Annotated in this window: 82 protein-coding genes and 2 pseudogenes (1 of these 84 only partly in view); 37 read left to right on the top strand and 47 right to left on the bottom strand. The window is 48.7% G+C overall.

Annotation, left to right across the window (positions count from 1 at the left end; translation table 11 throughout):
- The 3 genes and pseudogenes from B5P39_RS18200 to B5P39_RS25030 all read left to right on the top strand — a co-directional run.
- Nucleotides 1-2,624: RHS repeat domain-containing protein (locus B5P39_RS18200; protein ID WP_303395033.1), on the top strand; the 2,624-nt coding region annotated here is incomplete at its 5' end.
- Nucleotides 2,625-2,633: 9 nt separating this feature from the next.
- The gene (locus B5P39_RS18195; protein ID WP_088212525.1) at nt 2,634-3,002 is read left to right on the top strand and encodes a hypothetical protein; all 369 of its coding nucleotides are present in this window, start codon (nt 2,634-2,636) and stop codon (nt 3,000-3,002) included.
- 285 nt (nt 3,003-3,287) lie between these two features.
- A pseudogene (locus B5P39_RS25030) lies at nt 3,288-3,608 on the top strand (alpha-amylase family glycosyl hydrolase); the annotation flags it as partial.
- 408 nt (nt 3,609-4,016) lie between these two features.
- On the opposite strand, the gene cyoE (B5P39_RS18185) reads toward B5P39_RS25030, so the two are convergent.
- The 6 genes from cyoE (B5P39_RS18185) to B5P39_RS18160 form a co-directional block, all read right to left on the bottom strand.
- The gene (gene cyoE, locus B5P39_RS18185; RefSeq protein WP_011718749.1) at nt 4,017-4,949 is read right to left on the bottom strand and encodes a heme o synthase; all 933 of its coding nucleotides are present in this window, start codon (nt 4,947-4,949) and stop codon (nt 4,017-4,019) included.
- A gap of 13 nt (nt 4,950-4,962) precedes the next feature.
- Entirely contained in the window at nt 4,963-5,304 is a 342-nt protein-coding gene (gene cyoD / locus B5P39_RS18180; RefSeq protein ID WP_011627629.1) for a cytochrome o ubiquinol oxidase subunit IV, read from the bottom strand.
- Nucleotides 5,304-5,924: a cytochrome o ubiquinol oxidase subunit III gene (gene cyoC, locus B5P39_RS18175; protein ID WP_088212524.1), complete on the bottom strand. Its 621-nt coding sequence runs from the start codon at nt 5,922-5,924 to the stop codon at nt 5,304-5,306. Before cyoC ends, cyoD begins: the two co-directional genes overlap by 1 nt.
- A 1-nt stretch (nt 5,925) precedes the next feature.
- Nucleotides 5,926-7,905 (bottom strand): cytochrome o ubiquinol oxidase subunit I, encoded by a 1,980-nt coding sequence (gene cyoB, locus B5P39_RS18170; protein WP_088212523.1) that lies wholly within the window; start codon nt 7,903-7,905, stop codon nt 5,926-5,928.
- A 2-nt stretch (nt 7,906-7,907) separates the two neighbouring features.
- Nucleotides 7,908-8,936, bottom strand: a complete 1,029-nt coding sequence (gene cyoA, locus B5P39_RS18165) for a ubiquinol oxidase subunit II (RefSeq protein WP_011624544.1) — start codon at nt 8,934-8,936, stop codon at nt 7,908-7,910.
- Between the two features lie 189 nt (nt 8,937-9,125).
- A complete protein-coding gene (locus tag B5P39_RS18160; RefSeq protein ID WP_023266127.1) occupies nt 9,126-9,446 on the bottom strand; it encodes a hypothetical protein in 321 nt (106 codons plus the stop codon).
- 632 nt (nt 9,447-10,078) lie between these two features.
- Here B5P39_RS18160 and B5P39_RS18155 point away from each other — a divergent pair.
- Nucleotides 10,079-13,708, top strand: a complete 3,630-nt coding sequence (locus B5P39_RS18155; RefSeq protein WP_176399995.1) for an EAL domain-containing protein — start codon at nt 10,079-10,081, stop codon at nt 13,706-13,708.
- Nucleotides 13,709-13,783: 75 nt separating this feature from the next.
- Entirely contained in the window at nt 13,784-14,260 is a 477-nt protein-coding gene (locus B5P39_RS18150; protein WP_023266124.1) for a hypothetical protein, read from the top strand.
- A gap of 55 nt (nt 14,261-14,315) precedes the next feature.
- Here the strand turns inward: B5P39_RS18150 and B5P39_RS18145 are convergent, their stop codons facing one another.
- The 4 genes from B5P39_RS18145 to B5P39_RS18130 all read right to left on the bottom strand — a co-directional run bounded on the left by B5P39_RS18145 (nt 14,316) and on the right by B5P39_RS18130 (nt 18,315).
- Nucleotides 14,316-15,821, bottom strand: coding sequence for a DUF3300 domain-containing protein (locus B5P39_RS18145; protein ID WP_088212522.1), 1,506 nt, complete (start codon nt 15,819-15,821; stop codon nt 14,316-14,318).
- A gap of 149 nt (nt 15,822-15,970) precedes the next feature.
- Nucleotides 15,971-17,335: an ATP-binding protein gene (locus tag B5P39_RS18140; RefSeq protein ID WP_088212521.1), complete on the bottom strand. Its 1,365-nt coding sequence runs from the start codon at nt 17,333-17,335 to the stop codon at nt 15,971-15,973.
- The gene (locus B5P39_RS18135; RefSeq protein WP_088212520.1) at nt 17,328-18,011 is read right to left on the bottom strand and encodes a response regulator transcription factor; all 684 of its coding nucleotides are present in this window, start codon (nt 18,009-18,011) and stop codon (nt 17,328-17,330) included. The genes B5P39_RS18140 and B5P39_RS18135 overlap by 8 nt, the downstream gene beginning before the upstream one ends.
- 1 nt (nt 18,012) lies before the next feature.
- Entirely contained in the window at nt 18,013-18,315 is a 303-nt protein-coding gene (locus B5P39_RS18130) for a PepSY domain-containing protein (protein ID WP_011624537.1), read from the bottom strand.
- Between the two features lie 359 nt (nt 18,316-18,674).
- On the opposite strand from B5P39_RS18130, the gene B5P39_RS18125 reads away from it, so the two are divergent.
- Together B5P39_RS18125 and B5P39_RS18120 are read left to right on the top strand one after the other, a co-directional pair.
- Nucleotides 18,675-19,607 (top strand): choice-of-anchor H family protein, encoded by a 933-nt coding sequence (locus B5P39_RS18125; RefSeq protein WP_088212519.1) that lies wholly within the window; start codon nt 18,675-18,677, stop codon nt 19,605-19,607.
- A 261-nt stretch (nt 19,608-19,868) separates the two neighbouring features.
- Nucleotides 19,869-20,342 carry a peroxiredoxin gene (locus tag B5P39_RS18120; protein WP_088212518.1) on the top strand — a complete coding sequence of 158 codons (474 nt, stop codon included), beginning with the start codon at nt 19,869-19,871 and terminating at the stop codon, nt 20,340-20,342.
- A gap of 56 nt (nt 20,343-20,398) precedes the next feature.
- Here B5P39_RS18120 and B5P39_RS18115 read toward each other — a convergent pair whose 3' ends face one another.
- The 3 genes from B5P39_RS18115 to ompR form a co-directional block, all read right to left on the bottom strand.
- Nucleotides 20,399-22,375 carry a methyl-accepting chemotaxis protein gene (locus tag B5P39_RS18115; protein ID WP_088212517.1) on the bottom strand — a complete coding sequence of 659 codons (1,977 nt, stop codon included), beginning with the start codon at nt 22,373-22,375 and terminating at the stop codon, nt 20,399-20,401.
- A gap of 117 nt (nt 22,376-22,492) precedes the next feature.
- The gene (gene envZ, locus B5P39_RS18110; RefSeq protein ID WP_023266461.1) at nt 22,493-23,809 is read right to left on the bottom strand and encodes a two-component system sensor histidine kinase EnvZ; all 1,317 of its coding nucleotides are present in this window, start codon (nt 23,807-23,809) and stop codon (nt 22,493-22,495) included.
- Between the two features lie 39 nt (nt 23,810-23,848).
- Entirely contained in the window at nt 23,849-24,574 is a 726-nt protein-coding gene (gene ompR, locus B5P39_RS18105) for an osmolarity response regulator transcription factor OmpR (RefSeq protein ID WP_011718733.1), read from the bottom strand.
- Nucleotides 24,575-24,942: 368 nt separating this feature from the next.
- Here ompR and B5P39_RS18100 point away from each other — a divergent pair, with 368 nt between their 5' ends.
- The 5 genes from B5P39_RS18100 (at nt 24,943) to B5P39_RS18080 (ending at nt 35,986) form a co-directional block, all read left to right on the top strand.
- A complete protein-coding gene (locus B5P39_RS18100; protein ID WP_088212516.1) occupies nt 24,943-29,826 on the top strand; it encodes a PAS domain S-box protein in 4,884 nt (1,627 codons plus the stop codon).
- 20 nt (nt 29,827-29,846) lie between these two features.
- A complete protein-coding gene (locus B5P39_RS18095; protein ID WP_088212533.1) occupies nt 29,847-30,773 on the top strand; it encodes a diguanylate cyclase in 927 nt (308 codons plus the stop codon).
- A gap of 58 nt (nt 30,774-30,831) precedes the next feature.
- The gene (gene greB / locus B5P39_RS18090) at nt 30,832-31,335 is read left to right on the top strand and encodes a transcription elongation factor GreB (RefSeq protein WP_011624531.1); all 504 of its coding nucleotides are present in this window, start codon (nt 30,832-30,834) and stop codon (nt 31,333-31,335) included.
- A 129-nt stretch (nt 31,336-31,464) separates the two neighbouring features.
- Nucleotides 31,465-33,804 (top strand): Tex family protein, encoded by a 2,340-nt coding sequence (locus tag B5P39_RS18085; RefSeq protein WP_088212515.1) that lies wholly within the window; start codon nt 31,465-31,467, stop codon nt 33,802-33,804.
- 217 nt (nt 33,805-34,021) lie between these two features.
- The gene (locus tag B5P39_RS18080) at nt 34,022-35,986 is read left to right on the top strand and encodes an LTA synthase family protein (RefSeq protein WP_088212514.1); all 1,965 of its coding nucleotides are present in this window, start codon (nt 34,022-34,024) and stop codon (nt 35,984-35,986) included.
- A gap of 66 nt (nt 35,987-36,052) precedes the next feature.
- Here B5P39_RS18080 and B5P39_RS18075 read toward each other — a convergent pair whose 3' ends face one another.
- Both B5P39_RS18075 and bioH read right to left on the bottom strand, forming a co-directional pair.
- Nucleotides 36,053-36,607, bottom strand: a complete 555-nt coding sequence (locus tag B5P39_RS18075) for a hypothetical protein (RefSeq protein WP_011624528.1) — start codon at nt 36,605-36,607, stop codon at nt 36,053-36,055.
- Nucleotides 36,608-36,668: 61 nt separating this feature from the next.
- Nucleotides 36,669-37,463 carry a pimeloyl-ACP methyl ester esterase BioH gene (gene bioH, locus B5P39_RS18070; RefSeq protein ID WP_088212513.1) on the bottom strand — a complete coding sequence of 265 codons (795 nt, stop codon included), beginning with the start codon at nt 37,461-37,463 and terminating at the stop codon, nt 36,669-36,671.
- A gap of 25 nt (nt 37,464-37,488) precedes the next feature.
- Here bioH and B5P39_RS18065 point away from each other — a divergent pair, with 25 nt between their 5' ends.
- From B5P39_RS18065 to nfuA, 7 genes are all read left to right on the top strand, one after another.
- The gene (locus B5P39_RS18065; RefSeq protein ID WP_176399993.1) at nt 37,489-38,274 is read left to right on the top strand and encodes a ComF family protein; all 786 of its coding nucleotides are present in this window, start codon (nt 37,489-37,491) and stop codon (nt 38,272-38,274) included.
- Nucleotides 38,275-38,482: 208 nt separating this feature from the next.
- On the top strand, nt 38,483-39,148 hold the full coding sequence (locus tag B5P39_RS18060; protein ID WP_088212512.1) for a response regulator transcription factor: 666 nt from the start codon (nt 38,483-38,485) through the stop codon (nt 39,146-39,148).
- A complete protein-coding gene (locus B5P39_RS18055) occupies nt 39,138-40,391 on the top strand; it encodes a sensor histidine kinase (protein WP_441347619.1) in 1,254 nt (417 codons plus the stop codon). Before B5P39_RS18060 ends, B5P39_RS18055 begins: the two co-directional genes overlap by 11 nt.
- Before the next feature lie 169 nt (nt 40,392-40,560).
- The gene (locus B5P39_RS18050) at nt 40,561-41,730 is read left to right on the top strand and encodes a porin (RefSeq protein WP_088212511.1); all 1,170 of its coding nucleotides are present in this window, start codon (nt 40,561-40,563) and stop codon (nt 41,728-41,730) included.
- A 52-nt stretch (nt 41,731-41,782) separates the two neighbouring features.
- Entirely contained in the window at nt 41,783-43,438 is a 1,656-nt protein-coding gene (locus tag B5P39_RS18045; RefSeq protein ID WP_088212510.1) for an HAL/PAL/TAL family ammonia-lyase, read from the top strand.
- Between the two features lie 56 nt (nt 43,439-43,494).
- Entirely contained in the window at nt 43,495-45,240 is a 1,746-nt protein-coding gene (gene urdA / locus B5P39_RS18040) for a urocanate reductase (RefSeq protein ID WP_088212509.1), read from the top strand.
- 226 nt (nt 45,241-45,466) lie between these two features.
- Nucleotides 45,467-46,045, top strand: coding sequence for a Fe-S biogenesis protein NfuA (gene nfuA / locus B5P39_RS18035; RefSeq protein ID WP_011624525.1), 579 nt, complete (start codon nt 45,467-45,469; stop codon nt 46,043-46,045).
- A 64-nt stretch (nt 46,046-46,109) separates the two neighbouring features.
- Here the strand turns inward: nfuA and B5P39_RS18030 are convergent.
- Together B5P39_RS18030 and B5P39_RS18025 are read right to left on the bottom strand one after the other, a co-directional pair.
- Nucleotides 46,110-48,047 (bottom strand): annotated as a pseudogene (locus B5P39_RS18030) (alpha/beta hydrolase family protein).
- Nucleotides 48,048-48,124: 77 nt separating this feature from the next.
- A complete protein-coding gene (locus B5P39_RS18025) occupies nt 48,125-49,492 on the bottom strand; it encodes an MATE family efflux transporter (RefSeq protein ID WP_088212530.1) in 1,368 nt (455 codons plus the stop codon).
- A 21-nt stretch (nt 49,493-49,513) separates the two neighbouring features.
- On the opposite strand from B5P39_RS18025, the gene B5P39_RS18020 reads away from it, so the two are divergent.
- On the top strand, nt 49,514-50,560 hold the full coding sequence (locus B5P39_RS18020; protein ID WP_088212508.1) for a polysaccharide deacetylase family protein: 1,047 nt from the start codon (nt 49,514-49,516) through the stop codon (nt 50,558-50,560).
- Nucleotides 50,561-50,573: 13 nt separating this feature from the next.
- Here the strand turns inward: B5P39_RS18020 and B5P39_RS18015 are convergent, their stop codons facing one another.
- From B5P39_RS18015 to B5P39_RS17995, 5 genes are all read right to left on the bottom strand, one after another.
- Nucleotides 50,574-51,203 carry an SCO family protein gene (locus B5P39_RS18015; RefSeq protein ID WP_176399998.1) on the bottom strand — a complete coding sequence of 210 codons (630 nt, stop codon included), beginning with the start codon at nt 51,201-51,203 and terminating at the stop codon, nt 50,574-50,576.
- A 43-nt stretch (nt 51,204-51,246) separates the two neighbouring features.
- A complete protein-coding gene (cyoE, locus tag B5P39_RS18010) occupies nt 51,247-52,149 on the bottom strand; it encodes a heme o synthase (protein WP_088212506.1) in 903 nt (300 codons plus the stop codon).
- Nucleotides 52,150-52,166: 17 nt separating this feature from the next.
- Nucleotides 52,167-53,225 carry a COX15/CtaA family protein gene (locus B5P39_RS18005; protein ID WP_088212505.1) on the bottom strand — a complete coding sequence of 353 codons (1,059 nt, stop codon included), beginning with the start codon at nt 53,223-53,225 and terminating at the stop codon, nt 52,167-52,169.
- Complete coding sequence (locus tag B5P39_RS18000; RefSeq protein WP_088212504.1) at nt 53,225-53,770, bottom strand: hypothetical protein; 546 nt, start codon at nt 53,768-53,770, stop codon at nt 53,225-53,227. Before B5P39_RS18000 ends, B5P39_RS18005 begins: the two co-directional genes overlap by 1 nt.
- A gap of 67 nt (nt 53,771-53,837) precedes the next feature.
- On the bottom strand, nt 53,838-54,749 hold the full coding sequence (locus B5P39_RS17995) for an SURF1 family protein (RefSeq protein WP_176399992.1): 912 nt from the start codon (nt 54,747-54,749) through the stop codon (nt 53,838-53,840).
- Between B5P39_RS17995 and B5P39_RS17990 the strand changes: the two genes are divergently transcribed.
- Entirely contained in the window at nt 54,694-54,924 is a 231-nt protein-coding gene (locus B5P39_RS17990) for a DUF2909 family protein (protein ID WP_088212503.1), read from the top strand. The genes B5P39_RS17995 and B5P39_RS17990 overlap by 56 nt on opposite strands.
- A 28-nt stretch (nt 54,925-54,952) precedes the next feature.
- On the opposite strand, the gene B5P39_RS17985 is transcribed toward B5P39_RS17990, so the two are convergent.
- The 6 genes from B5P39_RS17985 to lexA form a co-directional block, all read right to left on the bottom strand.
- Nucleotides 54,953-55,828 carry a cytochrome c oxidase subunit 3 gene (locus tag B5P39_RS17985; protein ID WP_088212502.1) on the bottom strand — a complete coding sequence of 292 codons (876 nt, stop codon included), beginning with the start codon at nt 55,826-55,828 and terminating at the stop codon, nt 54,953-54,955.
- Entirely contained in the window at nt 55,825-56,406 is a 582-nt protein-coding gene (locus B5P39_RS17980) for a cytochrome c oxidase assembly protein (protein ID WP_011718711.1), read from the bottom strand. Before B5P39_RS17980 ends, B5P39_RS17985 begins: the two co-directional genes overlap by 4 nt.
- Nucleotide 56,407: 1 nt before the next feature.
- Nucleotides 56,408-58,000: a cytochrome c oxidase subunit I gene (gene ctaD, locus B5P39_RS17975; protein WP_088212501.1), complete on the bottom strand. Its 1,593-nt coding sequence runs from the start codon at nt 57,998-58,000 to the stop codon at nt 56,408-56,410.
- 9 nt (nt 58,001-58,009) lie between these two features.
- Nucleotides 58,010-59,551, bottom strand: a complete 1,542-nt coding sequence (coxB, locus tag B5P39_RS17970; protein WP_088212500.1) for a cytochrome c oxidase subunit II — start codon at nt 59,549-59,551, stop codon at nt 58,010-58,012.
- A 406-nt stretch (nt 59,552-59,957) separates the two neighbouring features.
- Complete coding sequence (locus B5P39_RS17965) at nt 59,958-60,470, bottom strand: cell division inhibitor SulA (RefSeq protein ID WP_011718708.1); 513 nt, start codon at nt 60,468-60,470, stop codon at nt 59,958-59,960.
- Complete coding sequence (gene lexA, locus B5P39_RS17960) at nt 60,467-61,087, bottom strand: transcriptional repressor LexA (RefSeq protein ID WP_011624510.1); 621 nt, start codon at nt 61,085-61,087, stop codon at nt 60,467-60,469. The genes B5P39_RS17965 and lexA overlap by 4 nt, the downstream gene beginning before the upstream one ends.
- 161 nt (nt 61,088-61,248) lie before the next feature.
- Here lexA and plsB point away from each other — a divergent pair, with 161 nt between their 5' ends.
- The 3 genes from plsB (at nt 61,249) to B5P39_RS17945 (ending at nt 65,837) form a co-directional block, all read left to right on the top strand.
- The gene (gene plsB, locus B5P39_RS17955; RefSeq protein WP_088212499.1) at nt 61,249-63,672 is read left to right on the top strand and encodes a glycerol-3-phosphate 1-O-acyltransferase PlsB; all 2,424 of its coding nucleotides are present in this window, start codon (nt 61,249-61,251) and stop codon (nt 63,670-63,672) included.
- Nucleotides 63,672-64,928, top strand: a complete 1,257-nt coding sequence (gene mtr / locus B5P39_RS17950) for a tryptophan permease (protein ID WP_088212498.1) — start codon at nt 63,672-63,674, stop codon at nt 64,926-64,928. The genes plsB and mtr overlap by 1 nt, the downstream gene beginning before the upstream one ends.
- Nucleotides 64,929-65,060: 132 nt before the next feature.
- Entirely contained in the window at nt 65,061-65,837 is a 777-nt protein-coding gene (locus B5P39_RS17945; protein ID WP_088212497.1) for a VOC family protein, read from the top strand.
- Between the two features lie 112 nt (nt 65,838-65,949).
- Here the strand turns inward: B5P39_RS17945 and B5P39_RS17940 are convergent, their stop codons facing one another.
- Both B5P39_RS17940 and B5P39_RS17935 read right to left on the bottom strand, forming a co-directional pair.
- Complete coding sequence (locus B5P39_RS17940) at nt 65,950-67,911, bottom strand: methyl-accepting chemotaxis protein (protein WP_088212496.1); 1,962 nt, start codon at nt 67,909-67,911, stop codon at nt 65,950-65,952.
- Nucleotides 67,912-68,133: 222 nt separating this feature from the next.
- Nucleotides 68,134-69,291, bottom strand: coding sequence for a ribonuclease T2 (locus B5P39_RS17935; RefSeq protein ID WP_088212495.1), 1,158 nt, complete (start codon nt 69,289-69,291; stop codon nt 68,134-68,136).
- 307 nt (nt 69,292-69,598) lie between these two features.
- On the opposite strand from B5P39_RS17935, the gene trpS reads away from it, so the two are divergent.
- Complete coding sequence (gene trpS / locus B5P39_RS17930) at nt 69,599-70,630, top strand: tryptophan--tRNA ligase (protein ID WP_088212494.1); 1,032 nt, start codon at nt 69,599-69,601, stop codon at nt 70,628-70,630.
- A 67-nt stretch (nt 70,631-70,697) separates the two neighbouring features.
- Here trpS and B5P39_RS17925 read toward each other — a convergent pair whose 3' ends face one another.
- From B5P39_RS17925 to B5P39_RS17900, 6 genes are all read right to left on the bottom strand, one after another.
- Nucleotides 70,698-73,835: an efflux RND transporter permease subunit gene (locus tag B5P39_RS17925; RefSeq protein ID WP_088212493.1), complete on the bottom strand. Its 3,138-nt coding sequence runs from the start codon at nt 73,833-73,835 to the stop codon at nt 70,698-70,700.
- Between the two features lie 9 nt (nt 73,836-73,844).
- Entirely contained in the window at nt 73,845-75,347 is a 1,503-nt protein-coding gene (locus B5P39_RS17920) for an efflux RND transporter periplasmic adaptor subunit (RefSeq protein ID WP_088212492.1), read from the bottom strand.
- 21 nt (nt 75,348-75,368) lie between these two features.
- On the bottom strand, nt 75,369-75,629 hold the full coding sequence (locus B5P39_RS17915; RefSeq protein WP_088212491.1) for a heavy metal-binding domain-containing protein: 261 nt from the start codon (nt 75,627-75,629) through the stop codon (nt 75,369-75,371).
- Nucleotides 75,630-75,851: 222 nt separating this feature from the next.
- Entirely contained in the window at nt 75,852-76,292 is a 441-nt protein-coding gene (locus B5P39_RS17910; protein ID WP_254915806.1) for a hypothetical protein, read from the bottom strand.
- A 107-nt stretch (nt 76,293-76,399) separates the two neighbouring features.
- Nucleotides 76,400-76,858, bottom strand: coding sequence for a DUF2057 family protein (locus B5P39_RS17905; RefSeq protein WP_088212489.1), 459 nt, complete (start codon nt 76,856-76,858; stop codon nt 76,400-76,402).
- A 95-nt stretch (nt 76,859-76,953) separates the two neighbouring features.
- The gene (locus B5P39_RS17900) at nt 76,954-77,331 is read right to left on the bottom strand and encodes a hypothetical protein (RefSeq protein WP_088212488.1); all 378 of its coding nucleotides are present in this window, start codon (nt 77,329-77,331) and stop codon (nt 76,954-76,956) included.
- 432 nt (nt 77,332-77,763) lie between these two features.
- Between B5P39_RS17900 and cymA the strand changes: the two genes are divergently transcribed.
- On the top strand, nt 77,764-78,327 hold the full coding sequence (gene cymA, locus B5P39_RS17895; RefSeq protein ID WP_011718695.1) for a NapC/NirT family cytochrome c CymA: 564 nt from the start codon (nt 77,764-77,766) through the stop codon (nt 78,325-78,327).
- A gap of 69 nt (nt 78,328-78,396) precedes the next feature.
- On the opposite strand, the gene B5P39_RS17890 is transcribed toward cymA, so the two are convergent.
- On the bottom strand, nt 78,397-78,933 hold the full coding sequence (locus B5P39_RS17890) for a cysteine hydrolase family protein (RefSeq protein ID WP_088212487.1): 537 nt from the start codon (nt 78,931-78,933) through the stop codon (nt 78,397-78,399).
- A 97-nt stretch (nt 78,934-79,030) separates the two neighbouring features.
- Between B5P39_RS17890 and B5P39_RS17885 the strand changes: the two genes are divergently transcribed.
- Nucleotides 79,031-80,032, top strand: a complete 1,002-nt coding sequence (locus B5P39_RS17885) for a GlxA family transcriptional regulator (protein ID WP_369596983.1) — start codon at nt 79,031-79,033, stop codon at nt 80,030-80,032.
- Here the strand turns inward: B5P39_RS17885 and B5P39_RS17880 are convergent.
- Nucleotides 79,989-80,261, bottom strand: coding sequence for a DUF1145 domain-containing protein (locus tag B5P39_RS17880; protein ID WP_011718692.1), 273 nt, complete (start codon nt 80,259-80,261; stop codon nt 79,989-79,991). The two genes, B5P39_RS17885 and B5P39_RS17880, sit on opposite strands and share 44 nt — an antisense overlap.
- 1 nt (nt 80,262) lies before the next feature.
- Nucleotides 80,263-80,910: a 16S rRNA (guanine(966)-N(2))-methyltransferase RsmD gene (gene rsmD, locus B5P39_RS17875; RefSeq protein WP_088212486.1), complete on the bottom strand. Its 648-nt coding sequence runs from the start codon at nt 80,908-80,910 to the stop codon at nt 80,263-80,265.
- 213 nt (nt 80,911-81,123) lie between these two features.
- Here rsmD and ftsY point away from each other — a divergent pair, with 213 nt between their 5' ends.
- From ftsY to rpoH, 4 genes are all read left to right on the top strand, one after another.
- Complete coding sequence (gene ftsY / locus B5P39_RS17870; RefSeq protein ID WP_088212485.1) at nt 81,124-82,755, top strand: signal recognition particle-docking protein FtsY; 1,632 nt, start codon at nt 81,124-81,126, stop codon at nt 82,753-82,755.
- A 3-nt stretch (nt 82,756-82,758) separates the two neighbouring features.
- On the top strand, nt 82,759-83,460 hold the full coding sequence (gene ftsE / locus B5P39_RS17865) for a cell division ATP-binding protein FtsE (RefSeq protein WP_088212484.1): 702 nt from the start codon (nt 82,759-82,761) through the stop codon (nt 83,458-83,460).
- Nucleotides 83,457-84,422, top strand: a complete 966-nt coding sequence (ftsX, locus tag B5P39_RS17860; protein ID WP_088212483.1) for a permease-like cell division protein FtsX — start codon at nt 83,457-83,459, stop codon at nt 84,420-84,422. The genes ftsE and ftsX overlap by 4 nt, the downstream gene beginning before the upstream one ends.
- A gap of 230 nt (nt 84,423-84,652) precedes the next feature.
- Nucleotides 84,653-85,510, top strand: a complete 858-nt coding sequence (gene rpoH / locus B5P39_RS17855) for an RNA polymerase sigma factor RpoH (RefSeq protein ID WP_011624492.1) — start codon at nt 84,653-84,655, stop codon at nt 85,508-85,510.
- A gap of 59 nt (nt 85,511-85,569) precedes the next feature.
- Here the strand turns inward: rpoH and menE are convergent, their stop codons facing one another.
- The 5 genes from menE to B5P39_RS17830 form a co-directional block, all read right to left on the bottom strand.
- Complete coding sequence (gene menE, locus B5P39_RS17850; RefSeq protein ID WP_088212482.1) at nt 85,570-87,033, bottom strand: o-succinylbenzoate--CoA ligase; 1,464 nt, start codon at nt 87,031-87,033, stop codon at nt 85,570-85,572.
- Nucleotides 87,034-87,039: 6 nt separating this feature from the next.
- Entirely contained in the window at nt 87,040-88,089 is a 1,050-nt protein-coding gene (gene menC, locus B5P39_RS17845) for an o-succinylbenzoate synthase (protein WP_088212481.1), read from the bottom strand.
- A 22-nt stretch (nt 88,090-88,111) separates the two neighbouring features.
- Complete coding sequence (gene menH, locus B5P39_RS17840; protein WP_088212480.1) at nt 88,112-88,915, bottom strand: 2-succinyl-6-hydroxy-2,4-cyclohexadiene-1-carboxylate synthase; 804 nt, start codon at nt 88,913-88,915, stop codon at nt 88,112-88,114.
- Complete coding sequence (menD, locus tag B5P39_RS17835; protein ID WP_088212479.1) at nt 88,915-90,636, bottom strand: 2-succinyl-5-enolpyruvyl-6-hydroxy-3-cyclohexene-1-carboxylic-acid synthase; 1,722 nt, start codon at nt 90,634-90,636, stop codon at nt 88,915-88,917. The genes menH and menD overlap by 1 nt, the downstream gene beginning before the upstream one ends.
- A 176-nt stretch (nt 90,637-90,812) precedes the next feature.
- On the bottom strand, nt 90,813-91,781 hold the full coding sequence (locus B5P39_RS17830) for a LysR family transcriptional regulator (protein ID WP_088212478.1): 969 nt from the start codon (nt 91,779-91,781) through the stop codon (nt 90,813-90,815).
- A gap of 413 nt (nt 91,782-92,194) precedes the next feature.
- On the opposite strand from B5P39_RS17830, the gene B5P39_RS17825 reads away from it, so the two are divergent.
- The 4 genes from B5P39_RS17825 to nrfD all read left to right on the top strand — a co-directional run bounded on the left by B5P39_RS17825 (nt 92,195) and on the right by nrfD (nt 94,839).
- Nucleotides 92,195-92,668 carry a DUF2726 domain-containing protein gene (locus tag B5P39_RS17825; RefSeq protein ID WP_088212527.1) on the top strand — a complete coding sequence of 158 codons (474 nt, stop codon included), beginning with the start codon at nt 92,195-92,197 and terminating at the stop codon, nt 92,666-92,668.
- A gap of 77 nt (nt 92,669-92,745) precedes the next feature.
- The gene (locus B5P39_RS17820) at nt 92,746-93,210 is read left to right on the top strand and encodes a nitrite reductase (protein WP_088212477.1); all 465 of its coding nucleotides are present in this window, start codon (nt 92,746-92,748) and stop codon (nt 93,208-93,210) included.
- Between the two features lie 4 nt (nt 93,211-93,214).
- Complete coding sequence (locus tag B5P39_RS17815; RefSeq protein ID WP_088212476.1) at nt 93,215-93,901, top strand: 4Fe-4S dicluster domain-containing protein; 687 nt, start codon at nt 93,215-93,217, stop codon at nt 93,899-93,901.
- Nucleotides 93,898-94,839, top strand: a complete 942-nt coding sequence (gene nrfD / locus B5P39_RS17810) for a cytochrome c nitrite reductase subunit NrfD (RefSeq protein ID WP_088212475.1) — start codon at nt 93,898-93,900, stop codon at nt 94,837-94,839. The genes B5P39_RS17815 and nrfD overlap by 4 nt, the downstream gene beginning before the upstream one ends.
- A 270-nt stretch (nt 94,840-95,109) precedes the next feature.
- Here the strand turns inward: nrfD and B5P39_RS17805 are convergent, their stop codons facing one another.
- The gene (locus B5P39_RS17805; protein WP_011624482.1) at nt 95,110-95,541 is read right to left on the bottom strand and encodes an Lrp/AsnC family transcriptional regulator; all 432 of its coding nucleotides are present in this window, start codon (nt 95,539-95,541) and stop codon (nt 95,110-95,112) included.
- 227 nt (nt 95,542-95,768) lie between these two features.
- Here B5P39_RS17805 and yjeH point away from each other — a divergent pair, with 227 nt between their 5' ends.
- The gene (gene yjeH / locus B5P39_RS17800; protein ID WP_088212474.1) at nt 95,769-97,037 is read left to right on the top strand and encodes an L-methionine/branched-chain amino acid transporter; all 1,269 of its coding nucleotides are present in this window, start codon (nt 95,769-95,771) and stop codon (nt 97,035-97,037) included.
- A gap of 71 nt (nt 97,038-97,108) precedes the next feature.
- On the opposite strand, the gene B5P39_RS17795 is transcribed toward yjeH, so the two are convergent.
- Nucleotides 97,109-97,720 carry an energy transducer TonB gene (locus B5P39_RS17795; protein WP_011718677.1) on the bottom strand — a complete coding sequence of 204 codons (612 nt, stop codon included), beginning with the start codon at nt 97,718-97,720 and terminating at the stop codon, nt 97,109-97,111.
- Between the two features lie 295 nt (nt 97,721-98,015).
- Between B5P39_RS17795 and B5P39_RS17790 the strand changes: the two genes are divergently transcribed.
- Nucleotides 98,016-98,840, top strand: a complete 825-nt coding sequence (locus tag B5P39_RS17790) for an HDOD domain-containing protein (RefSeq protein ID WP_011718676.1) — start codon at nt 98,016-98,018, stop codon at nt 98,838-98,840.
- A gap of 88 nt (nt 98,841-98,928) precedes the next feature.
- Here B5P39_RS17790 and B5P39_RS17785 read toward each other — a convergent pair whose 3' ends face one another.
- Nucleotides 98,929-99,161 carry the 3' portion of a TerB family tellurite resistance protein gene (locus tag B5P39_RS17785; protein ID WP_088212473.1) on the bottom strand. Its footprint extends 229 nt past the window's final position, so 233 of the gene's 462 nt are visible here — the last part of the coding sequence; the start codon falls outside the window, past its right edge; the stop codon is at nt 98,929-98,931.

Genomic DNA, 99,161 nt, shown 5'->3' with positions numbered 1-99,161 from the left:
ATGGGCGCTCCGGTGGACTAGAGTCCCTATACACCTATAACGGGTTAACCACCGATATCAATGTCGAAGGACGCTTAATGTCGCGCACCTATGGCAGTCAAGGCTGGTTATATGAAACCGTGGATGCACAAAATGGCACCAACCGCTTTGCCTACGATAGCGCCGGTAGACCGTTAGTTATCCGCGATGCTAACAATAGTGATATCAAAGCAACTTACAACGGTTTTGGCCATAAAACCCAAGTTATCGACCCTAACCAAGGCACCACCAATTTTGGTTACAACAGCGTAGGCGAACTGGATAAGCAAACCGATGCCAATGGCGTGGTGCAAACCTATGTACTCGATGTACTGGGCCGTGTCACCAGTAAAACCACCACGGGCGGCAGTGCACCAGGTACGGCGACCTTTGTGTGGGACACCCTCAAGCAAGGCTTACTCACCTCTGAAACCGAAAACGGCGTCGCTCGCACTTATGCCTACACAACTGCGCTGCAATTGGCGCAAACCACAGTGACCGTTGATGGAGTGAGTCGCACAGTTAAACATCAGTACGATGGCTTCTATGGTCGTCCTAAGGCACTCGAATACCCGAACGGCTTAACGCTCAAATATAGCTATAACGATTATGGTTACCTCGAGCAGACCAGCAATGCTGCTTCTGGCTATCTCTATCGTCAAGTCACAGCCATGGATGAAGCAGGCCATATCACAGGCGCTGAACTTGGTAACCGGGTGATGTCGGAATCTCGCCGCTATTACAGCGAAGGCACCATGGCGAGTGTCGAAGTGGATGGCCCGCTGGGGCGTATTCATGCGCACTACTATGATGGCTATGATGATTTTATGAATCTCACCAGTGAACGTGATGGGGTGACAGGCCTAACTAAGAGCTACCGTTATGACACGCTTAATCGCCTAACGGAGTATCAGTTTAGCAATACCAATCCGACCTTTAGTGCCACGGTTAACTATGCCTACGATAAGGTCGGGAACTTCCTTAAGAAAACCGACTACAGCGCCAATAGCAGCACTGCCTACCGTTATGGTGGCAGCGCCTGCCTGAACAAGCCAAATGCAGTATGTCAGCTGACTAAACTCAATGGCACCACAGTCAACTTCCAGTATGACAATCGCGGTAATCTGCGGATCGGTGATGGTCTCACCATGACCTACAATGCCATGGATAAGCCACTGAGTGTCTCAGGCCGTGGTACAACCACCAGTTTTGTCTATGGCAGCGATAATATGCGCGCCAAGCAAAGCCGTACGGTCGGCAGTGCAACGACAACCACTTATTATGTCGATAAGTACTATGAAGCCGACAGTGATGGTAGCTGGCGTGCTTACTTAGACGACATTGCGGTACTCAGTTATACCTCACAGCGTGGTCATTTGCTGCAATTTACTCTCAAGGACCGCCTCGGCAGTGCAACCACCCTAGCCGACCAAAACGGCAATATCGTTAGTCAACGTTATTTTGACCCCTTTGGACGAACCGCATCGACAGGAGGTGGGCATCGTACTGATATGGTGAATAAAAATACCCTGCAATCAAAGCTGCAGGATTTGGATATCACCAATAAGAACCGCCGTGGTTTTACCGACCACGAGCATCTGAATGAACAGCAGTTAATTCATATGAACGGTCGGGTGTACGATTATAACCTCGGCAGGTTTATGTCGGTGGATCCGTTAATTCAGAGTCCGACCTCGACCCAGAGCGTCAATCCTTACTCGTACATCATGAATAATCCGCTAGCAGGCACAGATCCGACGGGGTATGCGGCGTGTTCCTCAACTGGAAGTCACCTTAAAGGTCAGAGTGGTGTATTCTGCTCAGCTATCGAGTATGGTTCCGGCGATTCAGGGAAAAAGCAAACCAGATCTGAACCCACTAAAATTAGTAATGGCGCATCTCTGGTGCAAGAGGAATTACCTGCAAACCTTCAAACCAGTGAACGGAATGGGCAAGGAAGCATTGCAAGTAAGTGGGACAATGCTACCTCAACTGAACAATTACTTGAGCTTGGTCAGGGCTTAATTGATTATTTTAATAATGCTGGAGGTGGTCATTGGTTGTTTAGCGCTTCAACAGCAGGCGGGGCTGCAGAGTTAGCGTTTAGTGGTACTTCGTTAGCTTCTAGTAAAGGAGCTGCTATTGCATTATTTGCAACAGGCACAACAATGAATGAGTGGGCAATTATAAGAGGAGCATCTCAAACAGCTGGTTCATACTCTTTAGATTCTATAGGTATGTTTGGTAAAGGATTAGCTACAATGGCTGGAGGGGCTGCATTAGGTATTGCGTTTGCGCAGAACTATCTTCTCTATAAAGATAGAAACATCTCTAGTTCAGAGTTTGTGGGTAAAACAATTTTTGATTTTTCTGCATTAAGAATTGGTTCATCTTCTCCTATAGGATTTCTAGGAGCTTCATTATATGGAGCAACAGATATGATGTATAAGTCAAATAACTTAAACTATCAAAAAGCTTCAGGAATAATTCAGATGAAGCGTGATGTTATAGATGGCTTCAATGGAAGGTATAATAATTTTTACGAAAATCAGAAGTTAACCCTGCCGTATAATGTCAACCCGTGGCAGTTGCTTCCGAATCATTAAGGGATGAAGATGAAAATTATTGGTTTATTGAAATTATACTTAGCTAATAGCTATAGAAAAAAAATGAGTTCTTGGGGTCGTAAGGCTATGTTATTTGTGCGGATGGATTTAATTTTATCTTTATCTGCAATTTTTTCTCCAATCGCAATATTATTTTCTATTCTAACCTTAGATGATCCCACTTATGCAGCCATATTGATTCCATTTTTTGGATGGTGTATAGCTTCATTCTTAGCGTTGAAATTTTCAATATATGATGATTTAGAAAAAATCAATACATCCAAAGCAGGAATGGTTAACTTTTTAATGTTTATTATAGCGGTGTTCAGTATTTTTATTAGTTGTCAACTGATTATATTTTATTATCCACAAAATTAAGTTACACGCGATTCAATGGCTGGGGCTGAAGAATCCCCTGATGATTTTCAGATAAATAATTAAATTAGAGTGAACTTGCACCTTGAATTGTGATCTGATGGAAGTGCGAACAAACATCAATCACAGGGCTTCAAGGTGCAAGTGTTAACTGCCGATTCTTTGCAATCCTCTGATTTTACATCGATTCAGGAGCGAATTAACTCGCTAAACACCCCAAATAATCCATTACCCCTCCCTGTGCAACAAACTGACTCCGCAACTAACGAAACTCATATTCCCCACAAGTCTCTCGTCCAATTCGATGGCGCAGCTCACCTGAATGAGTAAACGGGCATTCCATTTCATTTTGCCGATTATCTCGAACTGATTGATTGGACAGGCCGCGCCATCCGCCTTGATAAGAAAGGCTATATCGATAATCAACGGCCGAAACTACTCAATGAATTAGGTATTGCGCCCGATGCGTGGCTCACATCAGCCAAAGAGTTTCGTCGTCAATACAGTGGCATAAGTGGTCGATGGGATAGCATGTGTGAATTTAAAAAGCAGCATAACAGCGGCAAATGGTGTAAAGGTAAAGCCTCAAGCCAAGCGTTACATCCTTAAGTTGCTCACGACTCAGCGTTTAGGATTATTTTTGTTTATCCGAAATGAAGATAACTTCGCGCAAAACATAACACGTTTTTGTCCCGAAGCGTGTTGAGTAAGGTTATTAAATCTACAGACAGGCTACGCTGATGCTAAACAGGTGAGCCATGGTGATTAGCGAGCCGACCGTCCGCCCCATGGACGGGGCGGTCGAGCATCCACGGATGGACTAGCTGCGTGTCGGTGAGCAAATACCATGGGTCACCTATAAATTGTTGATTACATTTAAGCTCTTTAGTAACTGGTCACTCAGTTGTTTTTCCTCTTTCATTTTTAACGCCCTTTTGTCCCTTAGTTATTGAGACTTGAGACAATAAAAAAGCGCTAACCTAGGTTAGCGCTTTTGTTTTTGAATAAAGGTTATATTTATCGCACTAAGGTAAACAGTGGGGTTTGACTGACCGCTTGAAAATCCAGCGCCATGGTTACACTGAGTGCTGTGATGGTAATAATTGAAAAACCAAACACTTGTCTGGCCCAACGTGGCATATCCACATCTTGACGATAACCTTTGAGGGCCATAGTTAGCCACCAGAGGCTGGTGGCACAGGTCACGGCCATAAAGGCGGTGCCTGTGTAACCTGCGAGTGGCAGCATGGTGCTGACCAAGGCGAACACTGCGATATAGAGCACTATATGGTGCTTCGCCTTGGCCATCCCTTCGGCGACTGGCAGCACGGGGATCTTCGCGGCTGCATAGTCATTAAAGCGGAAAATCGCGATGGCGTAGGAGTGTGGCATCTGCCAGAGGCTGAACATCAGCAATAAAATCACTGCGCCCATATCCATTTGCCCCGTTACGCTGCAATAGCCCACCACGGGCGGTACCGCGCCCGAAAAGCTGCCGACTAAGGTGCCGTAAACCGAGTTTCGCTTCATATAGAGGCTATAAATCCCGACATAAACGACATAACCAATAGCGGCAAACAGCAGGGCTAAGGCATTGGTGAACAAGGCTAAGATACCAAATCCAAGCACGCCTAAGGCGATGCCAAACAGCAAGACATGGCTTAGGGGAATTTCGCCCGTGACGGTGACGCGTTTGCAGGTGCGCTGCATTTTGGCGTCAATGTCACGGTCAATACAGTTATTAATCGCACAGCCTGAGGCGACGACTAAGGATAATCCCACTAAGCTTGCCAGCATCAAGACCAGATCCACATCGCCCTTAGCGGCCAATAGGAAACCGCCAGCAACGGAAATCAGATTCCCGAAAATGATGCCAGGCTTAGTTACCTGTACATACCCTTTGAAGCGTGCTTTCCATTGCGTCGATGTCAATCTAGCTTGTGTGTTCATTTGCTGTGTCTCGTTACATCATCAAAGCGTTAGCTTCGAGAATGATCCATACCGACAAGCCAACCACCATCACGATGATCAGCGCGGTAAATAGGAAGGAGAAGGTGTTGATCTTGCCTTCCTTAGAGAAGTCCAAGTGCAGGAAGTACTTAAGGTGTACCAAAATCTGCACCAGTGCCGTGACAACGACAATGGCAAGCGTCGTCGATTGCTCGAAGTGATGGGTCATTACCGCCCAGAATGGGATGGCAGTTAACACCACTGACAGCACAAAACCGACTAAGTAGGACTTGATGCTGGCGGCCAGATCGTCTGCGCCATGGCTATGATCATGCGAATGAGTATGTGTGCTCATTACAATGCTCCCAATAAGTACACAACGGTGAATACACAAATCCACACGATGTCGAGGAAATGCCAGAACAAGCTTAAGCAGCTCAGGCGAGTGATGCTGCGGTTACCTAAGCCCGTTTTAGCGACTTCAATCATCATGATTGCCATCCAAATTAACCCAGCGGTCACGTGCAAGCCGTGCATGCCCACTAAGGTGAAGAAAGATGACAGGAAGGCGCTGCGTTGTGGGCCGTTGCCATGTTCGATCAGGTGATGGAACTCATAGACTTCCATGCCGATAAACACACAGCCCAGTGCAAAGGTAATGGCTAACCAAGTGAGGGTCGCCAACCTGTTGTGGCGCTTAGCGAAAATCAACGCAAAGCCATAGGTAATACTACTGAGCAGCAGGGCTGCGGTTTCGATCAGCACAAAGTCCAGTTCGAAAATGTCTTTACCCGATACACCGCCGTCGGTGTTCATATAGAGCACGGCGTAGGTGGCAAATACCGATGCAAACAGGATGCAGTCGGTCATCAGGTAGAGCCAAAAACCAAATAGGGTGTTGCCACCCGTGTCATGCTGCTCGTGGTGCTCCTCGGCGTGAGCAACTTCTAAATCAGCTGGGATTGCAACACTCATATCAGCCCCTTACTACATTGTTTAAGTGAGCATTTTCAATGCGTGCCACTTCATCGGGTTGAACGTAATAGTCGACATCGTTGTTATAAGCACGGAATAAGAACACGATAAACGCGCCCACCATGCCCACAATCGCGAGCCACAGAATGTGCCAAATCGCAGCAAAACCAGCGGCAGTAATGCCCAGCGCCATTAAGATACCGCTCGGAGTATTTTTCGGCATATGGATTGGCTGATAGTGTTTGAGGCGTTGATACGCGGTGCCTTTTTCTTTGGCATCGGTAAAGGCATCGATATCAGACACTTGTGGCAACTTAGCAAAGTTGTAGAACTGTGGTGGTGAGGCGGTTGACCATTCCAGCGTGTGGCCATTCCATGGGTCGCCCGTGGTGTCACGGTTTTGGTCGCGGTCACGGATACTCACGTACAGTTGCACGAATTGCAGAATGATACCGACCATGATGATGCAAGCACCCACGGCAGCGATATAGATCCACAGGTTCCATGCTGGGTTATCAATGTGGTTGATACGGCGAGTCATACCCATAAAACCGAGTACATACAGCGGCATAAAGGCCACATAGAAACCAATTTGCCAGCACCAGAATGACGCTTTACCTAAACGCTCATTTAAGTGGAAACCTGTCGCTTTCGGGAACCAGTAAGCAAAACCGGCTAAGTAACCGAACACGGCACCACCGATAATGGTGTTATGGAAGTGAGCGATCAGGAACAAGCTGTTGTGTAGCACGTAGTCGGCGCCAGGTACGGCCAATAACACGCCCGTCATACCACCAATGGTGAAAGTCACCATAAAGCCTAAGGTCCACAGCACTGGCACAGTTAAGCGCAGGCGGCCGCGGTAAATAGTGAACAACCAGTTAAACAGTTTTACCCCAGTCGGGACCGCAATCACCATGGTCATCACACCGAAGAAGGCGTTGACGTTGGCGCTGGAGCCCATGGTAAAGAAGTGGTGTAACCACACGATGAAGCCGAGGATCGAAATCGCGCCGCTGGCCCATACCATTGAGGAATAGCCGAACAGACGCTTAGAGGTAAAGGTTGAAATTACATCTGAGAAGATACCGAACGCAGGTAAAATCAGGATGTACACTTCAGGGTGACCCCAAGCCCAGAACAGGTTGATATACATCATGGCGTTACCACCACCATCATTGGTGAAGAAGTGGAAACCCATGTAGCGATCGAGTGTTAACAGTGCTAAAACCGCGGTCAGGATCGGGAACGATGCCACGATCAGGATGTTGGCCCAAGTACAAGTCCAAGTGAAGATGGGCATTTGCATCAGCTTCATGCCTGGAGCGCGCATCTTAAGCACAGTCGCGATAAAGTTGACCCCGGTTAAGGTTGTCCCTATCCCCGAAATCTGCAGCGCCCAGATATAGTAATCGACCCCGACGCCCGGACTGTAAGCCAGCTCAGACAACGGTGGGTAAGCCACCCAACCGGTACGGGCGAACTCACCTAAACCTAATGAAATATTGATCAGCACGGCACCAGATGCGGTTAACCAGAAGCTGAGGTTGTTCAAGAAGGGGAAGGCAACGTCGCGGGCACCGATTTGCAGTGGCAGCACTAAGTTCATTAGACCGATCATAAATGGCATCGCCATAAAGATAATCATGATCACGCCGTGGGCGGTAAAGATTTGGTCGTAATGTTCTGGCGGCAGATAACCCGCGGCGCCATTGGTGGCCAGTGCCTGTTGGGTACGCATCATGATGGCGTCGGAAAAACCGCGGATCAGCATGATGAAGGCAAGCACTATGTACATGATACCGAGGCGTTTATGGTCAACCGAGGTTAACCAGTCGTGCCAAAGCACACCCCATTTTTTGTGTTTAGTGATCAAGGCTGCGACGTACAGGCCTATCACGGCAACAACCGCAAGGGTCACCATGATGATAGGCTCATGATACGGGATCGCATCTAAGCTTAATTTACCGAGAAAAGACATGATTACTCCGCCTCCACTTGGTGAGTGGATGAGTGTTCTGTTGATGAAGTGTCAGAATGGGTTGAGCTTTCCATGTCGGCCATCTTCTGTTCGCTCGCCATATGCGCCATATCGTGGTGCATGCCAGCCATATTGTGGTCGGCACTCATGTGTTCCATACCTTCATGGCCTGCCATGTGCTCGTTTGAGTCCATGTGCATGTATTGCATAACGATTTGATCGAACATGCCGTGACTAACTGAGCCAAAGTATTCAACAGGATTGTTTTCACTCTTCTGTGCTAAGGCTTGGTAAGTCGCAGAGTCTAAGGTCTTAGTCGCCTGTTGTTTTGCCTTGGCTACCCAAGCATCGAAGTCGGCCGCCGTTGGCGTGGCAATGGCTTTAAACTTCATGCCCGCAAAACCTGCGCCGCTATAGTTAGCGGAAATACCGTCATAGGTACCGGGTTCGTTGGCAATTAGGTGCAACTTAGTCGTCATCCCAGCCATTGAGTAGATTTGGCTACCTAACTGCGGGATAAAGAAAGAGTTCATTGCGGTATCAGAGGTGATCTTAAAGTTCACTGGTACATTCGCTGGGAAAGCCAGTTCGTTTACCGATGCAACACCTTGTTCTGGATAGATAAACAACCATTTCCAGTCCATAGAAACCACTTCAACCGTAATTGGCTTTGCCTCGTGTTCGAGTGGTTTGTAAGGGTCGAGATCATGGGTTGAACCCCAAGTGATCACGCCCAAAATCAATACGATCACAATAGGCACAATCCAAACCACGGTTTCAATCGCGCTTGAATGGGACCATTTAGGGGCGTAAACCTCATGATCTCGGCCATCGCGGTATTTCCATGCGAAGAACAAGGTCATGAAGATCACGGGGATAACCACAATCAGCATGAGTAGGGTAGCGATGATGATCAGGTGCTTTTCATCGACACCGATCTGGCCCTTGGGATCCAATACGCCGCCATCACAGCCTGCGAGCATCAGGGCTATCGCCGCGAATGCTACTTTACTTAAATTTCGAATTAACAAAGGAAGATTCCTCTAACCCTAAGGTTTACAACTCTGCCCAGAGAGATTGGCAGTAGCATTGAGCGGCGTTATCCGAAGGCAAATCCGAAAGTGGCTCGAGCGCGGCACAAAAAATGCCTGCCACCCCAATGCAAGATTGAGGATCGACTTTCAGCGCTTAATGCTAAATTTGAATTTTAAAACAGAGAGTTACAATGGTGGGGCGCGACAACCGTGCGCAAGGTGCTCGAGGGATTTTAGCCTTGGGGGTGCTAAAAACAGGGCAGCATTAGTTAAATCTAAGCTGTTGAAAAACTTGAAGCCATTGTCGAACAGATTCCACAATTGCTTAATAATCTGGGGGTTGAGCAGTAATATGCTCAGCAGCGTGGCGCCGAAAAACTCGATTAAAAATCCATCGCTCAGGGTGATTAACTCACCTATGTCGATACAGCCACCGACCATCACCGACACTAGGTCAGCAGCGGGCAGCACAAACAGTAACCCGAAGATCAGGGCTAAGTTTGTCATACTGAAGTGGGAGAACCTCGCTACGAGATTCAATCCTTCAGCGATAAATTGGCTGAGTGCGAATTTCAATTAACAGGTCCGGCTGAACGAGAGGAAATTGTTGGCTGAATAAAAATTCAAGCTGCAACTTTTTTGTGCGGGCGGGAGGATAACAAGAAGCGGGGATTGATTGAAAGTGGATCCCGGGCTCAAAACGGCTTTTGCATTAAAAAAACCTTAATTAAAACCAAAATAAAACAAACAATTAACAAAATTAACTGAATTTATACTCATTACACTCGCAAAAAATAGGGTTAATGTGAGCTGCGTCAGAAAACGCCTTGGGTTAAATGTAAACAATTTGAGCTGGAAAAATCACCTAAACTCGCTGCGCTTTCGCCCCTTTTCACGGAATTATCTTTACCGCATTGATGCGGGTTAACCTCCTCACTCGTTAATGCCCATCCTTTGGCTGCGCTTAAGAGTTGGCGTGAGTCTAGCAGATTTCGCCATAGCAAACCGACCGCTAATGAGGCGTTTACGCTGGTGAGCGACAACAGAATTGATGATTAGCTTTTACTAAGCTTGAGATTGATTTGTAGATTAAGGCATTATGTGGCCTATCTGAGTTGCGGCTTAGTAATAAAAAGGGATTGGATATCAAAGCATTTGCTCACTACCTTAAGGTCAATCTACTCGTTGCCTTGGCTTACTTTGTCGTTGGCAAAATCGGTTTGTTGATTGCCTTGCCTCCCGGTTATTCGGCTGCCATTTGGCCTGCGGCGGGTATTGCCATTGCCTCCTGCCTGATATGGAGCAAGTATTCGCCCTGGTTTGGTATCTTGGTCGGCTCTTGGCTGATTAACATCAATATCGGTGGTGAGATCCATCTCGGTTGGCTGCCCTTAGTGATTGCTGCGGCATCGAGTTTACAGGCCTATGTTTCTGCCAATGTGATCCGCCGTATCGACCCCTTAGTGACCTTAGATAGACCCAACACTGTTATTAAGTCCTGCCTCAGCCTCTCGTTAACCTGCATGATTGCCACCCTCTTTGGTAATGCCGCCCTGGCCGCCCATGGCACCATTCCCATCAAGGATGTCTTTGGCAGCACGATTAATTGGTGGCTTGGGGATTTACTCGGAGCGGTAATCTTTATTCCGCTGACGATGTTGATCTTCGATCAGCGCTCCATTTGGCGCTCAAGGCGGATTCAGACTGGGCTGCCACTGTTGGTCGGCTTTTTATTCTGTGTCGGCATTTATTACTACTCGGATATGAACCAGCGGCAGCAGCTGCAGGATAAATTTCAAATTCAGTCCAATGCCATTATTAGCAATGTTGAAAGTTTTCAGGTGTCGAATCTACAGCAAGTGATTGCGCTTGCGAGTTTATTCGATAATAGCGAGCAGGTGTCTCAGGATGAATTTATCCAGTTTGGTAAGCGCAACCAACTGCAATTAGATGGGTTTCGGGCTTGGGCTTGGTCGCCACTGGTTGCCGCAACCGATAAAGACAGTTTTGAGGCCGCTACTCGTGCCGAGATTGGTGAACCATACCAGATTCGATACTTAGCCAATGGGCGACCCAATCCCGACGGTTGGTTAGTGCCGATTAAGTTTGTGCAACCGATAAACACTAGCCGTGCCGCCTTGGGTATTGATCTCAATGGTGAACCGACACGGGCGGCGGCGATTGCTAAAGTCCGCGCCACACTGTCGCCTGTGATGACCGGAAAAATTCAATTGGCGGAGGATCCCAATGGGCCTGGCGGGACGCTGTTTATTGCCCCCGTCTTCGACCGCTTAGGGAATATCGAGGGTTTTTGCTCGGCGGTTATCGACCTGCAATCGATTATCAATGCGGTGGAGCAGGTCAAAGGCTTGCACTGGCGACTCACAGACATGAGTGCTGGCGGAGCCTTACTCTACGCCAATAGCCAGAAGATTTTCCCTCAGTTTCAGGGGAACATACAAAGCGATAAGATGGGCCAGTATTATCAGGCCAACTTAATGCTGGCCGATAGGCATTGGCATATAGTGATCTATGAATCCTATTCCTCCTTGATGGGGGATACTTTTAGCCTGTCGCTGCTGATGTTACTGCTCGCCTTTATTACCTGCGCCGTAGTTGGCGGTATGACCTTAGTTTCATCGGGAGAGCGCCACCGCATCGCCGAAAAGGTGGCGGAAAAAACCATGGCACTCTCTAAGGAGATCGCCCGTAGCCAAACCTTCCAAGCGACCTTGATCGAGAGTGAGCAAAGGTATCGCACCCTGTTCGATAAGGCGCCCGTGGGCCACGCCTTAAAACGGCTAGAGGACGGGCAGTTTGTCGCCATCAACCAAGCCTTTATGGATATTACCGGTTATACCCTCGAAGAGTTGCAGATACTCGATCCTTGGGAGCTTACGCCCATTCGTTATCGGGTGAGTGAAACCGAGCAGCTCGAACGCCTTAAGCAGACTCGCCGTTACGGCCCCTACCAGAAGCATTATCGCCATAAGGGCGGGCAAATGGTGGCCGTGAGGTTAAATGGCTCCTTGGTTACCGCAGCTAACGGTGAGCAGCTGATCCTGTTTATTGTGGAGGACATTACCGAGCAGGAGCGCACCGTGGCTAGGGTTAACCTGCTGGCCCAGGTATTCCAGCAAAGCGGTGAAGGCATCACCATCATGGACGCGAATGACATTATCGTGGATGTGAATAGTGCTTTTACCCAAATTACCGGTTACACCCGAGATGAGATCATCGGCAAAAACTGTCGCTTCCTCGAAGCCGAGCGGACCGACCGTAGCAATGATGCTAGAGTGCGCGCCGCCCTCGAGCAGACCGGATTCTGGCAGGGTGAAGTGTGGGACAGACACAAGGAGGGATTTGATTTCCCTAAATGGTTGATGATGTCTGTCGTGCGGGATGAGACGGGGTCTGTCAGCCATTACATCGGTAGTTTTACCGATATCAGCGAACGCAAAGTTAATGAGGAGCGCATTCACTTCCTCGCGCACCACGATTCTTTGACTCTGCTGCCGAACCGCTTGAGTCTGCAATCGCGGTTAGAGACGGTTTTCAAAGAAGCCTTTGTCAGTCAGACCCAGATTGCCGTGATGTTTATCGATATGGATCACTTCAAAAATATCAACGACACCTTGGGGCACCATGTCGGCGATATGCTGTTGCTCGAAGTAGCGCGGCGGCTGAAGAGTATTGTGAGCAGCGATGATATTGTCGCGCGCTTGGGCGGCGATGAGTTCGTGGTGGTGTTGTCCGATACGGACCATGACGAGGTGGCTAAGGTGGCAGAAGCCCTGCGCAGTGGCTTGAATCAAACCTACACCATAGATAACAAGCCGCTGCATTCATCACCCAGCATAGGCATTAGCCTGTTCCCAACCGATGGTGACAGTGTTGAGGCGCTCATGAAAAATGCCGATATGGCCATGTACCGCGCCAAAGCGGCGGGGCGCAACAACTATCAGTTTTTCACCGTCGCCATGAACACCTTAGTGACCGAGCGTCAACAAATCGAAACCGGACTCAGGCAGGCGATTGCCCGTGATGAGCTGCGGCTGCACTATCAGCCGCAAATCGATATCAACACTGGGCAAATGGTTGGCGTCGAGGCGCTGATCCGTTGGCAACACCCCGAATTGGGCCTGGTGGCTCCCGATCGCTTTATCCCTATCGCCGAAGAGATCGATATGATCATCCCCATCGGCCAATGGGTGTTAGAGCAGGCGTTGGCGCAGCTAGCCGAGTGGCGAGAGAAGGGCGCCAAAGGGCTGCGGATGGCGGTCAATCTCTCGGCCCATCAATTGCGTAAGGACACTATCGTTGTCGATATCATCAACGTGCTTGCCAAGCATAAGTTGCCCAAAGGGGCGCTCGAGCTTGAAATCACCGAGAGTGTGGCCATGCAGTATCCCGAGCAAAATGCCAAGTTACTGGCCGAGTTGCGTCAGCATGGTATCGAATTGGCGATTGATGACTTTGGCACGGGTTACTCGTCACTCTCTTACTTGAAGTTATTGCCCTTAGACAGACTCAAGTTAGACCGCTCTTTTGTGAAGGATATCGAGAGCGATCCGAACGATGCCGCCATCAGTGCGGCAACGATTTCAATGGCACATGAGTTGGGGCTGACCGTCGTGGCCGAAGGGGTCGAGAATGAGGCGCAACTGGTGCTGTTATCGGGCATGGGCTGCGATTTAGTGCAGGGTTATTACTTTAGTAAACCCTTGGCGGCCGAAGAGTGTTTCCGTTTTATCGAGCGCAATTTTTAAGCCGTTTTTTATCCATTTAGAACTATACTTGGCTAAATCCGGCGATGGAAAGATGGATAAACTAAGGACGGCTTTATGCAAGTTATCTTCACCAAAGGTTCGAAGCGTTATGGACAATTACGTTGCGTGCGCATGGATGGCAGCGCAACCCAAACACAAATGCCCGAGCAGGGCATAGCTCCCCATGACATGATCCATTATGTCGTTGAAAAACGACTGCATATTCAGGGCGCATTTTTCGCCCAAGTGCGCGCAGGCGCCGATATCAGTTTTTCCCTCGAGCACAACGAAGCCTCCTTAGCCGTCGCGGATAAAACCTTAATTTGGCAAACCGAGTCGATTGTCGAATCCCTGCAATCTTTGCTGTGGTCAGCCGATACGCCGACCTATGCCGGGTTTTTATACCTGTTAGAGCAAAGCTGTAGCAACCGTAAACTGGCGCTGCCAGAGGTGTCTCAAGCGGACTTTGAACATATTATCAATGAGATAATGGAGCTGACCATCGAATGGCAGGGCATGGGTGAAGGCCAGTCCTTGACCCTCAAGTTTTAGCTATTTGAACATAAAGAAAGAGCGCGAATATTCGCGCTCTTTTTATTGGTTGAGATTATTCCCGGTGGCGGCGCTCTTGGCTCTGTGCCGATCTGCCTTGGCTATGCTCAGGGCTGCGGGCCATCTGCATATTTTGGCGTGAATCATTCTGTCTGGCTCGATTCTCTTCCCGCTGTCTTGGCGGCGCTTGGCGGGGCTGCTCCATACGTTGCGGTTCGGCGCGTCTTACCTCGGGGCGAGCTTCCGGTCTTTGTGGCTGAGTACGTGGCTCAAAGCTACGTGGTTGCTGCTCTCGAGTCTGATACTGGCGCTGTGGACTGTCCTTGGTTTGTTCCCTCGTCGCTTTTGCCTGCGCTTGTCTTACCTGATTATCCTGACGAAAATTGTCGTTACGCTCTTTCTGGTAACCTTCTCTTTTGGTTTGCGCCGAGTTTGTCGGTGCCACGCGGCGCTCTTTTAACTCGGCCTGAGTATTTTGGAAGCTAGGCGTACGCTCGCGGCTGTAGTGATTGTCGCGGCTTAGGTTGTTACTTCTGTCCTTATCTTGGCGCTTGTCATAGCCCTTGTTGTCGCGGTTATAACGTGCGTCTTGGTGTTCCCTCGATTTGGCATATTGGCTGGTAAAGTGCTGACCACTGCCAGTGGAGTGGGAGTCACGGCCACGGAATTTACTATCGCCGTAGTAGCGCTCTTTCACCACGGGATTGTGGTAAACCACGCCGCGTCTGTGCTCGGGTTTATGCTTCCAAGGTTGAGCACCATAACTGACTGAGTATCGCTCCCTTGGGCGATAATGGTGGGAGTGACGGTGATCGACAACGACGACTCTGTGGCTGTGCCAATGGAACGAGCTAAAGAAGTAGTTAAAGGAAATATGGATCCCGGGAGACCAGTAAAAGTAACTATGACTTGGGCGGTAAGGGTAGCCCACATAGCCACCAAACTCCCAATAAACAGGGGGATAGGCCACACCCCAGCGCCAAGTGCCATAAACCACGCGGGGATCATAGTAGGGCACATACACTACTTCGCGCCTTGCGGGTTCGATGATGATTTGGTTGTTCGCACGGGTCACCGCCATGTTGTCCATATTGGCCAAACTGTTGGCTTTATCCGCTTGTTGTCTAAGCGATTGAATGCCATCCATCACTTGGCCTTCGTCGGCTAAAAAGGCTTCGCCGAGTTTCTGGGTCCAATCTAAGTCTTCGCTCATTTTCTCTAAGACGTTAGGGAAAGCCATAAGGGCTTTAACACTCGGATCCCAGTCCTTGTCTTCGGTGCGAGACATCACCTCGTCGGTCGATAACTTAGGGTTATCCTCTAACCAACGCTGCGCCTGTACCACTTCGAGTGGATAGGTGGAGGCGATCAAAATATGGCTCAATAAACTATCGGGGTAGAGTGCAATGGGCGCAAGCATCTGTTCGAGTTCGGCTTGGCTCAGTGAAGCACTTGAACCTTGGCTGACTGATACGCCTGCGGCTTGAGTTGGCGCAGTGAACGGCAGGGCAACTAACGCCGCCGATAACACCAGCCATTTCCATCGATGTAATCTGTTCATGGTTCGCTCCAATAATCCTATTTGAGGATGTTATTGGCATCATAGGCGCGTGAATATGAACATAAGCTGAAAGTATTTTGTAGGGCAAAAAGAGTATTGCCGAGCCATTCTCAGCTTAAAAATTAACTATCTTTATGAAAAATTAAAGATTAAGCCGAGTGGGTGAAATTAACCGTAAACTTGGCGCCGCCTAAGTTTTCTGAACGGGATACGGAAATTCGGCCGTTATAGCTATCCACTAAATCGCGGACAATCGCTAGGCCAATGCCGTTGCCTTGGCGGTAAGAGTCGGCGCGGATCCCACGCTCAAATATTTGAGTTTGCAGGGCTTCGCTGATCCCAGGACCATCGTCCTCAATACAGAGCTGTAACTGATAGGCATTGCCTGTGACGGTTAATTTGACCTGTGACTTGGCAGCCTTACAGGCATTATCGAGCAAGTTGCCTAAAATTTCGGTGAGATCGGCTTCATCACCCTTAAATACGGCATGTGGTGCTAGGTCGCCGCTGAGATCTATCTGCGGCTCTCGATAAATCTTGGCCAAGGTTCGCAGCAGTTTGGCGGCGACATCCTCCACCTTAATGCCTAAATGCCAAGAAGCGGCCGCCGCCGTTTGGGCGCGTTTAAGCTGGTGGCTGATGATACGACTGATATTCGACACTTGCTCTCTCGAGGCTTCGCTTAAGTCCGCCTGACTCTTAATCACCGCCAGCGGGGTTTTTAGGCTGTGGGCCAAATCCGCAAGGGCATTGCGATAGCGTTTACGCTGGGTCTGCTCGGTATTGAGCAGGATATTCAATTGCCGCGCGACTTCCTGTAGCTCACTTGGATACTGGCTACTGAGCTGGGTCGATTTACCCTGTTCGACATCGTGGAGTTCTTGGGTAAAGCGCGCCAGCGGCCTAATGGTCCAAATCAACCAACTTAACTGAAACACCAGCATCACTAAGATCAAGATAAGCAACCAAGTCCAAAGTTGTTGATTAAATTGGGAGATTTGCTGTTGAAACTCCAATTCATCCTTAATGATATGGATAGTCACTGGTACGTTTTCGTTCAGGCTGGCAAAGCTGACGCTAAAGCTGTAGATAAGATGCGGCGCACCATCGAGGTCGATTTGCTCAAACGCGCTCTTGCCCGTGGGAGGAATCGTAAAATGCTCGGGCGGCGTGATGCCCATAAAGGATTGAGAATGCCAGACTATGCTCTGCTGATGCTCGGCATTCTCTGTGGTGGCAATGGCATAGAGGCCTGATTGAATGAGGTTAAAGCGGTTTTCGAGCACTAATTCGGGGATAAAAATCCGTTTGTTTTCAACCTCAGTCACCGCTAACACCGAATACACATAGGCACTTAGCTCGTTTTTAGCGGCGCTTTTTACTTGCTCGGCAAAGGCGTCATTGAGGGCGACCCCAATCAGCGGCAGCAGCACCAAAATAAACAGCAGCGCACTGAGGACGAGCCGAGTTTTGAGGGAGTTTAATAACTGCCAGGCAAGCGCACGCTTACTCATCTGGGGAGATGACTCTTAAACGATAGCCTTGGCCGCGCAGGGTTTCGATCAGATTGTATTGGTTATCTGGGTCGAGTTTTTTGCGTAAACGGCGGATAAAGACTTCGATAACGTTGGAGTCGAGGTCAAAATCCTGATCGTAGATATGTTCGGTGAGCGCAGTTTTCGATTTCACTTCGCCCTGATGCAGCATAAAAATCTCAAATAGCTTGTATTCAGAGCCGCTTAGGGGGACGAGTTCATCCCCTTTGCGCACTTCTAAGCTACTGGTATTTAAGCTAAAGGGACCGTTAGTAATCACTGGGCTGGCTTTACCGGCCGAGCGACGGATCAAGGCTTTGAGCCGAGCCACTAATTCCTCGGGATGAAAGGGCTTAGTGAGATAGTCGTCGGCACCCGCATCGAGACCCTCGACTTTATCCTGCCAGCTATCGCGCGCGGTTAAAATCAGGATAGGGAACGCGCGCTCTTTTTGGCGCACGCGGCGAATAAGGCTTATGCCGTCGAGTTTAGGTAAACCGACATCGATAATCGCGGCATCATAATTATATTCAATGGCTTGATACAGGCCTTCTTCACCGTCGCTGGCGACATCTATGCTGTAGTGAGCATCGAGCAAGTGCTGTTTTAAGTTGGCTTGAAGCGCTAAATCGTCTTCAACGAGTAAGAGTCGCATATTAATTCCTCGAAACACGCCCAGTGGCGGCATCCACCGAAACAGAAAAAACTTGGCCATCGTTATTGAGGATTTTGACTCTATAGCCTGAGCCACTCGACTGCACGCTGAGCACTTTTCCTCGATATTGACGTTGCGCCATCGCCACGGCCTGATCTGGACTGTTGACCACAAGGCGGCGCTGTTCATTCTTCACACCTTGGCCGCGCGATTGATTACGATCATCGTGTTTATCATTGCCCGCCATGCTGCCAAAGGAGGTGCATAAGCAAGCGACTAGGGTCAGTGTCAAACCAAGTTTCATATCTGTTACCCGCGCATGTTCGGCGATCTTAAGTGAGTAGCTAGGTGGATAGCTTATCGAGTCGACTAAGAATACCTTATCACCATAACAAACACATAGAGATCAGCCAATTGGTAAACACAATTCCTTTAAAATTCACTGCGATTCGTGGGATTTTATCGAGTTAATCCCCATCGAACCTCTTTACAGAACAGGAGTCATATCCTGTGACATATTAGCAGTGTTAACCAAAACAGATGAATTGAGGCTGAACGGCTTTTTACCCCAAAAAATCACGGTTTTTAATGTTCAGCTTATGTTCACCTTGAGTGCCCTCTAATGTCACCAATTTGAACGGATTATCCAATGGGGTATTCAAGATGAGCACACTCAATCAATCAGGTATCGTAGGCACAACTCACTCTACCTTTATCAAGGCAATGGCATTGGCAGGCGCATTACTGGCGCCGACCATGGTGAGCGCTGAGTCCTTGGACGAGTCAAACTTGGCCCCCTTTAGCGCGGCCAGTATTGGGATGGCGAAAAAAACCGATGCCGAACAGGCCGCAGAGCAAGAGCAACAGGCTCTAAGACTATTGCAGCAGTCGGCGCCCGCTCAAAGTGTGGGTGAAGCCGCTGCGGCCGCAGTTAAATCTTTAGCGCCATCGTTGTCGCCAAAGAGTCCGAGTGCTCATCGCGTGCAATTGATGGGCGCAACCCCCATGACCCGCGAACAAGTGATTGCTAAGCACACGAGTCAGCCTATCCCAAGCTCGAGTGCGACCAGTGAAGATCCCTATCGCGCCCCTGTGTATCACAGCTTTGCGATTTTTGATGCCAGCAGCCGTTTATTTGAAGACTTTGATTATGATGGGTTTTATCAAACCTTCAGCGTGACCTTCGATGTGGATGTCTTTGGCTCATATCTTAATGAGCGCGCCGACCTGTTTGCCGAGTTGTACCTCAGCCGTAACGGCGGCCCTTGGGTGCATTACTACACCACGGACGTGTTTACCATTTACGGTGACTCGACGCAGGACGATTACGAAGTACTGACTACCCTCTACACTGGTTATCCAACGGATCACTACGATGTATTAATCGATGTTTATGAAGTAGGTTATAGCGATATTGTCGCCACCATTAGCGCCGATGACACCGATGGCTTATATGCCTTGCCGCTGGAAAGTAGCGACCGTGACCGTGTTGACGAAGTGATTGTGGTGGAAGAAAGTGGTGGTGCATTGTCTATCTTTGCCTTGCTTGGCCTTGGGTTGTTCGCTGCACTACGCAAGCGTGAAAAATGGGTTTAATACCCTGAAATAAACTCTTTTGTAAGCCATCAGGGTTTTACTAAGTCAGCGCCTATTTAGAGTAAACAACGTGGCTAATACTAAAGGCAGCGTATCCATCGATACGCTGCTTTTTTATTTCGCAATGCGGGTAACAAAAGCAACCTTGCGATTTATCGGCAATTTGCCCTCCTCTGCTACAAATCCCCTTTTTCTCTCTGTGTTTATCATTTCCGATTCGGGCTAGTATGGGCAAGTTACGTTAACTAAAGGAAGAGAGACATGATTGCTCAAGGTCAAACATTACCAGCGGCGACGCTAAGCCAACTGACTAAAGATGGCATGGTAAATCATCAAGTTACCGAGCTGTTCGCGAGTAAAAAAGTGGTGTTATTTGCAGTGCCTGGTGCTTTCACACCAACTTGTTCTGAAGCGCATTTGCCAGGTTATGTGGTGCTGGCCGATCAATTTAAAGCTAAAGGCGTTGATTTAATTGCCTGTGTATCGGTAAACGATGCCTTTGTGATGAAAGCCTGGGGCGAAGCGCAAAATGCGTCTGAGCTACTGATGCTTGCCGATGGTGATGCCAGCTTTACTAAGGCGCTTGGACTCGAAATGGATACCGCTGGCTTTGGTGGTGTACGTTCACAACGTTATGCGATGATCATCGATAACGGCGTGGTGACTTTACTGAATGTAGAAGCACCTAAGTCATTTGAAGTGAGCAAAGCCGAAGTGGTATTAGCGGCACTTTAATGCTTGATTAAAAAACAAAATGGGAGCCTAGGCTCCCATTTTTATTGGCATCAAGCTTAAGCAGCTCGGGCAGGTACTGTGTTGGTGTCGGCTATGCCTAGGCTGGTCTCAATATCTTCCACGCTTTGCTGTACTTCTTGGGCAATCACTTCGCTCTGCTGCGAACTGGTTTGCGCTTGGTCTTTTAGGTTATCCATGCTGCGAACAAATTCATCGAGGTAATCGACCTGTTCCTTGGCGTTGAGCGAACCCTGCTTGGCGGTATTGGCCATTTCACTCGCTTGATTTTGTACGGTTTGTGCCACATGCCATAGGCTCTGTGCCCGCTGTTTTTGGCTATTGGTCGCTTGGGCAATGCCATCGACACTCTCGCCGAGAGCAAGGTTAGATTGGGTGAGCTGATGCAGGATTTTCACGATTTCATTTAACGACACCTGAGTGCGTTGACTTAGGCTTCGCACTTCATCGGCGACCACGGCAAAACCGCGACCTTGCTCGCCCGCACGGGCGGCTTCGATGGCGGCATTAAGTGCCAACAGATTGGTTTGCTCGGCAATGTTGCCAATCACATCAATGATTTTAGCAACATCTGCCACTGAGTTATTCAGGCTTTCGAGCGAGGCATGGCAAAGGCCAACCGCCGTCTGGGTTTGTTCTGTGGCACTCAGCACGGCTTCGGCCTCGGTTTGGCTCGACTGCATTTGACGCATGGTTTCGGCCGCGCTTTGTTCAACAAGGGCCGAGGTGTGGCTGACCTCATTGGCGAGGCTGCGGATATGCTCGGTTTGCGACTGAGTGTCGGCGACTATGGTCTGAGTGTGTTCGGTGTGCTGCGACAGTTGAGTAATGCGCGCAACCAACTGGCTTAAGGATTGGGATACTTTAGTCATTTGTTGGCGCTGGAGTTCGTCTTCTTGCTCGAATCTGTGCAGTAATTGATTGAAATGGCCTGCAATTTGGCCGGTTTCGCAGCGGCGATTGATGTCCAAGCGTTCGCGACTGTTGGACTCGCTTAATTGCATAAAGGCTTGATTGAGGCGTTTAAGGGGCTTAACCACACGGTTCTGTTGCAGGATTAAATAGCCGATAGCAAACAGCGCCATAATCGAAACCATCGCATAAAGAATGACTTGTAACTCATATTTGAGTTGTTGGTTTTTGGCGGCCTGCGCCTCACCGAGGGCGATGAGCTGCTGTTCAACTCTGCTAATGGCTTGAATTAACTGCTCTTGCATCTCCTGATTGGCTTGCAGCAGTTGGTGGGTGTTGGCGACTTCTTTATTGTATCGATTGGCAAGGCTTAACAGCTCGCTGCGATCATTTTCGCCCACTTCAATCTGTTCTGGTTCACTCGCGCCGAGGGCAAATTCATCGGCTTCCTGCTGCTCGTACACACCGATTAACGGCAGGGCGTTCAGTCGGTCACGCCACTGGTTTAGCTCCTTGCTGGTGCTGTCGAGAATATTTTTAAGTTGCTGATTTTTATCGATGAGATAGCCATCGGTAAGCTGCGACAATTGATAAACAATGCTCGGTAAGTCGCGGCTCAATTGCAGATATTGTTCGGCCACAGTGGCATTAATCGCTAAACCTTTGTCAGCGTAACTGCCGAGCCTGCGGTTATAGTCGAGCATTTCAGATTCGGCGTGGGCCAGCAGTTGTCTTGGATTGCCCGCGAGTTTGCCTGCGGCGCGGTATTTAGTGTCTAAGTCTTGAATGAATTGGCTAAGGCCAGTTTGCAATTCCTCATCGGCACTGCCCGCTGCGGCGAGGTTGAGCTCGCTTAGCTCAGTTTTAATCTTGCTCAGCTTGGCTTTGGCTTCTTCGAGTTGGGTCGCGTTGCCACTGGCTAAATAGCCATCGAGATCGCGGCGTACCCCCACGAGAAAATCCTGTTGTAGGCCTTGAAGTACTTGGGTTTGTTGCTCAATCTGTTGTCTTTGATCGCTGCTCCACAGCACCACGGCTGCTAATAGTCCAGCAAGCAATAACAACAGCGCCGAAGCTGAGAGTGACAGCGTTGAAATCTTCATGATGCAATCTTCATTGGAAACTTTAGGAAGTTAACTGCCTAGAGTTTATGAATTTCGCGTGACATAAATATGACAATACAAGTTGAATGTCAGCGTTGTCATGCCGGAATCTTGGATTTACTCCAAGGGGAGCCAGACTTGGGCTTTTAAGCCGCCCTCAGTGCGGTTAGATAAGGTCACTTGGCCTTGGTGACGGTCGATAATCCGTTTGATGATGGCGAGCCCAAGGCCCGAACCGACACTGCCGCGCGCAATATCACCTTGGGTAAAAGGCTGAAACAGTTTGGGAATTTGCGACTCATCAATCCCCGGGCCATTATCCTCAACGCTAAAGCCGATACGCTTACCATCAAATTGCGAGCTTATCCGCACCCAGCCCGAACCATAACGGAAGGCATTTTCGACCAGATTACTGAGCACTCGCTTAATCGCCAGCCCTTGGAACAGCGCCTCAGGGCAGTCGCTCAGTACGACTTCAATTTCACCGTCGCGGTTGGCTTCGGCCTGCGCAATATCTTGAATGAGTTTATTAATTTGCCCTAGCTCGCGGCTCGCCTCCTGATCTTGGCGAATGTAGGCAATAAACTGGCTGATAATGGCGTCCATATCTTCGATATCGTTGACGATACCATCTTTAAGATATTGATCTTCCTCGACCATCATCTCGGAGGCGAGGCGAATCCTCGTCAGTGGCGTGCGTAAATCGTGGGAAATACCCGCCATCAACAGGGCTCTGTCCTGTTCGAGCTGCTTCATGCTGTGGGACATTTGGTTGAAGGCATTGGTCACTTCCACCAGTTCGCTCGAGCCTTTTAGCGGCAAAGGCTCGGGAAACTCACCGCGGGAAACCGAGATTGCGGCTTTTTGTAAGCGTCTTAATGGTCTGTTTTGCTGGCGAGCAAACCACCATCCACCGGCGACACTGAGTGCACCGATCACCATTAAGTACAAGGTGAGTGGTGACAGGTCGGAAACGTTTTGCCCGATGAGTGGCACTTTAATCCACACCGACGGCGCCTGCGGGGGGCGGATCCAAATTTGTAGCACTGTGCCGTGGGTGACGCGAACTTCAGCATCGCCACCTAGGTATTCCGACATCTGCGATGACCAAAAACCGTAGTAGGTGGCCTGTTCGATTCCCGCTTCGCGGGCCTGTTGTTGGTTGTAGACCTTCATGCCATCGTCACGGACTTTGGCATTGAGCGCATCGACTATGGTTAAGTGTTCGCGGCCGATATCGATACCATCGACAAATAACAGATTGATTTGACGAGCAATTAACTGGTTGATTTGCTGGTAACTGGGCTTTAATACATACACAGCCACAGTGACATAGGAAACCAGCTGATTGATCAACAGTAGACAACCAATCAGCATAACGGTTTGGCTAAAGGCGCTGCGGGGAAGAAAGCGCCACCAAAACTTAGATTTCATCTTGATGCCAACGCACTGACGACTTCAGGCAAGAGTGGCTCATCGACGGGCGGCGCCATCGGGCACAAACACATAACCTAGGCCCCACACGGTTTGGATATACCTTGGGTTGGCGGGATCCTTTTCAATTAAACGGCGCAGGCGCGAAACCTGTACGTCAATCGAGCGCTCCAGCGCCGAATAATCACGGCCACGGGCGAGGTTCATCAGTTTATCCCGCGACAAGGGTTCGCGTGGATGGGTGACTAACACTTTTAATACGGCGAACTCGCCACTGGTGAGTGCGATGGCCTCATTACCGTGGTACATCTCGCGGGTGGCTAAGTCGAGGGAGAACTCGCCAAAGCTGATTTCGGCCTCTTGCTGCGCGGGCGCACCGGGGACATCCTGAATTTGGCGGCGCATTACCGCTTTGATCCGCGCCAATAATTCCCTCGGATTAAAGGGTTTTGGCAAATAGTCATCGGCACCGAGTTCTAAACCGATAATCCGGTCGACCTCATCGCCCTTGGCGGTGAGCATCACAATCGGAATGGTACTGCCCTGTTGGCGCAGACGACGGCAGATGGATAGCCCATCTTCACCGGGCAACATCAGATCGAGCACAATGAGGTGGAAGTTTTCACGCTCCAATAAACGGTCCATCTGCTCAGCATTGGCCGCACTGCGCACCTGATAGCCTTGCTCCATCAGGTAACGCTCGAGTAGTGCTCGTAGGCGCATATCATCATCGACGACGAGGATTTTCGAGGTTTCTTGTCCCATGGGATGTCCTTAAATTGCTCGGATTATTGCTTTTATTCTTTATGCCGTCATACAACAAAGATTAACTGGCTGAAATTGAAAACGAATCTGCCAAGAATGTGCTTAATATAGCTGGATTCAATCTGAGCGACTAGCTCATGATGTGAGTCAATGTCGACCGAATACGGCTAATTGCCAACTCATGTTAATACTAAGCAAATGAAATTGCATGGGAATCATCACATTTATCTAGTATGTAACTGAAATTGTAACTAAATTGGCATTAGCTACTTTTGATGCATTTGTTGAGTTAACTTATCAGCTTTATGGCAAAAGTATTTTGATTAGTCCAGAATCATAACGCTATGATTATCAATTATTAGGTGTATATGACCCTGTCGATGAGTTACAAGCAAGCCTCCAAGTGGGGATTTTTCGTCTTGCTCGTGGGACTTTTTTTTAGTGCCGTGCTCGCTTGGCAGGTGAGTCGTATCAATTCGCAAACCATTTCTTTGGCGCTCGAAGCGAGCGCGCAGCAGATTAGTGAGAATGTCACCAATAGGATTGCCCTCTACCAATATGGCTTGAGGGGCGCCCGAGGCATGATCCTCACGGCGGGTGAAGACCATATCAGCCGCCCCATGTTTCAAAACTATAGTCTGACGCGGGATGTGGATGAGGAGTTTCCCGGCGCACGCGGATTTGGCTTTATTCGGCGGGTCTCCAAAGAAAACGAAGCGCAGTTTTTAGCGCGGGTAAAGGCGGTCGATTGGCCTGACTACCATGTTCGTCAGCTCAACCCCAACGAGGGGGAAAAGTATCTGATTGAATATATTGAACCGCTCGAGCGCAATAAGGCGGCGGTTGGTTTAGATATCGCCTCCGAGACCCACAGAAAAGAGGCCGCCGATCGCGCCATGCTGTCGGGAGAAGTGCAAATTTCCGCGCCGATTACCTTAGTACAGGCCACGGGTAAGCCGCTGCAATCCTTCCTAATTTTATTACCTGTTTATCGAACGGGTATTGTCCCTCCTACTCCGGAAGAGCGATTGGCCCAAGGGTTTGGTTGGAGTTATGCGCCGCTGGTGACGACCGAAATTTTAACGGGATTATCGCTGAATCAGAAAATGACCAAGCTGATGTTAAGCGACGTGACGGACGATAAGCAGCCGATAAACTTTTTCGAAACCCACGCCAATGATTTAAGCCCGCTATCGGATTACAGCTACAAGTTAAATAAGACGATTTTTGGGCGGCATTGGCAGTTTGAGGTAATGGCCTATCCAGGTTTTATCAAGTCATTACATCTCAATAAGCCCAGCTTAGTGTTGCTCAGTGGCAGCTTGTTCAGTGTGTTGCTGGCGGCGTTGATTGCTATGTGGTCCTTAACCTTGCAACGTAAACAGCAAGTGTTAGCCGAGCAAGCCCGCCGCGCCAGCATGTTGGAGCATTCCCTCGACGGCATTATCAGTTATGACCTCGCTGGCAATATAACCAGTTGGAACCAAGGTGCCGAGCGACTCTTTGGTTACACTGAGCAGCAGGCGCTGGGCTTACCCAGTAGCGAATTGATTATTCCGCCCAGCATAGTGCTGGAGGAACAGGCTCTCATGGCCGATGTGTTGACCGGCAAGACGGTACTCAATCGAGTATCGCGCCATCAACGTGCTGATGGCAGCAACCTGTCGACCTCGACCACTGCCTTACCGATTTATGACGAACATGGCGACATAGTGGGTTTGAGTCAAACCATTCGGGATATCACGGCCCAGCAGGATGCCGAGCGACATATTCTCAACCTCAACGCTAGCCTTGAGCGACAGGTAACCAAGCGTACCCATGCTCTGCAGCAGGCTTTACTCGAGAATCAGGCACTGCTCGATACCATCAACCAGCAGCTACATTACTCGGTCACCGACTTAGACGGGGTGATTTTAGATGTGAATGAACACTTCTGTTTGATCAGTGGTTATGCGCGGGAGGAGTTAATAGGTCAAACCCATTCAGTGCTGAAGTCTGGGGAGCACGATGCCGCGTTTTGGCAGCGGATGTGGCAACAGATTAAGGCCGGTAAATCTTGGCATGGGGAAATCTGTAACCAAGGGAAAGATCAGCAGCTGAAATGGTTCGATACTGTGATTGGCCCAGTCTTCGATGAACGTGGCAAAGTAGAACGTTTTGTCGCGCTGCAAACCGATATTACCGAGCGTAAATTAGCCCAGCTCGACAAAAATCGGATTGCGACTCTGCTGACCAATGTGTTGGATGCAGCCTCCGAAATGACCATAATTGCCGCCGATCCACAGGGCATTATCACTATCTTCAACCGCGGTGCCGAGCGCATGTTGGGGTATTCCGCCGAAGAGGTCATAGGTAAAACCACCCCTGCACCTTTCCATATTGCCGATGAAATTGCCGCCCGCGCCGCCGAGCTTTCTGTTGAATACGGCCAAAAAATTCAAGGTTTTGACACGTTTGTCCACAAGGCGCGGGAAGAGGGCTCCGAGACTCGTACTTGGACCTATGTGCGTAAGGATGGTAGCCAGTTACCAATCTCACTGTCAGTAACCGCGATGCGTGGTAATGACGGCGAAATCCTAGGTTACCTTGGGATTGGTGTGGATATTTCGCAAATTGTCGCCCAGCAAGAGGCCTTACTCACGGCGAGTAATCACCTCAGTAAGGCGGCGGAAGTGGCTAAACTGGGGATTTGGACCTGGAACCTGCTCGATAACTCGTTGCAGTGGAACGACCGCATGTTTGCCATGTATGACCAGCCTGAAAGCCTTAAACAGCAAGGTCTTAGCTATGAGCATTGGCGGATGCGAGTCCATCCCGATGACGTTGAAGAGGCTGAAGAAAAGCTTAACCGCGCGGTTGAGTATGATGAACCCTATCATCCAATTTTCCGTGTGTTAACCACGGATGGTGCGGTGCGCTATGTGCAGGCGGGTGCCCAAATAGAGCGCGACAGGCAAGGGAATGTGATCCGAGTGATTGGGATCAACATCGATATCACCGCCCAGCGGCAGATTGAGGCGACTTTAAGGAGTGCCAAGCTGGAGGCGGATAACGCCAATGCCGCTAAGTCGGCGTTCCTTGCAAATATGAGCCACGAAATTCGTACCCCCATGAATGCGGTGTTGGGGATGTTGCAGTTGATGCAATATACCTCGCTCTCGGTGCAGCAGCAGGGCTATGTGAACAAGGCGCAAACGGCGGCTAAGTCATTGTTAGGGCTGCTTAACGATATTTTAGACTTCTCAAAAATCGATGCGGGCAAATTAAAACTCGATCCACACCCTTGCTCGATTGAGTTATTGATGCGGGATCTGGCTGTGGTGTTATCGGCGAGCCACAACAATACCGATGTGGAAGTGATGTTCGATCTCGACGCGGCGTTGCCTCCTTGGCTGCTGGCCGATCAATTAAGGCTGCAGCAAATTCTGATCAACCTCGCGGGCAACGCACTCAAGTTTACCCCTCACGGGCAAGTGATTGTCGGCCTAGAATGTATTCGCCATGAGGCCGATACCGTCACTGTGCAGTTTTCGATTGTCGATAGTGGTATTGGCATCAGCGAAGAGCAAATTGAGCGGATTTTCACTGGGTTTGAGCAGGCTGAATCCTCAACCTCCCGCCGTTTTGGTGGCACGGGACTTGGGCTGGCTATCAGTAAACGTCTCGTTGAGCTAATGGGCGGACAACTGCAAGTCACCAGTAAAGTCGGGGTTGGTAGTCGCTTCTGGTTCGATTTGACCTTCCAAGTGATGGAGGTTGAAGCCCGCGCCCGCGCCGATTTGAGCCAATATCGCATTCTGGTGGTCGACGATAACCAAATCACGACCGAGATCTTATCGAAAATCCTCAGCGACTATGGCTGTCTGGTTGAAACCGCTTCTGGTGGTTATCAGGCCATTGAAAAGGTAAAACAGGCCAATGCTGCCGGACAGCAGTTTGATGTAGTGCTAATGGATTGGCGTATGCCGGATATCGACGGTCTACAAACCGCGGAAATGTTGAAAAATGCCGGAACCGGCAGTTATACCCCGCTGGTGGTGATGTTGACGGCCTACGGCCATGAAGTGATTGCCGAGAGTCAGCACATTAACAACGTTCCCTTCGTCAACTTCTTAACTAAACCTGTCACCTCGCAAGTGTTGGTTGAAGCCGTGCTCAATGCCATCGAAGGCAAGACCATGGACTCGAATCCTAAGCCGCGCTCACAGCGTCTGTTAGCGGGGCTGACTCTGTTAGTGGTTGAAGACAATCAATTAAACCGTGAGGTGATTGAAGAGCTGTTGAGTTATGAAGGCGCCACCGTTGTGCTCGCAGGTGGCGGTGTGGAAGGGGTGGCACAGGTACTCGAAAGCGGTGATTTATACGATGCCGTGATTATGGATGTGCAAATGCCCGACATTGACGGGTTAGAGGCGACGCGGCGGATCCGTGCCGATGGTCGATTCGCCCAGTTGCCTATCCTCGCGATGACGGCCAATGCCTCGCAAACCGATAAACAAGAATGCCTCGAGGCGGGGATGAATGCCCACGTCGGTAAGCCTATCGATATGCAGCTGCTGTTGCCGAATATTCTGCGTCTAGTGGGGCGTGATGTGACATCCCTCGAGCAGCATGAGTCTGCGCATCTCGACTCACAACACAATCTCGAGGGCGAAACCCTGCTCGACGATATTCGTTTGATTTTGCGTCGTTTTGGCGGCAACCAAGTGTTCTTCGAAAAAATGGCGAGTAGTTTTGCCCCCGAAATGACCAAGCAGCTAAGCTTGTTCAAGCAATCGACCAAAACCTTTGATTACGCCACCACAGCTGCGATCAGTCATGCGATTAAAGGCATTGCCAGCAACTTTGGCGCGCGGCGTTTAGCCGTTCATGCGGCATTTTTAGAAAAACAATTTAAACAAGAAGGCCTCGAGCTGCTGGAAATAAAACGCTGGACGGATACACTGGAGTCCTTAATACACCAAAGTATTGAACAGCTTGCAGGCTTTTTACCTAAGGGGCTGCTCAAACAGCCTCAATCGATTGAGCCTGTAAATGGTACCGCCGTGGATATACAGAGTATGCGCCCCGAGCTGGATACCTTAGCTGCTCTCTTACAGGAAAATAATTTAGAAGCCGTGAATTTAGTCGACAAACTCGCAAAACCGCTATCACTGCATCCGCAATGGGCTGAACTCAATGGACTGGTTCAATCACTCGCATTTACACAGGCTTTGGAGACTTTGCGAGCGATGATGTTGGAGGATGCCTAGTGCAGTATATAAGTGAACTCATGGCGACCCAGCAGGCCGCAAAGGGCAAGATTTTGATCGTGGATGATCAGCCTTTGAATATCAAAATCTTGCACCAACTCTTCCATGAAGAATATGAAATGTTCATGGCGACGAGCGGTGAGCAGGCTTTGCAGGTATGCCAAAAGATGCAGCCCGATCTGGTGTTGTTAGACATCGAAATGCCGGGAATGTCGGGTTACGAGGTCTGCCAACAACTGAAGGCCGATCCCGCCACCGCTAATATCGGGGTGATCTTTATTACCGCCCATTTTGATGAGGTTGAAGAGGTGAAGGGTTTCCAACTCGGCGCAGTGGATTTTATTCACAAACCGATTAACCCCATCATCACCAGCGCGCGGGTCAAGAACCAATATCAGCTGAAGCGCCAATCCGATGTATTGCACTCCATCGCCTTACTCGACAGTTTGACTGGGGTCGCTAACCGCCGTCAGTTTGAGCAGCGCTTGCCCGAAATCTGGCGTTTTTGCTGTCGGAATCAAGCCTACTTATCCGTTATCATGCTGGATGTGGACTTTTTTAAGCGTTATAACGACCGCTATGGGCATCAAGAAGGTGACCAATGTTTACGACTGGTTGCCGATGCCGCTAAGGGCATGTTAAAACGCCCCAACGATCTTATTGCGCGCTATGGTGGCGAGGAGTTTATCTGTATCCTGCCAGAGGCTAAGTTATCTGGCGCCATGCGCCTCGCGCAGGCGATGGTGGATGCGGTGCAAGCCTTACACATAGAGAACTTGGGGTCAGATTTTGGCGAAGTCACTGTGAGTGCTGGTATTGCGACGATTCAACCCTTAGCCGATTTAAGTTGGGAGTCGCTCGTCGAAGTGGCGGATCAACAACTCTATCTGGCGAAGCATCATGGCCGTAATCAAGTGGTTGGTGTCGATATCGAACCGGCGCAATAGTCTAGTTTGTGTGTCGAGTAAGGCTACTCGGCATGGTTAAACCCGTGGATAGTGAGTTATGAAAGCGCATTTGATCACCCGCCAAGGCTGGATGACCTTAGATAAAGAATTAAAATACCTGTGGAAGGAATATCGTCCGCAGATCACGCTTAAAGTGCAAGAGGCCGCCGCCCAGGGCGACCGAAGTGAAAACGCGGATTACACTTACAATAAAAGGCTTTTACGCCAAATCGATAGCCGTGTCAGATACTTAGTCAAACGCCTCGAAGAACTTAAAATCGTCGATTATTCTCCCCAGCAAGAAGGCAAAATTTACTTTGGCGCTTGGTTCGAGCTTGAAAATGAAGCGGGCGAGCGCGTGCGTTATCGTATTGTCGGCAAGGATGAGCTCGACACTAAACTGGGCTATATCACCATAGACTCTCCCATGGCGCGGGCACTGATCGGCAAACAGGTCGATGATGAAGTGGTCGTGCAAACCCCCTCGGGTCCAAAGGAATGGTATATCAACGACATCCGCTATACCCCATTCGAGACGCCGCTCGAGGGCGAGCCAGAATAACCTTTAGTAGATCAAACTCTCGTCGATTTTCATGCTGAAATCGAGAGCATCATATGAAATAACGACTGCGCCTGTGGTATCTTGGGCGCAATTAGGATCAATCAAACCGTTAGGCACGATACTTTATTTATGCAGACTATTGCCCAAATTATTGCTCAGGAACTGAATGTTCAGGAGCATCAAGTCACTGCCACCATAGATTTGCTCGACAATGGTGCTACCGTTCCCTTCGTTGCCCGTTACCGTAAAGAAGCGACTGGGGGCTTAGATGACACCCAGTTACGTACGCTGCACACTCGTTTAGGTTATTTGCGCGAGCTGAATGACAGACGTCAGGTCATTTTATCCAGCATTCAAACCCAGGGTAAGTTAACGCCTGAATTGCAACGGGAAATTGAAGGCGCGGACAGTAAGACCCGTCTCGAAGATCTCTACCTTCCCTTCAAGCCTAAACGCCGTACTAAGGGCCAAATTGCGATTGAAGCGGGATTAGAGCCGCTTGTTGAAGCCTTACTGGCGGATCGTAATGCCGATATCGAGGCATTAGCTGCGGGTTATCTGAATCTCGAAGCGGGCTTTGCCGATACCAAAGCCGTACTGGAAGGCGCTCGTTATATTCTGATGGAACGTTACGCCGAAGATGCGGAATTACTGCGTAAAGTTCGTGAACACCTGAGCCAAAACAGTGTGTTAGAGAGCCGTGTTATCGCCGGTAAAGAGAAGGAGGGCGCTAAGTTTCGCGACTATTTCGAGCACAGCGAACCTCTGGCGAAAGTGCCGTCACACCGCGCCTTGGCGATGTTGCGTGGCCGCAATGAGGGTTTCCTCTCCCTATCCATGAATGCCGATCCTGCTGCCGAAGCGGGTCAGGGCAGTTACTGTGAAGTGATCATTAGCGAGCACTTAGGCCTAAAACTCGGCGATAGCAGTGTTGACCAATGGCTTAAGACCGTTGTGACCGCCACATGGCGGATTAAAATTGCACTGCAGATGGAAACCGAGTTTATCTCGCAAATGCGTGAGCGCGCCGAAGCAGAAGCCATTAAAGTGTTTGCCCGCAACTTAGGCGACTTACTTATGGCCGCACCAGCGGGCGCTAAGGCGACTATGGGTCTAGACCCGGGGCTACGCACGGGCGTTAAAGTGGCCGTGGTAGATAACACGGGTAAGCTGGTCGCACATACGACTATCTTCCCCCATGCGCCGCAGAATTTGTGGGACAAGTCGATTCGTACCTTAGCCAACTTAGCGCAAATGCATAAGGTGGAATTAATCGCGATTGGTAACGGCACTGCATCACGCGAAACTGACAAGTTAGCGGGTGAGTTGATTGCCAGCCTTAAGGATAGCCAACCGCAACTGACCAAGGTGATGGTGAGTGAAGCTGGTGCTTCCGTGTATTCCGCCTCAGAACTCGCCGCGCTGGAGTTCCCTGAGCTGGACGTGTCTATTCGTGGCGCCGTTTCGATTGCACGCCGTCTACAGGATCCCTTAGCGGAACTGGTGAAGATTGAGCCTAAATCTATCGGTGTGGGTCAATACCAGCACGATGTGAGTCAAAGTCAGCTGTCTAGCTCGCTCGAAGCCGTGGTCGAAGACTGCGTAAACGGTGTGGGCGTGGACTTAAACATGGCGTCAGTGCCTTTGCTGTCGCAGGTGGCGGGGTTAAACAAAACCTTAGCGAAAAACCTGGTTGACTACCGCGATGCCAATGGCGCCTTCAGAAACCGTAAAGAACTGCTGAAAGTGCCACGCTTAGGCCCTAAAGCCTTTGAACAGGCTGCGGGCTTTTTGCGGATCCGTGATGGCGACAATCCATTGGATATGTCGGCGGTTCACCCTGAAGCCTATGCGCTGGTCGAAAGCATTGCTAAGACTAAGCAAGTAGAGTTGGCGAGTCTTATCGGTAATTCTGAGCTGCTACGCAATATCAAGCCGCAGGAGTTTACGACCCCTGAGTTTGGTTTGCCGACAGTGACCGACATCCTCAGCGAGCTGGATAAACCGGGTCGTGACCCCCGTGGTGAGTTTAAAACCGCCAAGTTTAAGGATGGGGTTGAGGAGCTTAAGGATCTGAAACCAGAGATGATCCTCGAAGGCGTTGTCACCAACGTGACTAACTTTGGTGCCTTTGTGGATATCGGTGTGCATCAAGATGGTTTAGTGCATATCTCGTCATTAACCGACAAATTTATTACCGATCCCCATACAGTGGTGAAAGCGGGTGATGTAGTGAAAGTGAAGGTGATGGAGGTCGATGTAGAGCGTCGTCGTATCGGTTTGAGTATGCGTCTGGATGAGGCTATCGATCAGAGCAAGGCTCAAACACGCAGCCCATCTCAAGGTAAGCCACAGGCTCATAAGGGCAATGCCCAGCATAAGTCTTCGCGCCCAGCGCCAAAAGCGGCACCTGTCAATGCGGCCATGGGCAATGCCTTTGCTGACGCCTTCGCAAAGCTGAAAAAGTAATCTGACTAAGTCGGCTCGAATATACACTTGTGTGCGAGCCGACATTTTTTTACTTGTTAGCCACAAAATTGTTGCATATATGCTGCCCTAGGTAATATAAAGTCGGCATTTAATGCAACGTTAAGCAAAATCGGTTGTCATAACACAACTTTTTCACCGATTTTTCTCAAATTGACACTCCAAAGCTGAGTGGAAGTTTACTGTTTTGGGGTTATACATGCAGTCAGGTTTATCCGCTCGTGGACGTCAGCCCGCCCATGGGCCGTTTCGCGTCATTCTTATTTTCAGTCTGTTAGTGCTCGCTATTGCTACGGCTAGCCGCATCGGCTTAGGTCTGTGGCAGGGCGAACGTGTGGCCGCTGTTGACGGTTGGTCGCATCTGTTACTGCAAGGTATTCGTGTCGATATCGCAACCCTATGTTGGTTATGGGGCGTCGCTGCCTTAGGTACGGCGTTGTTTTCAGGCGATCATCTGCTTGGCCGCATTTGGCAATGGGTGCTGCGCCTATGGCTAACCTTAGGTCTGTGGGCCATTGTATTCCTTGAGGTTTCAACGCCCGCCTTTATTGAGGAATACGGCATTCGCCCGAACCGCTTGTATGTGGAGTATTTGATTTACCCCAAAGAAGTGCTGTCGATGCTGTGGGCGGGACGCAAGCTGGAGCTGATTTTCTCTGTGCTGCTCACCCTCGTGACGCTGTGGGGCGGTTGGACACTCAGTAGTAAGTTGACTAAGAATCTGCGTTTCCCACGTTGGTATTGGCGCCCAGTGCTCGCTGTCATAGTGATCGTCGTGACCCTGTTGGGCGCGCGCTCAACCTTAGGCCATCGTCCAATCAACCCCGCGATGGTGGCATTTGCCGATGATCCATTAGTGAACTCTTTGGTGATTAACTCCGCTTATTCGTTAGTGTTTGCGATTAAGCAAATGGGCAGCGAAGAAGACGCCTCTAAGGTGTATGGCTCCTTAGACAGAGAGGAGATCATCAAGACAATCAGGCAAGAGAGTGGTCGCCCCGAGAGTGCCTTTACCTCGAGCGATATCCCTTCATTGAGTTTTAACCAAGCTAGCTACAGCGGTAAACCGAAAAACCTAGTCATCCTGTTACAGGAAAGCTTAGGTGCTCGCTTTGTGGGGAGCTTAGGCGGTATGCCCTTAACGCCGAATATCGATGCGCTCTCACAGGAAGGCTGGTATTTCGATAATCTTTACGCCACTGGCACACGTTCAGTGCGCGGAATCGAAGCGGTCACCACAGGTTTTACGCCAACGCCGGCCCGCGCCGTGGTGAAACTCGGTAAGAGCCAGACGGGCTTTTTCACTCTCGCCGAATTGCTGAAAAACCACGGTTACACCACCCAATTTATCTACGGTGGTGAGAGCCATTTCGACAATATGCGCAGTTTCTTCCTCGGTAATGGATTTAGCGACATTATCGACCAGAAGGATTATAAGTCTCCGGCCTTTGTTGGCTCGTGGGGCGCATCCGACGAAGATTTAATGCGTAAGGCGAATAGTGAGTTCGAGCGTCTTCACAGTGAGGGTAAGTCATTCTTTAGCTTGGTGTTTAGCTCGAGTAACCACGACCCATTCGAATTTCCCGATGGCCGTATTGAGCTGTATGAACAGCCTAAGCAAACTCGCAATAACGCGGCCAAATATGCCGATTATGCAATTGGTGAGTTCTTCAAACTGGCAAAAAATGCCGACTACTGGAAGGACACTATTTTTATCGTGGTGGCCGACCACGATAGCCGCGTTGGTGGGGCCGATTTGGTGCCTGTATCGCGCTTCCGTATTCCGGGGTTAATCATTGGAGATAATGTTGCGCCAAAACGCGATCACCGTATTGTGAGTCAAATCGACTTGCCGCCAACCCTGTTATCTTTGATTGGTATTTCAGACTCTTACCCTATGTTAGGTCGTGACTTAACTCAGGTCAGCGATGATTGGCCGGGGCGTGCGCTAATGCAATACGATAAAAACTTTGCCCTGATGGAAGGTAAAGATGTGGTTATCCTGCAGCCAGAGAAAGCGGCGCAGGGTTTCCAGTACGATGAAAAGACCGAGCACTTAACGCCTTATGCCCCAGCGGCGCAGGCGCTGGAGAAAAAGGCCTTAGGTTGGGCGCTGTGGGGCAGCCTAGCCTACCAGCAAGAGCTGTATCGCTCGGGTAAATAACCGAATGAAAAATGCCGCTGATTAGCGGCATTTTTATTTTGAAACTTATCTTTAAACCAGCAGATTTTAAATCCAAGCTGACATAGCTGGTTCGGCTTCTGGCTGAGTTTGCTGCGCATAATATTGCCCAATACGCTGTCCAACTTGTTGATAAAACTGAGGGGATTCCCCTTGCATCGGCTGACGCGCGGCCGCAGTCGTGGTTTTCGCCGTAGTATTGGCGGGGCGAGGAGTATTTTGGCCGACCTTTAACCGAATATCCTTACGCTGCAGCGCCGCTGGGCCGCGCACTGGCACTTTAAGGGTTTTAGGGAGCGCACGATCGGCTGCAACTATGGGCGCTTGTTTCTCTTGCTGTTGCTGGCTCTGCTGCTGTGAAGACTGCTGCTGTTGCTGCTTGTCTTGAACTTGTTGCTGATTTTGCTCGAGCAAACGTGCCTGTTGCTGAGTTTGATCGGCAGTACGCTCATTTTGCGGATTAAAGGCACGTTCTTCATGGCCCTTAGTCGCGGCCTGTGGCGGAATAACGACGGGCTTGAGCTGATTGTCGACCCGAGCCGAGTCCGTCGCGACATTGGTCGTCGCTATCGGAACTTGGGGGTAGTTACTGACAAGCAGCATGAAAAATTCCTTGTGGCCTTAATGGTTAAATACTAGCCACTTATTGCACAAAGATAAAGCACTAGTCCTTGAATTGCGCCAGCCAAGGTGTGATTGCCTGCAAGAATTCTTCCCTGTGGGACACAAACGGTGCGTGGGATGCCTTGGCGAGCATCACATCTGTGATGTGGCTTGCTGTGGGCATCTTAGGTTGAACACGTTTAGGCACGAGTCCATCGAGTCGACCCCAGATCCGCAGCCAAGGTTGCTGTATCGCCGATAATTGCGGCCTAAGATCGATTTGATTCAACATATCAAGACCTTGCGTTAAGGCGGCTGCATCAGGTAGCGGGCGCGCTAGCACTAAATCCCGCAGCTGCTTGATATCGTCTTTAGCGGTTTCGCTGCCCATCGCCTGAATCGCTAAAAAGCGCTCAATCGTCTTTGGTAAATTTTGTCCAAGCTGCTCGCCAAACATGCTGAGCACCTGCGGTGGAATGCCAGGCCATGCTTCTTCCTCCCTCGCCATAAAACAGGGCGAGGACGCGATAGTCATTAAGCCTTTGACATGGGAGGGATAGCTTATGGCGGCTTGGGTGGCCACTAAGCCACCCAGTGACCAGCCGGCCCAAATCGCATTGGCGGGCAAGGCATGGATTAGCGCATCCACCCAAGTCGCTAAATTGCCTGCGATTGGCTGACTTAGGCCAAAGCCGGGCAGATCGACATAGTGGACTCTATACTCAGAAAGCTGCTCATGGAGCGGCGTGAAGACGGCGCTATTAACGCCCCAACCGTGGAGTATCACCAGATCCGGCCCTTGGCCTCGGATGTCGATATGCAGTTGGGGATGATGGGCTGGCGTCGCAGAGTTCACTAAAATACCTCTAATAGGAAGTTGTATGTCGGGCGATAGCAAATGGACTTGGTCGCAACAGGGGGCGAAGCTGTTACGCATAGTTTCGCATTTGGGGCAGCGTTACTTGGCGGGCAGTTTACCTAACCGCTGCTTACTGTGCCACCAATCCCTCAATGCAAAGGAAGCGGGATTTTGTCAGGTATGCCTGCAAACGGGTTTGTATCACAGCCCAATTTGTTTAGGTTGTGGAAAGTCCATGCCGCTTGAACTCGAATATTGTGGTGAGTGCCAACGGCATCAGCCGCGAAAAGTCATCGCACCTTGTAGTTATCATCAAGGTTTTGGCCCTTGGATAGCGGCCATTAAATATCAGGGGCAACTCGCCGCCTTACCCATTCTATGCCAAGCCTTAGTGGCGCGCATTGGTCAGCTTGAACAGCAAGAATTCATCACGCTACCGCAGGCCATAGTGCCAGTCCCTTTACACCCAAATCGGCTGCGCCAACGTGGATTTAATCAGGCTTGGCTCATCGCCCATGAATTATCGAAGCAGCTCTCGCTGCCACTGGTCAGTGACGGATTAATTAGGCGGCAGGATACCCGCCCACAAGCCGGACTCAATGGTACGCAGCGGCGACGAAATCTACAGGATGCTTTTGAGTTAAATGCTGATTTTGCCTATCAACGGATTGCGCTGGTGGACGATGTGGTCACCACGGGCACCACAGTAGCTGAAATCGCTCGTTTGTTCGAGGTGCGATACGTACATGTACAAATATGGTGTCTCGCCAGAGCCGAAGCACCAGGGTTGCTGGATGATGTGAACTGAATTCTCTAACGGTAATGTATTCTGGAGCATTTAATCGCAATCAGAGCATGTGAAGATTCGTAAATAGTTTAGAAATTTAGATTATGTAAAAACGATAGTCTAATCTAGATCTCAGCAAAAATTTTATTACTTTAATATACTAAAAATAAAGTTACTCAAATTTTATGATTAGAGTATTTAATTTTAATAAATATGGATTTTTATAGAAATGTTGGTGCTTCTTGTTGAAGATAATAGATTGCTTTCCAATAATATTATTCAATATCTTGAGCTAAGTCATATCAAATGTGACTACGCATTCAATATCGCTCAAGCAGATCGGCTTATAAACACGCAGCAGTTTGATGCAATTATTTTAGATCTTAACTTACCCGATGGCGACGGAATTGAAGCTTGCAAGCGTTGGAAGGAGCTGTGTATAACTTCACCCATCATAATGCTTACAGCAAGAAGTAGCCTAAGTGAAAGGCTAAACGGTTTTGCTGTTGGGGCTGATGATTACTTAGTTAAGCCATTTGCGATGGAGGAGTTAGTTGCTAGGTTAAAGGTTATTTCACAGCGCCGCCCAACTCCACATAGGTTAGTCATTGGTGATTTAGAAATTGACTTTGGTCATCATCAAGCATATCGAAAAGGAACACCATTAAACTTATCAAAAACCAGTTGGCAAATATTAACACTATTAGCTAGACGTAGCCCTGAAGCTGTTAGTCGGGAAGAGATTGAGCGGATGCTCTGGCCTGACAGCGCTCCCGATAGTGATAGTTTACGAAGTCATATCCATCTTTTACGACGTGTGATCGACCGACCGTTTGATGTTCCGATGTTGCACACTATTCGAGGTGTTGGTATGTGTATACGCTATGAGAGTTGATAAAATGCAATTCCCCCAACTTAGTCTTAAGCGCCATTATCAACAATGGGGTATCTTTTTTTTACTTGTAACTCTCGGTGTAAATATATTTATTCCTCTATGTATGATGTGTGCAGGAATGAATTCTATGAATGAGATCGCTATGAGTAATATAGGTCAGCTTTCAGAGTTAATAGTTAGTGAAGGAGAGACTAGTTCAAGGAATTTAAATGGTTCTATTATAAAGACTGATAATCTCACCGTTTACTCTGAGTGGGGTAATGTTCCATCTGAACTCAAAGAAATATCTAAAAATGTTGCACCAGAAAAACAAAGTGAGATTTTTTACCAACATGTTGATGGTTCGTATGTCGATGCTTTAAGTGTTTATTATAAAAAAGACGGGTCGCCTTTATATATATTGTTACATTACAGCGTAACTCATGAATTACAGTTTGCACCTAAGAATATGACTGCGATTCTTCTCCTTGTATTTATTACTTTTTGTGCAAGTGCAAGTCTTGCTTTTTATATGCAAAATAAAGTTATTACACCTATACTCAAAATAAGTAGAGCAATAAAAGAACATAGTTGGCAAGGAGAGGAAGCTCTTACACTGCCCAAACAAAAATATGCGGAGCTAAAGTCAATAGTTGAAGCATTGGAGAATTCTATATTTAAACTGAATGAACATCAAAAAGGTGAACTAGATTTTCTACGCTTTCTAAGTCATGAGTTAAGAACTCCTGTTGCTATATGTCAATCATCCTTTGAAGTTATATCTTTGCAGCAAGGAAGTTTAACTGGGCCCATGCTATCGGCATCTCAAGCAACAAATCAGATGAAATCAACAATAGAAACATTACTTTGGCTAACAAATAAGAAGTCAGCTGCTTTAGAAATGGAACTTGTTAATTTTGGAGACTTAATCTCTAGGGTTATAGATGAGCATATTAAAATTATAGATTGCGATATAACTGTTTCATTCGAAAGAGATGATACTTGTTTGTACTTAATGAGGGAGCCATTAAATATAATTATTAATAACTTAATTAGAAATAGTTTGGAGCACGGTGGTCAAGGCGTCTCTATTATTCAAAAAGGTTGTGTAATCGAAATAATTAACCCTGTGTCTGAAAATTGTTATGCTGGATTTGGTTTAGGATTAACTTTAGTAAGGCGATTAGTTACACAGTTAGATTGGGAGTTTTCTACTTTAGATAAAGATAATAAATTCTATGCAAAGCTTAATATTTGTACTTGATCACATTTGAAATTCATTTTTTCACGAAAATTTCACTATGTAAGTGTGAATAATATCCCTTGTTAAAAGTTTATAGCAAATGAAGGGTGTTTACTTCTAATACTGATACGCAATGTATGTTGAAGAAGCTTTCTACTCTTTTGTATTAAGTCTTAATAATGGGGGAGCAATGAAAAAGAAATTGCTAGCAGTGATGATCCCTGCGGTGCTGTTGTCTGGTACAACGCAAGCGGTCGAGCTGTATAATGATCAAACCAATAGCGTCAATATGATGGGTTGGCTAGGCTTTGCGGCGTTAAACGATGGCCACGAAACCTCAGTAATTGATAACTTTTCCCGCGTGGGATTTCGTTTCGACCGCCAAGAGAAAAATGGCTGGCGCTCCTTTGCCCATACCGAATGGGGCATTAACATGGTCACCAGTGACGATGGTCTGATCTATACCCAAGGTCAAGGTGGTGGTCAGTTATCGGCTTCAAAAACCTCAGATTTCCTCTTTAACCGTTTAGGTTATGTCGGCATGTCGCACGACAAATGGGGCTCGCTCACCTTTGGTAAGCAGTGGGGGGCTTATTATGATGTGGCTTACACCACAGACGTGCTCAATGCCTTTACCGGCTGGTCTGTCGGTGCTTATACCTTCGGTGATGGCGGCCTCACTGGTGCGGGTCGTGCCGATGCGGCGCTTCAATACCGCAATACCTTTTGCAATCTGCATATCGCGGTGCAATACGCTTCTAAGCAAAATAGCGATGTGGCGCTCTATGATAATTTAGGTAACGCCTTAAACGATGGTTCTGAGCTGAGCTTCGACCCTAGCTATGGGGCGAGTGCCACTTACTATTTCACCGATAAATTTAAGGTGTTAGCGGGCTTTAACCGTGGTGACTTCACCGGCAATCTTGCGGGTAAAGACGTCGATAATACCAATCAAATCATCGGTATCGGCGCCCAATTCGGCAGCTTCTACCAATATGCGCCGGGTCGTGATGCCGACGGCCTGTATGTTGGTTTTAACGCTCATAAGAGTGAGCAAAACGAGTTAGTGGGTGGCGATCTCTACGACTCAACTGGCGCCGAATTTATTGTTGCCTACCACTACGATAACGGATTCGTACCTAGCTTATTGCTGACTTACCAAGATTTGGACACAGATGAAAACACCGTCATCCAAGGTAAATGGACCCGTCAGTTTGCCGTACTTGGTCTGCATTATCGCTATAGCCGCGACACTATCATGTATGCCGAAGCCAAAATCGACTTCAGCGATATGGACGATAAAGCCTACGAAGATTTACAAGATAATAACTATGCTGTTGGTATTCGTTATTTCTTCTAATTTTATTTATTAGTTCTAACTATATTTTTTGCTTTCAATTTAGGTGGTGAAAATGTTTAAGTTAAGAAAAGTTTTTATATACAGTATTTTAATGTCAATGCCATTTAGCTATGCGTTGGCAGCTGAAACTATCTCATTAACTGGTTCGTCTTTAAATGTCGAGTCATTATTAAAGCTTAAAGATTCAAATAATAAGATTTCTTTAACAAATGATGCTGAGGAAAATATAAGAAATAGTTATGATCTTTTGATGGACTCTGCGAGAAAGGGGACTCCAGTATATGGTTTAACCGTTGGTGTTGGTAAGAATAAAGATACTCCTGTTTTTAGTAAAGATGGTTCATTAACATCGGAAGGCCGACAGCTGTCTGAAACATTTAACCGCAACATGCTATATACTCATTCAGCTGCTAGTGGTGACCCGATTGCACCAGAAGTCGTTAGAATGGCTATGGTCATCCGTCTTAATCAAATAGCAACTGGGCATGTTGGAGTGCAGCCAGATGTTGCCAGAATTTATAAAGAATTTATTAATAACAATATTATTCCAGTTGTTCCGGAAGATGGCTCTGTTGGTTTAAGTGATATATTACTAGCGGCACATATTGGTGCTGCGATGATGGGAGATTGGGATGTGTATTACAATGGACAACGGATGTCTGCTGAAAAAGCAATGAAGTTGACCAATATTAAGCCTTTAGTCCCATTTGGAAAAGATTCACTTTCAATATTATCTAATAATGCTTTGGCAACTGCTCAAGTTGTAAACTCACTTGAGGATGCAAAGAAACTTATACAGTTTTCGCCTAGATTAATTTCTGCCGCCTTAGAAGGGGTGAATGGTAATATAAGTCCTTTACTACCTCATACTCTTGCTGCCAGACCGATGCCAAATGTTCAAAAGGTCGGAAAGGATATTTTAGATAACTTGGAAGGGGGATATCTCTTTCAAATAGATGACAATAGACCATTACAGGATGCACTTTCATTCCGTGGAGCACACTGGCCTATTGCTCATGCCATCTCACAAGTAGAAACTTTAGAACAATTAATTGAAATTCAAATTAATAGTTCTGATGATAATCCAACAGTTTACCCTAATGCCAAAAATGTTGATTACTCAGATTCATCTCAAGTGAAACAATATTTCACCAAGGGGCATGTTTCAGGTGCAATCAACTCTTCAGCTAATTTTGATACGATCCAGTTAGCATCGCAAACTGAAGCTTTTATAAATGCAATGGCGCAATTAGGTAAGTATTCTAGTAACAGGCAAATTAAATTAATCGATCCATACTTTACCGGTTTGCCAAGAGCTTTAGTGGATCCTGATGATAAAAATGGTCAGGCATTTTATACGCTGCAAAATGGATTCACAGCGTTATTTGTTGAAATAGCTCATGCTGCTAATCCAGTATCATTTTATGGTATTGCAAACCAGGGGGGTATAGAAGATAACTTTAGTAACTTCTTCCAAGCTGGGAAAAATTTACAAAAAGTGGTTGACGGTGTTGCAACTATTTATGGATTCGAACTGATGCAAGTTGCGCAGGCGATGGATTTGCAGAAAAAAGTTAATAATCGGAAGTTGTCAATTAAAAATCAGCAATTACTTAAGCAATTACGTGAGAGTGTTCCATATTATTCCAAGGATCGAATTTTTACTCCTGACGTTGAGAAAACCAAAGATTTTATCATGATGTTTTAATCTTTATTGGTTTGGATGGAAACTTATATTTTAAATTTAGTAGGAAATGTTCACTGATGTTATTTAAGAGAAGATTTTTGAGTCTGGCGACGGCGGTTGTCATAGTTGCCGGCTGTCAAGTGACACATCAAATAGTCAAAAGCCAAGGTGCGGCTCAGGGTAAGCATGGCGAGGTGCAGGTTGAAACGACATTTGAAGACGGGCATATCGTTGCGATTGATGTACTCAAGCAAAAGGAAAATAAAGTTCTTGCGGGAGCAGTATTTCGTGATGTGAAGCAAGCGATTATTGATAACAACTCTGTTGAAGTTGACGGTATTTCTGGGGCGACAGTGACATCGAATGCACTTAAAGAAGCCGTCAGTAAAAGTATTGAAGCCGCTGGCGTCACATTGGCTGCCGTTGCTGCCGCGAAAAAAACGGAAGCTGTAACACCGACTGAATATACCTATGACGTAGTGGTGATTGGTTCGGGTGGGGCTGGCTTTAGTGCGGGTTTAGAGGCTATGGCGGCTGGTCGAACGGCTGTTATTATTGAAAAAATGCCGATCGTTGGTGGTAACTCATTGATTTCAGGCGCTGAGATGAATGTGGCCGGAAGCTGGGTACAGAAAAACATGGGTATAACTGATAGCAAAGAGCTGTTTATTAGCGACACGCTAAAAGGTGGCGATTTCAAAGGTGACCCTGAAATGGTTAAGGCCATGGCTGACAATGCTGTCGCTGCAGCAGAGTGGTTAAGGGATTATGTAAAAGTTGAGTTTTATCCCGATCAATTATTCCAGTTTGGTGGGCATAGCGTTAAACGGGCTTTAATCCCTAAAGGTCACACTGGCGCTGAAGTGATCAGCAAGTTTTCTATCAAGGCTGAAGAAGTCGGTTTACCTGTCCACACCAACACCAAAGCGGAACGATTGCTTCAAGATCAAACCGGTCGGGTTGTTGGGGTTGAGGCGACTCACAATGGTAAAACCATCACTTATCATGCAAAACGCGGAGTGATTGTCGCCACTGGTGGCTTCTCATCGAATATGGAAATGCGTAAGAAATACGATCCTGAGTTAGATGAACGCTACGGCAGTACGGGTCATTCAGGTGGTACTGGTGATGGGATTGTTATGGCGGAGAAGATTCACGCCGCGGCTAAAAATATGGGCTATATCCAATCATATCCTATCTGTAGCCCAACCTCAGGTGCGATTGCTTTAATTGCCGATGCGCGTTTTTTTGGTGCAGTGTTAATTAACCAGAAGGGTGAGCGTTTTGTGGAAGAATTAGAGCGTCGTGACGTGATTTCACAAGCTATTCTGGGCCAACCTGGTCGTTATACCTATGTGTTGTGGAATCAAGCTATCGAGGACGTTGCCCATACGGTTGAAATGCACCAAGGCGAACTTAAAGAATTTACCAAAGATGGGCTAATGCACAAGGTTGACACCTTAGAAGAAGCGGCCAAAGTCTTTAATATTCCTGAAGAGAAGCTATTAGCAACGATTAAAGACGTTAATCACTATGCCGCAACTGGCAAGGATGAAGCCTTTAACCATCGCTCTGGTTTAGTCGATTTAAGCAAAGGACCATATTGGATTTTGAAAGCGACCCCTTCAGTGCATCACACTATGGGTGGCCTAGTGGTTGATACTCACACTCGTGTGCTAGATGAAAAAGGAAATATTATTCCTGGTTTATTTGCCGCAGGTGAAGTGACAGGCTTAACCCACGGTACAAACCGACTGGGTGGAAATGCGTACACAGATATTATTGTGTTTGGTCGAATCGCAGGCCAAGAAGCCGCGAAGTAGAGTATTGTTTGTCCCAAGTAAAAGCGGCCTTTCGGTCGCTTTTTATCTTTAAAGAAGGGTATTTTACTCATTTATTTGAGCCCTTTATCTAATCATGAAAGCGTGATGGATTTTGCAAAATTCCAGAACTTGCTACCCTAGGGACTACAAAGCGCGTGTGAGTAGGAGTATCATACGCCTAATTCTTACTAAAACACTCAGGTATCCCCTGACGGAGCTGGTTTCCATGATTACTATTTCCGATGCGGCTCAGGCCCATTTTGTAAAGTTGTTAGCCGATCAACCTGAAGGCACTCATATTCGCGTATTTGTGATCAGTCCTGGTACCGCACAAGCCGAGTGTGGCGTGTCTTACTGCCCGCCTGACGCCGTTGAAAGTGATGATATTGAATTAGAATTCAATGGCTTTAGCGCTATGGTTGACGAGAAGAGTGCGCCTTTCTTAGAAGAAGCCTCAATCGACTTCGTGACCGACCAATTAGGTTCGCAATTAACCCTTAAAGCCCCTAACGCTAAAATGCGTAAAGTGGCTTCAGATGCGCCTTTAGCCGAGCGTGTTGAGTATGTGATCCAATCTGAAATCAACCCACAACTGGCAAGCCATGGTGGTAACATCATGTTGGTTGAAATCACCCAAGAAGGCGTAGCGGTACTGCAGTTCGGTGGTGGTTGTAATGGTTGTTCACAGGTCGATATCACTTTAAAAGATGGTATCGAGAAGCAACTATTAGATATGTTCCCAGGTGAACTTTCTGGTGTGAGCGATGTGACCGATCACCAACACGGCGCACATTCTTACGCTTAAGCTGTTGTTGAACAGAATAAAAAAACGCGACTCATAGGTCGCGTTTTTTTATGGCGTTTTGTGGCTACAGCTGGGTTTTCAGGTTGTCGGCTAAAAACTTATCGAGCGCCTTAAAGGTGGTTAACCTATGGTCATTATTGCTTAAATAATGGTCGCCATTTTCGAGCTCAATATATTCGACGTTTTTCTTACGTGATTTCAGCTCGTCAAACATTTCACGACTATGTTGCACCTTGACCACTCGGTCCTTATCGCCATGCAGTAGCAATACTGGGATGCGGATCTTATCAGCCTTACTGACGGGTGAGCGCTCATAGAGGGCGCTAAAATCATCGCCAATTTGTTCTTTAACGACTTCATAATTGGTAAAACGGCGACTGGATTTCACTAGGTAAGCCACGTCTGTCACCCCTGCAACACTCACTGCGCAGCGGTACAGATCGGGTGTCATCGCCGCGCCCATTAAGGCGGCATAACCACCATAACTTGCGCCGACGATACAGATACGCTGTGGATCGCTAATCCCTTGATTGATTAGGTAACGTGTACCATCTTCCACATCGTTTTGCATTTCGAGCCCCCAGCTTTTAAGGCCGGCCTTCATAAACTCATAGCCGTAGCCCGCCGAGCCCCTAAAGTTCATTCGAAATACCGCGTAGCCACGGTTAGCGAAAAACTGCGCCCAATAATCGAAGTCGTTACTGTCGTAACTTATGGGGCCGCCATGGGGGAAGATAATGGTGGGTAGTTGCTTGGCCTCCAAACCCTTTGGCACTGTGAGGTAAGCATCGATTTTGAGTTTATCCCGCGCTTCGTAGCTCAAATATTGAGTGTCGGCGAGTTGCTCGCTGCTTAGCTGGCTATATCTGTCGGCAATCGGAAATAACGCCTTTTCATCCCTATCGCCAAAGTAATAGGTGCCAGGTTGAGTCGAACTGGTGGAGTAGACGATATAGCGGCGTTCATCCGCGCTAAATTGGGTAATGTAGTTATGGGCATTGGGCAATACTGCTTTTAGTCCATTTTGCAGACCCGCATATTCAGGATCCCAGAAGGTATACTCTTCGCCGTCGCCTTCACTGATCCCAATGACTTTTTTCTTGAGTTCTGAATAGATGAGATTGCCTTCAACATCGGTATCTTTGTTGGCGTACACCAGCTCCTTCGTAAGCTTAGGATCGGTTAAATTCACCTTGAAGATAGCTTCAAAGCCTTGGTGGTAGGCGCGTACGAACAAGATGTTGGGATCGGCATCGAAGCCCAGTGGCCAGACACTCTCATCGGAGAAGGCTTTAAAGGTCCAGAGTAAGCGTGGCTCCGTTTTTTGTTCCGGCTGCTCATAGATCCGGTACTCAGTGTCATCGTTATAGATGGAGATACGAACCTTGTGCTGCCTGTCAGTAATCCAGCCGATGATTTTACGTTTAGAGTTTTGAATAAATGCGGATTTTCCCTGAGAGAGATTGACTCTCAGTACGCTGTCTTCACCCACTTCTTCGCCCATACCATCGAGGGAGAGCAAGATATTATCGGGATCATCCGGCATCATATCGATAATCTGTCCTTGATGTTGGGGGATCCAACTGAGTCGGTCGATGACGCTACGGGCGAGTACGCTCGTGGTTTTTCGCGTGGTTAAATCGTACTTCACCAAGCGAGTTTCGGTCGTCGGCGTACCGTAGCGGTTTGCCGGAAACTTAGCACTGATCAGCAAAGTGGTGTCATTTGCCCACTGTTATGACAGCAGGACAAACTTCTGGTTATCGGTGTGAATCGCGTAATCTTTGTTGCCCGTTTCTAAATCGAGAATACTGACCACTGTGCCCTTAAGTTTGGGCTGGTCTACCCGAACGATAGAGGCAATTTTTTTGCCATCGGGCGACAGTTGCACTGAGCTGACATCGGGAATACTGGCAAAGGCCTCGACGGGAAGCTGAGGAACGGTTTGGGCAAGCAGTGGCAGACTTAGCCACAGGAGTAACAAAGGTAAAATCCTTTTCATAACGCATCACAATTTTATTACAATGATGCCGCGTATCTTAATGGGATAACCTTAAGTAAGCTACTGTCTTTACAGAACTAATTAAGAATAAATGCCTTGCTAAAGCGGTAATGTGCCGCTAGGGTGAAGCTGCGCGTTAGCATAAAGGCTGTCATGGCCGCCCACAGTGCATGGTTAGCCTGCTCGGGAGGCAACAGCGATTGCAGCAAATACCATGTCGGGAAGAAGGCGCCAAATGTCGCGATAATCATACTGTTACGCATCACTTTTCCCTTAGCGGCGCCAATATAAACCCCATCAAACAGATAGGAACTAAAAGACCAAAGCGGCAGTAATATCAGCCAAGGCAGATAAATTTGCGCTGTGGTTCTCACCTCATCAATATTGGTTAGCAGCCCGATGATACGGTCGCCGAAAAGATAAAATATCAGGCTGAAACCCAATGCAGAGATGGCAGACCAACACCAAGCTAGGAGTACTGCTTCGCGCAGTGGTTGTGTGCGTTTTTGCCCGTAAGCTTTGCCCACTTCCGCCTCGGCATAATAGGCAATGCCATCGAGGGCGTAGGCGATTAATAACAGTAAATTCAATAACACCGCATTGGCTGCGACCGTATTATCCCCAAGGCCCGCACCATGAAAGGTCATAAAGGCGAAGGCGGCTTGCAGGCACAGGCTGCGGATAAAAATATCGGTATTGAGCCTAAGCAGCTGGCCGTAACCGACAAACGTCAGATGGACACGCAAGTGGTCAAATGTAAATTGAGACGACAGTTTAAGCTGTTGTAATACCATGTAGAGCGCGACGCTAAAGGCGGTGATATCCGCACATACTGAGGCGAGTGCCGCTCCTTTAACGTTCCAGCCAAATCCTATTACAAACAGTACATCGAGGATAATATTGGCTACGTTGGCGAAGATGAGCTGCCACATGGCCGCTTTAGGTTGTTGTCTGCCAAGGAGCCAGCCCAACATGACTAAATTGAGCAGGGAGAATGGCGTCGACCAAATGCGGACTTGAAAATATTCTCGGCAATAACGCTCCACTTCGACACTCGCTTCGGAGAGGCTAAGCGCTAAATTCAGTATCGGGATCTGCAATAGGATCACCGCGATACCCAACCCTGTCGCCAACATGGCGCCTTGGACCAGCAATTTTAATTGGGTGTTAAGATCATTTGCGCCATAGGCATGTGCGACCAATCCCGTGGTCGCCATCCGTAAAAAGCCTAATAACCAAATGATTAATGTGATAATCGTTGACCCGAGTGCAACGCCCCCTAAATAATAGGCGTCACTTAAATGCCCTATGACAGCCGTATCGACTAATCCCAACAGCGGAACCGTGATATTGGAGAGGATCATCGGCAGGGCAAGCGCGAGCAGCTGGCGATTCTTGGTGCCATTCAACAGGAGCGCGAGTGCGGTGGATTTTGCGGTAGTCATTGATTCAGAGGTATTCACATTATGGTTAAACGTGCGTTATTGGCACTCTTAGGGCTGATGACTTTCTCGGCCCATGCTGTGGTCATTTTACAGTATCACCATGTGTCAGAAACCACGCCGGCGGCGACGAGCGTCACGCCTGCACAATTTCGTGAGCAAATGCAGTTTCTGGCGGACGATGGTTTTAAGGTTATTCCCTTATCCCAAGTGGTTGAGGCGATCAAAAACAAGCAAGATTTACCCGCAAAAACGGTGGCGATCACCTTCGATGATGGTTATCGCAGCATCGCGACCACAGCGCACCCTATCCTAAAGGAATTTGGTTTTCCCTACACCCTATTTGTGGCAATTGAGCCGATTAAACAAAAGTTTACTGAGATGATGACCTGGGAGGAGCTGATTAAACTTTCCAAGGAAGGGGCCGACATTGCTAACCACAGCTGGGCCCATGAGCATTTGATCCGCAAACTCGATAATGAATCCCAAAGCCAATGGTTAGCGCGAATTAAAGCCAATATTCAGGACACCGAAAACGCGATTCGTGAGGCGACGGGGCAGAACTTTAAAATGCTGGCCTATCCCTATGGCGAATACAATCAGGCGATTCAGGATATGTTGAGCGACAATGGCTTTGTCGCCTTTGGCCAGCAGTCTGGTGCGGCGGGGCCTTATTCGCCACTCACGGCGCTGCCGCGTTTCCCTGTGGCGGGGCAATATGCGGATCTAAAGAGCCTAAAAGCCAAGTTATACAGCCTCAATATGCCAGTACTTGAGCAAACGCCTAGCGATCCTGAGCTTAAGGGCGGGCATTGGCGCCCCGAGCTTAAGGTTAAGCTCGATATGAGCGACATTTCGGCCAAGCAGGTCATGTGTTATATCCAAGGGCAAGGCGCTAAAACGCCGACTTGGAGCAGCGACAATGAGTTTAGTATTCAAGCCGATTTAGCCCTGCCAGCGGGTCGCTCACGCTACAATTGTACGGCGCCAAGCAAGACGCGCAATGGCTATTACTGGTTTTCGCAGGCATGGGTGAGACCCAAAGACGACGGCACTTGGGTTAAAGAATAATGCCTTTGCGAAGCTATTTAGGTTTGTAGCTTTTGACGATTTTATCGAAGTCGCTGATCAAGGCGTCGTTGAGTACTTGAGGGGCTTTACCTAAGGTTGCAGTGGGTTTAAACACTGCGACCCGCGTACCTTGGGGAGAAACCAGTACATAGCCAGCACTATGATCGACTTGATAATTATCCCCTTCGCCGACCATGGCATAGGTGAGGCCTAGGCTGCGGGTGAGGGGAAATATTTGGGTTTGCTCACCCGTCACTGCCTTAAACTCAGGATTAAAGAAATTCACATAGGTGAGGAGTTTCTCTGGGGTGTCCCGCTTCGGATCTACGGATAAAAATACGATTTGAATGGGCGCAATTTTTTTCAGCTCAGGATAGGCGGCGGCGAGTTTGTTTAAGGTGGTCGGACAAACATCGGGGCAATAGGTAAAGCCGATAAAGAATAGACTCCATTGGTCCTTCAAATTGGCATTGGTAAAGGGTTTCTGTTGTTGATCGACAAGCTCAAAGGGCGCTAGCTCAAACGCTTCGGGAAACAAAAAACCACTCTCTAACTCAACGGGCTTAGGTGGATTGAACTTCACTGCAAATAGTCCGCCCAATCCTATTAATAGAATCGCTATCACTAAGATCTTGTTGGAGATTTTTGTTTGCATATTTTGTCCTTTGACCATCGCTCGTTGCACATTAAGCCCAAAGATAGTGGTCGAGCAGTAATGCCATGAATAACAACATTAAATGATAAATCGAAAAACGAAACACCTGCATCGCCAGCCCTTCGCTGTCCTGATACTTTAACTGCCACGCTTTATAAATAAATCCCGTGCTGAGCAAGCTTGAGCACACAAAGTAGAGCGGCCCACTCATCCCGACTAATACGGGCAATAGACAAGCAATCGCCAGCAAAATCGTATAGAGCAAGATACAAGTCTTAGTAAATTCTACCCCATGGGTCACGGGCAGCATGGGAATATCCACTTTGGCATATTCTGCGCGTCTGTGAATCGCCAGTGCCCAAAAATGCGGCGGCGTCCACAGGAATATGATGATGACGAGCAATAGCGCATGACCATGGAATTGATTCGTCACCGCCGTCCAACCCAAGAGCGGCGGCATCGCGCCCGCTAAACCGCCAATGACAATATTTTGTGGCGTGGCCCGTTTTAAATAGGCGGTATAAATCAAGGCGTAACCAATCAAGCTGGCAAAGGTGAGCCAAGCGGTCAGCGGATTAGTGAAAAGATACAGAATCACAAAACCTAGGCTGCCTAAGAGTGCCGCGAACAACAACGCCCTCATCGCCGAGACCCGACCCTTGGGCAACGGACGGTTATAGGTGCGCGCCATCATGCCGTCGATGCGCCTGTCAATCAGATGGTTCAAGGCGGCGGCCGACCCCGCCATCATGGCGATGCCGAGCAAGCCTGCCACTAAAGGTTTAACGGGCAATATGGTGGGCATGGCTAAACACATGCCGACTAAGACGGTGAGCAGCATTAAGGCCACTACCTTAGGTTTGGTCATCTCGAAATAGGCACGCCAAGCCAAATGAACACTGGGGTGACTGCTGATAGAGAGTGGTTTTGCCATGATAAATCCCCCGATGATTAAGGTGCCCTGCGCCAAAGGAAATAGTTAATCGCGACTAATGTGAGTAATAACAAGGCCGCGCCGCCATTGTGGGAAACGGCAATCCCCAGTGGTAAATGCATCACCACGTTTGAAATCCCTAAACTGACCTGCAGTATCACTAAGGCGACCAACAATAGGCTTAGGACCTTGAGCTGGGTGCTGAAAAATAACCGATAGGCGAGCAACAACAATAGACTGGCGGTAATGATGGCGCCGACGCGGTGGGCGATATGAATGGTCATGCGGGCATGGTAATCCAATACGCCAAATTCAAAGCTTGGGTGTTGCCCTTGGAAAGGGGAAAACGCATCGGCAATCGCGAGATTATCCATCCAATTTCCTTCGCAAATCGGCAGAGCCGTACAGGCGAGGGCGGCATAGTTGGAGGAGGTCCAAGCGCCGAGCATTATTTGACCTATCAGCACCACCAGACTCAGCAACGCCAGTTTCGGTAAGTGTTTACTCTGGCCGAGAAATTTAAGGCTCGTGCCTATCCGCGAACCATGGGCGCCATTAAATCCTACGCTCGCAACACGCTGATTGTGAATATCAGCGGTTTCGAAAATTCGCCTCGGACGCGTTCGCAGATACAGCAAGAGCAGGAGCGAGAGCAGGCTAAAGCCGCCAATTAAATGGGACATCACGACAATCGGCATTAATTTCATCGTCACAGTCCACATCCCCAAGGCCGCCTGAAAGATGATGAGTAACACTATGGCTAAGGGCAGCTTTTTTGGGGCTTGGGATGTTTTTAGGCAGAGGATAAAAACCAGTAAGACGAGGATGCCCAAGGCGCCCGCGATATACCTGTGGATCATCTCGAGCCAGGCTTTTTCTGGATGGATATCGTGGTCTGGAAACAGGGTTTGGGCATGGGAAATCTCATGGTCGTGGGTGGGCACTTTGATATGACCGTAGCAACCGGGCCAATCTGGGCAGCCAAGTCCTGCGTCCGAGAGCCGAGTGTAAGCCCCCATTAAAATCACTAGCAGAGTAAAAACTATGGTGACGCGTAGGAGCCAAGTCAGTTGCATTAGTCTACCCTCGATAGTTTCAATAACTTACGGAGATCCGCGACCAAGGCTTTACCCTGAGCTAAATGTGCCGCCTTGCCTTGCACTTGGGGGTAGCGCAGCACGAGTGCGCCGAGTGGATCGACAATAATCAACTGCTGTTGGTCAAGCCATTGGTTGAGGCTTTGGCTGGCGGGCTGAGTGTTGAAGTTAAAGCTGCTTAATGCGCTTAAGTCACTGTCGGGATTCACCAGAATAAGCGGTTCGACACGAGCCTGATCTGGCCCTAAGGCGGTATGACTCTGACGCAGGATATATAAGCGCTCGCGGCAAGCCTCATCGCACTTTGCGGGCAATAAATACAGCAGTTGCCATTCCTTAGGCTGAGGATTGTTAAGGCCAAGACTGGTATAACTGGTTTCTGGGCTGATGAGTTCACCGTGGTTGGTGGAGCCGCCTTGATACCAATGCATGCTCAGCACTAACTTAGCGATGACCACAGGTGTGATAAATGCCAGTAGCAATAACCCCAATGCGCGGTATTTGGCTGTTTGTTGGGAGTCCATATTTGCTCCTCTTATTGTCCCTAATGCTTTGTTTTATTGTTTTTTATTAAAATCTTACAGGTATCTGTTACTCGGTCTTAGTCGCTTCCTTATCGGGTTGATGCCGTTGTCGTGATGTTTTGAGGTATTTCGCTCCTTGCCAACCCATCAGCCCCGCAAACACAGTTGCCATGGCAAACCATTGCAATGCATAACCCCAATGCTTTTGTGCCGAGAGGGGGAAAGGCTGCCAAGGGTGGGGCAAGGCCTGCGCTGGTTGTAATTGGGGTAAGGCATCGGGTTGTAGCACCGCGGGCAGGATGGGATGCTCTAACATTTGTGCCATCTCGGGTAGATTGAGATTTTGAAACCGAATCCGTTCGCCTTTTTCCGTGGTAAAGGGTTCTGCCAATAAATGATGGCTCAAAGGATTAATCTGTTTTTGATAGAGGCGGCCCGTAAGAACCTGTTCACCAACTATGGGACTGACTTCGGGCAAGGCATCTCGGTGGGATTTGGCAGCAATAAAGCCGAGTTCGAGTAACAGCCAAGGTTGCTCGCGATTATTTGTCTGATTTGCTGACGTTATTTGCAGTAATTGAAAGGCGAGATAGCCCACTTGCCCTTGATAGACCTGATTGTCGAGTAACCAGATTTGCGGATTAACGGGGCTGGCTTGAACCTCAAGGCGATACCCAGTAACGCCACCTTTAGCTAATTCAGCTATGAGCTGATCAGGATTGAGTGCGGCAGCGGATTGTCTGGCCTCCATTTGTGCGAGTAGTTCGGTTTTTTCCGCAGCCCTATCCATTTGCCACAAACCCAGCTTGACCAAAATCACGAATACCACCACAGTCAATATCTGCAGTAACAACATTGCCCTATGCACCCAAATGTATCTTGGCAACCCCATTAATTTGGTCAGCAAAACATAAGGATAGCGTATGAACATCCCGTTCATTTTTAAGTGTGTTTTAGTACTGCTGTTACTGTTTATCATTTTTAACCTAGGCAGAGCCTTAATCATTATGGTTAAAGGTGACGATCAAACCGCTGATCACCCTGTGCCTATGAGCCGCTATTTGGGCCGTAGGGTGATGTTTTCTGTACTGGTTATCCTGCTCTTGCTGGTGGCTTTGGGGACTGGAATGCTTGGTCTCAATCCCACGCCGTAAGCTTTCCACTTATTGTTTCAATGAATCTTTAAAGCACATAAACAAAGATAAACAGGCAGAGCCAGACTACGTCGACAAAGTGCCAGTACCAACTGCCCGCTTGGAAGGCAAAATGCTTATCCGCACTAAAGTGGCCTTTTAACACTCTGAAAAACAAGACTAATAGAAATATAGTGCCCAAGGTGACATGCATGCCGTGGAAACCCGTCAGCAGGAAAAAGGTGTTGCCATACACGCCAGAGGTGAGCGTTAGCCCCATCTCATGGTAGGCATGGCTATATTCCTCGGCCTGCAAAGCAAGGAAGCTAATTCCGAGCAGAATCGTGAGTCCCAGCCAGAGGGTGATGGCCGAACGCTTACCCTTTTCTAAGCTAGTATGGGCAAAATGCAGCGTGACAGAGGAGGTTAGCAGCACAATGGTGTTGACCAGCGGTAGTCCATTCCATGGCATGGCTTCGGTTTTGGTACCATCTGGCGTGGTGAGGAGTGGCCAAACAGCCTCGAAGTGTGGCCACAGGACTTCGTGGGTCATGGCATTGTTGGAGGCACCGCCGAGCCATGGCACTGAGACCATGCGGGCGTAAAATAAGGCGCCGAAGAAGGCGGCAAAGAACATCACCTCGGAGAAGATAAACCAGCTCATGCCTTGGCGAAACGATCTATCCATTTGATGGGAATAGAGGCCCGTCATCGATTCTTGGATCACGGTTCTAAACCAGCCTACCAGCATAAACAGGATGACGACTATGCCTGCAAGTAGAATATAGCCGCCACCCGAAGCGCCAGATTTGAGTTGATGAACAAAATGTCCTGCCCCAAAGGCAATTAAAAACAAGCCGATAGCACCAACAATCGGCCAAGCACTCTGGGCGGGGACGTAGTAAGTCTCATGTTTAGTGGTCATTTTGCAGCTCCTTGCTCTATGGCAGACGCTAACTGCTTGTCGGTAATGTCGTAGAGGGTGTAAGAGAGGGTTAAAGTGTGGATAGACTCGGGTAATTGAGGATCCACGAAGAAGATCAACGGAAGTTCGGCGCGACTCGCCGCGGCTAAGTGTTGTTGGTTAAAACAAAAACATTCGGTTTTATTGAAATAAGCCGCACCTTGTCCAGGCGAAATAGAGGGAATCGCCTGGCCCACAGTCGCTCTATTCGAGATGTTTTGCGCCAGAAATGCCGTGTGAATGAGTTCGCCCGGATGCACTTCAAGCCGTTTCGTTTGTGGCTCAAATTTCCACGGCATGCCCGTCTGTACCTGCGAGATAAACTCCACTGTTACCACTCGGTTCTTATCCACAGTGATCGCCTGATAACTGCTGGCAGTATTGGAGGTTTTGCCATTAATGCCCAGTTTTTCGCACAGTACATCGTAGAGCGGCACTAAGGCGAACCCAAAGCCAAACATCGCAAGGCAGCCCAACACCAGTAGGCTGATAAGCTTACGATTTGACTTGATGATGGGCTGATGGGGTTGGCCTTGCATGTTATTTCACCTCGGGTGGCGTGGTGAAAGAGTGGTAGGGCGCGGGACTTGGTAGAGTCCATTCTAAGCCTTCGCTGCCTTCCCAAGGTTTGGCGGGCGCCTTTTCACCGCCCCGAATGCACTTAATCACCAGCACAAGGAAGATCAGCTGAGAAAGACCAAAGGCAAAACCCCCAATCGACACGATTTGGTTTACATCGGCAAATTGAATCGAGTAATCGGGAATACGCCTTGGCATACCCGCAAGACCTAAGAAATGCATCGGGAAAAACAACACGTTGACCGAAATCACCGAGCACCAAAAATGCCACTGGCCGAGCTTTTCGCTGTACATATGGCCGGTCCATTTTGGTAGCCAGTAATAGGCCGCCGCCATGATGGAGAAAATCGCACCAGTGACTAACACATAGTGGAAGTGAGCCACCACAAAGTAAGTATCGTGGTATTGGAAGTCGGCCGGCGTGATGGCGAGCATCAAACCAGAGAAGCCGCCAATAGTGAACAGGATAATAAAGGCCACCGCGAACAACATAGGGGTTTCAAAACTCAGTGAGCCGCGCCACATGGTCGCTACCCAGTTAAACACTTTTACCCCAGTCGGCACGGCAATCAGCATAGTGCAGTACATAAAAAACAACTCGGCAAACACAGGCATACCGGTTGTGAACATATGGTGCGCCCACACGAGGAAGGACAGAATCGCAATACTCGCCGTGGCATACACCATGGATGAATAGCCGAACAATTTCTTGCGACTAAAGGCCGGAACTATGGCGGAGATAATGCCGAAGGAAGGCAAAATCATGATGTAGACCTCGGGGTGACCGAAGAACCAGAAGATATGCTGGAACATCACAGGGTCGCCGCCGCCTGCTGCCTCGAAGAAGCTAGTACCGAAAAACTTATCGGTTAACACCATAGTGACGGCGCCTGCGAGTACGGGCATAACGGCGATCAGCAAGAAGGCGGTAATCAGCCAAGTCCAAACAAACAGCGGTAACTTCATCCACGTCATACCGGGGGCGCGTAGGTTGACTATGGTGACGATCACGTTGATGGCGCCCATGATCGAACTTATCCCCATGATATGAATAGAGAATACAAATAATGCTGTGCTGTCAGGGCTATAAGTGCTCGAGAGTGGTGCGTAGAAGGTCCAACCGAAATTAGGGCCGCCGCCTTCCATAAACAGTGAGCTCAGTAAAATAGTAAAGGCAAAGGGTAGGATCCAAAAACTCCAGTTGTTCATCCGTGGAAGCGCCATATCAGGCGCACCAATCATCATCGGGATCAGCCAGTTAGCCAGCCCTGTAAAGGCTGGCATCACGGCGCCGAATACCATGATTAACCCATGCACTGTGGTCATTTGGTTGAAGAAGTTAGGTTCAACGAGTTGTAATCCGGGCTGAAAGAGTTCGGCGCGGATCACCATGGCCATAGCACCACCGGTTAAAAACATTATGAAACTAAACCACAGGTATAGGGTGCCAATGTCCTTGTGGTTGGTGGTGAGTAACCAGCGCATGATGCCTTTAGGTGCACCGTGATGGTGTTCATCATGGGCGGCAATTTGATCTTGAGTCAGTGTGCTCATCTTAATCCCCTACTGTCCATGGCGAGCAATATCAGCGGGTTGCACTGTATCGCCAGTATTATTGCCCCACGCATTGCGCTCATAAGTAATGATGGCGGCAAGCTGTTGTGGCGTGAGTTGTGTGCCAAATGCCTGCATCGCCGTGCCCGGTTTACCGTGCATCACTATGTCGATGTGATTGGCGACCGGACCCGTTGCAATAGCGCTGCCAGCAAGGGCGGGGAAGGCTGGGGGCATACCTGCACCCGATAGCTGGTGGCAGGCGGCGCAAATCGTGGCATAGGTCTTTTCCCCTTCGGCCATCAGTTCATCATGGCTAAGCGTGGGAAGACTCGCGGGGTCGACACTGGCGGCGGGTTCTGTTGTCGCCTTGGGTGCATCGGTGGTTGCGGGGGGCGGAGTCGTTGCTACTGGCTCGCTACTCGTGCCACCGGATTTATGGGCATCAACGTCTTTGGCTTGTACCGCATCACCCGTGTTATTGCCCCACGCATTACGCTCATAGGTAATCACGGCGGCAATTTCTTGGGTCGTTAATTGTTTGCCAAAGGCCTGCATGGCCGTACCCGCTTTACCATTGAGCACGATTTCAAGATGGCCGCTCAGTGGTCCTGTCGCAATGGGGCTGCCTTTGAGTTGTGGGAATACCCCCTGTAAACCTTCACCGTTAGGTTGGTGACAGGCCGCGCAGTGACCGAGGTAAACTTGCTCACCCTGAGTCATCAGCTCTTCTTTAGTCAATGTTTGTGATAACGCGGCTTGTGCGGCTTGCGCTGCGGCATTGGCGGCTTGTTTTTGTTCTTCAACCCAAGCATCGAACTCGGCTTCGGGCAATGCCTGCACCACTATCGGCATAAAACCATGGTCTTTACCGCAAAGCTCGGCACATTGGCCACGGTAAATGCCGGGTTTGTCGATACGGGTCCACGCCTCGTTGATAAAACCTGGGTTAGCGTCTTTTTTAACGGCAAAGGCGGGCATCCACCATGAGTGGATAACATCCTCTGAGGTCATCAAGAAACGGATTTTACGATTGATGGGTAATACTAGGGGTTTGTCGACCTCGAGTAAGTAGTGCTCACCCTTGGCTTCACTACCTTCGATTTGAGGTCTTGGGGTTGCGAGAATGCTGTAAAAATCAATATCTTGATCGAAGTAGCTATAATGCCATTTCCATTGAGAGCCTGTGACTTTGACCGTGAGATCGGCATTGCTGGGATCTTCCATGGCAATCAGAGTTTTCGTGGCGGGAATCGCCATTAAGATCAGAATGACAAAAGGAATGATGGTCCACGCGATTTCGACTTTTGTACTCTCATGGAAGTGAGACGCGACCGCGCCCTTGGATTTCCTGTGGTTGATCATGGCATAAATCATCACGCCAAAAACCACTAAGCCTATCGCGCAGCAGATATACAGAATCGTCATGTGCAAGTGATAAACCTTGCCACTGATTTCTGTCACGCCGGGGGTCATGTTGAACCGCATGTCCGCGGCGGCCAACGGTGGGGCGAATAGCACCACGAGTAAACAATACAACCATTGCTTCACAAGACTTCTCCTCTGCCAATTGCGAATAGCAACTACAAAGAAGAGCAACACAGTAAGTCTCAACTCTATGCAAACTCTTCAGTTCCCAAAAAAGCTTCTCTGACTTCAACGTGCGTTGGCGGCTTACTTTTGATTAAGTATTGTTACTGCTGGTATTAGCCACACTGGCACATACTGCTGAATAAACCCATTATTCTCGATTTTTGTGGGCAAGAGATATTCGATAAATCGTCGATATTTTTTGCCTAAACGGGCGATATATTATGCTCGCCTGAATCAAACATACTTGCTGTTTAAAAATTGATCAAGATCACTTCTTTTTCTAATTGTCTGAAAAATTGCCAAAAAAAAGCCCCACATTCACAGGTGAGGCGGCTTTCAAGGCTAAATACGCAGTGCAAAAATTTTAATGAACAGAGCTAAAAAAACTACCTTGGGCAAAGTGAGCGGGTTGCTTGAGTGTCGCGTCCGTAGTCGAGTGATTTACAACACCTTCGAGCACGATTCCCATGGCGCGGGCACTCTTGGCCACAATTTGCAAACGACGATTGTCGCGGGCATCGAGTGAGTGGATCCAAGTAATTACTGCGCTGGAAGTGCCACTGGTTAAGGCTTTTTCCATTGCCCACAGGGTTTCGACTTCATCTTTCGCATGGACTAAGAGAACGCGGTCCATACGCACGCCAGCGCTAGCCAGTAACTGCTTGTAGCCAATACTAGGTGGGTTGATGAGCACGACCCAGCGGCCTTGTTGGCTCAGTTGTGCTAACTGCTTGCTAAGCTGCATCAGCTCTTGGCGCCCTTGGCTCTCGGTGGGCATAGTGATGATAGGCGTATGCTGCCAGTCAGTATCGGTTTCGCGTACCGCATCGAGCCATAAACCGGGGTGACGCGGGGCATTACCTAGTAGTTTGTTCATAGCCAATCTCCATTGCGGATCACCCCTACGGCGAGCCCTTCTATTGTTAGACTTTGGAAACTTAAATCGACTTTAATTGGGGAGTAATCTTCATTCTCTGCATGTAGATAAACTAGATTCCCTTTCTTTTCAAAGCGTTTAACTGTTACATCATCGTCAACGCGAGCAACAACTACTTGGCCATTGCGCGCTTGCTGTACTTTATGAACGGCGAGCAGATCCCCCTCGAGGATACCGATGTTCTTCATACTGTCGCCTCTGACGCGCAGTAAGAAATCGGCGGCAGGGTGGAACATGCTAGGGTCGACTTGGTAATACTGTTCGACATGCTCTTGGGCGAGTATAGGTTCGCCCGCAGCCACTTGACCAATCAGTGGCAAGCCTGATTCGCTGTTATCTTCTTCCTCAACAGGGAGACGGATCCCGCGGGAAGTGCCAGGCATGATCTCGATGCAGCCTTTTTTCGCCAATGCTTTAAGGTGTTCCTCGGCGGCATTTGCACTTTTAAAACCCAAACGGGTGGCGATTTCGGCCCGGGTGGGTGGCATGCCAGTCTCGGCAATATTACGTTTAATCAGCTCTAAAATTTCGGCTTGGCGTGGCGTCAACGGTCTCATGTTCTTTCCTGTTTTTCTATACAGTTACTGTTAGTATATACAGTATTATTCGTAGTGCAAGTATTAACCACTTTTTAACGCGATTGGAGAGTATTAGCGAATGTTCCCTAGAATCTGGTATTCTATGGGGCTAATGAACGTACTTACATTGCATAAGAATAATGCCTAAACAAGACTCTCTTTGGTTGAAATCATTACGCTGGATCCAAAAACACTTAGTGCACACTATTGTTGTGCCGCAGGATCCCTTTGCCGATCTGAATCTGGACGCCTCCAGACCGCTTGCTTATGTAATGAAAACAGAATCCCTGAGTGATATTGCTGCGTTAAGCGAAATCACCACTAAGCTGGGTTTGCCAAGCCCCTACGAGCCGCTCGTGGTAAATGGCGTTGTCGCGCCCCGCGTCGTCTGTCTCGAAGGGCGTAAGCCTTTGTTTGGCGAACGTGCCAGCAATGAGCCGTTCCTCGAATGTTTTATGCGTTTGTTGGCTGTCCATAAGGAAAAGCCTGAGTTAGATATTCAGCTGGTGCCTGTGAGCCTGTATTGGGGCCGTACTCCGGGTAAAGAAGACGATACCATGAAGGCGGCTGTGCTTGAGCGCGAGAACCCAACTTGGTTACGTAAGTGCTTGATGATCCTATTTTTAGGCCGTCACAACTTTGTTCAGTTTTCTAATGCGGTATCGCTGCGTTACATGGCCGACGAACACGGCACCGATATGGGGATTGCCCATAAACTGGCGCGGGTGGCTAGGGTGCATTTCCGCCGTCAACGCAAGGTGATGACAGGGCCAGTGCTGCCTAATCGTCAGGCAATGTTCCACTCCCTGCTGAAATCCGAATCCTTACGCAAGGCGATTCAAGAAGAAGCGGCGAGTAAGAAGATTTCCGAAACCCAAGCTCGTGAAACAGCAATTGAATATCTTGATGAAATTGCAGCGAATTATTCCGACAGCCTAGTGCGTATTGCCGAGCGTTTCTTAACTTGGTTATGGAACAAGCTCTACAGCGGTATCAATATCAAAGGTGCCGAGCAAATCCGCCAGCTTCACCATGATGGTCACGAGATTGTGTATGTACCTTGCCATCGCAGCCATATGGATTACCTGCTGTTATCCTACATTTTGTATTACCAAGGCATGGTGCCACCGCATATTGCGGCGGGGATTAACCTAAACTTCTGGCCTGCGGGGCCGCTGTTCCGCCGTGGCGGGGCTTTCTTTATTCGCCGTAGTTTTAACGGTAATAAACTCTATACTGCCGTGTTCCGTGAATACCTCGATCAGCTGTTTGCTAAGGGATATTCGGTGGAGTATTTCTCTGAGGGTGGCCGCTCTCGCACTGGTCGTCTATTGGCGCCGAAAACGGGCATGATCGCCATGACGATCAACAGTGTGCTGCGTGGCATCGAACGTCCAGTCACCTTAGTGCCAGTGTATTTAGGTTACGATCACGTGATGGAAGTGGCGACTTATCACAAAGAGCTGAGCGGTAAGAAAAAACAGAAAGAATCTGTATGGCAAGTCTTTGGTGCTATTCGTAAATTAGGTAATTTTGGCCAAGGTTATGTCAACTTTGGTGAGCCGATTACACTGCAAAACTTCTTGAATGAAACGGCGCCAAACTGGCGCACTGAAGTGGCCGACGATCCTGAACAAAAACCGACTTGGTTAACCCCTGCGGTGAACGTGTTAGCGAATCGTGTGATGACTCGCATTAACGATGCCGCCGCGGCCAGTTCTATCACCTTAACCAGCTTAGTGCTGCTGGCGTCGGAGCAAAATGCCCTAGAGCGTTGCTTGCTCGAGCGTCAGTTAGATTTGTACTTAACTCTGCTTAAGCGTGTGCCTTACACTTCGTTTACGTCGGTGGCCGAAGGTGATGGCAAGCACTTAGTGCAACAAGGATTAGAGCTGAATAAGTTCTCCATCAATGCAGATCCTCTGGGGGAGATAGTCTCTATTGATGCGAACCAATCGATTTCAATGACTTACTATCGTAACAATATCATCCACTTGTTTATCATTCCGTCGTTGATTGCCAGCTGCTTAACCAACAATAAGCAGATTTCAAGAGCCCATATCCTAGGGATTGTGAGTGACTTCTACCCTCTACTGAAGGCGGAGTTATTCATGGGTATCAAGGATCTGCCAAGCTATGTGAATCAAGTGCTGGATCTGTTTATTGAACAGGGCTTAGTGCAGGAAAGCGATACGCTGTCGGTGGTGACCGAGCACACTAGCCAAATGTTGTTGCTGGCCGGAAGCGTTAGCGAGACTTTGCAACGCTATGCGATTATCTTCAATCTGCTGGCCCACAGACCTAAGATGGAGCGTTCGGAGCTGGAGTCTGAAAGCCATCTGCTTGCCCAACGTTTAGGGGCGCTGCATGGAATTACCGCACCAGAGTTCTACGACAAGAAACTCTATAACACTTTGAGTGTTAAGCTTAAAGAGTTGGGTTATTTTTCCGAGAAGGAAGATAAATCCGACGTTGAGCGCATTCGCGATCAAGCCAATAGCTTACTTCGAGCCTCAGTGAGACAAACCATAGTCGCGAGCGTGACCGCGGAGCATATCGTTTAATGGCTAACCATATGAATGCGGCGAAGAATAAGCCGGTGGGCAAGTCTTTGCTCGGCGGTGCCATGATTATTGCCGGCACCACAGTCGGGGCGGGGATGTTTTCTTTGCCCGTGGTGGGCGCAGGCATGTGGTTTGGCTACTCGGTACTGATGTTGCTCGGTATTTGGTTCTGCATGTTGATGTCGGGGCTGTTACTGCTCGAAACCAATCTGCATTTCGAGCCGGGAGCGAGTTTTGATACCCTGACCAAGGAAACCCTAGGCCAGTTTTGGCGGATCGTGAATGGGGTATCGATTGCCTTCGTGCTCTACATCTTAACCTACGCCTACATCAGTGGCGGCGGCTCGATTGTTAACCATAGCCTACAGGGCATGGGGATAGAGTTACCCCAGAGTGTCGCCGGATTAGTGTTTGCGGTCGTGCTGGCTTGTATCGTGTTGATCAGCACCAAGGCGGTGGACCGTATTACGACCATAATGCTCGGCGGGATGATTATCACGTTCTTCCTTGCGATTGGTAACTTACTGATCGAGATCGATGTGACTAAGCTGCTCGAACCGGATGGTAATCAAAGCTTTATGCCTTATCTGTGGGCGGCCTTGCCCTTTGGTCTGGCAAGTTTTGGCTACCATGGCAACGTGCCGAGTTTGGTGAAGTACTACGGCAAAGATTCATCGACCATCATCAAAGCGATTTTCGTCGGCACTTTCATCGCGCTGATCATTTATGCCTGTTGGTTAGTCGCCACTATGGGCAACATTCCTCGCAGCCAGTTTAGTGAGATTATTGCCCAAGGTGGCAATATGGGTGTGTTAGTCGGCGCCTTGTCGAAAGTGATGGAAAGCAGCTTATTAAACAGTATGTTAACCCTGTTTGCTAACTTAGCCGTGGCGTCTTCTTTCCTCGGTGTGACCTTAGGCTTATTCGATTATTTGGCCGATTTATTCGGGTTCGACGATACGCGCTCGGGGCGGATGAAAACGGCGGTAGTCACCTTTGTGCCGCCGACCATTTTAGGTTTGTTATTCCCCGATGGCTTTTTGATTGCCATTGGTTTTGCTGCCTTAGCGGCAACCGTGTGGGCCGTCATCGTGCCTGCACTGATGGCCTATAAATCGAGACAGCAGTTCCCAAACCATCAAGGTTTTAGAGTCTTTGGTGGCACACCCTTAATTATCCTTGTGGTGTTATATGGCGTGGTGACTGGGGCTTGTCATCTACTCGCGATGGCGAATCTATTGCCGCAGTTCTCCTAAGTATTTCTCGTACGAATCAAGCCCTCAAATTGAGGGCTTTTTCTTTATATTCATCTTTTTATCGCCAAAACTGGACAGTTGCCTAAACTCCAGCTTAACTCGAACACATTATCTGTTTGATTGGAGTCTGCAATGAGGATTACTCAGTACGCGCAGGGACAGGCCTGTTGGGTCGAACTGGCGAGCCATGACTGGCAGGGTGCACAGGCGTTTTACCACGCGCTGTTTGGTTGGAATGCGGTGGAAATGGCGATTCCTAATGGCCATTTCTCGTTGTTCAACCTCGACGGTGATGACTTAGGTGCCATGTATCAAATCCCTGAGTCGGAACCACAGATCCCTAGCCACTGGCGGATCTATTTTGCGGTTAAGGATATCGAAGCCACGGTTGCCGCCATCCTTGCTGCGGGTGGGCACTTACATATGGGACCGCATGTGGTGGGTGATGCGGGCGTGATGGCGCAGGTGAGTGATCCCGAAGGCGCGCGCTTTGCCCTGTGGCAGGCGAAAAACCACCCTGGCTCACGTCGCCAAGGGGAAGAAAATACCCTGTGTTGGGTGGAGCTGGCCTGCCGCGAACCTAGCGCCGAAGCACGTTTTTACACTCAAGTGTTTCCTTGGACCACGCTCCCCAGTCATGTACCTGGCATCGATTACACCGAGTGGCAAATTAACGGTCAGTCTATGGGGGGCATGATGAAAATGATGCCGGAATGGGGCGAGATCCCCGCCCATTGGATGCCTTATTTTGTAGTTGCGGATTGTGATGCCTTGGCCGCTAAGGCGCAGGGGCTAGGCGCACAGTTATGCGTGCCGCCCAGTGATATCCCAGATGTGGGACGTTTTGCGGTGATTGCCGACGCGCAAGGGGCAACCTTCGCGGTCATCAAATTAAATGAGCTATCTTAAGCTGGCGAGATGACACTTCAGCATAAGCGATCATAAAACCTAGGTTTATTGAGTCATACCTAGGTTTTATATGGTCTTATGTCGATACGCTTATTTCTTTAACCGCTATTGGTTACACCTTAAACTCACTCACTAAACCATCCAGCTGTTGACCTATCCCCAGTAAGCCATTGGCAGAGCTTGCCGCCTGTTTCACCCCCGTCAGAGTACGGTTAGCACTGTCATTGACGCTGTTGATCGACATATTAATTTCTTCCACCACGGTCGACTGCTGCTCGGCAGCGTGGGCCATTTGCGAGACCGAGTGGGTGATCGACATGACCATTTCGGTAATAGTCGAGAGGGCCGATTCCACTTGGGTCACTTGCTCAACCGTGCTGTTGGTGGCTTCTCGGCTTTGTCCCATCATGGTCGCTGCTGAGCTGGATCTATCCTGCAGTGTTTGGATGATTTGTTGGATTTGCTTGGTCGATTCTTGCGTGCGGCTGGCAAGTGAGCGTACTTCATCGGCTACTACCGCAAAGCCACGTCCTTGCTCGCCCGCCCGAGCCGCTTCAATCGCCGCGTTGAGCGCCAACAGATTGGTTTGCTCGGCAATGGCGCGGATCACATCCAGCACGGCACCAATCTTATCGCTGTCGTTACGTAACTGCTCTATGGTGGTGGCTGAGGCTTCGACTTTGCTCGCCAGTTCCTTCATCGAATGAGTGGCGCGGGTGACTGTCTCGCGGCCGAGGAGGGCTTGTGCTTTGGCATCCTCCGAGAGCTTATTGGCGGTATCGGCACTGGCAGCGACTTCGACGGCACTGGCGGCCATTTCGGTAATGGCCGAGGCGACCAGTTGGGTTTCATTCTGCTGCGAACTCATGTCTTGGGTCGCGCTGTGAGTCACACTGTTTAGCTGGGTTGATGCGCTAACCATTTGAACTGTCGTGTCTTTGACTTCGGCCACTAACTGCTGGATCCGCAATACAAAGCGGTTAAAGTTTTTGGCGAGTTGGGTCAGTTCGTCATGGCCATTTACGGGTAGGCGCTGGGTGAGATCGGCCTCGCCATCGGCGATTTCATTCAGCAGCGCCACCACTTCGCGTATGGTGCGCAGCAGGTTTTGGGTCACTATCACTGTGATGAAGGCGGAAAGCAGAATGGCGATCAGCAGGATGATGTTGATAAAGGTGATTTTTTGGCTGACCTCCTTAGCAGCTTTATCGCCCGCTTCAGACAGCGACTTCATCGTATTATCTTGCAAATCAGAGGTCATCTGCGCCATTTCGATGCCGATATTATCCAGCTGCACTATGGCTTGATTGCGGTTATTGATTGCCGTGACGACGCCGTCTGCCGCTTGCTCGTATTCAGTTAACAGCCCCGCAGCTTGTTTTACCTGAGACTGATAGGTCAAGTTATCGAGCGCCGCGGCGAGCTCATCCATTGTGCTATGTGTGTTAACGAGTTCGGCTCGAAAACGTTGCGCCTGATCGGCTTGGTTATCGAGGAGAAACTTGCTGACATAGAGGCGAGCCAAGAGCAGTTCACGCAGATTTTTACCGGCGTAGAAGGCACCTTGCACATCGCCATCGGTAAAGGAGGACTGCATGATTTGGGAGATAATCTTTTCTATTTCAGGCCCTTTTACATCGAGTATGCCAGTGACTAGCTTGGCTCTTTGTTGTTGATTGGGGACGACTTGCTGATTAAAGATATCCACATAGTCTTTTTCATGCTCAATGATCCGTTGGAGCATTTGGCTGCGCTCCTGATTATCTATATGAGCCTTGGCTTTGGCTAATAGGTCGCGGGTTTTACTGTCTTGGGCGCTAAATTCGGCTGCCGTTTCGCTGGAACCCGTTTTGACATAGGTTTTGACCGTCAGGCGCAGGCGATAAATTTCTTGAAGCAGGCTACTGGTGAGATCGCTTTCTGGGGCAAGATCTTCAGTCACGGCGCGCATTCGATTATCGATATCGGTCAGGGCGAAGTAACTTAATACCCCTAAAGTGATCAGCATGGCAACAAGAAAGACAGGAACGATCGCAAGCTTTTTAGTGAGTGTTAACTGATTGATAGAAAACATAGTTACCTCAGAGTGAACTTGTCTTCCATGGCTTGGATTAAAGCGCTAGCTCCTGTACTAGGCACGGCTTGTTTGAGTATAGGAGACTTATTTCGAGGTAAGAGAAAGCTTAAATGAAGTTTCGTTAATATTGGGGCTCATTTGCGAGGGATAACAGCATTTAGCCCCTTGGTTTATAAGAGCCAGCCAGTGACGATATGCCTCGCCACTGGCCGTATGCGGTTAGTTTGGATTGTCGATTAACAGTGTGGCTGGGCAATTAGTCTTTTTCGCCTTCGGCGCCTTTGCGAGCAGACTCGGTAAAGAGTCGGAGCTGTTGATGACCTGAGGTAGGCTGATGCGGATTTCACTCAAGAGTCCTTTGGCACAGTCTAGGGTGACCTTAGTGTGTGCACCTTGGCCAAAGCTGGCATCAAAGCTTTGATTTAGCTCCTGTTGAGTCACTTTTTTACCAATTCTTTCATGGATAAATTGTTGTACCCATGCCGAGGCATTCACTTCCTGCGTCAGCTGAGTTGCCAGTAAAAAGTAATCATTAGGGTCTTGGTTGCGACAGGTGTCATGTTTCCACCATTCATGGCGCTCTAAACAGCTGCCGTAGCGGGCGCTTGGCATCACTTCCTCGAGATTTTTTTGGACAGAGGCATTGAGCGGCACCTCGGGATAATCACAAAAATCACTCGGTTGTTGTTTCACGCTGCTGCAAAAGCCATAACGGGTGCCACATTGCTGGCGATTTGGCCAGAGGCCATGCAGGCTAAAGTGTTGCCACTGAGGCGCATCACTCGTTTGGCTTAAGGCGCGGCACTCGGCTTTACGGCTGCCATAGAGTTCGCAAAAGGTGCTCTGCCAACTTAGGGCGAGCACATTGGAGTCGTAGTTATCCTCGATTTGGCACACATTACCTTGGCGCTTCTCTGGCGTGCCACTTTCTTGCGGGCTTTCACTCTTAACCGCCGTGCTCTCGCTAGTTAGGGTTGTTTGCGCGGGCTCGACATTCGCTGTGGGCTGAGCGGTCGCTATGGATTCGGCGGGCGCTGTAGCTGCGGCATTGTATTGCCCGCAATTACCTTTTATCCAACGCAGTGGCGAGCTGTTGGCATTGGTTCGCACCCTGAGCCAATCGGGATTCGTGCTATTACCTAGAATTTCGGCAACGGGATAACGCTCGCCAATATTGCTCTGCCAATCATCGGGATTGGTTTGTTTATTTTTGGACTGAAACAGTTCGCAGCGCTTGTTGGCGATAAACTCTCCCGAGGCGGGCGCCGCCTGAAGGGTGATGGGCGTAAAACCTATCAGCAACAGCCCCAGCAAGCCAAAGCTATGGCGACAAATACCTGCGCGGTTGTGGATGGGGAGAGAAAATAAAGCTGTCATTCGCTGGCGTCCTTTCTGCTATGGCGGTGGCACAAACACATGGCGTTGCATGCTGCTATTGTGCAGTGAAATTGTAGAATGTGCTAATGGGATAGCTACTCGATGTTTGCAAAATCTTCGAGTTCTGGTTAAGGTGCCATGATGAAAAAATATTCTATTGCTTTTCTTACATTTACTTTCGTAACCACTTGGTGGCGCTCAGTCATATAGAGCGGCGCTAGGCTTTTTACATTCACTAGCTGCCGGATGGCAACGAGTGAATATCTATCAGTGTGTCTCCGGTCGGCTAATTTTTTGGAGATATACCATGCAACAACATTCATCACTATCCATTCCTGCCCAACCAGATAAAGTGCTGACTGGCGATAGAGCCACAGGGCCTTTGCATTTAGGTCATTATGTTGGTTCGCTGAAGCAACGAATTGAGTTACAGCATAGATTTGAGCAGACTATTCTCGTCGCCGATATGCAAGGATTGACGGATAACGGTCATCAGCCACAAAAAGTGGCTGCAAATATCTTAAATGTGGTTGCCGACTATCTCGCAGTGGGCATAGATCCTGCGAAAACAACTATTTGCTTGCAATCTTCTATCCCCGCGTTAGCTGAGTTGACTATGTACTATGCAAACTTGGTTTCGATTGCCAGATTAGAACGTAATCCCACTGTTAAAAATGAAATCAATAGCAAGGCCTTTGGGCGTTCGATTCCCGCAGGATTTTTGACTTATCCAATTAGCCAAGCGGCGGATATCACAGCGTTCAAAGCCACATTGATTCCTGTCGGGGATGATCAGTTGCCAATGTTGGAACAGACTAATGAAATTGTCAGAAAACTGAACCAGATTGCGCAGGATGAGGTGCTGGTTGAATGTCGACCGCTGTTAAGTCATATGACACGTCTACCGAGTGTGTATGGAAAAAGTAAGATGTCAAAAACGATCGGCAATACCATTATGCTTGGATCGAGTGAACAAGATATTTCGAAGGCTGTGAAGGCTATGTATACCGATCCCACGCATATAAATATAAACGATCCCGGTCGAGTCGAAGGCAACGTTGTATTTACCTATCTCGACGCTTTTCATCCTGATCTTCAATATGTTGCTGAACTAAAGTCCCATTATTGTGCAGGTGGATTAGGGGATGGAAAAACGAAAGCGATTTTAGAGGAATGCTTACAAAGCTTACTTGCCCCCATTCGTAAGCGTCGCGCTTTGCTCTTAGCCGATAAGGCTCAGTTAGTGTCGATTCTTAAGGAGGGAACCGCTAAGGCTCGCGAAGAGTCGGATGGGGTTTTAAGACGAGTCAAAACTGCCTTTGGTTTAAATCTATTTTGAAATGACCTAAAAAGCATAACCCCTAGCGTTAATCACGCTAGGGGTTATGATGAATTAAAGCAAAGGATTATTCTGCTTTATTGATTTGGCGAGCGTAGATCAACAGATACAGTGCTGGCAGTACAAACAGCGACAGTATCGGTGCTGTGACCATACCGCCGACCATAGGCGCGGCGATTTTTTGCATTACATCGTTACCCGAACCCGCGCCCCACATAATGGGCAAGAGGCCGAAGAAGATGGTTGCGACTGTCATTGCTTTAGGGCGAATGCGCATGACCGCACCTTCAATCAAGGCTTCTTTTAAGTCCTCGACCGTATGGTAAGTGTTTTTCTCCTGCCGATGTTTAATGGCGTTATTGAGGTACACCAACATCACCACCCCGAATTCGGCGGCGACCCCGGCAAGGGCGATCATCCCCACGGCGACGGCGACCGAGATGTTGTAGTCGAGCAGATACAATAACCAAGTGCTACCCACGAGGGCGAAGGGGAGGCTGAGCATAATAATGCTGGCCTGCATGGTCGAGCCAAAGGTCATCATCAGTAGAATAAAGATCACCCCGAGTGCCATAGGGATCACTTGCTTAAGCTTGGCATCGACCCGCTGCATGTATTCGTATTGACCCGCAAAGCTATAGCTGTAACGGGGCGGCACAACGAGTTCTTCATCTAAAGCGGTTTTTGCCGCGGCGATATATTCACCAATCGAAGTGCCTTCGATATCGATAAACACCCACGAAATTAACCGTCCGTTCTCACTCTTAAGCATTGGCGCGCCATCGTTAATTTCGATATCGGCCAAGTTACGCAGCGGCAAATAATGCCCTGATTTAGTGATCACCGGCAGCTCGCGCAGTTTCTCGATATTGTCACGCAGTTCACGGGGGTAGCGCAGGTTGATGGGGTAACGCTCCGCGCCTTGAACCGACTCACCAATGTCCATACCACCAATCGCGTAACGTACTACATCTTGGATATCCTGTAGCGTCATGCCATAGCGGGCGGCCACATCGAGTTTGGGGCTGATATCGATATAGCGACCGCCACCACTGCGTTCGGCGTAGGCCGATTTAGTGTGTGGCACTTTACTCAAGATGGCCTCAATCTTAGCCCCTAGGGTTTGTAGCTCATTGACATCGGCGCCAGTGATCTTAATCCCCACGGGGGTTTTTATCCCCGTCGACAGCATATCGATACGAGTTTTAATCGGTTGCACCCAAGCGTTGGTTAGGCCGGGCACTTTTACCGTTTGTTGCAGCTGATTGATGATGCCGTCTAAGGTCATGCCCTCACGCCATTCTTCATGGGGTTTAAGCATAATCGTAGTTTCGAGCATGGTCAGTGGCGCAGGATCGGTCGCGGTTTCGGCGCGGCCGACTTTACCAAATACGCGGGCTACCTCAGGGACGGTTTTAATCAAACGGTCGGTCTGTTGCAGCACTTCGGCGGCTTTACTGGCGCTGATCCCTGGCAGTGCCGTTGGCATATAGAGTAAATCCCCCTCTTCTAGGGCGGGCATAAACTCACTGCCCATGCGCGTCATAGGATACCAAGCGCTCGCCAATGCGACTAAGGCAAGCACAATGGTGACTTTAGGGAACTTAAGCACCAGTTTTAATGCCGGTTGATACAGGGCAATCAACACGCGGCTGATAGGGTTACTGCGCTCGCTTGGGATTTTCCCACGGATAAAGTAACCCATGAGAATGGGCACTAAGGTGATAGATAAAAATGCGGCCGCCGCCATGGCAAAGGTTTTGGTGTAGGCGAGCGGTGCGAATAAGCGTCCTTCCTGCGCCTCTAGCGCGAAGACGGGCACAAAGCTTAAGGTGATGATAATCAGCGAGAAAAATAGCGCGGGGCCGACTTCAATCGAAGCCTCGGTCACAATACGCCAATGCTCTTTTACCGAAGGCTCACGGTCGTGCTCGGCTTTAAAATGCTCCAAATGTTTGTGTAGGTTTTCGATCATCACGATGGCGCCGTCAACCACAGCACCGATAGCGATGGCGATCCCGCCAAGGCTCATGATGTTGGCATTCACGCCCATTTTATTCATCACGATAAAGGCGATAAGAATCGACAGCGGCAAGGTGATAACGGCCACTAAGGTTGAGCGGGCATGCAGCAAAAACAGCAGACATACTAAGCCCACGACCAGCATTTCTTCGACCACTTTGCTGAACAGGTTATCGACGGACTTTTGGATCAGTTGCGAACGGTCATAGGTTGGAATGATTTCCACGCCGTCTGGCAGACCAGTTTTTAACTCTTCGAGTTTGGCTTTGACCGCATCAATCGTCGCGAGGGCGTTTTCACCGTAACGCATGACCACAATGCCGCCCACGACCTCGCCTTCGCCATCTAGCTCGGCAATACCACGGCGAGAAGCCGGGCCTTTACGGACGGTGGCAACATCCTTGAGCAACAAACCTGTGCCTGATGGGCTAGTGATCCCTAAAGGAATTTCGCGAAAATCCTCTAAGGTTTGGCGATAACCCTTAGCGCGCACCATGTACTCGGCTTCGGCCATTTCGACCACTGAACCACCTGCCTCGCTATTGGCTTTATCGATAGCTTGCTTAACGGCGGCGATATCGAGCTTGTAAATCGCCATTTTGTCCGGCTCAAGCACGATTTGATAGGTTTGCTCCATGCCGCCGACGGTCGCGACTTCGGAGACACCAGCAACACTTTGTAGCTCAAGTTTGAGATACCAATCCTGTAAGCTTTTCAGTTGCGACAGGTCTAAGTTGCCGGAGCGATCGACCAGTGCGTACTCAAATACCCAACCCACGCCTGAAGCATCGGGGCCGAGAGAGGGTTGTACCCCTTGAGGTAAGCGACTGCTGATCTGGCTTAAATACTCCAACACCCGCGAACGCGCCCAATAGATGTCGGTGCCATCTTCGAAGATCACATACACATAAGAATCACCAAACATCGAGAAACCCCGCACGGTTTTTGCACCGGGCACGGCTAACATGGCGGTTGAGAGTGGGTAAGTCACTTGTTCTTCAACCAGTTTGGGCGCTTGACCCGGATAAGGAGTCTTAATGATCACCTGCACGTCGGATAAGTCCGGCAGGGCATCGAGCGGCGTTTTACGCAGCTCCTGTATCCCCCAGACAGTGATCATCATGGCGATAATCAACACCATGAGCCTTTGTCTGATCGAGGACTCGATAATATATTTCAACATAATCCGCTCCTAGTGCTGATGGCCGCTGCTTAGACGCATTAAGCTGCCCTTGAGGCTGGCCTCGGAGTCGAGTAGGAATTGTCCCGATGTCACCACGCGTTCACCTTCACTCAGGCCTGAGACTATTTCGGCCTTACCTTGGCTCATCATGCCGACCGTCACGGCCTTAGCGGTAAAGCTGTCATCGGCCTGTTTCACTATCACGCGGTTTTCTTTACCCGTTTGGATCAGGGCTTCCTGCGGGATCACTAACACATCTTTATTTGGCCCGCCGAAGAGCGAGACCTTGGCAAGCGTCTTAGGTCTGAGGGATACATCGGTATTATTCAGCACCACACGCACTCTTAAGCTGCGGGTGATGGGGTCAAGCTCGGGATAGATATAGTCAATCGTGCCTTCGATACCGCTGATATTCATGGCGGGTACCGAGACTTCGGCTTTCTGCCCTAGGGCAATCCAGCTTTGCTCATTTTCAAACACGTCGGCGATGACCCAGACTTTAGAGAGGTCGACGATTGACATCACTTCTGTTGATGGCTGGATATACATGCCATCGCGCACAGCTAACTCTTTAACAATACCATCTTGCAGGGCATAGAAAGGCACCCGGTATTGGGTTTTGCGTGAGTCAGCAAGTTGTTGGATTTGTTTTTCATTCATGCCAAGCAACGATAAACGCAGCCCAGCTTTGCGGACTAGATCCTGATAACGGCCACTGTTACCCGCAGATTTGGCGGTATCGAGTGCTAACAGATAATCATCCTGGGCGTTAATCAGATCGGGTGAATAGATCTCGTATAGTAACTGGCCTTTTTTAACTGAGTCGCCCACAGATTTGATCATCAGCTTCTCAATCCAGCCAGTTACACGGGCGTGCACATGGTTGATTTGGCTCTCGTCGTAGTCAATTTGGCCGACGGTTTCGACAAATTTCCACAGGGTATCGCGTTTTGCCTCTGCGACTTTCAGCGCAAGCGCCTGTTGCATGCTGCCAGAGACATTAATGTTGATTTCCTGAGTATTGCCGCCAGTTTCAACCTTTTCTAAATTCATGCCGCAGATAGGGCAAGTGCCTGGCACATCACTAATAATGTGGGCGTGCATAGGGCAGACATATTTAATGGTCGCACCCGAGCTTTGGCTTTTAACTAAGCTATTCGCTTTGGGTGTTGGTGTATCAAAGACTTGCGCCGCATTTTGGCTTGCCGCTTGATGCTCTGCATGTTGGGCGGCAGTGCTGGTTTCTTCCTCTTCTTCTTTTTCAACGAGGAACATATTGCACTTAGGGCAACGACCGGGTTCGTGGCTTTCGACCTCGGGGTGCATAGGGCAAGTGTAGGTTTTGACTTGATTTGCACTGTGAGTATCGTGCGCATGCTCGTGGCCTGCCTCTGCTTGAGTGGCTGGATTCGCGAGCTGGGCCTGGGTTAACCAAGGCGTACCCATCAGTAAACTACTGAGTATCAATACTGCCTTAGGGCCCGGCTTTTTTACTTTGTGAAATTGGTTCATATGCCTCATCTCCAGCCTAGCTTAGTGGTGCGCGTGATCTTTGTGCATTGCACCGTCAGCCATTTTTTCTTCCGTCGCTTTTGGCTCTAAGTTCATGCCACATTTAGGGCAAGTATCGCCTTTGTTGCCTGTCACTTCGGGGTGCATAGGGCAAATATAGGTCTGAGCTTGTTCCTGTGGCGCTGCATTGTCATGGTGGTGCTCATGGGGTGTTGCCGTGGCAAACACACTGGTGCTGGTCATTAAAAATGCAACTAAGGCAAGATTAGTTAAGGTTTTCATATTGTTCACTCCATCGGGTTTTACAGCCGAATATGAGTGCATAAAACGTGACTGCGAGATTCTGGCGCTTTGAGGCGCGAGAAAGGGTCGACACAGTGGCCTGTGTGCTCAGTACAACGCTTTTGCTTTACTCTGGGTGCTTAGATGTTGGCGCACCACAATAAACGGCGAAATAAATTGTTTTGTTAGCTTGGTTTGCCCTGAAAAAAGGGCGCAATGAGGCTAGGCTATCGGCGGTTTGAAGGCCGAGGACAAAGAGATAGAGTGGAAATGAGGCATAGGAGTGGCCACTGGGGTATCGCTCAGACTCACACTCGGCCAGAGGTGTGGGCTGAAAAGAGTGCCAGCAACTGAAATCATTAAACAATGTCCACAGTCGTTGAGACAGGATGTGGTGCCATCACAGCAGTGCTGCTTCGCGCCGGGAAGCATTTGATCGTTACAGCAATCTGTATTGGCCATTGTACTTGAGTCAGAGCGGTTCTCTGTGTTCATCTGCATCATGGCTGCATGGTCCATCCCTTGGCTGGAAGGGTTATGAACCATAGCGCTCATCTCCATAGAGCGCATCACCATCGCGTGACCATTAGACGCAACACTTTGCCCGACGAGTGCGAGTAAAGTGAAAATGACTAATAGTGAACGACCCAGTGTGTGATGCATATGTATTCCAAATAATGAACGACCCGATTTTAGCATAGAGGCATTATCCTGCAATGCGTTAACTCACATTTCAGTTAATGCCCCTGCTTGTAAACTCCTAAGGTTTATTATTTAGAAGGGTGGCTTTCCAGCATATCCGCCATTAATTGGCTGTGGTTTTGCAGTGGTAGTTGCTGCGGAGCGGCGCCATCCACGCTTAACTGAATACTAGGGTTTTTAATAAAACGTTTAGCATCGGCTTCGCTGACTAATTTAGTTGGGGTGTTGATTTGGTAATTAGACTCAGGCGCGACATTTAAGGTAAAGAATAAAGGCTCTGATTTGACCCAAGTGCCGCTATCATCGGCGCGATAGCTAAACAGATCTTGATATTTAACTTCGACCAGCACTTTACCTTCTGGCAATTGCACAGGTTTAAAGGCTTTAGTGGCTTGGCCATTAATACTGACCACATTGAGGGTATCAGTGCCTTTTAAGGTTGCCGCAGTTGCAGTCACGCTAATCGCCAGAGTGCTCATGATTAAAGTAGCGCCAACGAATGCTTTATTTAATAAAGTGGTTTTCATAATAAACTCCAAAAATTTGCTGTATCGCGAGGGTGCGCAATCGTGGTGGCACAGTCGCAGAATATTGAATCGATTTAATCGTTAAAAAAGATCGGTTACAGCAAAGCGGAGTTGGGAGGAGGCGTGGTTAACCCGAGGTCGGCCGTTTGAATCGCCCAACCTTGGACCGCAATACGCTTACTTGCATGATTCATCAAGGCAAGTTGAGGCTGTGAGGCGGTAAGATAAAGTTGTGCGAGACAATGGGTTTTACAATGGTTGGTGAGGGAGTCTTGGCAATGCAGCATGCATTCGTCTGGAGGACAATCAGGCATAGCACAATTCATTTTGCCATCGGCCATTTGCATGCTAGTCATTTGCACATTGTGAGCATCATACAAGTCATTCATCGCTGACGTTGGCATAGCATTCACCATCGCCGATTGGGCGATAAGTGAAAATAACAATGCTATGGTGATCCAAAACTTAGCCATAAAAACTCGATTAATGTGTACCTGTTCCTAAAGACCAATAAAAGTCCGGAAAAGTTTCATCCAAAATTCATTTTTTTCTTTTTTATCGGAAAAAACACCTTAAAAGAAAGCTATAAACGGGGTAAATGTCGCGTGGATCACATTTTTGTATTCTAAAAATGATTTCATTGTCTTAGCTTCTTAAGGTAGTACTTAATCATTGATCGCTTAGCATAATGATTAATGTATTAGTGAGAGTTGAAGTACCACATGGCTCTGCTAAGCTGGTTTGAGCGAGTTGTCGTATTAAGAGTTAGACCTAAGTCTCATTTTGCACTTTTAAGTTTAAATTAATCGGCATTTTTAGGCTTAGAATCAAATTTCTAATAAATGAAAAAATATAAAATAGTCTTATAAAAACTAATTTTGACAATATTTTTTGGAGATAGAGTGATGAACTGGCGTGCACTATTTAAACCAAGCGCAAAATATTCCATCCTGGCGCTGATCGTCGTCGGTATTGTTATCGGTGTTGTCGGCTATTTTGCAACCCAACAAACCTTACATGCGACAAGCGAAGACGCATTCTGTATGAGCTGCCATAGCAACCACTCATTGAAAGATGAAGTGTTAGCTTCTGCCCACGGCGGTGGTCGTGCTGGTGTGACTGTACAATGTCAAGACTGCCACTTACCACACGGTCCTGTGGATTACTTGATTAAGAAGATCATCGTATCTAAAGACTTATATGGTTTCTTAACTATCGATGGCTTTAACACTCAAGCTTGGTTAGACGAAAACCGCAAAGAGCAAGCAGACAAAGCATTGGCTTACTTCCGTGGTAATGACTCTGCGAACTGCCAACACTGCCATACTCGTATTTATGAAAATCAACCAGATACTATGAAGCCAATGGCTGTAAGAATGCACAGCAACAACTTCAAGAAAGATCCTGAAGCGAGAAAGACCTGTGTGGATTGTCACAAAGGTGTCGCTCACCCCTATCCAAAAGGATAAGGTTTAGCGCTTCAATAGCTTGATATTCAAATAAAAAGCCCTCGAAAGAGGGCTTTTTGCTATCAGGCCTTATAAGTCTTGGCTATTGATTAATGCCACTCTGCGGGACAAGGCGCTTAGCGAAATGTGATGCACCATTTGCGTGGGAGCTGTGCAGGCATCGGCAATCACTTGTACTGAGTATTCTTGTGCCGCGGGCGATAGCGCCGTATGGGTCACGCAGTTTTGCGTCATGATGCCACATAACAGTAAATGCTTGATCTGCATATCTTGGAGTAGATTGGCCAGCTCTGTGCCATCGAAACTGTCGGCAAATTGTTTTACCACAATAGGGGCGTTGGGGAGCTCTGCTAAAAGCACTGGATGGATTTCAACTCCTTGGGTGTTTGGGTTAAAAAAGGGCGCCTCACCCTGAGTCGTATCGGCGATATGCTGCACGAGAATAATAGGTATCGCCTGTTGCTGGGCTCGCTGCACTGAGTGTAAGGTGCGCGCTAATGCCTCATCGACTTGCCATTGTGGGTAAGCCCCATGGGCAAAGTAGTCATTCTGCACATCAATAATCACTAAGGCGCTGTTCGCTGGGATCTTGTTTAAGCTCGACATATTTTTCTCCTATTCGTTTTCTCTTGCAAAAGATGTCTTCGAAGGAGAGTTTGCGGTAGATTCATGCCCATTAAGAGTGGCAGAAATGACATCTATGGTGCTTAAATTGACAAATTTTGCCGAGCCATCCCCATTAAAAGTGGCGATATTAGCCATACCCGGTTGTTTAACTTCGGCCGTATTTGGCTTAGAAGAGATGTTGCTGGTGGCTAACAAGCTGATGTTAGCTGACGAAAATAATTCCCTAAGCTCAAGCAGTTTTGCAGTGACTCGGTTATCCCTAGAAGAGATGAGTCTCGAAGAGTGCTATCAGTTAGTGATTATCCCGCCGAGCATAGAAACTGAGTCTTACTTCAATGCGGCGCCTTCATTGCGATTATGGTTACAGCAGCAACATGCCCAAGGCGCTATCCTGTGCTCCGCTTGTGCGGGAGCATTTGTGCTGGCCGCCGCGGGTTTACTTGATGGTCGCAAGGCGACAACCCATTGGGGATTAGTGGAAGCGTTTCAGGCTCAATATCCGCAGGTGAAGCTCGAGATCGAGAAAATCATGGTCAACGAGGGCGATATCATCACAGCTGCTGGCATGATGTCTTGGCTCGACTTGGGGCTAGAGTTAGTGGCGCAGTTTTGCCATGTGAAAGTCATGCGCCAGCTGGGTAAGTACCTTGTTATCGACACCGGCGGACGTGAACAGCGTTATTACCAACAGTTTTTACCCAAACGAGATCATGGGGACACAGTCATCTTGGGTCTGCAAAATCGCCTACAGACTGACTATGGTCAGCCGACGAGTGTTGCGGCTTTGGCGCAGCAGTGCTGCATGGGCGAGCGAACTTTTTTGCGACGTTTTGTGAAAGCGACAGGACATAAGCCTAATGAATACCTGCAAAAACTCAGGATCCAAAAGGCCTGTGACTTACTCGAAAATAGTCCACAGAGTTTCGAGACCATAGCGCACCAAGTGGGCTATGAGGATGTGAGCGCCTGTCGCAAAGCGTTTACCCGTATTACCGGCCTAACCCCGAGTGCGTTTAGGCAACGCTTTAGTGCGCTTACGCCTGCGCCAATACCTGTCGACGATAGCTCAATAAACTAAATACGCCGAAGATAAACACTTGCAGATAATCTTGCTTGCGTAGCGTCAGCAAGTTTTTAAATAGCATATGGAAGATGGCAACTTGGAAGCAATGCATCAAGCAAGTAATGCCAAGTAAGATATTGAGAATAATGCCGATATTGCCTGCAAAAGGCATAACAAGGTTATAAGCCATCATCAACCACGCGATTAAAGTGATGGCTTTGCCCATATTGATCAGAAACGACATGCTATTCCTCGGTGTTAGCCGGAGAGTCTTCGGCTTGGTATTGGTATAAACGATAGCTGACTTGTCCTGCGGTCTTGTCTTTGAGCGGTTGCCAAGTCGCAGGGACTGCCATTTGGGTTAATTCCGACTCAATCTCCACATAAATTAGCGCACCATCATTAAGCCAACCTTTGCTATCCAATAGCTGAATGGTTTTTTCTGCCAAGCCTTTACGGAAAGGTGGATCGATAAACACCACATCAAACCCTTGCACGCAGCCATTTTGCAGCACGACTAAGGTATCTGCGTTGAGTACCTCGGCATTGTCGCACTTGAGGGTATTGAGATTCGCTTTAAGTTGCATGGCGGCAGGACGTTGCAACTCGATAATCTTGGCGTAACTGGCGTAGCGCGAGAGAGACTCAAGTGCCAAGGCGCCGCTGCCACCGAAGCAATCGAGCACCCTTGCGTGGGCAATATCATTGGCAAGCCAGTTAAATAGGGTTTCGCGGACTCTATCTGTGGTCGGCCGCAGGCCGTCTAAATCATGGATGGGGAGTTTGCGCGAACGCCATTGCCCGGCAATGATCCGCACTTGGCCACTACCGGCTTTCTTGTTGGCCGTTTGACTCTTGGTCACTTGCTTGTTGTTTGCACGATTATTAGCCAAAGTGCCCCCGTGATTTTGCCTGAAGAAAGAAAGTGGTAGACTATGCCACCTTTATAAAGGCCACTATTTTATATCAAACTCCTAGTAAAAGGTGAGAAGGCTGATAGAGCAGAACTAATTGCCGACTTTTTGGGCGTAATTGCCGCGGTAATCTGGTATAACGGCAGGGTCTTATTTTAAATTCAACACTGAAGTAGAGCGCTGGAATTACACATGGCAAAGAAAGGTTTTTTCTCCTGGTTTCGTAAAGATAAATCACAAGATGAGGTTGTCGAGCAAACCCCAGTCTCTACTCCATCGCAAACCGAGCAAGCCGAAGCATTAGCAAAGCAGCAAGCTGAAGAAGCCCGTCTCGCGGCTGAAAAAGCCGCAGCCGAGCAGGCGCTAGCCGACAAATTAGCGGCGGAGCAGTTAGCCGCAGAAAAAGCCGAAGCGGAAAGAATTGCTGCGGAACAAGCAGCAAAAGCAGCAAAAGCTCAAGCAGAAGCGCAGCGTGTTGCTGAAGAGCAAGCTGTACGTTTAGCCGAACAACAGGCGGTCGAAGCCGCACGTTTAGCGGCGGAGCAAGCGCATGCTGAGCAGTTAGCTGCAGAAAAAGCCGAAGCGGAAAGAGTTGCTGCGGAACAAGCCGCAAAAGCCCAAGCAGAAGCGGAAGCGCAGCGTGTCGCCGAAGAACAAGCCGCACGTTTAGCCGAACAACAGGCTGCTGAGGCGGCACGTTTAGCGGCGGAGCAAGCACAGGCAGAGCAGTTAGCCGCTGAAAAAGCGGAAGCGGAAAGAGTTGCCGCGCAGCAGGCCGCAGCAGCCCAAGCAGAAGCCGAAGCCCAAGCAGAAGCTGAGCGAATTGCCGCTGCACAGATCCAAGCTGAACAACCCCTTGAGCAACAACCCGAACCTCAGGCAAAACCCGCCAAAGAAAGCTTCTTCGCGCGGTTAAAACGCGGCCTGATGCGCACTAGCGAAAATATTGGTAGCGGTTTCATTGGTTTATTCCGTGGTAAAAAAATCGATGATGATCTGTTTGAAGAGCTGGAAGAGCAGCTATTAATCGCCGACGTGGGTGTAGAAACTACTTCACGCCTTATCCAGAGCCTGACCGAACATGCGTCCCGCAAGCAATTAAAGGATGCCGAAGCACTCTACGATTTACTGCGTGATGAAATGCAGAAGACGCTCGACCCTGTCGCTATCCCTTTAGTGCCTGAAAATGCTAACGGCCCCTATGTGATTTTAATGGTTGGTGTTAACGGCGTGGGTAAAACCACCACTATCGGTAAACTGGCGAAGCAATATCAGCGTCAGGGTAAGTCTGTGATGTTAGCGGCGGGCGATACCTTCCGTGCTGCAGCGGTTGAGCAATTACAGGTTTGGGGTCAACGCAATAATATTCCCGTGGTGGCTCAGCATACGGGCGCCGACAGTGCCTCGGTACTCTTCGATGCGTTGCAAGCGGCCAAGGCCCGTAAGATTGATATCTTGATTGCCGATACTGCCGGTCGTCTGCAAAACAAGTCGCATCTGATGGAAGAGCTTAAGAAAGTGGTGCGGGTGATGAAGAAGCTTGACCCAGAGGCGCCGCACGAAGTCATGCTGACCTTAGATGCGAGCACGGGCCAAAATGCTATTAGCCAAGCGCAGCTATTCCAAGAGGCTGTGGGCGTTACCGGCATGACCATCAGCAAGCTCGACGGTACTGCTAAAGGCGGCGTGGTGTTTGCGATTGCCGACAAGTTTAAAATCCCGCTACGCTATATTGGCGTGGGTGAGCAAATTGATGATTTGCGTACCTTTAATTCTAAAGAATTTATTGATGCCTTGTTCACTCAAGAAAAAGCGGATAGCTAATTTATGATTGATTTTCAGCAGGTCAGTAAGATTTATCCTGGTGGCCAAATGGCACTGGAAGAGGTGAATTTTCATCTACAAAAAGGTGAAATGGCATTCTTAACCGGCCATTCGGGCGCGGGTAAGAGTACCCTGTTGAAATTAATCACAGTGATCGAGCGCGCAACCACCGGCCGCGTGGCGATTAATGGCCATGATATTGCCAAAATCAGCCCTAAACACGTGCCCTATTTGCGCCGCAATATTGGGATGATTTTCCAAAACCATCATCTATTGATGGACAGAAGTGTATTCGACAACGTCGCCTTACCGTTAGTGATTGAAGGTTTCTCCCTCGGTGAGATCCGCAAACGTGTCGCTGGCGCGCTGGATATGGTGGGTTTATATGGCAAAGAGCGCCATAACCCCATTATGTTATCCGGTGGTGAGCAGCAACGTGTCGGTATCGCCCGCGCCATTGTGAATAAGCCGCCACTATTGCTGGCCGACGAGCCAACGGGCAACTTAGACCCTAAGTTGTCGATGGATATTTTGCGCTTATTCGAAACCTTTAACGATGCAGGCACGAGCGTACTTATCGCTACCCACGATCTGGGACTGATCGCGCGGATGAAGTACCGCACTTTCACCCTGAAACAAGGGCGCATGCTCGGTGCACAGGAATTACACCATGGACACGCGACCGCTCGAGGTGATGGGCTATGAGTGATAATGCCAAACTAACGCGCAGCAAGTTGCCCATCTCGGGGCGTATCGTGATGTTTTTTATTCGTCATGTGCAGCAAGCCATGGCGAGTATGGGTGAATTGTGGCGCAGTCCAGTTTCTTCGCTGATGACCATGGCGGTTCTCGGGGTGAGTTTAAGCTTACCTGCGGCGCTGCAAGTGTTAGTTAAAAATGCCGAGACTATTACCAGCTCTTGGAACAGTGCGGCGGAGATTTCACTGTTTATCGATGAAAATCGCAGCGAGCAGACGATTCAAAGTCTGCTGACCCGCATCCGAGCCTATGCCGAAGTGGAAAAGGTGCAGTATATCGACCGTAATCAAGCACTCGAAGAGTTTCAGCGCCTGTCGGGGTTTGGTGAGGCGTTAGCCTATCTCGATAAAAACCCTCTGCCAGCGGTGATTACTGTGACGCCCACTCAGCGTTATTCCACCCCAGTGGGTGCCCGTGAGTTGTTGTCTAAGTTGGAGCGCGAGCCTGAAATCAGTTTTGGCCGCTTAGATATCGAATGGCTAGAGCGTCTGCAAGCCGTGGTGCGCTTACTCGAACGTACCGTGATGGCGATTGCAGCCCTACTGGTACTCGCCGTGGTGTTGGTGATAGGTAACACCATTCGCTTAGCGATTATGAATCGTCGCACCGAAATTGAAGTGATGAAGCTGGTTGGCGCTACAGAGTCCTTTATTCAGCGCCCCTTCCTTTATACCGGCATTTGGTATGGAGTGATTGGCGGTGTATTGGCTTGGCTTATCATTAACATATTGGTTTGGTATCTAGATTCTGCCCTAGCCGAACTGCTCGGTTTGTACGGCAGTCAGTTAGAGATGAAGTCTTTGACCTTTACCGAACTGCTACAATTAGTGGGCTTAGCCTCCTTCTTAGGTTGGCTGGGCTCTTACCTTTCGGTAAGACAACATTTAAGAGCGATTGAACCCTCTTAATGATCAATCGTTTATCGTTTAAAAATGCGGCTAGATAAGGCAGGCGATGAACTTTTGCTCACTTGCAATGTCTATTCAACGGGGTTAAAAGTAACACCCCAGACGAGCGAAGGTTGACATACTCTGTCAATTAGCCGATAGTTCGTCAGCTCATCCTTAAGGTGTTTTGAGTTAAACCACAGGATGAAATCGACTTATATTTGATAAGTAGTAAGAGAGTAGGAGCGCGAATGACCTTTCAAACGCAATCAATGGCACTAACAGTCCCCCAGGGCAGCAGTAGTTTAGAAGCTTATATCCATTCAGTGACTAGCATGACAATGTTAGATGCTGAGACTGAGTATGAGTTAGCCAAGCGTTTGCAGGAAACGGGTGATCTGCAAGCGGCGAAGCAACTGATTATGTCGCACTTACGTTTTGTGGTGCATGTTGCTAAGGGCTACTCAGGTTACGGTCTGCCACAGGCGGATTTGATCCAAGAAGGCAACATCGGTCTGATGAAAGCGGTTAAGCGCTTCGATCCCGATGTGGGTGTCCGTCTAGTGTCTTTTGCTGTGCACTGGATTAAAGCCGAAATTCATGAATATGTGCTGAAAAACTGGCGCATTGTTAAAGTCGCAACCACAAAAGCACAACGTAAGTTGTTCTTTAATATCCGCAAAGCGAAAACTCGCCTCGGTTGGTTTAGCGATGATGAAGTCGCAATGGTGGCGGAAAACTTAGGTGTATCTAAGGCCGATGTGACTGAGATGGAATCACGTATGGCGGCGCAGGATCCGGCGTTTGACCTGAGCAGTGATAACGATGATGAGCAGGATTTTGCCCCTGTGCATTATCTCGAAGATCATTCATCGGACTTAGCCGAAAACATCGAAAACGATAACTGGGAATCCAATGCCCAAGGTCGTTTATTATCGGCCATCAAAACCTTAGACGAGCGTAGCCAGCATATTCTGCGTGCCCGTTGGTTAGACGATGATAAGACCACACTGCAGGAATTGGCAGAAACCTATCAAGTCTCGGCTGAGCGTATTCGCCAGTTAGAGAAAAACGCCATGAACAAGCTTAAGGCTTGTATGGAAGCCTAATTCGGCTCGGCGTGAGAACATAAAAAAACCTGCTACGGCAGGTTTTTTTGTGGCTGAAATCAACAGGATTCAGATTGAATAGCGGCAATAAGTTGTTTGCGATTCACTTTTAAACCCGTTTGTTCGGCATTCTCTGGCCAAGGGTAATAGCGGCGCGGCCTTTTAAATCGAGCGATTTTGTCGGCGAGAAAGACTTCAAGCTCAGCCTCTATTGCACTTATCTCTTGGCTTGTGCTGCCGAGAATAATGTCGCCACGAATAATGGCGGCGGGGAGTTGACCGAAGGTGACATCAGGTTGAGGGAAGACGATCGCCTCATCAATTAACGGATGCAGTTTGAGCGCCGCTTCAATTTCCTCTGGCTGAATGTTCTCGCCGCCACTGATAAACATATTATCGACGCGGCCTAGTATCTTTAGATTACCGTTAGCATCCCACTCGCCCCTGTCTTTGGTATAAAACCAACCCTCGGCATCGAGTGGTTTTTCGATCCCCTTATCCGTGAGATAGCCCATAAATAAGCAATCTCCCCGCACCCAAATCACCCCATCGACAATTTTGAGCTCACGTCCTGGGAGTAATTTGCCACTGGTGCTATCGCTTAGCGCTGGGCCTGTGGTAATTTGCGAGCCCATCTCGGTCATGCCGTAACTGGTAAAGCTGGCAATATGCCGCTGTTCGAGCTGTTTAAGTAAATCGATAGAAATTGCGCCACCGCCGAGCAGCAGGGCTTTAATACTCTTGAGTGAAGCCTGTTTGTCGGCGAGCAAATTGAGTAACTGCGTCGGTACCAAGGAAGCATGGGTTAAGCCGTCGCGCTCGATTTGTGCCTGCAGCGGGAGAGTCGGATCCGGCAGCACTACCGTCGCCGCCACTAAGGCGCAGCGGTTGAGAATGGCGAGGCCGCCAATATGAAACAGGGGTAACGACAACAACCAAGCATCACCTGTGACCAGCGGGATCAGGCTGCGGGCGCCCTCGGCATTGGCAATGTGATTCGCAAGATGGTGCACGGCCGCCTTAGGAAAACCGCTGGAGCCAGAGGTTAAAATCACATTGCTCGGGCGATAAAGATCAAAGGCTGTCGCGGCTTGCTCACTGGCTGGACTCACGTCGAGGCTAAAATCCAACGTGAGTGGATGACTGCCTGACAAGGCCAACTCAGTTTCGCTCCAATAGAAAGGGATTTGGTGGCTATCGATAAGCCCTTGAACTTGCGCTAGAGGAAAACGCGGCGAGATAGGAAAGAAGATTGCGCCAATATCCACACAGGCCCAATACAGGCAAATCATCTCTAAATTATTGCGGCTGATACACGCCAGAGGTTGCCCTTGGTCAACACCTATGCGCGTGAGCTGTTCACCCAAGCCCAGCACCATATGGCTTAAGCGGGCGTAGCTGATGTCATGACCATTACACTTAACCGCCGTTTGTGTGGGCGAGGTGAGCGCAGCGCTATGTAATGGCGAGATACCTTGCGGTGAAATGGATTGGGATGATGCCAATGTTTGAGATTCGGACATTGGCAATTAATCCTGCTGTGTATTGGCGACAAGTTTAAGTTGATGAAGCTTCAAGCATTGAGACTTGCCGCTTGGCACGATTAAGTCTTGGCTGAAGGCGGCTAACGTATCGAGCCCTGGAATTTCATCGGGCGTCAGTATGGCGGCTAAATGGGCCAAGTCATTGATGCCTAAGCTGGACTCAAGACTTGAGCTTAAGATGCAGTGCACGCCATGGCTGTGGGCCTCGTCAATAAGGCGCTGAAGTTTTTCAATACTGCCAAGTAGCATAGGTTTGATGATGAGCGCCGTGAGTCCCTCATGCATCACAAATTGATAATCTGGATCATTAAGGGATTCATCTAAGGCGTAGGGCAGCGGAATGGCGCGGTACAGGGTTTGATTATCCTGCGGATGCTGACAAGGTTCCTCAATATATTCAATACTCTCTAGCGGTAAACAGGCAGCAAAGTCGAGGGCTTGTTCTAAGCTAAAGCCACGGTTGGCATCTAAGCGCAACTTGAGATCGGGTCTCTGGCCTAAGATGCCATAAATCAGGCTCAATTCATCTTCCATTGAGGTTTGTGCGACCTTCACTTTGACTGAGTGCACGCCGCTATCGAGACTCGCAATGTTAGCGAACAATTCGGTTTTGGGTGCATCCGTCGGCTGATAGATGAGCGGCACTGTGCTGATAACTGGGCGCACTGACTCGAGTTTTCCGCTGAGTTTGGCATGCAATAGGCTTAAGCCAAAGGCAATGGACGGATAAGAGCTCGCTTCGGCCTGCTCAAGCAAGCTATCGATAGGCTGGTTTTGCAGCTTGGGCAATAGCGCCACTAAGGCCTGCTGTACTTCATCTAGGCTCTCGCGGCTAAAGCCGGACAATGGCTGTTGGTCGATATCAAACCCTGAGAGCGGCGCGATTTCAACCAGTTGCTCGCTTTCTTCGCCCTCTGCTTGTGCCTTTGCCTGCAACACTAAGCTCGTTCTGTGGTCGATGCGCTGTTTCCCCACGGGCAAAAAGCGGTCTAAGGGCAAGCTATATAAGTACAAGCTGAGCGACGTTAAGATCATATTTTCCCTAAATTAATCTGTTTCAAGTCATCGATTTTTTAAGCTTTAGTGCGCTTAAGCAGGCGACTAATGCCGCGGGATTGGCTTGATGTATGTTATGCCCAGCCTGTTCAATCTGATGCAAGATGATGGGTTGTTGCGCTTGCCAAGCCTTTGCTATTACGGTGAATTTCGCATCTTGGCTGCCCGCAAAAAAATGGCATTCACAGCCAAGGCTTGCAGGTACATCCCAGAGAGAGGTTTGGCGAGCCAGCGATGTGGCTAAAAAAATCTGTTTTAGCGTTTGTTTGGGATGTTGGTCGAGCAGCGCCGCACGCTTGGCTATCAAGGCATGCCGCGCCTTGTCGGACATATCGGCAAATACCGCCTGTTGATACCAAAGCTGTAAAAAATCTCGACTGCTTAAGCTGAGCAAACGCTTAGCCCACAGGTTATCGTTTTTGCTGCGTGCGGTTTGCTCTGCGGTATCGGTTAGCCCGGGATGACAGGATTCTAGCCATAAGCTCAAAATGCGCTGCGGATACGCCTTGGCAAGGTGCAGGGCAATCCGGCCGCCGAGGGAGTAACCGTAAAGAAAAAACGGTCCAATACCCAGGCGGTCGAGGCGGCTGATAATGTCTTGAACACAATAGTCGAAACCATTGGCTAGCGTCGATGGCAGCTCTTGCTGATTGTCACCGTGTCCGGGTAAATCGAGGCAGATACAGTGAAAATGTTGGCTCAGTTCGGGGATAAGCGGCAACCAATCGGCCTTAGTCCCTAAAAAGCCGTGAAGCAGGACTAAGTTTGGCTGCGAGACTTCCCCGTAACGGGCCACGGTTGGCATTAGCTTTGTTTCACCCATAAATTCAGCGCGGCGATCTGCTCGCTGGCTTGATGTTGGCTCACACTGACTTCGATCACCGAGGCGCCCTGATAATCGAGCGCTTCGTGATAACAGCTTTGGAAGTCGGCTAAGTTATCCACTTGATTATAGGGCAGATTGAACATGGCTGCGGCATAACCAAACTCTAGACCATGGCTTAGGCGGTAGTAATCACTGCGCAGCTCCTCGTTGGGAACGGGCAAGAGATTGAAGATATTGCCGCCGTCGTTGTTGAGAATAATGATCACCAGCGGGCTGGTTAAGCTGCGGGCAATGGCAAAAGAGTTGAGATCATGCAGCTGGGATAAGTCCCCAATAATCAAGCTAGTGGGTTTGCCTTGGTGCGCGGCAATGCCGCAGGCGGTGGCCAGTAAGCCATCGATCCCCGAAGCACCGCGGTTAGTGTAAGTGGTAGCCGTGCAACAACTCACAGGGGCGTACATATCGTATAAGCGCACGGGCAGACTATTGCCGATAAACAATTGCTGCTCTAACGGCCGCGTATTGGCAATGGCGCGGATAACCTGCGCCTCACCAAACTCACCTTGATCGATATTTCGCACAAATAAACTATGCAATTCATCGTTGTAGGTGACTAAGGTGTTGGCCCAATTGGCCGAAGAGGAACGATACCAATTAAGTTGAGCAAATTGCGCGGCGTTGGCGTGCCAAATGTGTTTGGCATTATGGCTTGGATCGAGTCTGTCCTGCTGTGGCAGCACTTGCCAGTAACTGTGCCAGTTTTGCTCGGCAAGGTAAGCAATCAAACGCTTAGACAATAAGCGTCCACCAAACACCAGCACGCGATCCGCCTCTTGTAACAGATTGCGCGCCTTGGGATGTTGCAGTAGTTGGTCAATATTGCCGACCGCCGCCGGATGTTGCCGCAGTTGCGACTGTGCATCGGTAAGCAAGGGCCAACCAATTTTTTGTGAGAGGGCGATAAGCTGCTGTGGATCTTGCTCCGGCGTGAGCGTACCCGCAATGATGACGCCCTTGCCGTGGACGAAACGCATAATGGCGTCATCGCTTGGGCTGCTGAGGTGTTCACTCTTACCGTATTGAGTGTAGGGTCTGGCGTGTTGCAACCAAGTTTGCAGTGGCTTGAGATAAGGCGATTCGCTATCGAGAATGCTGCCATTCATCTCACTCGGATAGAGGGGTTCACGGTACATGCAGTTGATATGCACTGGGCGTGTTTGGTTTGCCACCGTCTCATCGAGCGTTGTGAGCAACATCTGTGGCGCAATGTGCGCATCCGGCGTGGGTAGGTTTACCTGCTGGGCATAATTGGCAAAAATCGCCGGTTGCACTATGGCTTGATTGGCGCCACAGCCGAGTAATTCTGGCGGTCTGTCACCGCTTAAGACAATCAAGGGCACATGGGTCAACCAAGCTTCGACTATCGCAGGATAAAGGTTGGCGACGGCCGTGCCTGAGGTGGTGATAATCGCCACGGGGGCGCAGCTGGCTTTGGCTAATCCGAGGGCCATAAAACCTAAGCCACGCTCATCGAAATGCAAGTGACGTTTAAGCTTAGTTTGCTGAGCCGCAGCTAAGGTTAGCGGCGTTGAGCGAGAGCCCGGTGCCATGCAGACATGCTGCACACCAAGACGTGCTAATTCTTCCAGAATAAGTGCGCCCCACATCAGGTTCAGTGTGGCTGTGTTTTCGGTTCGCATAGCAAGATCTATCAGAATAAAGATGGGCTTAGTGTAACGTGTTTGGCGGCTAAGATGTATGTCTGGCTTAACAAAACTTGGGGTTGTGTGTAGGAGGGTGAGGTGGAGCCTAAGCTAAGGCGCAGGTTGCCTATCACCTCGTATAACAAGATGGAAAATGAACAGTCATTTAGTGGTTAGATAATATTATCGACGATTTTCTTTATCTGCCCGCTTAGCCAGAGCAAGTCTTCGTTCACCTTATTCGGTTGGTTTTTTTGCACGAGGAAAATCGTCGGCGCCTCGGTATGGGCGTACAAACGTTCGGCCTCAAGTTGCGATAACTGGCAGGTGTGTAGCTCGGGAATATCGCTCACCATTTCATAAACTACCCGATAGGGCAGTAAGGAAATCGTCTGACTCTCGCCGAGATATTCAAACAGACTCGAAATACTGGTAATGGTAATTTCAGTATTGAGTTTTATGCCATGTTTAATACAGAACTCTTGGTACGGACTGAGCCGAGTGCTGGGATTACCGAGGTCCGTGTTCACATAAGGATATTCGGCAATGCTCTCAAGCGTGATTTCGCGTTTAAAAATCGGATGATTACGACTGGCGATGAGATAAACCTTGTCCATGTGTTGCAGCGTCGTGGTTTGCAACTTATCACCAAAAGCCGCCACATCGGCGGTGCTCTTATTGCAGCAAATGCCTAAGGACACATCGCCATTGATGATGTCCTGTGTCGTGTGCAGCGACCAGGGGGTGATATTAATCTGCATGGGTTTTTGTTCATCCTTAATGGCCTGCATCAAGGCTTTAGGAAACGCATAGGCAATGAGGCCCGGCGCTGCGATTTCAACGTGGGTTTTGACTTGGCTTGCATTTGCCGCGCGCACCTTTTGAAATTTATCCGAGCATTCTATGGTTTGTTTCGCAATGGGATATAAATGAGTGACAAACTCATTGGGAAATAAGCCGTATTTTTTTCGAATGAAAAGCTCATCACCAAATGTCTCCCGCAGGTTTTTAAGGCTACGACTTATTTTGGGGGCAGGAATGTCCAGCGCCTTTGATACATAGGTTGCGGATTTGTTCTCATATAATGAAACAAGTATTTTTAAACTCAAAATATCGAGGTTGTCCATGTTATTAATATGCATTTTTAATATTCCTTAATATTGAGTTAACGCTATGAATAACACCTGATTATGATGTTATTTATTAGATTTAATGTGAAACCCGTCCCAAGTTTTACACCTTTGATTTATCTATGTGTAACAGAAAGTTTAGATTTATATTTTTTATTTTTCAAAAAATATTTTTAATTTAATTTGAAATTTTACTTTCTGATATTTGATTATTTGAATTTCAATTTTTCAATTAACTATTATCAATATATGCATTTAAGATTTATGTTAAACAGTAATGTGTTCTGTATCTTAACTTGTTGTTTATGTTTAATTTGTCATTTTTAAATGTGACGAAGATCAAAAAAATAATTCGGATTAACAATAATACTGAAGCTGCTTTAAAAGGAGATAACAAAAATATAATTGTGTTATTGGAGGCGTATATGAACACTTCAGTCATTCTCAGCTATGCGTTTATGTACTTTGTACTATTCGTCGCAGTGCCATTCGTGTTTGTAATGTTTGTCATGACCTGCATTAAGTTTTTTAGAGCAGATCCTGATGAAGCACATCATGAAATGAAACTGAAACCAGTGTTATTTGATGAAGAGAGTTTTAATTTTTTTAAATCACTCAAAACTGTCGTAGAAGGTAAATACGATGTCTGCTGCAATGTGCCATTAGACACAGTATTTGATATGGACCAGCATGATGCTGATTTAAATCATGAATGCCGTCTAGACTATGTGTTGATTGACCATGACTCATCTGAAGTCAAAATGGTGATCAGTGATGCTGGTAAGCAAATCAACTCACCCATGAAAAAGCTGTTCGGTAAATTCAATATTGGTTTTATTGAAATGAACCAGCATAAGCAGTGGGATCCCCAAAGCCTTAAGCAAGCTTTAGCCGTCTGACCACGACTGTCGGGTTCGGAGCCATCCGAACCCTGCTTCCTCTTTGCCTTCCCAATCTATCGATATGAGGACTCGCTATGTCTACACGACAATGGCTGTGGTCATTACGCTTGGGTGCCGTGGCTTTGCTACTCAGCTTTTCTGCAACGAGTGCCGAACCCGCTCAGCAAATCAACAGTGATGCTTGCATGAAGTGTCATAAGCGTAATGGTCAAATGTTAGGGCATCACGGCCAGGATGCCATGAAAATGACCTGTTCAAGTTGTCATGGTGAAAAGGGTGATCACCCTAAGAAACCGAATGATTTAGTGGTATTTGGATTAGAAGATGCGTCCGATACCGCAGCCCAGTTGAAAGTATGCCGAAAATGCCATACTCCCGCCAAGCTCAGTGCCCAAGAATGGACGCATAATGTGCATGCGCAAAAAGTGGCTTGTGCCGCTTGCCATAAATTACATAGCCCCACCGATCCTATGGCAGAGATGACGCCTAAGGTTCGCAGTGAGCTGTGCCGTAATTGTCATACAGGCCAGCAGGAGTAAGGTTATGGAAAATTCAAAAAGAAGATTTCTCAAAGGGACATGCGCCCTGTTGGCCGGTGCTTCGGGAGCGACCTTACTCGCGACTGTCAGTGCTTCGAACGAGGCGAAGGCCGAACCCAGCGTGAAGTATGCGCTGATCCACGATGAGACTAAGTGCATAGGTTGCAAGGCCTGTGAGGTCGCCTGCCGTGAAACCAACCAGGTGCCAGAGGGAGTTTCTCGGCTGAAGATAGAGCAAACTGGGCCCTACGGAGAATATCCTAATCAGTTTTATCACTTCAGTCGTAAGTCTTGCCAGCACTGTGAGGATGCGCCTTGTGTCAATGTTTGCCCGACTGGTGCCGCCTTTATCGATAAAGAGACCGGCATAGTGTCGGTGGATGCGTGGAAGTGTGTGGGCTGCCAGTATTGTATCGCAGCCTGCCCTTACAAAATTCGCTTTATCAATCCCGTTACCCACGCCGCGGACAAGTGTGATTTTTGCCGTGAAACCAATCTTGCCCAAGGTAAACAGCCCGCCTGCGTCGCGGCTTGTCCGACTAAGGCATTGGTGTTTGGCAACTTAAAGGATCCCACTTCACAGGTGGTGCAAGTGCTGAAGGCGAACCCGACCCAAAGGGCTAAGGTCGACCTAGGAACGCGGCCAAAACTGTTCCGTATCGTGGCCAAATCAGGGGAGGTAGCAATATGAGTGCCCTACATTTTGATACGCTAGTATGGCATTGGCCGATTGCGATTTACCTGTTTTTAGCAGGTGCATCGGCTGGCGCTATGTTCTTTGCGGTGTTACTTAAACATTTTGTGTTAAAGCATAACGCCTACCAGTCTGGTTTTGTGCAGGCGGCCTGTATTGTGGCGCCTGTGGCGGTGATGGCGGGTTTGGGCATCTTGGTATTGGACTTAACTAAGCCCTTCGATTTTTGGAAGATCTTAGTCTTCTATAATCCCAAGTCTGTGATGTCGATGGGGGTGCTTATTCTACTGATTTACCAAGTCTTTATGTTTATGTGGATTGGCCTGTTATTCCGTAAACCTATCGATGCTTGGTGTGAGAATCGCTTCCCCATAGTGCTTAAGTTCACCGCTTGGTTGAGCCGTTTCGAGGCAACGATTACTGGCTTGTTGGTGATCTTCTCCCTTGCGCTTGGAGCCTATACCGGCTTTTTGCTGTCGGCCTTACCCGGCTATCCGATGTTGAAAAACCCCGTGTTGCCACTGCTGTTTTTGGCTTCGGGATTGTCATCGGGCGCCGCATCTTCTCTGCTGGGTGGTGTGCTGCTTAATGCGAATCCCAATGCCAAGGAAGTGCACTTTATCCACAAGGTTGAGATCCCACTGATTTTGGTAGAGATAGTGCTGATTTTCACCTTCTTTATGGGGCTCGTCTTGTCTGGAGGTCAGAGTAAGTTTGCCGCCTTCAATGCGATAGGTTATGGCTTCTGGGGATGGATCTTCTGGATTGGCATTGTCGGGCTGGGATTGTCTGGCCCATTGGCGATGAACCTGTTTATGACGGCCACTTCAAAACGTAAGTGGGCCTATGTGGCAGGCACAGCATGCTTAAGCCTCATTGGTGTGCTACTGCTGCGTAACTTTATTCTCTACACGGGGCAAATGACGGTCGTTTAATTGGGCACGGTTCGCCCAAGGTTATAGATAATAAGGAATTACGGTGAATGGCGAAGCGGTGTCTAAGGAATACACCGTGAGCCAACCCCTTTAATGACGCTGGCTGAGTGGTTAAAGGTGTGTTGTCTTGTCGCGATTTGCTGTCACAGGGAGGTTATTGGGAAGGGAAGCCATATTTTTACATTTAGGTATTGTTTGCCCTGCCTCCACAAGGGCCTCGCCACCTTTATTCCTTAGGGGTGGCGTTTCTTGTTTGGGGGCAAAGCATGTTTATTCACCCGCGTTATTTATCCACTCGCTCATCACCACATGGGTTTTAATTTTAATGATGTCCGTGTGGGTATCGATATATTCACGAATTTCATGCAAGCGGCGCATCGACGGGGCGTGCACATACACCAGTAAATCCATATCGCCAGAGATACCGCGACAAGTGATCACCTCGGGGATAGCATGGAACACATGCACCACATCGGCGCAGCGCGGGCATTTATGCTGGATTTCGAAATAAGCCGATACTCCTTCCTTTTGCGATTCGCTCAGCAAAACCTGATAGCCGCGGATCACCCCAGTTTGCTCGAGTTTTTTAATCCGCTCGGCAACCGCACTACGGGAAAGGTTAACCTGCTCAGCGATACTGGAGACACTCTGGCGTGCATCTTGTCGCAGGCTGTGGATGATGGCGGTATCAAACTTATCCAACTTGAGCTCCGATAAAAACGGGTTGTAAAAAAGCGCGAGGCACATCGCCAAGGCAGGCTAATATCAGTTAAACACCCTGCGCTGGGGCTGCGCCGTCATTTTGCCGGAAATATGCATTTTTGCCGTCATTTTGCCGGTGTTTGCCATGAAGAACACTGAGATTGACGGCAGATTGCGGCGTAAAATCTCACTATACTGACGGCTTCAAAACCACTGAATTTTAACAGATGAACTCACATAGCGGAACTATAGGACGTTGGCAAGGCGCAGGCTTGATGGCCACCACTTTGCTGGGCACAGGGGTGTTTATTCTCCCGCAAATGACAATCGACAAAGCCCAAGCTGGCGCGCTTATCGCGTGGTCACTCCTGACCTTGGCCATTATTCCGGTGGCGCTGATTTTTGGCCGACTGGCGAGCGTCTTTCCCCATGCAGCGGGTCCTGCATATTTTGTCGAAAAGGCCTTTGGTCGCACTGCTGGCCGTACTATTGGGCTGATTTTTTTGCTGGTGGTGCCCATGGGCGCGCCGGCCGCGATTTTGATGACCTTCCAATTTGTGAATGCACTCATTCCCCTCGATGGCTGGCCTAAGGTTGGCGCCGAGGTATTAGTGATTTTCGGCTTATTTCTACTCAATCTGCGTGGCATTCAAGTCTCGGCCAAACTGCAATTTGGCTTAACCCTTTGTATTGTAGCGATTGTGGTGCTGTTATTCGGGGCGAGCAGTGTGCAACCCGGGCACTTAACCTCATTAGCTAGCTATGGCACGCCAGAAATCCCCACCATTATGATTGCCGCAGGTATCGCCTTTTGGAGTTTCTTGGGGATTGAGGCCATGACTCACCTCGCCGATGATTTCCGCCGTCCACAGCAGGATATGATCCCTGCGATGATGATGGGCACTGTGCTGGTGGGCATTATTTATGTGGCCTGTACCTTGATTTTACTGTTAGTGCCGACCGATAAAAGCGTGGCCATGATCGGCGTGTTCGATGCGCTCTTGGGCGGCTATGGCGCACAAGTGATTGGTGTGCTGGGGATTGCCAGCGGTCTTGCCACAGTTAACGTGTATGCCGCCAGTGCCGCGCGTCTTATCTGGAGCTTTAGTAACGAAGGTATTTTGCCGCGCTGCTTTGCGGTAAAAAATCGTCACGGTGTGCCAATCCGTGCCTTGGCGGCGTTACTCAGCGTGATGGCGAGTGTGATAGTGCTGACCCACACCACGGGCCAAGAGCTCGAACATTTGATTGCCTGGAGTAATGGAGTGTTCGTGGTGATCTACTTAATGGCGATGTTAGCTGCGGCTAAGTTATTGCCCCGCAGCAACTTACCCTTAGTGGTATTAGGCTGTGGCTTCTGCCTAGCGTTAGGTATCGCGCTTGGGGCAAGCATGGCCTATGTGCTGGTATTGATTTTGTTTGTGGCGCCATTCCTGTGGTGGCAGAAGACGCATATCAGTCGCAAACAGAGCTTAGCGATAAATAAAGCGTCCTAGTGGCCGAAGTGCTGAACTATCACTGAATGACAGACCAGAACGCCAACCATAGCGCGTTCTGGTCTCTTGCCTTAAATCTTCTGATCCAGTTTAAAGTCGAGCTGCACCTGTTGATTCATCTGTGGCACGGCCTTGCCCGAGTCAAACTTAGGCTTGTATTTCCAGTTTTGCACCGCCGACAACGCCGCCTTATCAAACACCCGCTTCGGGTTGGCATCGAGCACGCGCACATTGCTAACAGTACCATCCGCCGTAATATCAAATCCCACGACTACATAACCTTCCTTACCATTTTGTGCCGCATCAATAGGATAGCGAGGGGACACTTGCACCACAGGTAAGGCTTCTGCAGTCATTGCCGATTGAGTAAAGAGTGTGGTTTGGGTTGGCATTTCAGGGGGAAAAGTCTGAGTATTGAAATCGACGAGCTGATTGCTCTCACCCTGAGCGGTAACGCGCTCCCTTGCCGGAATGGGTTTAGGTGGCTCAGGTTTACGGCTTTCCTTCGGCGGAATTGGCGTTCGCTCCGTCATCAAAATAGTGATCTGCGGCGCATCGCTCGCTTGTCCGCTCAAGGGCTGCGGATTATGGATAAGTTGCGCCATAAACACGAACAAACCTAAGGTGATCAGTGCGCTAACAAGGATAATACCTGTGCGATTAACGAGTGCATTTTGGCCCATAGTGCTTCCTTACAATGGATGAACAAGATTTAATCTATATCACTCATTACTAAAATGTAGAAACATTTATTTACAAATAAGCATAATTGTTGAACGATTTTTCAGGGACTGGAATGGCATAAAGTACGAGCCCATCGTGTTATCGAACGGATTTGTGGGGGATTGCTGTCTGTTTTAAAAGCCGTTTGAAGGCAGACGAAAGTTGCAGACGCCATTGATATACGGCGATATCTTTGCAAGCGAGGCGAAGTTCTGTGTTCTATATTTTGATCATTCACGTCGAAGGAGAATAAATATGGATTCTGCTGCGCTACTGAGTCGAGTCGATGACTTACCCCGTTTACCTAAAGCCATCAGTGAACTGCTTGAAGTGGTTAACGATGATAATGCCACGGTCAAAAATATTGCGACTAAGGTGTCCCACGATCCCTTGATCAGCGCTAAGGTGCTGAGACTGGCCAATTGCGCCCACTATGGCCACAGCCGTGAGGTGGGCAGTATTGACGAAGCCGTGGTACGCCTTGGCATGCAGACGCTGCGGACGTTAGTCCTAGCGTCGGCGGTGATGGGGTCAGTACCTAAATGCCAAGGGGTCGACCTCGCGCAGTTTTGGGGACAAACCTTTGAAATTGCACTCTATTGCCAAGAGATGGCCAAACGTTGTGGAGTGCAGCCCGATGAGGCCTTTACCTGCGGTATCCTTCACCGGATTGGTGACTTACTGATCGCGGCGATTTCCCCCGAAGATGCCGAGAAGATTACTGAAGCCGTCGCTCAGGGCAAAGATAAACATGCGTTTGAACGTGAACTGCTCGGCTATGACTCGCCCGATATAGGCGCCCTGTTGGCCAAAAACTGGAAATTCACCCCCGCGCTGGTGCAGGGCATTCTGTATCAGGATCATCCCAAGGATTCGAATCCGTTTTCTAAATTGGCCGCCTTGCTGTGCCTCGCCTATAAAGTGCTGGAGGAGTGGGACAGCATAGACGATGACGATAAAACCAGTTGGTTATCGCAATTAGCGACCAAGAAGGGCTTAAAGATGGAAATGGGGGGATTGCGAGCCAAATTAACTGAGCTTAGAGGCGCAGGATTCGAAATAGGTAAGGCCCTTGCTTAAGACTGTTTGACCCGCAAACGGCAATTTAAAACGTTAAACTCAAAGCATGAATTGCACACTGCGATTCATGCTTTTTTATTGGGCGCTTTTAGTGTGCCGCTTGGGTCGCTTCGATAGCCTGATTACGCATCTGGATAAGTTCGCTGTGCTTGAGGTACAGCAAATCGGCGGTGCGGCGAATGATTTGATCTTCGTACTGGGAGAGTTGTCCATCGGCATAGGCTAATTGCCACATAGCTAACAGCAATTGCTGTTTTTGCTCCAAGCTAAATTCGGCATTAATGGTATTAGTAAACTCAAATAACGAGGTAGCATTACCTT

Origin of the sequence: Shewanella sp. Shew256, from assembly GCF_002196695.1 — a bacterium.
GTDB lineage: Bacteria > Pseudomonadota > Gammaproteobacteria > Enterobacterales > Shewanellaceae > Shewanella > Shewanella mangrovisoli.
This window is presented reverse-complemented; position numbering and strand designations above follow the sequence as displayed.

Excerpts from the sequence above, each read along its gene's own strand:
- B5P39_RS18130 (WP_011624537.1), bottom strand. The coding sequence starts at position 18,315 with ATGAAACTTGGTTTGACACTGACCCTAGTCGCTTGCTTATGCACCTCC.
- rpoH (WP_011624492.1), top strand. The coding sequence starts at position 84,653 with ATGACCTTTCAAACGCAATCAATGGCACTAACAGTCCCCCAGGGCAGC.
- B5P39_RS17795 (WP_011718677.1), bottom strand. The coding sequence starts at position 97,720 with ATGGGCCAAAATGCACTCGTTAATCGCACAGGTATTATCCTTGTTAGC.
- cyoE (WP_011718749.1), bottom strand. The coding sequence starts at position 4,949 with ATGAACACACAAGCTAGATTGACATCGACGCAATGGAAAGCACGCTTC.
- B5P39_RS17830 (WP_088212478.1), bottom strand. The coding sequence starts at position 91,781 with ATGCATATTAATAACATGGACAACCTCGATATTTTGAGTTTAAAAATA.
- B5P39_RS18080 (WP_088212514.1), top strand. The coding sequence starts at position 34,022 with ATGCAGTCAGGTTTATCCGCTCGTGGACGTCAGCCCGCCCATGGGCCG.
- B5P39_RS17900 (WP_088212488.1), bottom strand. The coding sequence starts at position 77,331 with ATGGCTAAGTTTTGGATCACCATAGCATTGTTATTTTCACTTATCGCC.
- B5P39_RS18125 (WP_088212519.1), top strand. The coding sequence starts at position 18,675 with ATGAGCACACTCAATCAATCAGGTATCGTAGGCACAACTCACTCTACC.
- ftsY (WP_088212485.1), top strand. The coding sequence starts at position 81,124 with ATGGCAAAGAAAGGTTTTTTCTCCTGGTTTCGTAAAGATAAATCACAA.
- B5P39_RS18050 (WP_088212511.1), top strand. The coding sequence starts at position 40,561 with ATGAAAAAGAAATTGCTAGCAGTGATGATCCCTGCGGTGCTGTTGTCT.
- menE (WP_088212482.1), bottom strand. The coding sequence starts at position 87,033 with ATGTCCGAATCTCAAACATTGGCATCATCCCAATCCATTTCACCGCAA.
- B5P39_RS17980 (WP_011718711.1), bottom strand. The coding sequence starts at position 56,406 with ATGCAAGGCCAACCCCATCAGCCCATCATCAAGTCAAATCGTAAGCTT.
- B5P39_RS18005 (WP_088212505.1), bottom strand. The coding sequence starts at position 53,225 with ATGCAACTGACTTGGCTCCTACGCGTCACCATAGTTTTTACTCTGCTA.
- B5P39_RS17825 (WP_088212527.1), top strand. The coding sequence starts at position 92,195 with ATGAACACTTCAGTCATTCTCAGCTATGCGTTTATGTACTTTGTACTA.
- B5P39_RS17945 (WP_088212497.1), top strand. The coding sequence starts at position 65,061 with ATGAGGATTACTCAGTACGCGCAGGGACAGGCCTGTTGGGTCGAACTG.
- B5P39_RS17915 (WP_088212491.1), bottom strand. The coding sequence starts at position 75,629 with ATGAAAACCTTAACTAATCTTGCCTTAGTTGCATTTTTAATGACCAGC.
- B5P39_RS18025 (WP_088212530.1), bottom strand. The coding sequence starts at position 49,492 with ATGACTACCGCAAAATCCACCGCACTCGCGCTCCTGTTGAATGGCACC.
- B5P39_RS17920 (WP_088212492.1), bottom strand. The coding sequence starts at position 75,347 with ATGAACCAATTTCACAAAGTAAAAAAGCCGGGCCCTAAGGCAGTATTG.
- B5P39_RS17905 (WP_088212489.1), bottom strand. The coding sequence starts at position 76,858 with ATGAAAACCACTTTATTAAATAAAGCATTCGTTGGCGCTACTTTAATC.
- ctaD (WP_088212501.1), bottom strand. The coding sequence starts at position 58,000 with ATGAGCACACTGACTCAAGATCAAATTGCCGCCCATGATGAACACCAT.
- B5P39_RS18055 (WP_441347619.1), top strand. The coding sequence starts at position 39,138 with ATGAGAGTTGATAAAATGCAATTCCCCCAACTTAGTCTTAAGCGCCAT.
- lexA (WP_011624510.1), bottom strand. The coding sequence starts at position 61,087 with ATGAGACCGTTGACGCCACGCCAAGCCGAAATTTTAGAGCTGATTAAA.
- B5P39_RS18085 (WP_088212515.1), top strand. The coding sequence starts at position 31,465 with ATGCAGACTATTGCCCAAATTATTGCTCAGGAACTGAATGTTCAGGAG.
- B5P39_RS18045 (WP_088212510.1), top strand. The coding sequence starts at position 41,783 with ATGTTTAAGTTAAGAAAAGTTTTTATATACAGTATTTTAATGTCAATG.
- B5P39_RS18065 (WP_176399993.1), top strand. The coding sequence starts at position 37,489 with ATGTCGGGCGATAGCAAATGGACTTGGTCGCAACAGGGGGCGAAGCTG.
- mtr (WP_088212498.1), top strand. The coding sequence starts at position 63,672 with ATGGCTAACCATATGAATGCGGCGAAGAATAAGCCGGTGGGCAAGTCT.
- cyoC (WP_088212524.1), bottom strand. The coding sequence starts at position 5,924 with ATGAGTGTTGCAATCCCAGCTGATTTAGAAGTTGCTCACGCCGAGGAG.
- B5P39_RS18120 (WP_088212518.1), top strand. The coding sequence starts at position 19,869 with ATGATTGCTCAAGGTCAAACATTACCAGCGGCGACGCTAAGCCAACTG.
- menC (WP_088212481.1), bottom strand. The coding sequence starts at position 88,089 with ATGATCTTAACGTCGCTCAGCTTGTACTTATATAGCTTGCCCTTAGAC.
- urdA (WP_088212509.1), top strand. The coding sequence starts at position 43,495 with ATGTTATTTAAGAGAAGATTTTTGAGTCTGGCGACGGCGGTTGTCATA.
- B5P39_RS18000 (WP_088212504.1), bottom strand. The coding sequence starts at position 53,770 with ATGGACTCCCAACAAACAGCCAAATACCGCGCATTGGGGTTATTGCTA.
- B5P39_RS18145 (WP_088212522.1), bottom strand. The coding sequence starts at position 15,821 with ATGAACAGATTACATCGATGGAAATGGCTGGTGTTATCGGCGGCGTTA.
- B5P39_RS17820 (WP_088212477.1), top strand. The coding sequence starts at position 92,746 with ATGTCTACACGACAATGGCTGTGGTCATTACGCTTGGGTGCCGTGGCT.
- B5P39_RS18195 (WP_088212525.1), top strand. The coding sequence starts at position 2,634 with ATGAAAATTATTGGTTTATTGAAATTATACTTAGCTAATAGCTATAGA.
- B5P39_RS17925 (WP_088212493.1), bottom strand. The coding sequence starts at position 73,835 with ATGTTGAAATATATTATCGAGTCCTCGATCAGACAAAGGCTCATGGTG.
- ftsE (WP_088212484.1), top strand. The coding sequence starts at position 82,759 with ATGATTGATTTTCAGCAGGTCAGTAAGATTTATCCTGGTGGCCAAATG.
- B5P39_RS17815 (WP_088212476.1), top strand. The coding sequence starts at position 93,215 with ATGGAAAATTCAAAAAGAAGATTTCTCAAAGGGACATGCGCCCTGTTG.
- nfuA (WP_011624525.1), top strand. The coding sequence starts at position 45,467 with ATGATTACTATTTCCGATGCGGCTCAGGCCCATTTTGTAAAGTTGTTA.
- B5P39_RS17790 (WP_011718676.1), top strand. The coding sequence starts at position 98,016 with ATGGATTCTGCTGCGCTACTGAGTCGAGTCGATGACTTACCCCGTTTA.
- cyoD (WP_011627629.1), bottom strand. The coding sequence starts at position 5,304 with ATGAGCACACATACTCATTCGCATGATCATAGCCATGGCGCAGACGAT.
- B5P39_RS18150 (WP_023266124.1), top strand. The coding sequence starts at position 13,784 with ATGCAAGTTATCTTCACCAAAGGTTCGAAGCGTTATGGACAATTACGT.
- menH (WP_088212480.1), bottom strand. The coding sequence starts at position 88,915 with ATGCCAACCGTGGCCCGTTACGGGGAAGTCTCGCAGCCAAACTTAGTC.
- B5P39_RS17965 (WP_011718708.1), bottom strand. The coding sequence starts at position 60,470 with ATGAACAAACTACTAGGTAATGCCCCGCGTCACCCCGGTTTATGGCTC.
- B5P39_RS17995 (WP_176399992.1), bottom strand. The coding sequence starts at position 54,749 with ATGATAAACAGTAACAGCAGTACTAAAACACACTTAAAAATGAACGGG.
- cyoE (WP_088212506.1), bottom strand. The coding sequence starts at position 52,149 with ATGGCAAAACCACTCTCTATCAGCAGTCACCCCAGTGTTCATTTGGCT.
- trpS (WP_088212494.1), top strand. The coding sequence starts at position 69,599 with ATGCAACAACATTCATCACTATCCATTCCTGCCCAACCAGATAAAGTG.
- B5P39_RS18140 (WP_088212521.1), bottom strand. The coding sequence starts at position 17,335 with ATGAGTAAGCGTGCGCTTGCCTGGCAGTTATTAAACTCCCTCAAAACT.
- ompR (WP_011718733.1), bottom strand. The coding sequence starts at position 24,574 with ATGGGACAAGAAACCTCGAAAATCCTCGTCGTCGATGATGATATGCGC.
- B5P39_RS18100 (WP_088212516.1), top strand. The coding sequence starts at position 24,943 with ATGACCCTGTCGATGAGTTACAAGCAAGCCTCCAAGTGGGGATTTTTC.
- B5P39_RS17910 (WP_254915806.1), bottom strand. The coding sequence starts at position 76,292 with ATGCATCACACACTGGGTCGTTCACTATTAGTCATTTTCACTTTACTC.
- ftsX (WP_088212483.1), top strand. The coding sequence starts at position 83,457 with ATGAGTGATAATGCCAAACTAACGCGCAGCAAGTTGCCCATCTCGGGG.
- B5P39_RS17940 (WP_088212496.1), bottom strand. The coding sequence starts at position 67,911 with ATGTTTTCTATCAATCAGTTAACACTCACTAAAAAGCTTGCGATCGTT.
- cymA (WP_011718695.1), top strand. The coding sequence starts at position 77,764 with ATGAACTGGCGTGCACTATTTAAACCAAGCGCAAAATATTCCATCCTG.
- B5P39_RS18115 (WP_088212517.1), bottom strand. The coding sequence starts at position 22,375 with ATGAAGATTTCAACGCTGTCACTCTCAGCTTCGGCGCTGTTGTTATTG.
- B5P39_RS18060 (WP_088212512.1), top strand. The coding sequence starts at position 38,483 with ATGTTGGTGCTTCTTGTTGAAGATAATAGATTGCTTTCCAATAATATT.
- B5P39_RS17985 (WP_088212502.1), bottom strand. The coding sequence starts at position 55,828 with ATGACCACTAAACATGAGACTTACTACGTCCCCGCCCAGAGTGCTTGG.
- nrfD (WP_088212475.1), top strand. The coding sequence starts at position 93,898 with ATGAGTGCCCTACATTTTGATACGCTAGTATGGCATTGGCCGATTGCG.
- B5P39_RS18160 (WP_023266127.1), bottom strand. The coding sequence starts at position 9,446 with ATGACAAACTTAGCCCTGATCTTCGGGTTACTGTTTGTGCTGCCCGCT.
- B5P39_RS18075 (WP_011624528.1), bottom strand. The coding sequence starts at position 36,607 with ATGCTGCTTGTCAGTAACTACCCCCAAGTTCCGATAGCGACGACCAAT.
- yjeH (WP_088212474.1), top strand. The coding sequence starts at position 95,769 with ATGAACTCACATAGCGGAACTATAGGACGTTGGCAAGGCGCAGGCTTG.
- B5P39_RS17935 (WP_088212495.1), bottom strand. The coding sequence starts at position 69,291 with ATGACAGCTTTATTTTCTCTCCCCATCCACAACCGCGCAGGTATTTGT.
- B5P39_RS18135 (WP_088212520.1), bottom strand. The coding sequence starts at position 18,011 with ATGCGACTCTTACTCGTTGAAGACGATTTAGCGCTTCAAGCCAACTTA.
- B5P39_RS17890 (WP_088212487.1), bottom strand. The coding sequence starts at position 78,933 with ATGTCGAGCTTAAACAAGATCCCAGCGAACAGCGCCTTAGTGATTATT.
- B5P39_RS17990 (WP_088212503.1), top strand. The coding sequence starts at position 54,694 with ATGAACATCCCGTTCATTTTTAAGTGTGTTTTAGTACTGCTGTTACTG.
- plsB (WP_088212499.1), top strand. The coding sequence starts at position 61,249 with ATGCCTAAACAAGACTCTCTTTGGTTGAAATCATTACGCTGGATCCAA.
- B5P39_RS18020 (WP_088212508.1), top strand. The coding sequence starts at position 49,514 with ATGGTTAAACGTGCGTTATTGGCACTCTTAGGGCTGATGACTTTCTCG.
- menD (WP_088212479.1), bottom strand. The coding sequence starts at position 90,636 with ATGCGAACCGAAAACACAGCCACACTGAACCTGATGTGGGGCGCACTT.
- B5P39_RS18095 (WP_088212533.1), top strand. The coding sequence starts at position 29,847 with ATGGCGACCCAGCAGGCCGCAAAGGGCAAGATTTTGATCGTGGATGAT.
- greB (WP_011624531.1), top strand. The coding sequence starts at position 30,832 with ATGAAAGCGCATTTGATCACCCGCCAAGGCTGGATGACCTTAGATAAA.
- cyoB (WP_088212523.1), bottom strand. The coding sequence starts at position 7,905 with ATGTCTTTTCTCGGTAAATTAAGCTTAGATGCGATCCCGTATCATGAG.
- B5P39_RS17880 (WP_011718692.1), bottom strand. The coding sequence starts at position 80,261 with ATGTCGTTTCTGATCAATATGGGCAAAGCCATCACTTTAATCGCGTGG.
- envZ (WP_023266461.1), bottom strand. The coding sequence starts at position 23,809 with ATGAAATCTAAGTTTTGGTGGCGCTTTCTTCCCCGCAGCGCCTTTAGC.